Here is a 115,343-nt window from a genome sequence, read left to right as displayed (position 1 = left end):
TTCCGTCGAGCCGTAGCTCATGGCAATCTGGTCGGTATCGGCAGTCGACAGGTGGTGGGCACGTGCTCAAGCTTCTTGGGGTCCGGTCGCTCGGTGGACGGGACACCGCCGCGGTGTTGCGCGTCCTCGCCCGAGACCCGGTGGCGACGTGCATGGTCACCGGCCGTGTCGAGGAGTACGGCATCGCCGGCCGCTCGGTCGGCGGTGAGATGTGGAGCCGCGGCGGGGCGGAGACCTCGCTGTGCTTCTCCGGAGCCAACCTGATCCCGCTGCTCGGGTCTCCCGACGACCTGCAGGCCTTCGCCGAACGTGCTGCCCGTGGACCGCGCCTGTGCTCGTCGGTCGTCGGCCGTGCCGAACTCGCCATGCCCATGTGGGAGCTGCTCGAGAACGCGTGGGGACCCGCCCGGGAGGTGCGCGCCGAACAGCCGCTGCTCGTCCTGGACCGCGAACCGCTCGTGACGCCCGACCCGCTCGTCCGCCGGGTGCGGCCCGAGGAGATCGACGCCTACCTGCCCGCCGCGGTGGCCATGTTCATCGAAGAGGTCGGCATCGACCCGCGTGCGGGCGACGGGGGAGTGAGCTACCGCCGTCGCGTCGCCAGCCTCATCGCGACCGGCCGCGCCTGGGCTCGGTTCGAGAACGGCGAGGTCGTGTTCAAGGCCGAGGTGGGATCGCAGTCGTCGACGGTCGGTCAGATCCAGGGCGTCTGGGTGAGCCCAGCCATGCGCAACGCCGGAATCGGATCGGCCGGCACCGCGGCGGTCGCCGCTGCGATCACCGCGGGCGGCAGGTTGCCGAGCCTGTACGTCAACAGCTTCAACATGCGGGCCCGCGCCGCGTACGCGCGCATCGGCTTCCGGCAGGTCGCCACGTTCTCCACCGTCCTGCTCGACTGAACGACTCCGCACGACGGAGACGCCCACCACGTCCGTTGCGCCTCCCCGATGTCCGGGCATCGGCCTCCTACGATGACGGGCGATGAAAGCCAGCTCAGTTCCCCGGGCGACCTCGCCCGTCCCCCGTCGTGTCCTCGTCCGGATCGTGGCGGCCTCGCTCGCCGCGGTCGCGGTCCTCGGCGGCGTCGTGGCCTGCACACCGAAACCCGCCGGACCCGAGTCGGCGGCCCAGGCATTCCTCTCGGCGTTCTCCGAGCAGGACTTCGCGACCGCCGCCGACCACACCGACCGGCCCGAGGACGCCGAGGCAGCTCTCGCCGAGACGTGGGACGGACTGCAGGCCGAATCGCTGATCGCCGAGACGACGGGCGTGCAGATCCACGGCGACGCCGCGACCGTCGACTACGCCTACGAGTGGCACCTGCCGAAGGACCGGATCTGGCAGTACACCGGGACGATGCAGATGGGACGCAGCGGCGACGACTGGATCGTGCGGTGGACCCGCTCGAACCTGCACCCGCAGCTCGGCGACCGCCAGACGATGCACCTGCGCACCAAGGCCGCGCCCCGGGCGCGCGTCAACGAACACTCGGGCGGGGACGTGCTGGTGCCCGGGACCGTGTACTCCATCTCGTTCGACGCGTCCGCGAACAGGGATGTCCTCGGCGCGGCCCGCGCTCTGTCCGCCGCGCTGACGCGGTTCGACACGTCCCTCACCGCCCAGTCCATCGCCGAATCCGCGACCGCGGCGAGCGGCCCGCTCGCCGTCATCCGGCTCGTCGCGGACGACTACGCGACCGTCTCCGACACGCTCGACGCCATCCCCGGCGTCGGCGTCGTCGAACAGGCCGATCTCGTCGCCACCGACCGCAACTTCGCCCCCGACCTGCTCGGCCAGATCAAGAAGACGGTGATCGACGAGGTCGACGGGGTCGCCGGCTGGAGTGTCGTCGTGACGAACCAGTACGGCGTCGACGTCGGTGTCCTCACGGAGACGGCTCCGCAGCCGGCGCCGTCGTTCTCCATCAGCCTGGACCGGCCGATCCAGCTGGCCGCACAGGCCGCCGTCGACGCCCGCGTCGAGCAGGCGATGACGGTCGTGATCGAGGCCTCCACCGGCGCGGTCCTCGCCGTCGCCCAGAACAAGGCCGCCGACCGGGACGGACCGGTCGCGATCGCGGGACACTACCCACCCGGATCCACGTTCAAGATCATCACCTCGGGTGCGGCGATCTCCAACGGTCTCGCCGGTCCCGAGACGATGGTGCCGTGCCCGGGCCGGATCACCATCGGGGAACGCAGCGTCCCCAACTACAACGAGTTCGAACTCGGCACGGTGTCGATGGCGACGGCGTTCGCCCGCTCCTGCAACACGTCCTTCGCGAAGCTGGCCTCCGAGATGCCCGCCGATGCGCTCACGAACGCCGCCGCCGCATTCGGCATCGGACCCGAGTACGACGTCGTCGGGCTGCCGGTGTTCTCGGGCTCGGTCCCGCCCGCGGAGAACGTCGTGCAGCGGGCCGAGGACGGATTCGGGCAGGGCAAGGTCGTCGTCAGCCCGTTCGCGATGGCGCTCGCCGCCGCGACCGTCGCGGCCGGCCGGACACCGGTCCCGTATCTGATCAAGGGACGCGAAACGACGGTCGAGGGCGACCGCCCGGCGATCACCCCGGAGATGGTCGACGGGCTGCGCGGCATGATGCGGCTGGTGATCACCAGCGGCACCGCCGACCGCATCCGGGACCAGGGCGAGGTCTACGGCAAGACCGGTGAGGCCGAGGTCGAGGGCGGATCGCACGCGTGGTTCGTCGGCTACCGCGGGGACCTCGCGTTCGCCACGCTCGTCGTCCGGGGAGGCAGCTCCGACAACGCCGTCGCCGTCACCCGGGACATGTTCGCGGCGCTGCCGGAGGGCTACTGACCCGCCCGGGCCTCGCGGTTCACTTCTCGACCAGGTGTTCCGGGTCGATCGTGGGGCCGCGGCCACCCCTGCGCTTGGCCAGGAACCAGGTGATCAGCCACAGCACGGCCCCGAGGCCGAGCAGGACCGCCGCGATCCGGTACTGCGCCACGGGGCGGTCCACCAGCGGTGACACGAGGAAGATGCAGCTCGCGGCGCCGAGCACGGGGAGGACCGTCGGCGTCCGGAAGTGCGGGTGGTCGATCGGTCGGCGACGCAGCACCAGCACGCTGACGTTGACGATCGCGAAGACGATCAGCAACAACAGCGCGGCCGTGCCGCCCAGTTCCGGCACCTCGCCGACGAAGGCGACCAACCCGAACGCCAGCAGCGTCGTGAAGACGATCGCGACATAGGGCGTGCGGCGCGTCGGGTGCACCCTGCCGAGCGCCGCGGGCAGCACGCCTTCGCGGGCGATCCCGTAGACCAGCCGGCTGGCCATGAGCATGTTGATCAGAGCCGTGTTCGCCACCGCGAACATCGTGATGAACGCGAAGATCCCCACCGGGAACGCCGGCGCACCCGCCTCGACCACCTTCAGCAGGGGAGTGTCACCGGTGCCGAGTTCGACGGCCGGGACCAGCGCGATCGCGGTGACGGACACCAGCACGTAGATCAGGCCGGTGATCCCGAGTCCCAGGAGCAGCACCCGGGGGAAGATCCGGGTCGGGTTCTTGCACTCCTCGGCCATGTTCACCGAGTCCTCGAAACCGACCATCGCGAAGAACGCGAGTGCGGTGCCGGCGACGACCGCGCCGAAGACCGAGCGGTCGCCGGTGTCGACGTCGAGCACCCGCGAGAAGTCGCCCTCGCCGATCCCGAGCGCCCACATCCCGATCAGGATGATGATGAGCAGCCCGGACAGCTCCACACACGTGAGGACGATGTTCGTCTTGACGCTCTCACCGACGCCGCGCAGGTTGATCAGCGCCACCACCAGCATGAACGTCAGGCCCAACGCCGTGATGCCGATTCCCTCGCCGATATCGAGATCGAACGCCTCGACGAAGTTCGCGGAGAACGCCCGCGCCGCCGTCGACGCCGAGGTGATGCCCGACGCCATGACCGTGAAGGTGACCATGTACGTCAGGAAGTGGATCCCGAAGGCCTTGTGGGTGTACAGCGCGGCGCCCGCGGCCTGCGGGTATTTGGTGACCAGTTCCAGGTAGCTGAACGCCGTGATCACCGCGACGACGAACGCGAGCACGAACGGCAGCCACACGGCGCCGCCAACCTCGTTCGCGACCCTGCCGGTCAGCGCGTAGATGCCGGTGCCGAGGATGTCGCCGACGATGAAGAGCAGCAGCAGTCCCGGCCCCATGACCCGTTTCAGCTGCGGAGACGAAGCCGTGTCCGACATAGGGAATCCTCTCCGGCCCGGAAACGGGACTGCTCAGGGCAGCAGCGACAGCCGCCGGGCGACGACGACCGCCTCGTGCCGGGTGTGCACGTCGAGCTTGCCCATCGCGCTGCGCAGATAGCTCTTCACGGTCTCCGGAGTCACCGAGAGGCGTTGCGCGATCTCGACGTTGGTGCAGCCCAGCGCCACGTGTGAGAGCACGTCGGTCTCGCGTGGGGACAGCACGATCGCGGTCGCCGGTGCCGGTGCCGGAGTGGTGGTGCCCCCGCACGCACCGGCGAGTCGGTCCGACAGCGCCCGCAACTGCTGCCGCAGACCGGAGTCGCCGACCGTCTGGGCGAGACTGCGCAGTTCGGCGTGCACTTCCCGGACTTCCGCCGTCGCCAGCGGATCGCGGTCCACGGGGCTCATCCGCGCCATCAGCGCGAGCCGCCGGTCGACCTCGTCGCGCACCGTGATCTCGTCGGAGAGACGCCGCGCCGCTTGCACGAACGCGCCCACAGCGCGATCACCCAGCGGCGCACACTCGCGGATGGCCCCGTACAGCACCGCCCGCGCGGCCCCGCCGACGAGCACCGGCACCGCGAGGATCGAGCGCAGACCCTCGCCGAGCACCGGACGATCGAAGTGGTGGGTGATCGACGACGACCGCCCGTAGTCCGCGACCGTGAGCGGCTTGGCCCGGTCCACGACCAGTCCACCGAGCCCGGCCTTCGGCGGCACGATCACTCCCTCGAGCCCGTTGGTGCGGGTGCCGAGGAACTCGCTCAGCTGTAGATGGCCGCTGCGGACCTCCCCGGCGAACACGACGGAGACCTGCGCGTCGGCGGCAGTGCGTCGCAACTCGGCGCGCAGCGCGTCGCCGTCGCGGGGACGGAGGAGAGACGAGGGACCGGAAGCCGGCACGATCACCCACCCCTTTCCGGGGGTATCGAGAAGATTCTGTGACTCGGATCATAGAGGTGGCGGTACGTTCGGGTGACGCGCATCCCCGCGGCGTGCCGCCCAGACACCCCCTGTGAATGCAGACAACCCTGTGAACGCTCGACGAGGAGGACGGATCGATGGCTGCCGATTTCGCTGCCCGTGTCCGCGAACTGCTGGACCGTTACGACACCGCGGACGGATGCGCTGCGAACCTTTTGTGCGACGACCATCCCGCCGACGCGGTCGCGTTCACCGTCGTCGAGTCCGATCTCTCCTCGACCGATCTGACGTACGGGTACCTGCGTGAGCAGTCGACCCGCTTCGCGGCCGCGCTGAACGACCTCGGTGTCGAGCCCGGCGACCATGTCGCGACGCTGATGGGCAAGTCCGCCGACCTGGTCGTCGCGCTGCTCGGCATCTGGCGGCGCGGCGCCGTGCACGTGCCGCTGTTCACCGCGTTCGCGCCCCCCGCCATCGCGTTCCGGCTGCAGGCCAGCGGCGCGAAGGTCGTCGTCGCCGACGCCGACCAGCTCGGCAAGCTGGCGCCCAGCGAGGACATCCCGGCCGACGCGCCGTGGCAGATCGTCGTCGCGGGGGACTCCGGTGACGCCGGGATCGGGCTGCACTTCGCGGACCTGCTCGCCGCCCACACCGGCGACGATCCGCGCGGTGCCGCGGTCGCCGTCGGTGGCTCCGGTGGCCTCGTGCAGCTGTTCACCTCCGGCACCACGGGGACCCCGAAGGGCGTGCCGGTTCCGGTGCGGGCGCTCGCCTCGTTCCACGCGTACATGGACTTCGGCCTCGACGTGCGCCCCGACGACGTGTTCTGGAACGCCGCGGACCCGGGCTGGGCGTACGGGCTGTACTACGCGCTGCTCGGTCCCATGGCCGCCGGCCGGCGCAGCATCCTGCTGCACGCCGGGTTCTCGCCGGCGCTGACCTGGCAGGTGATGGAGACGTTCGGCGTCACCAACTTCGCCGCCGCACCCACGGTGTACCGCAGCCTGCGTGCCGACTCCGGCCAGGGACCGCAGATCCCGCTGCGCCGCGCATCGTCGGCCGGTGAGCCGCTGACCCCGGACGTGCTGACCTGGTCCGAGCACAAGTTCGGTGTCGTCGTCCACGACCAGTACGGGCAGACCGAGCACGGCATGTTCGTCGTCAACGCGTGGGCCGACGGCCTGCGCGAGGACGTGCCGCCGCTCTCGATGGGCAAGCCGCTGCCGGGCTGGTCGGTGGCGGTGCTGAAGGAGGACAGCGACGAACTCGCGGACACGAACGAGGTCGGCCGCGTCGCGATCGACACCCAGGCCAGCCCGCTGCTGTGGTTCACCGGCTACGTCGACGCTCCGGAGAAGACCGCCGAACGCTTCAGCGAGGACGGCCGCTGGTACCTGACCGGCGACGCGGGCCGCGTCGACGAGAACGGCTTCTACTTCTTCTCCTCCCGCGACGACGACGTGATCATCATGGCGGGCTACCGGATCGGGCCGTTCGACGTGGAGAGCGTGCTCGTGATGCACGAGCAGGTGGTCGAGGCCGCGGTCGTCGGTCTGCCCGACGAGCTCCGCGGCGAGGTGCTCGAGGCGTTCGTGGTGCTGCGGGAGGGCGTCGAGGGCACCGACGAACTCGAGGCCGAGTTGCAGCAGCTGGTGAAGAAGAAGTTCGCCGCGCACGCCTACCCGCGGGCGGTGCACTTCGTGCCGCACCTGCCGAAGACCCCCAGCGGCAAGGTCCAGCGCTTCCTCCTCCGTCAGCGCTGACCCGCGTCCCGCGGGTGATGCCTCGGAGGCATCACCCGCGGGCCGGTGGGCATATCCTGATCGTCATGTCTGTGCGCACAGCTCTCGTTCCCGGCACGCCCACCCCCATCCGTTCGGTTCCCAAGCTCATCGAACGACCCGAGTACGCGTGGAAGCCGACCGCCAAGGAAGGCAACGAGCCGTGGGTGCAGACCCCGGAGACCATCGAGAAGATGCGCGAGGCGTGCCGGATCGCCGCGCAGGCGCTCGCCGTGGCCGGCGAGGCCGTCGCCCCCGGTGTGACCACCGACGAACTCGACCGCATCGCCCACGAGTACATGTGCGACCACGGCGCCTACCCGTCGACCCTCGGCTACCGCGGCTTCACCAAGTCCTGCTGCACGTCGCTCAACGAGGTGATCTGCCACGGCATCCCCGACTCGACGGTGATCGAGGACGGCGACATCGTCAACATCGACGTCACCGCCTACATCCACGGGGTGCACGGTGACACCAACGCGACGTTCCTGGCCGGTGACGTCTCGGAGGAACACCGCCTGCTCGTCGAACGCACCCGTGAGGCGACCCGGCGGGCCATCAAGGCCGTCGCGCCCGGCCGCGCCCTGAACGTCATCGGCCGGGTCATCGAGGCGTACGCCAATCGGTTCGGATACGGCGTCGTCCGCGACTTCACCGGCCACGGCATCGGCGAGACCTTCCACAACGGCCTGGTCATCCTGCACTACGACCAGCCGTCCGTGGAGACGGTCATCGAGCCCGGCATGGTCTTCACCATCGAACCGATGATCAACCTGGGCACGCCCGACTACGAGATCTGGGACGACGGCTGGACGGTCGTCACCAAGGACCGCAAGTGGACCGCGCAGTTCGAGCACACCATCGTCGTCACCGACAGCGGATGCGAGATCCTGACACTGCCGTGACCGTGTGATCGCGTACCGTTCTGCGGCATGGAATCGACTGACGTGAGCACCGCGAGCGGCACCGTCCGGGTACGCATCGACGGACCCGAGAGCAGGCACACCGTGCTGCTGCTGCCGGGAGCGGGGGAGAGCGCCGACGTGTTCGACGCGGTGTGCGAACGCCTGCACAATTCCGACCTGCGGACGGTCGTCCCGGAAAGCATCGACAACCTCGATGCGGCCGGGATATTCGCGCTGCTCGACGAACTGAAACTGCCGTGGGTGCACCTGGCCGGCAGCGGTGCCGGCGCGGAACTCGCCTGGTCCGTCGCAGCCGGCAGATTCGGCCGGTTCGCGAGTCTGGTCGTCGCCGACCGCGGTCACCCGGCCGTTCCCGACGCCGACGGCACCGTGCGCGACGCGTCGGCCCCTGCAGCCGAGGTGCCCACCACCGTCGTGGTCGGCAGCGGCACCCGGCGCGCAGAGGCCGACGCATCCATGCGCTACGTCACCGGGGAGTTCCGGGTCGTCGAACTCGACGGCATCGAGAACGTCCCGGCGCAGGCCCCGGCCGAGTTCGCCTCGGCGATCGCCCTGCGTACCGGCAGCTGGTAGCGGACACGGTGGCGCCGTCCCGGCCGGACGGCGCCGCCGACGCTGTCAGAGCCCGAGCAGCGCGTTCTCCACGACCTCCGGCAACGCCGGATGGATCCAGTACTGGCCCGTCGCCATCTCCCGGGCGGTCAGACCGAAACTCATCGCCTGGATCAGCGGCTGGATCACCGTCGACGCCTGCGCGCCCATGACGTGCGCGCCGAGCAGCAGACCGGTCGACCTGTCGGCGATCAGCTTGCAGATGCCCTCGGTGTCCTCCATCGCCCAGCCGTACGCGACGTCCCCGTAGTTCTGGATCTTCACGGAGATGTCGTATCCCTGTGCGCGGGCCTGTTCCTCGGTGAGCCCGACCTCGGCGATCTGGGGGTCGGTGAACACCGCCGCCGGCACGAACCGGTGATCGGTGCGCCGCAGCGCCGACGTGTCGTCGTCCCACGCATCCTGCAGCAGGTTGTGCTGCACCACCCGCATCTCGTGATTGGCGACGTGCTTGAGCTGATAGGGCGACGAAACGTCGCCGAGCGCGAACACTCCGCGCGCGGTGGTGCGCTGGAACTCGTCGACGACGATGCGGCCCTGCTCGTCCAGTTCCAGGCCACTGGCGGCCGCGTCGAGCAGGTCGCCGTTGGGCTGCCGTCCCACCGCGACCAGCAGCGCGTCACCCGCGACGACCGTGCCGTCGGCGAGCACGACCTCCACACCGTCACCGACGGGGCGGAACTCCTTGGCCGGATTCGACAGGTGCACGTCCCACTTCTCCTGCGCGATCCGCGTGAACCGCTCGGCGATGTCCGTGTCGAGGTGACGCAGAAGCCGGCTGCTGCGCGCGAGGATCGAGACCCGCACCCCGAGGGCGGAGAACACGTGCGCGAACTCCATCGCGATGAACCCGGATCCGAGGATCACCATCGACTCGGGCAGCTTCGGCAGCCGCATCACGTCGTCGTTGGTGTGGTACTTGACGCCGCTGTCGAGGACCTCCTGCGGAACGATCGGGCGTGATCCGGCCGCGACGACGACCTGATCGGCGGTGATCGTCTCGCCCGTGCCGGTGTCGAGGGTGCGCTCGCCGACGAACCGCGCGTGCCCGCCGTACACCGTGACGTTCGCGCAGTCCTCGCGCCGGTACCGTTCACCGCCGGCCGCGATCGGGTCGATCCGGCCGAACACCCGGTCGACGATGTCGTTCCAGCGGACCCCGTCGACGCTCGCGTCCACGCCGTATTTCGCGGCGGTGCGGACGGTGTGCGCGACCTCGGCCGCGTACACGTACATCTTCGTCGGGATGCAGCCGACGTTGAGGCAGGTGCCGCCGAAGGTGCCCTCCTCGAGGATCGCCACCTGCTTGCCCTCGTAGCGTTCGTCGAGGATCGAATTGCCCGATCCCGTGCCGATGATGGCGAGGTCGTAATGGGTCACGCGGGGTCTCCTGCGGTTCGTGTCCGCACGTTGCCGGCGGCGGTGCGGATATCGGCGGTGTCGTCGTTGCTGTCGTGGTTGTCCAACCCCTCCAGCCACCGGTCCAATTCCCGGAACGCCGCGGCGAGCGGACCGGGGGTGGACAGGAACACGTCGTGGCGGGCTCCGTCTATGGGCACGATCGTGGTGCGGTCGCCCAGGCAACCCGCCCAGCGCGCGATCTGCCGCACGTCGAGGACCGCGTCGACGGTGTCGATCGCGGGGTCGTACTTCGGTGCGGACCGGCTCGCCGTGGACCGGAGGATCAGCGACGGCACCCCGATGTCGAGGCCGCGATGCAGCTGCGCGTGCCCGCGCCGGACCGCCCGTAGCCAGCCGAACGTGAGCGGGAATCCCGTCAGCGGCTTCCAGTCGAGGTTGTAGTTCCAGCCGCCGGTGCGCAGGCTCATCCCGTACGTGTCGAGCTTCTTCAGTGGGATGACGTCCTTGGGCCGGATCCGCCCGAGGAGGTCGATCGCGAGGGTGCCGACGTTGCGCAGATAGGACGGTCCCTGCAGGTCGAACCAGGGACTGTTGAGGACGACCCCGCGGATTCCGGCGCCCGCGGTACCGCCTGGACGCTTGTTCAGTCGGTCCAGCCACAACGGCAACACCAGCCCGCCCGTCGAATGCGCGACCAGCAGCACCTCCTCGCCGGTCTCGGTCCGCACGATCCGCAACGCCTCCTCGAGCTCGGCGTCGTAGTACGCGAGGTCGGTGACGAAGTGCGGAGTGTGGCCCGGGGCGCGTGAACGGCCGCATTTGCGCAGGTCCAGCGCGAAGAACCGGTACCCCTGCGCCGCGAAGTGCTCCGCGAGGTGCTGCTGGAAGAAGTAGTCGGTGAACCCGTGCACGTAGAGCACCGCGCGGTGCGGAGCGTCGCCGGCGGGCTGATAGCGGACCAGGGTCGCGCTGATTTCACCTTCCCCGTCGGGATCGCTGCCGAGGGGGAGAACGAGCTGCTGATAGCCGTCACCGAGGATGTCGGGCTGCCAAGTAGTCACTATCACACTGTATTGGTGTTCATGCCGGATCGTGGTCGGGGCACAATTGGGGGGAAGGAAACGCCGAGCGACGTGCGGGTAACCTATTCGTCGCAGTCGGCGCGGCTGTGGTGGTTCCCAGATCCGGTTCGTGATCGAACGGAAGTGGAGCGGGACCACGGACGTGCACGGGACACCCTCGCGACGCGATCCCTGCGGATTCTGCGGCGCGTGCGAACAGACAAGGAAGTCGATCCTCCAGTGTCAGACAACGTGTTAGAGGCGAAGACCGATGTAGTGCTCATCGGCGCGGGCATCATGAGCGCTACCCTCGGTGCGCTGCTCCGCCAGTTGCAGCCCGACTGGTCGATCACCGCTTTCGAGCGGCTCGACGCCGCTGCCGCGGAGAGCAGCGACCCCTGGAACAACGCCGGTACCGGCCATTCCGCGCTGTGTGAGCTGAACTACACCCCGGCCAAGGCCGACGGCACCGTCGACATCACCAAGGCGATCAACGTCAACGAGCAGTTCCAGGTCTCGCGCCAGTTCTGGGCCTACGCCGTCGACAACGGGATCCTGTCCGACCCCAAGGACTTCATCAACCCGATTCCGCACGTCAGCTTCGTGCACGGCGCCGACGACGTGAAGTACCTGCGCGCCCGCTACGACGCCCTGGCCGGCCACCCCCTGTTCGCGGGCATGGAGTACTCCGAGAGCCCCGAGCTGTTCTCCGAGCGTCTCCCGCTCATGGCCGCGGGCCGTGACTTCTCCGACCCGGTGGCCCTCAACTGGACCTCGACCGGCACGGACGTCGACTTCGGCGCCCTCACCAAGCAGCTCATCAACAACGTCGCCGCCTCCGGGGGCACGGTGTTCTTCGGTCACGAGGTGACCAACCTGTCGAAGCAGTCCGACGGCAGCTGGATCGTCAAGGTCCGCAACCGCCGGACCGGCGAGAGCCGCAAGGTCAACGCCAAGTTCGTCTTCGTCGGCGCCGGCGGCGGTGCCCTGCACCTGCTGCAGAAGTCGGGGATCAGCGAAGCCAAGGGCTTCGGCGGCTTCCCCGTCTCCGGTGCGTTCCTCCGCTGCACCAACCCCGACGTCATCGCGCAGCACAGCGCGAAGGTGTACGGCAAGGCCGCCGTGGGTGCGCCCCCGATGTCGGTTCCGCACCTCGACACCCGCGTCATCGGCGGCAAGCAGGGCCTGCTGTTCGGCCCCTACGCCGGCTGGTCGCCGAAGTTCCTCAAGCAGGGCGGCGTCCTGGACCTGCCGAAGTCGGTCAAGCCCAACAACATCATGTCGATGCTGGGCGTCGGCGCCACCGAACTCGGCCTGGTCAAGTACCTGGTCGGCGAGCTCACCCAGTCGCCCCGCGACCGGATCGTCACCCTCTCCGAGTTCGCGCCCAACGCCAAGCTCGAGGACTGGGAGCTGATCGTCGCCGGTCAGCGCGTCCAGGTCATCCGGCGCAAGGGCATCGGCGGTGTCCTCGAGTTCGGCACCGCCGTGGTCAGCGCCGGTGACGGCACCATCGCCGGTCTGCTCGGTGCCTCCCCGGGCGCCTCGACCGCCGTGCCCGCGATGCTCGACGTTCTCGAACGCTGCTTCCCGAAGCAGTGGACCGGATGGCAGGGCAAGCTTCACGAGATGGTGCCGTCCCTCGGCACGAAGCTGTCCGACGATCAGGCGCTGTTCGACAAGGTGTGGCAGTGGAGCACCAAGTCGCTGCAGCTCGACGTCACCTCCGTGGCGGAGACCACCGCCCCGATCGAGCCCGCGTCGGTCTGATCCGACCGTCACGACCCGACCCCGTCACAGGCCGGTCCGCACGCCGCGGACCGGCCTGTGTCACGAGGCCAACCAGAAGTGGGGAACCCCGGTGCCTACCAATCCTGCAGACGAGTCGTCCACCAACGGGGCAGACGAGTCCAGCTACCTCGTCGGTCTGAATCTGTCCGGTCGCCGGGTCGTCGTGGTCGGCGGCGGGTCCGTCGCCCAGCGGCGGCTCGGACTGCTCGTCGCATCGGGTGCCGCGGTGCACGTCGTCACCCGTGCGGCCACGCCCGCCGTCGAGAGTATGGCCACCAAGGGCCACATCACCCTGGAACTGCGCGACTACCGCGACGGTGATCTCGAGGGCGCCTGGTACGCCATGGCCTGCACGAACGAGCCGGAGACGAACGCGGCGGTCGTCGCCGAAGCCGAACGCAACCGCATCTTCTGCGTGCGCGCCGACAACGCCCGCCGCGGCAGCGCCGTCACCCCGGCCACCGCGACCTACGACGGTCTGTCCATCGGCGTCCTCGCCGGCGGCGACCACCGCCGGTCCGCGGCGGTGCGCACCTCGATCCGGGAGTCCCTCGCCGGGGGCGCCGCTGTCGCCGACACCGCGCCGGCCCCGGTCGGGGTCGCGCTCGTCGGCGGCGGCCCGGGCGACCCGGATCTGATCACCGTGCGCGGTCGCCGCCTGCTCGGTCGCGCCGACGTGGTCGTCGCCGACCACCTGGCCCCGCAGGAACTGCTCGACGAACTCGGCCCGCACGTCGAGGTCATCGACGCGTCGAAGCTGCCCTACGGCCGGGCGATGGCGCAGCAGGCCATCAACGAAACCCTGATCGACCGGGCCAAGGCCGGCAAGTTCGTCGTGCGCCTCAAGGGCGGCGACCCGTACGTCTTCGGCCGCGGCTTCGAGGAACTGCAGGCCTGTGCCGCCGCGGGCGTCCCGGTCACGGTCGTTCCCGGGATCACCAGCGCGATCGCGGTGCCGTCGGCGGCCGGCGTTCCCGTCACCCATCGCGGGGTCACGCACGAATTCGTGGTGGTCAGCGGACACGTCGCCCCCGACCACCCGGACTCGCTGACCGATTGGTCGGCACTTGCGAAGCTGCGCGGCACGCTGGTGCTGCTCATGGCGGTCGAACGCATCCAGCAGTTCGCCGACGCCCTGCTCGCCGGGGGCCGTCCCGCGGACACCCCGGTCGTCGTCGTGCAGGAAGGCACGCGCCGCACCCAGCGCGTTCTGCGCGCCGACCTGCAGACCGTCGCGGCGCATGTGCGCGACGAGCAGATCCGGCCGCCCGCGATCATCGTGATCGGACCGGTCGCCGGTCTCACCGCGGATTCCGAGTGAATCGGATGCTGGGTAACGTCGACGCCGTGCCGGACCCCTCGAACGCCGCCCGTTCCGCGACCGCCCGGGCGCTCGGCGCGGCCATGCTCGTCCTGAGCGGACTGCAGTTGATGGTCGTGCTCGACGGCACGGTCGCGAACCTGGCGCTCGCGCCGCTGCAGGCCGACCTGGGACTGTCCGACGCCGGCCGCAACTGGGTGCTCACCTCGTACGCGCTGGCGTTCGGCGGTCTGATGCTCCTCGGTGGCCGGCTGGGCGACAGTTTCGGCCGCAAGCGCATGTTCGTCGCCGGGGTCGGCCTGTTCACCCTCGCGTCGCTGCTGTGCGGCCTCGCGACCGGCGAGGCCATGCTCATCGCAGCCCGCGCGTTGCAGGGCGTCGGCGCCGCGATCGCGTCACCGACCGCGCTGGCTCTGGTCGCGACGACGTTCGCGCCGGGCCCCGCCCGCAACCGCGCGATCGCGGTGTTCGCGGCGATGACCGGCGTCGGCTCGATCGCCGGGCTGATCCTCGGCGGCGCGCTCACGCAGGTCTCGTGGCGCTGGATCTTCCTCATCAACGTTCCCATCGGTGTGCTCATCGCCGTCGCCGCGAGCATGGTGTTGCGGGAGACCGCGACCGAGCGGCTCGCGCTCGACGTGCCCGGCGCGGTCCTGGCGACCCTCGGCTGCACCGGTGTGGTGTTCGGCCTGAGCGAGGGACCCGAGATGGGCTGGGGCAGCCCGGTCGTGATCGGGGCGCTCATCGGAGGTGTCGTGGTCCTCGGGCTGTTCCTGCTCGTGGAGCGGCGCGCCGAGAACCCGCTGCTGCCGTTCGTGCTGTTCCGCAACCGCGACCGGGTCGCCACGTTCGTGGCGATCTTCTTCGCGGGCTCGGTGATGTTCTCGCTGGCCGCGTTCGTGGCGCTGTTCGTGCAGGACATCCTCGGCTACACCCCACTGCAGGCGGGTCTGGCGTTCGTGCCGTTCGCGTTCGGTCTCGGCGGTGCCGCTGCGGTCGCGTCGAAACTCGTCGTGCGGGTGCAGCCGCGCTGGCTGGTGGTCGCGGGGGCGCTGATCATGAGTGCGAGCCTGCTGTTCGGCTCGACGATGGACGAGACGGTGCAGTACCTGCCCACCCTGTTCGTGCTGGTGCTCGTCGTCGGGTTCGGCGTCGGACTGGCGTCCGTGCCGCTGCCGCTGTGCGCGATCGCCGGGGTCGGTACCCACGAGATCGGCCCGCTGTCGGCGATCGCCCAGGTCGCGCAGACCCTCGGCGGTCCGATCGGCCTGGCCGTGATCGGAGCGATGGCCACGTCGCGGACCATGTCGCTGGGCGGCACGTCCGGTGCGGTCGCCGACATGACCGAGGCGCAGCTCGTCGCGCAGGGCGAGGGCTACATGTTCGCCCTGGTCGGCTGCGCCGTGTGCGCGGTGATCACCGGTATCGCCGCGCTGTTCATCCGGTTCAGCCCGCAGCAGGTCGCGCAGGCACAGGAAGCCGAGAAGGCCGCCCAGAACGCCTGAGGCGGGCCGCCGTCACGCCACGCGGGCCCGCTGCGGCTCCACCGCGGTGGAGGCCGGGATCGGCGCCTGCGGGCCCGTGGCGCGGCGGCGCCGGATCGCCTTCTCGGCCTCGATCACGACCGGAACGATCACCGACAATCCGATGCACGCGAGCCACTGGCCACCGGTCAGCGAGGTCGTCATCAGCAGCCGCTGCAGGAAGTCGAGTTCCACGGCGAGCACGGTGATGACCGTCGGGATCGCCAGGATCTTCACGGCTCCCAGAATGGGCGCTGCCAGGCCCGTGTCCGGATCACGCCGCATCACCAGCCCACCGAGGATCGACCCGAACGACATGACCACGAACGCCATCGTCATGGGCACGTTCGCGACGGTCGAACTCATCTCACCGGGCGCCAGCAACAGCGCGGCCAGCGTGACCGCGAACTCGACGGCACCGTAGAAGACCCACTGCCACACGGCCAGCGGATTGGTGATCGGAACGCCCGGGTCGCGCGGTGGCTTGTTCATCAGGTTCGGCGGTGCGGGGTCGTGCATGATCACGATGACCGGGAACAGGGTGATGAAGAAGTTCTGGAACAGCACCATCAGCGGCGTGAGCGCGACACCGTCGTTGATATCGAACACGCTCGCGACCAGGAACAACAGGATCAGCGAAAACAGTTTCGCCATCTGGCAGCGGATGAACGCGACGATCTTGTCGTAGATGCTGCGCCCGAGGCTGATCGCGGTCACCAGCGTCCCGAAGTTGTCGTCGGTGAGGATCATGTTCCCGGCCTGCTTCGTGACCTCGCTGCCCGACCCCATCGCGACACCCACGTCGGCCTGCTTGAGGGCTGCCGCGTCGTTGACGGCGTCGCCGGTCATCGCGACGATCGCGCCGCCCCGCTGCATGAGTTCGGCCAGGCGCAGCTTGTCCTGCGGGGTGACCCGGCCGAAGACGTGCAGGTTCGGCAGCGCCGCGGCCAGTTCGTCGTCGGACAGTGCCTGCAGTTCCGGGCCGCTGATCGCGCCCGGACCGAGACCGAGTTCGGCACCGATCGCGGACGCGGTGATCGCATGGTCGCCGGTGATCATGCGCACCTCGATGCCCGCGGCGTGCGCGGTGCGCACGGCCTCCACGGCCTCGGGCCGCAGCGGATCGATGATGCCCACCATGCCGACGAACGTCAGGTCCTCGACGAACGACATCGGATCGGCGATCACCTCGCTCTCCCGGCCCGGCAGCAGGCGCGCCGCGAACGCCAGCACCCGCAGCCCCTTCTCCGACATGCTGCGGTTGGCCGCGAGGATCTCGTCACGCATCACGTCCATCGGTTCCGGCCCGGTCTCGGTGAACGCCGTCGAGCAGCGTGCCAGCACCACGTCGGGCCCGCCCTTGACCAGTTCGACGAACGTGTCGACGCCGTCCAGCGGCAGCCGGTGGAAGGTCGCCATGAACTTGTACGCCGAATCGAACGGCACCTCCGCGACGCGCGGGTAGGCGCGCCGGGTCTCCTCGGCGTCGACGCCGAGCTTCGCGGCCAGCACCACCAGCGCCGCCTCGGTGGGATCACCGACAACGACTCCGCTGTCGGACACGGTGGCGTCGCTGTCGAGGCACAGCCCGTACGCCAGCCGCGTGAAGTCGGGAACCTCCGCGCCGGCGGCGTGCCGCACCGCACCGGTCTTGGCGTAGCCCTCGCCCTCGACGGTGAACCAGCGGCCGTGGAAGTACAGGGACCGGACCGTCATCTGGTTCATGGTGAGGGTGCCGGTCTTGTCGGAGTTGATCGCGCTGGTCGCGCCGAGCGTCTCGACGTCGTTGAGGTTCTTGACGACGGCCTTTGCGTCGGCCAGTTGCTTGGCGCCGTACGACAGCATCGACTGCACGAACGTCGGCAGGCCCGTCGGGATGGCCGAGATGGCCATCGAGATGCCCAGCAGCAGAACCGTGGTGACGCTCTGGCCGCGCAGCAGCCCGATCACCACGATGACCGCGACCGCACCCCAGGCGACGATGCCCAGCACCTTGGTCAGCGAACCCAGTTCGCGCTGCAGCGGGGACTTCTTCGGAGCCACCGCCGACAGCATCGACGCGATGCGACCCATCTGGGTCTGCATGCCGGTCTCGGTCACCACCATCGTCGCGGTGCCGCGGGTGACCGAGGTGTTCTGGAACAGCATGTTGCTGCGGTCGCCGAGCGTCACGTCGGGGGAATCGAGGGTCGTCACGTCCTTCGCGACGGGGGCGCTCTCCCCGGTCAGCGCCGCTTCCTGGGTCTCGAGGGTGGCGGAGACGAGGATCCGTCCGTCCGCCGGCACCAGATCGCCGGCCTCCAGGTTGACGATGTCGCCCGGTACGAGCTCGGTGGAGGGGATCGCGGCCAGGGTGCCGTTGCGGGTCACCCGGGCCTGCGGCACCTGCATCTTCGCCAGCGCATCCACGCTGGCCCGGGCCTTCAACTCCTGGCGGGTCCCCAGCACGACGTTGAGCACCACCAGGCCGGCGACCGTGAGCGCCACGGGAATCTGGCCGATGACCACGCTGACGACGACGACCGCCACGAGCATCACGTTCATCGGATCGGTGAGCTGGAGCAGCGCGACTGCCCAGATCGACGGTGGGGGTTCGGAGGCGATGACGTTGGCGCCGTAGCGGGCTCGGCGTTCCTCCACGGCGGCGCTGGTCAGCCCGGCCGACTCGTCGGTCGACAGCGTCGCCACCACATCCGCGGGGTTCAGCGCGTGCCACGCCCGCAGGTCGTCGGGGGAGTCGGCAACCGGGGTGTCACCGGATACGGATCTTTGACCGAGCATGCTCGCGGACCTCCTCGTTCCGGTGCGGCGCATCGTCAGTAGGGTGTGGGAATCCAGTCGACGACCACGCCGGGATCGCGATAACCGCCCGGTTTCTGTCGTTCGGGCAGCGTGACGGCGGGAAGCTCCAGCGGCTCGTAGGGCACCCGGCTGAGCAGGTGGCTGATGATGTTGAGCCGGCCGCGTTTCTTGTCGTCGTTGATCGCGACGTGCCAGGGTGACCATCCGGTGTGCGTGAGCCGGAACATCTCGTCGCGGGCCCGCGAGTAGTCGTACCAGCGGCTGTACGACTCGAGGTCCATCGGCGAGAGCTTCCAGATCTTGCGCGGATCGTCGATACGGCTCTGCAGCCGCAACGTCTGTTGCTCCTGGCTCACCTCGAGCCAGTACTTGATCAGGATGATCCCGGACTGCTGGATCGCGCGTTCGACCGCCGGGACGAGTTGCAGGAACTGGTCGGTCTGCTCCTGGGTGCAGAACCCCAGGACGGGCTCGACGCCGGCGCGGTTGTACCAGCTGCGGTCGAAGATGACGACCTCACCCGCCGCGGGCAGGTGCGGCATGTATCGCTGGAAGTACATCTGCGACTTCTCCCGCTCGGTCGGAGCCGGCAGGGCCACGACGCGGAAGACGCGGGGGCTCACGCGTTCCGTGATCGCCTTGATGACACCGCCTTTCCCCGCGGTGTCCCGGCCCTCGAACAGGATGCACACCTTCGCGCCGGTGGATCTGACCCATTCCTGCATCGCGACGAGTTCGGCGTGCAGCGACTTCAGGTGCCGCCGGTACTCCTTGTTCTTCATCGGCGGTAGGTCGGGATCGCCACCGGTCGGCGGCGGGCGCAGTTCACCCGTGTGGGTGCGGGAATCGGTCCCCGCGTCGTGCCCTGCCTTGCTTCCCTTGGACTTCTTCCCCATGGGCGCTCCCGGGTCGGCCGTCGAGATCAGAACTATACGGCAGGACCAGCGGATTCGACGGGGAAACTCAGGTGAGCACGATCAGCTCGGTGGGCGACGCGACCTCGACCCGCAGGCCCGCTTTCGCGGCCACCCGCGCCACGGACCTGACGTCGGACGGTTCCGCTCGGGTGAGCACCAGCGCCCGTGCCAGCAGACCCTTGTGGTGCTTGTTGAAGTGGCTCACGACCTTGCGGGTGCCGTCGGGCTGCTCGGTGAGCACGGTCGCGGTCACCGCTCCCGGCACCGGACCGAGCTGCTGGTAGACCCCCGATCGCAGGTCGACGACCAGATCTCCGGCGGCCTCGGCCACCAGCGCGTCGGTCAGTTCGGGTTTCCACAGCGCCTGCAGGGTGCCGAAGCCCGGCAGCTTGGAGCCGCCCGACAGCCGGTAGGCGGGAATGGGATCGCCCGCGCGCACCGCACCGAACAGCGCCGATCCCATCGCGAGCCGCCGGTACGCCTTCTCGCGCTGCACCCGGGTGAACGACGGCACGTCGAGTGCGTCGAACAGCACCCCGGTGTACCGCTCGAGCGCCGGCCGGGTCGCCGAGACCCACAGCTTGGCGTTGCGTTCGATCTCGTCGGCCTGGGTGGCGCCGAGACCGAGGGCCCGCATCGACGCTTCGCTGTCGGCGGCCAGATCCACCAGCGCCTGGACGAGCATCTCGCGCGTGTCGGTGAGCTGAGGCATCGACAGCTCGCCCAGATCGAGGGGCGCGCCGTTGCCGCCGTCGGACTTGGTTTCGGAAGGAGGCAGAAGCACCAGCACAACCGGTAACCGTACCGAGGCCGGTTCCGGGCCTGCGGGTAGGCTGCCACTCCGTGATCACCCGCATGTCGCATCTGTTTCTCCGCACGCTCCGCGACGACCCGGCCGATGCCGAGGTCGCCAGCCACAAACTGCTCGTTCGCGCAGGCTACGTGCGGCGCATCGCGCCGGGCGTCTACTCGTGGCTGCCGCTGGGCCTGAAGGTGCTGCGGCAGGTCGAGCGCGTCGTGCGCGAGGAGATGAACGCCATCGGCGCGCAGGAGATCTCGCTGCCGGCGCTGCTGCCGCGCGATCCCTACGAGACCACCAACCGGTGGACCGAGTACGGCGACGGCCTGTTCCGGCTGCAGGACCGCAAGGGCGGCGACTACCTGCTCGGACCCACCCACGAGGAGATGTTCGCGCTCACCGTCAAGGGCGAATACAACTCCTACAAGGACTTCCCGGTCACCCTGTACCAGATCCAGACGAAGTACCGCGACGAGGAACGACCCCGCGCCGGCATCCTGCGCGGCCGCGAATTCGTCATGAAGGACTCCTACAGCTTCGACCTCACCGACGAGGGGCTGACCCGGTCCTACCAGGCCCACCGCGACGCCTACGAGCGGATCTTCGCGCGGCTCGGTGTGAAGTACGTGATCGTCTCCGCGACGTCCGGGGCGATGGGCGGCAGCGCGTCGGAGGAGTTCCTCGCCGAGTCCGACGCCGGTGAGGACACCTACGTGCGCTGCCTCGAATCCGGCTACGCCGCGAACGTCGAGGCGGTGAAGACGCTCGCGCCGGAGCCGATCCCGTTCGACGGCCTGCCCGACGCCGTGGTGCACGACACCCCGGACACCCCGACGATCGAATCCCTCGTCGCCTCCGCCTCGCAAATCCTCGGGCGTGAGGTCACCGCGGCCGAGACCCTCAAGAACATCCTCGTGAAGGTCCGGCAGCCGGGCGGCGATTGGGAACTGCTCGGCATCGGCATCCCCGGCGACCGGGAGGTCGACGACAAGCGCCTGGAAGCCTCGCTCGAACCCGCCGAGGTCGAGTTGCTCGGCGAGTCCGACTTCACCGCCAACCCCTTCCTCGTCAAGGGCTACATCGGCCCGAAGGCGTTGCTGGACAACGGTGTTCGCTACCTCGTCGACCCGCGCGTGGTGGACGGCACGAGCTGGATCACCGGCGCCGACGAAGAAGGGAAGCACGTCTTCGGGCTCGTCGCCGGCCGCGACTTCACCCCCGACGGCACCATCGAGGCCGCAGAGGTCCGCGACGGGGACCCGTCGCCGGACGGCGCCGGCCCGCTCGTCTCGGCGCGCGGTATCGAGATCGGCCACGTCTTCCAGCTCGGCCGCAAGTACACCGACGCGTTCGCGGTCGACGTCCTCGGCGAGAACGGCAAGCCGGTGCGCCCCACCATGGGCTCGTACGGCGTCGGCGTCTCCCGCCTGGTCGCGGTGATCGCCGAACAGCAGCACGACGACAAGGGCCTGCGCTGGCCCGCCGAGGTCGCGCCGTTCGGGGTGCACCTGGTCATCGCGAACAAGGACGACGCGGCCCGCGAAGGCGCCGAGGGCCTGGCCGCCGATCTCGACAAGGCGGGCGTCGAGGTTCTGCTCGACGACCGCAAGGCGTCGCCGGGTGTGAAGTTCAAGGACTCCGAACTGCTGGGTGTGCCGCTCGTCGTCGTCGTCGGACGCGGATGGGCCGAGGGCAACGTCGAGCTGCGTGACCGCTTCACCGGCGAATCCCGCGAAGTTCCGGTCGAGTCGGCGCTGCAGGAGATCCTCGCGGCCGTGCGCGGCTGATCCCTCTCCTTCGGCTCTCGCCTTCAGCCGAGCGAACGTACCGTTCGCTCGGCGGGCAGGGCAGACTCGGGTCATGATCGACGATTCGACGTGGCAGACGACCGACGCATATCTCACCGACACCCTCATCGGCCCGGACGACGCGCTCGACAGCGCTCTCGCCACGAACGCCGACCGGGGACTGCCGCCGATCGACGTGTCGGCGCCTCAGGGCAAGTTCCTGCACCTGCTCGCCCGGGCGATCGGTGCACGGAAGATCCTCGAGATCGGCACGCTCGGTGGGTACAGCACCATCTGGTTCGCGCGCGCCGTCGGGGAGGCAGGCCGCGTTGTCACCCTCGAATACGAACCGCACCACGCCGAGGTGGCGCGGGGGAATCTGGACCGCGCCGGGGTCGGTGACATCGTCGACATCCGGGTCGGTGCCGCGCTGGATTCGCTGCCGGACCTCGGGTCCGAGGCCCCGTTCGACCTGGTGTTCATCGACGCCGACAAGGAGAACAACCCGCGCTACGTGCGTGCGGCTCTGGAACTGTCGCGCCCGGGCACCGTCATCGTCGTCGACAACGTGGTGCGCGGCGGATCGATCACGAACGCCGAACTCGACGACGAGCGCGTGCGGGCGAGCCGTGAGGTGCTCGAACTCATCGCCGCGGAACCGCGGCTCGACGGGACCGCCCTGCAGACGGTCGGCAGCAAGGGGTGGGACGGTTTCGCGCTGGCGCTCGTGACCGGTTGACGCCGCCCTCCGGGCCCTTCGATCCGAGCGAATGTACCGTTCGTCTTCTCAGATCGACCGGATGTACCGCTCGCTCGGAAAGGGTGGGGCTCGTCAGAACAGCGGGCCGCCCCCGAACACACTGCGGTGCGACGGGGGCCGGCGGCCGTCGAGGTCGGTCAGGTCGTAGTCGCGGGCGAGTTCGGCGGTGACGAAGGTGTGCCCGCTGCGCTCGGCGAGTTCGGGGTCGTCGGTCAGGGCCGCGACGACGGAGCCGACGAACTCGGGCGACTCGGCGTCCGCGACCGGGAACCCCGCGATGTCGGTGAGGCCGCTCGCGACGATCTTTTCGGTGCGCACGATGCCCGGCCACAGCGACACCGCGTGCACATCGTGTTCGCGCAGTTCGTCGGCCATGTCGAAGGCCATCTTGTCGAGGCCGGCCTTGGAGATCCCGTACAGCACCGAATGCAGGCGGCTGCGGGTGCCGAACGACGAGATGTTGACGATCAGGCCGGTGCGTCGCGGCACCATCATGCGGGCCGCGGCGACCGATGCGACGTAGTGCGCGCGCAATCCGAGCCCGATCAGGCTGTCCCAGTCGTCGAGCGGTCGTTCCCAGAACGGGGTGTCGAACCCGCCGAATCCGCGTGGACCGGCCCACACGTTGTTGACCAGCAGGTCGAGCCGGCCCTCCTGGTCGTCGGCGATCTGCGCGAACACCTTCTCGATCGCCGCGTCGTCGCAGTGGTCGCACGTCAGCGCGTGCCCGCGACCGCCGCGGGCGGTGATCTCCGCTGCAGTCCCGGCCAGGGGAGCGTCGCCGGTGGCGGGTCCCCGTCCGGTCACGTAGACGGTCCACCCGGCACTTCCCAGGGCCAGGGCGATGCCCTTACCGACCCCGCGGGACGCGCCGGTGACCAGCGCGACGCGGGTCACGCCCCGGCCTCGCGGCGTCGATCGGTGGTCGGATGAACGGTCTGTTCCGGTCGTGTCGTCGGCACGCTCACGACGGTAGAACACGTTTCTGTTCTTCGGCGGCGAATTCCGAACGACGGGACGATCAGGGCTGACCGGGCAGGGCGACGGTCGGGGGAGCGACACCCAGGTTCGCCCGCCACCGCGCGCCGCGCAGGGCCGTTTCGGTCAGCGCGTCGATCGCGAATCCGCGCGTGGACTCGGAGGTCGCCCGTTCGACGACGGACCGCCACGCGACCGCGACGTCCGTCTCGATCTGCACGGCGAGCTGCGCGGCACTGATCGGGTCGGTCACCGGGAACGGGACGGTGTAGCCGGGCGCGGCGACCGGGGGAGTGACGCTCGCGGCGGTGAGCGCGTCGATCGTGGCGTCGCGGCGCGCCCGATGTGCGGCGGTGTCCTCCGCCACCTCACCGCCGCGGGCCGGATTGGAGAACGCCGCGACGAGGCCGTACCCGAACACGGCGGCGTGTTCGGCGTTCACGGCGTCGACGAGGGCCTGCTGCTCGGCTCCGAGCTGGGGGGAACTCACGGCAGCAGCACCGCCGTCTCGGTCGCGCAGGCGGCACTGACGGACGCGAGCAGGCCCGCGCGGTAACCGCGCAGGGTGCGGGCCAGATCCGCGGCGTCGCGCTGGGAACGGATCAGCCGTTCGCGCAGCAGTTCCACGCTCGGAGTCTCGGCGGGCAGCGTCACGGTCGTCGAGGTGGCCGGGGACGTCGACGTGGCCCCCGCCAGCCGTGCGACCTCCGCGTCGAGTGCGTCGGCGTGCGTCGTGCGTTCGGCGCCGATCGTCGCGAGCGCATCGGCCCGCTCAGGTGCCACGGCGACGAGGGCGCCGGCGAGAGCGGCGTCGGTGCGTGCGCGCTGGGCCTGGGCGATCAGCGGATCGGGCTCGCCGTCCTCGTCGGAGGGGGCTCCGCATCCCGTGACGGTGAACACGCCCGCGGTGCCGAGCGCGGCACCGGACCATCGCAGCAGTGTTCGTCGGGACACGGGTGGCAGGTGTGGTGACGTCGGCACCGGACCATGGTGCCAGTCCCGGCGAACCGATCCGGACGCCGGCCTGGTCACGGCACCCCGAAATGCGCGATACCCTTGATACCTGCCGGATCGATCCCCGCACCGGCCGCCTACCGCTGCGACCACAACTGAACGAGGAGCTTGCCGCCATGCCTGTGCCGCCACCGGAGAGGATTGTCGAGCTCGTCTCGGATCTGATCGAGCGTGAGGGTTACGACCTCGAGGACGTCGTCGTCACGGCGGCGGGCAAGCACAGCACGGTCCGGCTCATGGTCGACAGCGACGCAGGTCTCGGCCTCGACGAGGCGGCGCGCCTGAGTCATCTCGTGTCGGAGGCGTTCGACGCGGTGTCGGATTTCGGTGAGTCGCCGTACATGCTCGAGGTGACCAGTCCCGGTATCGGCCGGCCGCTGACGCAGGACCGGCACTGGCGGCGCGCGCAGGGCCGGAAGGCCCGGCTGGATCTGGGGACCGAGACGCTCGTCGGCCGTATCGGCGAACTCGTCGGCGACGAGATCCGCATCGTGGTCCCGGACCGCAACGGCCCGGTCGTGCGCGCAATCCCGCTGGCGGAGGTGCGGTCGGCGACGGTCGAGGTGGAGTTCAACCCTCCCAACGCCCGCGAGCTCGAGCTCGCCGGTGGCCTGCCCGACGGCCGGGTGCGTGCGGGGGAACTCGACGAGAACGCGGTCGGGGTGGACGAAGACGGTAGTGACGAAGACGAAGTGAACGAGACGAAGGTGGACAAGTGAATATCGACATCACGGCGCTGAAGGCGCTCGAATCCGAGAAGAACATCCCGTTCGAGGCGCTGATCGAGACGATTTCGACCGCTCTGCTCACCGCCTACCGGCACGTGGACGGTCACCAGCCGCACGCCCGGATCGATCTGGACCGCAAGACCGGCATCGTGCGCGTGATGGCCGAAGAGTTCGACGCCGACGGCAACCTCGTCTCCGAATGGGACGACACTCCGGCGGACTTCGGCCGGATCGCCGCCACGACCGCGCGGCAGGTCATCATGCAGCGCATCCGTGACGCCGAGCACGAGCAGCGTTTCGGCGAGTTCGTCACCCACGAGGGCGAGATCGTCGGCGGTGTCGTCCAGCGCGACACCCGCGCGAACGCGCGCGGCATGGTGGTCGTGCGGATCGGCGGCGACAACGGCGCCGAGGGCCTGATCCCGCCGGCCGAGCAGGTGCCGGGCGAAACGTACGAGCACGGCGATCGCATCAAGTGCTACGTCGTGGGCGTGGCACGCGGCCAGCGTGGACCGCAGATCACCCTGTCGCGGACCCATCCGAACCTCGTCCGTCGCCTGTTCGCGCTCGAGGTCCCGGAGATCGCGGACGGATCCGTCGAGATCGTCGCGGTCGCCCGCGAGGCGGGGCACCGCTCGAAGATCGCGGTGCACTCGCGGGTACCCGGGCTGAACGCGAAGGGTGCGTGCATCGGCCCGATGGGTCAGCGCGTGCGCAACGTGATGCGCGAACTCGGCGAGGAGAAGATCGACATCATCGACTACGACGAGGATCCGGCGCGGTTCGTCGGCAACGCGCTGTCGCCGTCGAAGGTGGTTTCGGTCACGGTCGTCGACCCGGACGCGCGGGCCGCGCGTGTCGTCGTCCCCGACTTCCAGTTGTCCCTCGCGATCGGCAAGGAAGGGCAGAACGCCCGCCTGGCCGCGCGTCTGACCGGATGGCGGATCGACATCCGCAGCGACGCCGCAGCGGGTGATGATGGTCACTCGGGCGCCGCTTCGACAGGCAGGTAGAGGTGGAATGCGGGCTTCCGGACGAATCGGCGGTAGAGTGGTCGATGGTTCAGCATGAGCTGTCTTCGTCACGCGGCGAGCGCACCGGTCCGGTGCGTACCTGTCTCGGGTGTCGGCAGCGATCGCTGACTGCCGATCTGCTGAGGGTCGTGGCACGAGAAGTGGAGCCGAAACGCTTCGTTCTGGTCCCTGATCCCGGGCGCAGACTTCCCGGGCGGGGCGCGTGGTTGCATCCCGTTTCGGAGTGTCTGAGTCAGGCGGAGCGGCGTCGAGCATTCGGCAGAGCGCTGAGGGTGCCCGGAAATCCGGACACGGCGGCGCTCGATCAGCTGGTCGGGTCCGGCGACGGAATATCACTCGGCGTGGCACCGTTGTGAGATCGACAGCAGGGACACCAACGCAGTGACATCGAACTCTGAGAAGAACAGGCACGAACACTCATGAGCACACCGTGAAGCACCAGCGATGAACGTCCATCGGAGATAACCCGAGGTCGTGCGGGCAACCAGCCGCTCGACCTCATCAGTGAGGAGAGCAGTGGCAGGCAAGCCCCGCGTGCACGAGTTGGCGAAAGAACTCGATGTCACAAGCAAGGTCGTACTCGAAAGGCTCAAGGAGCTCGGCGAGTTCGTGAAGTCCGCGTCGTCGACGGTCGAAGCCCCCGTCGCACGTCGTCTGCGTGAATCGTTCGGCAAGACCACGGGCGAAGGCTCGTCGGCCGCCCCGACCCCCGGTCCCAAGCCGGGCGCACCGCGTCCCGGCCCGCGTCCGGCCGCCCCGGCAGCTGCAGCGCCGGCCCCGGCACCCACCCCGGCGCCGAAGCCCGCGGCAGCAGCTCCCGCGCAGACCCCCACCCCGGCACCGCGTCCCTCGACGGGACCGAAGCCGGGTGCCCCGCGTCCTGCGGCCCCGAAGCCGGCAGCACCGGCCCCGGCCGCCCAGGCTCCGGCCGCGCAGCCCGCGCCGGCCCCGGCCCCCGGTCCCAAGCCCGGCGGACCGCGTCCCGGCCCGAAGCCGCCGCGTGTCGGGAACAATCCCTACTCGTCGGCTCCCGCGGAGCGTCCGGCACCGCGTCCCGGCGCCCCTCGCCCGGGTCAGGGCGGTCCCCGTCCGACGCCCGGCCAGGGTCGTCCCGCGGCCGGTCCGGGTGGGCCCCGTCCCACTCCCGGCCAGGCCGCTCCGCGCCCGGCCGCCGGTCCCGGCGGACCTCGTCCGGCTCCCGGCCAGGGCGGACCGCGTCCGTCTCCGGGCTCGATGCCCCCGCGCCCGAACCCGGGTGCGATGCCGCAGCGTGCGGCACGTCCGGCCGCGACCGGTCGTCCGGGTCGTCCCGGCGCACCGGGTGGTCGCCCGGGCGGCGGTGGCGGCGGCTACCGCGGCGGTGGAGCCGGTGGCGGCGCCGGTGCCGGTGCCGGTGCAGGTGCCGGAGCAGCCGGTGGCTTCCGGGGTCGTCCCGGTGGCGGCGGTGGTGGTGCCGGTCGCGGTGGACGCGGCGGCACGGCCGGTGCGTTCGGCCGTCCCGGTGGTGCTCCGCGTCGCGGCCGCAAGTCGAAGCGGCAGAAGCGGCAGGAATACGACTCGATGCAGGCACCGGCAGTCGGCGGTGTCCGGCTGCCCCGCGGCAACGGCGAGACCATCCGGCTCGCCCGCGGCGCGTCGCTGTCCGACTTCGCGGAGAAGATCGACGCGAACCCGTCGGCACTGGTCCAGGCGCTGTTCAACCTCGGCGAGATGGTCACCGCCACTCAGTCGGTGAACGACGAGACCCTCGAGCTGCTCGGCTCGGAGATGAACTACGTCGTCCAGGTCGTCAGCCCCGAGGACGAGGACCGCGAGCTGCTCGAATCGTTCGACATCCAGTACGGCGAGGACGAGGGCGGCGAAGAGGACCTGCAGCAGCGTCCGCCGGTGGTGACCGTCATGGGTCACGTCGACCACGGTAAGACCCGACTGCTCGACACGATCCGCAAGGCCAACGTCCGTGAGGCCGAGGCCGGTGGCATCACCCAGCACATCGGCGCCTACCAGGTGCTCACGCACCTCAACGGCGAAGACCGGCTCATCACCTTCATCGACACCCCGGGTCACGAGGCGTTCACCGCCATGCGTGCCCGCGGTGCGAAGTCGACGGACATCGCGATCCTCGTGGTCGCCGCCGACGACGGTGTCATGCCGCAGACGGTCGAGGCGATCAACCACGCCCAAGCGGCCGACGTGCCGATCGTGGTCGCGGTCAACAAGATCGACAAGGAGGGTGCGAACCCCCAGAAGATCCGCCAGCAGCTCACCGAGTACGGCCTGGTCACCGAGGAGTACGGCGGCGACACCATGTTCGTCGACATCTCCGCGAAGCAGGGCCTGAACATCGACCAGCTGCTCGAGGCCGTGTTGCTCACCGCCGATGCGGCCCTCGACCTGCGGGCCAACCCGGATATGGAGGCCCAGGGCGTCGCGATCGAGGCTCACCTCGACCGCGGTCGCGGTCCGGTCGCCACCGTGCTGGTCCAGCGCGGCACCCTGCGGGTCGGCGACTCCATCGTCGCCGGCGACGCGTACGGCCGCGTGCGCCGCATGGTCGACGAGCACGGCGAGGACGTCCTGGAGGCTCTGCCTTCGCGTCCGGTCCAGGTCATCGGCTTCACGTCGGTGCCCGGCGCCGGCGACAACCTCGTCGTCGTCGAAGAGGACCGCATCGCCCGGCAGATCGCCGACCGCCGCAATGCGCGCAAGCGCAACGCGCTGGCCGCGAAGAGCCGCAAGCGGATCTCCCTCGAGGATCTGGATGCCGCGCTCAAGGAGCACAACGAGCTCAACCTCATCCTCAAGGGCGACAACTCGGGTACCGTCGAGGCCCTCGAAGAAGCGCTCATGGGGATCGAGATCGACGACGAGGTGCGCCTGCGGGTCATCGACCGCGGTGTCGGTGGTGTCACCGAGACCAACGTCAACCTGGCTGCTGCCTCCAACGCGGTGATCATCGGCTTCAACGTCCGTGCCGAAGGCAAGGCGACGGAGCTGGCGAACCGCGAGGGCGTCGACATCCGCTACTACTCGATCATCTACCAGGCGATCGACGAGGTGGAGAAGGCCCTCAAGGGCATGCTCAAGCCGATCTACGAAGAGGTCGAGCTCGGCCGCGCCGAGATCCGCGCCATCTTCAAGTCCTCGAAGGTCGGCAACATCGCGGGTTGCCTCGTGCAGTCCGGCATCGTCAAGCGCAACGCGAAGGCACGGTTGCTCCGCGACAACAACGTCGTCGCCGAGACCGTCACCATCTCGTCGCTGCGCCGCGAGAAGGACGACGTCACCGAGGTCCGCGAGGGCTACGAGTGCGGTATGACGATCACCTACTCCGACATCAAGGTCGGCGACGTGATCGAGGCCTACGAGCTGCGCGAGAAGCCGCGCGACTGACGGCACCGCCGTCGGGTGACAACTGACGGCACCGCCGTCGGTATTCACTGACGGCACCGCCGTCGGTGACAGCTGACGGCACCGCCGTCGGGGCGGCGGGCGAGCAATCGTCCGCCGCCCCGACGTGTCAGCGCCCCGCTTCCCGGGGTATCCGCGCCGGGAGTCCAGACAGGAGGTCCGGTGTTCGTAGGCGCACTCGAACTGGATGTGCTGCTCGGTGACGTGCACTCCCTCAAAGGAAAGCGGTCCATGATCCGGCCGGTCCTCGCGGAACTGCGCCGGTTCGGGGTCTCGGCCACCGAAGCCGGGCATCAGGACCTGCACCGCCGCGCCCTGCTGGGGGTGGCATCGGCAGGTCCCGACGTCGGGCACGTCACCGACATCCTCGACCGGTGCGAACGCCTAGTCGCGGCCCGCCCCGAGTTGCAGTTGCTCGCAGCCCGCCGAAGAATTTTCGGTCCGGAAGACTGACCGGACCCCACATACGACACAGCCGCCCGCGGCTGAACACGACAGCCGCACCGCGGCGGACACAACAGCCGCACCGCGGCGAGGAGAGGAAGCGACTGACATGGCCGATCCAGCACGGGCCCGTCGTCTCGCCAAGCGCATCGCCACCATCGTGGCCACCGCGATCGATCACGAGATCAAGGATCCGCGGCTCGCGTTCGTCACGATCACCGATGCGAAGGTGACTGCCGACCTGCACGACGCCACCGTGTACTACACCGTGCGCGGAGCGGACCTCGACTCCGAGCCCGATCTCGCCGCGGCTGCCGCCGGCCTCGAGAAGGCCAAGGGAGTGCTCCGGACCAAGGTCGGCGCCGGGACCGGCGTGCGTTTCACACCCACCCTCACGTTCGTGACCGACACGGTGCCGGACACCGCCCGCCACATGGAGGAGCTGCTGGCCCGCGCCCGCGCCGCCGACGAGGCGGTCGCCAAGGCCCGCGAAGGTGCATCGCCCGCCGGCGAGGCCGATCCGTACAAGGAACCGCGTGAGCGAGACGCCGCCGGCGACGAATAGAACCGTCATGTCCGACATCACCTCGCCCGACAGCATCCCGTCCTCGACCGCCGTGGATCTCGGCGGTGCCGTCGAGCTGCTGGACGCGGCGACGTCCGTGACGGTGCTGTGCCACGTCCAGCCCGATGCGGACACCCTCGGTAGCGGCCTCGCGCTGGGGCTTGCGTTCGAACGCCGCGGCGTGCCCGTGCAGGTCGCGTTCGGATCGCCCGACGACGTGCCCGGCTCGATGCGGGAGCTGCCGGGTCTGCACCTGGTGACGCCCGCCGCGGAAGTGCGGGAGACCGTCGACCTGCTCGTCACCGTGGACTGCGGCACGGCAGGGCGTCTCGGGCGGCTCGCGCCGCGGCTGCACGGCTCCACGCGCACGCTCGTCATCGACCACCACCGGTCGAACACCAGGTTCGGCACCCACGACCTCATCGAACCGGACGCCGAAGCGACCGCTGCGGTCCTCGCCGACCTCTTCGACGCGTGGGGCGTCGAGATCGACGCGGATCTCGCGCACTGCCTGTTCGCAGGGCTCGTCACCGACACCGGATCGTTCCGGTGGGGCCGGGCGAGCTCGCACCTGCTGGCCGAACGGCTCCTCTCGACCGGCATCGACGGCGCCCGCATCACCCGGCAGCTGCTCGACACCCATCCGTTCGGATGGCTGCCGATGCTGTCGGCGGTGCTCGCGACCGCGACGCTCGTCCCGGAGGCCGCCGGCGGTCGGGGTCTCGTCCACGCGACCGTGATGCGCGCGGATTCCGCGCACCTGCGTTCCGAGGAGATCGAAAGCGTCATCGACATCGTGCGGACCACCGCCGAGGCCGAGGTCGCCGCCGTCTTCAAGGAGGTCGGTTCCGGGGTGTGGACGGTGTCGCTGCGCTCGAAGGACGGGATCGACGTCTCGCTCGTCGCTGCGCGGCTCGGGGGTGGGGGACACCGCGCCGCCGCCGGCTACACCGCTCACGGCAATCGCACCGAGATCGTGGCGGAACTGCGTGACGCCCTCGGCTGATCGCGTCGTGTCCGAGGTTTCGGCGAAACGGATCCTCGGGCTCGCTCTGCCCGCGCTGGGGGTACTCGCCGCCGAACCGCTGTACCTGCTGTTCGACATCGCCGTCGTCGGCCGCCTCGGGGCACTGGCCCTGGCCGGGCTGGCCGTGGGCGGGCTGATCCTCGCGCAGGTCAGCACCCAGTTGACGTTCCTGTCGTACGGAACCACGTCCCGGGCTGCCCGGTTCCACGGTGCCGACCGGCACACCGACGCCGTCGGCGAGGGCGTGCAGGCGACCTGGCTGGCGCTCGGTGTCGGCGCCGTCGTGCTGGTCGTCGGGCAGGTGCTCGCCGGTCCGGTCGCCGGCCTGATCGCCGGGGACGGTGACATCGCCGGATCGGCCGTGACGTGGCTGCGCATCGCCCTGTTCGGGGCCCCGCTGATCCTCGTCACCCTTGCCGGGAACGGGTGGATGCGCGGCGTCCAGGACACCGCGCGGCCGCTGCGCTATGTCGTCGTCGGGCTGGCCTTGTCGGCGGTGCTGTGCCCGCTGCTCGTCCACGGCCTGCTCGGTGCGCCCCGATGGGAACTGGCCGGCTCGGCCGTCGCCAACGTGGCCGGACAGGCGGTGTCCGCGGCACTGTTCCTGCGGGCGCTGCTACGCGCGGGAGTGCCGCTGAAACCTCGGCGAACGATCATCGGCGCGCAACTGCGGCTCGGACGCGACCTCGTCGCCCGCAGCCTCGCCTTCCAGGCGTGCTTCCTGTCGGCCGCCGCGGTCGCCGCGCGTTTCGGAGCCGCCGCGGTCGCCGCGCACCAGGTGGTGTTGCAACTGTGGAATTTCGTGGCGCTGACGCTCGATTCGCTCGCGATCGCCGCGCAGGCGCTGGTCGGGGCGGCGCTCGGATCCGCGGACCGGGGCGGCGCCCATCGCCTGGCGTGGCGGATCACGGCCTGGTCGACGGTCTTCGCGGCGGTGCTCGCGCTGCTGTTCCTGCTCGGCAGCGAGGTGATCCCCGGTCTGTTCACCGGCGACGACGCGGTACTCGATCAGATCGGTGTCGCGTGGTGGTTCTTCGTGGCGATCATGCCCGCGGCGGGTGTGGTGTTCGCGCTCGACGGAGTGCTGCTCGGCGCCGGCGACGCCGCGTTCCTGCGGACCGCGACGCTGGCGTCCGCGCTTCTCGGGTTCCTGCCGCTCATCTGGTGCTCACTCGTGTGGGACTGGGGTCTGGCGGGAATCTGGACCGGCCTTACGGTGTTCATCGTGTTTCGGATGGTGGCCGTCGTCTGGCGGACGCTGTCGGGACGATGGATGGTGACGGGAGCGGACCGGCAGGCGCGGTCCCTCGAGCAGACGGAAGCGGAGGGGTAGAGCCGGTGGCGAAGCTGTGGGCGGTCAGCGACATCCATGTCGGGCACAAGGGCAACCGGCCCGTCACCGAGGACATCGTCCCGGAATCGCCGGACGACTGGCTGATCCTCGCCGGGGACGTCGCCGAGAAGAGCGACGACATCCGGTGGGCGCTGAAACTGCTGCGCAGCCGCTTCGCGAAGGTCGTCTGGGTGCCCGGCAACCACGAACTGTGGACCACGGCGAAGGACCCCGTGCAGATGCGCGGCGTCGCCCGCTACGACTATCTGGTCACCATGTGCCGGGAACTCGACGTGATCACCCCCGAAGACCCGTTCCCGGTGTGGGAGGGCGACGGGGGACCGGTGGTGCTGGTTCCGATGTTCCTGCTCTACGACTACTCGTTCCTGCCCGAGGGAACCACGACGAAGGCCGAGGGGCTCGCGCTGGCCCGGGACCGCAACGTCGTCGCGACCGACGAATTCCTGCTCGCCCCCGACCCGTACCTGACGCGTGACGCCTGGTGCCAGGCGCGCCTGGAGCGGACGCGGGAACGGCTCGACGCCCTGGATCCGGCGCTGCCGACGGTGCTGATCAATCATTTCCCGCTGGTGCGCGAGCCGACCCGGATGCTGTTCTACCCGGAGTTCGCTCTGTGGTGCGGCACCACCGACACCGCGGACTGGCACCTGCGCTACCGGGCGCTGTGTTCGGTGTACGGCCACCTGCACATCCCGCGCACCACCTACTACGACGGCGTGCGGTTCGAGGAGGTCTCGGTCGGCTACCCGCGCGAATGGCAGCGACGCGGCCTCCCCGATCAGGTGCTGCGGCAGATCCTGCCGGTCCCGGACTATCCGCCGGGCACTCTGAACAAGTGGGGCGGACACTTCACGGTGACACCCGAGATGGAAGCGGAAGTGGAGAAGATGCGCGCACAGCGAGCGCGGGAACTACAGCGAGCGAAGGGACTGCGGTGACGGAGACGACCCGGAACATCCCCGACGCGTCCGAGACCCTGATCGGACGGATCCTGCCGGACGGCGTCGTCGCCGCCGAACTGTTCGACGACCCGCCGGGCCTGGCGCCACATCCGCAGGAGGAGGCGCTCATCGCGAAGGCCGTCGAGAAGCGTCGCCGGGAGTTCATCGGGGCACGGCACTGCGCGCGGCAGGCGATGCGACGGCTCGGGGTCGATCCGTCGCCGGTCCTCAAGGGCGAGCGAGGCGTACCGGTGTGGCCGCGCGGGGTCGTCGGCAGCCTCACGCACTGCGAGGGCTACCGGGGTGCCGTGCTCGGGTACTCGCTGCAGGTGCGGTCGGTGGGCATCGACGCCGAACCGCACGACGTGCTCCCGGACGGGGTGCTGCCCGCGGTGAGCCTCGAACCGGAACGCGACTGGCTCGCCGCCGCCCCCGACGACGACGTGCACTGGGATCGTGTGCTGTTCTGCGCGAAGGAAGCCACCTACAAGGCGTGGTTCCCGCTGACCGGGCGGTGGCTCGGCTTCGAGGACGCCCACATCACGTTCACCCGCGACGACAGCGCGGCGGGCGCGGTCGCGTCGGGCGCATTCCGGTCGCAGCTGCTCGTGCCCGGCGACACCCGGGACGGGGCGCCGGTGTCGAAGTTCGACGGCCGCTGGCTGGTCGCCGACGGACTGGTGCTCACCGCCATCGCGGTGCGCTGAACGGGAGGTGGCAGAATCGGGCCACGTGTCTGCCACCGAGAATCCCGCCCTGGCCAATGCCGGTCTGCTCGTCGTCGACAAGGACCCGGGCATGACGAGTCACGACGTCGTGGCCCGCTGCCGGCGTCTGCTCGGCACCCGCAAGGTGGGGCACGCGGGCACCCTCGACCCGATGGCGACGGGCGTGCTCGTCCTCGGGGTGGAACGGGCCACGAAGATGCTCGGCCTGCTGTCGTTGACCACCAAGTCGTACACGGCGACGATCCGCCTCGGGCAGAGCACCGTCACCGACGACGCGGAAGGCGAGACGGTCGCGACCACCGATGCGTCCGGCGTCACCGACGAGGAGATCGCCGCCGCGGTCGCCGCGTTGACCGGCGACATCGAGCAGGTGCCGGCGAGTGTCAGTGCGATCAAGGTCGACGGCAAACGCGCCTACGCGCGGATGCGGGAGGGCGAGACCGTCGAGCTGGCCGCGCGGCCGGTGACGGTGTCGCGATTCGACGTGTGCGCGCGGCGCGACCTCCCCGAGCAGGGATTCGTCGACCTCGACGTCGAGGTGGACTGCTCGTCCGGCACCTACATCCGCGCGCTCGCCCGCGATCTCGGTGCGGCGCTCGGGGTCGGCGCGCACCTGACGGCGCTGCGCCGCACGAAGGTCGGCCCGTTCGGGCTCGAGCACGCGCGCACCCTCGAACAGCTCGCCGACGATCCCGCGCTGAGCCTCGACATCGACGCCGCGGCCCGCACCGCGTTCGCGTGCCGCACGATCAGCGACGCCGAGGCCGCGCTGCTCGCGAACGGCCGCTGGCTCGAACCGATCGGCATGCCGGGCGTGTACGCGGCGATCGACGCACAGGGCCGCGCGGCGGCACTGCTGCAGGAGAAGGGCAAGCGCGCGTCCGCGGTGTTCGTTGTGCGGCCGTCCAACCTGTGAACCAGACGAGCCTGTGAGCTGGACGAGCCTGTGAGCTAGACGAGCCTGTGAGCTAGACGAGCCAGATGGCGTCGGCGGCGGGGTTGCCGAGGTCGACGGTGCGGTCCGGGTCGCCGCCGATGCTCACCGCGACCGTGCCGGCGAAGTCGCGACGCTCGATCACCCGGATCTCGGTGTCGAGCGCGATCCCGACGTCGTCGAAGTAGCGCAGCATCGCCGGATCGTTGTCCGAGATGCGCGCGACGCGTCCGAACTCCCCGGCGGCGAACGAGCTCAACGGGCGCGCCGGTGGGGTGGGGATCGTGCCGTCCGGGGTGGGGATCGGGTCCCCGTGCGGATCCCGTTCGGGGAAACCGAGTTTCGCGTCGAGTGCGGCGATCATCCGCTCGGAAACCGCGTGTTCGAGCACCTCGGCCTCGTCGTGCACCTCGTCCCACCCGTAGCCGAGTTCGCGGACCAGGAACGTCTCGATGAGCCGGTGCCGGCGGACCATCGCGACGGCGGCCGCGCGGCCCGACTCGGTCAGCGAGATCGCACCGTACCGCTCGTGGTCGAGCAGGCCCTGGTCGCACAGCCGGCGCACGGCCTCGGAGACGGTCGATGCGGACACGCCGAGTTTCTCGGCGAGCAGCTTCGTGGAGACCTTCTCGCCGGACCATTCCTGCACGGTCCAGATGACCTTCAGGTAGTCCTGCGCGACGGAGGTCAGCGCTCCCGTCGTCGTATTCGTCTCGCTCCTGCCAGGCACCTGCCCAGCTTAGGCAACTCTCACCTCGGAATCACCTTTGTCCGGGATCTCCCGCCTGCGCCGGACTGCCGCCGTCACCACGCCCTGGCGGGGCGCGAACAGGTACGCGGCCGTGAACACCACCGCCTGCGCGAGCACCACGACACCGCCGGTCGAGGCGTCGGAGTAGTAGCTCGTGTACACCCCGACGATCGACGACGCGACCGCGAGAGCCGGCGCGAGGATCAGCATCCGGGAGATCCGGTCGGTGAGCAGGTACGCGGTCGCACCCGGAATGATGAGCACGGCGACGACCAGGATCACTCCCACGGTCTGGATGGCCGCGACGATCGTGACCGCCAGCAACGCCAGGAGCAGCGCCGACAGCCGCGCGGGGGAGATACCCAGCGCGTGGGCCTGGACGCGGTCGAAGGCGAACAGCGTCAGGTCCCGGCGTTTGACGACGAGCACCGCGAACACGACTGCGGCGAGCATCGACACCTGCCACACATCGGCGGTGGCCAGCCCGAGCAGGTTGCCGAACAGGACGTGATGGAGATCCACCTGGCTGGGGTTCTTCGAGATCAGCACCACCCCGAGCGCGAAGAGCGTGGTGAACACGACGCCGATCGCAGCGTCCTCCTTGACCCTGGTGGTGCCGCGCACCAGCCCGATCAACGCCACCGCGATCCCCGCGAACAGCAACGCGCCGATCGCGAACGGCGCGCCCACGAGGTAGGCGAGGACCACGCCGGGCAGCACCGCGTGCGAGACCGCGTCACCCATCAACGACCACCCGATGAGCACGAGCCAGCAGCTGAGCAGGGCGCACACGACGGTCGCGGCGATCGCGACGATCAGAGCGCGTTGCATGAACCCGTACTGCAGGGGTTCGACGAGCAGATCGAGCATCACCAGGCCTCCCTCTTCGACAGCGTCGCCGCCGCATCGCCGGCCAAGGGGTCGACGGCCAGGGGATCGACACCGAACGCGCGCGCCAGGTTCTCGGGCCGCAGCACCTCGGCGGGGGTGTCGTGGACGAGCAGCCGCCGTTGCAGCAGCGCGGCTTCGTCGCACAGCCGGTCGAGTCCGGCGAGGTCGTGCGTGGCGACGAGGACGGTGTGGCCGGCGTCGGCGAGCGAGCGGATCACCGCGGTCAGCGCGAACTCGGTGCTCTTGTCGACACCGGCGAACGGTTCGTCGAGCAGCAGCAGCGGGGCGCCCTGCGCGATGGCGCGGGCCACGAACACCCGTTTGCGCTGCCCACCGGACAGCTGCCCGATCTGCCGGTTCGCGAACTCGGTCATCTGCACGCGGTCGAGGGCGTCCGCGACCGCGTCGTGGTCGGCGGGCCGGGGCCTGCGCATGGTGCCCTGGTGTCCGTAGCGGCCGGTCATCACGACCTCCCGCACGACGATGGGGAAGTCCCAGTCGACGGCTTCGGACTGCGGGACGTACGCGACCGAGGCGGTGCGGCGCGCGGCGGCGGGCTCGGCCCCGGCGATCCTGACGCGGCCCGCGCTGGGGCGCACGATGCCCATGACGGTCTTGAAGAGGGTGGACTTGCCGGATCCGTTGGTGCCGACCAGTCCGCACACCCGGCCGCGGGCGAGGGTGAGGGAGACGTCGTCGAGCGCGGTGACGGTCCCGTAGCGGACGGTGATGCCGTCGAGCGCGAGGGCGGCGGGAACGGTGTTCGTCGTGCTGCTCGTGTCGGTGGTGGTCACGAGGCCAGTCCCTTCGTGATGGTGCGGACGTCGTGGCGCAGCAGGTCGAGATAGGTCGGGACCGGCCCGTCGGGTTCGGAGAGCGAGTCGACGTAGAGGATGCCGCCGAATTCGGAGCCGGTGTCGGCGGCGACCTGACGCTGTGCCTTGTCCGAGACGGTGGATTCGCAGAAGACCGCGGGCACGCGGTTGGCGCGCACGAAGTCGACGGTCCGGGCGATCTGCTGCGGGGTGCCCTGCTGGTCGGCGTTGACCGCCCACAGGTAGGCCTCGCGGAGGCCGGCGTCGCGCGTGAGATAGCTGAACGCGCCCTCGCACGTGACCAGGGCCCGCTGCTGCTCGGGCAGGACGGCGAGGCCGGCGATCAGTTCGTCGTGCAGGAGCTGGAGCTCGTCCTTGTAGGCGGCGGCGTTCGCGGTGAAGTCGGCGGCGTGCTCCGGCGCGATCCGCGAGAGTGCCGCGGCGATGTTGTCGACGTAGATCCGGGCGTTGAGCGGTGACATCCACGCGTGGGGGTTGATACGGCCGGCGTAGGCGTCCTCACTGATCGGCAGCGGCGCCACCCCGTCGCTGAGGACGGCGTGCTCTGCGTGGGTGTCGGCGAGGAACTGCTCGAACCACCGCTCGAGACCGAGGCCGTTGTCGAGGACGAGGTCCGCGTCGGCGGCGTGCCGGAGGTCGCCGGGGGTCGGTTCGTATCCGTGGATCTCGGCCCCGACCTTGGTGATGGATTCGACGCGGACGTGCTCGCCCGCGACGTTGCGTGCCATGTCCGCCAGCACGGTGAAGGTCGTCAGCACCAGCGGGCGTTCGTTGTCCGCGGGGGCGGTCGCGGTGCACGAGGTCACGACGGCGACCGTCGCGGCAGCCACAAATATTTTGATCGCTCCAACGAAAATGTTCGGCACACCGAAATTATGTGTGCAGACGGCCCTGATGTCCATCCGCGCTCCGTGACCCACACTGCATCGCGAGTCGGAAGTGACCCGTTCGAGCCGGGGCCGTAGGCTGCCCGTTGTGCAGAGATGGCGAGGCCTCGAGGAAATACCTGCGGACTGGGGTCGTTGTGTACTGACGATCGGCGTGTTCGACGGAGTGCACCGCGGACATCAGCAGCTGATCACGCGGGCGGTGAAATCCGCCAAGGAACGCGGAATCCCCAGTGTGCTCATGACATTCGATCCACATCCGATGGAAGTGGTGCGACCGGGCAATCATCCGGCCCAGCTGACGACGCTGGCGCGTCGCGCCGAACTCGCCGAGGAGCTCGGCGTCGACGTCTTCTGCGTCATGCCGTTCACACCGGAGTTCATGAAGCTGAGCCCGGAGCGGTACGCCCACGAGATCCTCGTCGAGCGGTTGCACGTCGCCGAGGTCGTGGTCGGCGAGAACTTCACCTTCGGAAAGAAGGCCGCGGGCACCGTCGAGCTGCTGCGGACGATCGGGGAGCGGTTCGGGTTCGCGGTCGACGCTCAGACCCTGCTCGCCGAACACGCGGTCACGTTCTCCTCGACCTACATCCGCTCCTGCGTCGATGCCGGTGACGTGGTGGCCGCCGCGGACGCGCTCGGTCGCCCGCACCGCGTCGAAGGGGTCGTCGTGCACGGCGACGGACGCGGACGCGACCTGGGGTTCCCGACCGCGAACGTGGCCCCGCCTATGCACTCGGCGATCCCGGCGGACGGCGTGTACGCCGCGTGGTTCACGGTCCTCGGGCCCGGCCCGACTCTCGGCACCGTGGCGCCGGGGGAGCGCTACGGCGCGGCGGTGTCGGTCGGCACCAACCCGACGTTCTCCGGCCGTGCCCGCACGGTCGAGGCGTTCGTGCTCGATCAGGAGGCCGACCTCTACGGCCAGCACGTCGCGGTCGACTTCGTCGAGCGCCTGCGCGGCATGGAGAAGTTCGACTCGATCGAGGCACTCGTGTCGGCCATGCACGGCGACGCCGACCGCGCCCGCGACGTCCTCGCCCGCGCCGCCGACTCCGCCTGATACCGGGTCGTGTCTCGTTGTGGCGGTGGGAGCCGCCACAACGGCACACCGGGCGGGGGCCCCGTCGGCTCTGGTAGCCTGGATTCTTGGTGTGTGCTGCGGTTCGCGGTGGCCGCACCGGCGGGTCTCGTGCCCGCTTTCGTATCACGCGGACGTCAGTGATCAGGAGTATCCCAGTGGCATTGACCACCGAGCAGAAGAAGCAGATCCTCGGCGAGTACGGCCTCCACGAGACCGACACCGGTTCGCCGGAGGCGCAGGTGGCACTGCTCACCAAGCGCATCGTCGATCTGACCGAGCACCTGAAGAAGCACAAGCACGACCACCACTCCCGCCGCGGCCTGCTGCTGCTGGTCGGTCGTCGTCGCCGCCTCCTCAAGTACGTCGAGAAGGTCGACGTCGAGCGTTACCGCTCGCTCATCCAGCGTCTGGGCCTGCGTCGCTGACGCAGACCCCGAGCAAGACGATCTGCGTACGCTGATCTCTGCCGGTAGCCGACGGGAATGCCTCTAGACTGGCCTCGTCGGCTACCGGTGTTTGCGCCGGAAGACCGGCAAACGCCGCCTGGGTAGGCGGCGAACCGTATGCGCCGACGGTGTCGGTCCTCGGTAGTGACCCTCCGACCCCCGGTCATCCGGGACCGGAGGGTTTCGATCGACGACCGCCTCCGCGAGTCGGTGCGCAGCCGTGGCCAAGGGGGCCGTGGCGCCCACGCGGGTACGGCGAAGACGAAGAGGGAAGAGAAGACACAGAGATGACCAGCACCACTGCAGTCGAGGTCGACGAGGGCGTGTTCGAGACCGCCGCGACCATCGACAACGGGGCCTTCGGCACCCGCACCATTCGTTTCGAGACCGGCCGCCTCGCGCAGCAGGCCGCCGGTTCCGTCGTCGCCTACCTGGACGACGAGACCATGCTGCTGTCGGCCACCAGCGCCTCCAAGCAGCCCAAGGAGCACTTCGACTTCTTCCCGCTGACGGTGGACGTCGAGGAGCGCATGTACGCCGCGGGCCGCATCCCCGGCTCGTTCTTCCGTCGTGAGGGCCGCCCCTCCACCGACGCCATCCTGACCTGCCGCCTCATCGACCGTCCGCTGCGCCCGTCGTTCGTCGACGGCCTCCGCAACGAGATCCAGGTCGTCGTGACGGTGCTGAGCCTGAACCCGAACGACCTGTACGACGTCGTCGCGATCAACGCCGCGTCCGCGTCCACCCAGATCGCGGGCCTGCCGTTCTCCGGCCCGGTCGGTGGCGTGCGCATCGCGCTGATCACCTCGGACGAGAACAAGACCGGCCAGTGGGTCGCGTTCCCGACCGTCGAGCAGCTCGAGAACGCCGTGTTCGACATGGTCGTCGCGGGCCGCATCGTCGCCGGTGGCGACAACCCGGACACCGCCGACGTCGCGATCATGATGGTCGAGGCCGAGGCCACCGAGAACGTCATCGCACTGATCGACGGTGGCGCGCAGGCTCCGACCGAGGCGATCGTGGCGCAGGGCCTCGAGGCCGCCAAGCCGTTCATCGCCCGCCTGTGCATCGCGCAGCAGCAGCTCGCCGCCGCCGCCGCGAAGCCCACCGGGGAGTTCCCGCTGTTCCCGGCGTACGAGTCCGACGTGTACGCCGCCGTCGAAGCCGCCGCGTCGGAGAAGCTCGCCGAGGCGCTGACCATCGCCGGCAAGCAGGAGCGCGACGACCGCACCGACGAGATCAAGGTCGAGATCCTCGAGCAGGTCGCCCCGAGCTTCGAGGGTCGCGAGAAGGAGATCGGCGCGGCGTTCCGCTCGCTGACCAAGAAGCTGGTCCGCCAGCGCATCCTGCGCGACCAGTTCCGCATCGACGGCCGCGGCATCACCGACATCCGCGCGCTCTCGGCCGAGGTCGCGGTCGTCCCCCGCGCCCACGGTTCGGCACTGTTCGAGCGCGGCGAGACCCAGATCATGGGTGTCACCACCCTGGACATGATCAAGATGGCGCAGCAGGTCGACTCGCTCGGTCCCGAGACCAGCAAGCGTTACATGCACCACTACAACTTCCCGCCCTACTCGACCGGTGAGACCGGCCGCGTCGGTTCGCCGAAGCGTCGCGAGATCGGCCACGGCGCTCTCGCCGAGCGCGCCCTCGTGCCGGTGCTGCCGAGCCAGGAGGAGTTCCCGTACGCGATCCGTCAGGTGTCCGAGGCTCTCGGCTCCAACGGTTCGACGTCGATGGGCTCGGTGTGTGCCTCCACGCTGTCGCTGCTCAATGCCGGTGTGCCGCTGAAGGCCCCGGTCGCGGGCATCGCGATGGGCCTGGTCTCCGACGAGGTCGACGGTGAGACCCGCTACGTGGCGCTGACCGACATCCTCGGTGCCGAGGACGCGTTCGGCGACATGGACTTCAAGGTCGCCGGCACCAAGGACTTCGTGACCGCCCTGCAGCTCGACACCAAGCTCGACGGCATTCCGTCGCAGGTGCTGGCGGGTGCGCTCTCGCAGGCCCACGACGCTCGCGCCACGATCCTCGAGGTCATGGCCGAGGCCATCGACACGCCGGACGAGATGAGCCCGTTCGCGCCGCGCATCACCACCATCAAGGTTCCGGTGGACAAGATCGGCGAGGTCATCGGCCCCAAGGGCAAGATGATCAACTCGATCACCGAGGAGACCGGCGCCAACATCTCCATCGAGGACGACGGCACCGTCTACGTCGGTGCGGCGGACGGCCCGTCCGCGCAGGCCGCGATCGACAAGATCAACGCCATCGCCAACCCGCAGCTCCCGAAGGTGGGCGAGCGTTTCCTCGGCACCGTGGTCAAGACCACGGCGTTCGGCGCGTTCGTCTCGCTGCTCCCGGGCCGCGACGGTCTGGTGCACATCAGCAAGCTGGGCAACGGCAAGCGCATCGCCAAGGTCGAGGACGTCGTGAACGTCGGCTCGAAGATCCGCGTCGAGATCGCCGACATCGACAACCGCGGCAAGATCAGCCTGGTTCCGGTCGAGGACGACGCGGCTGCCGCGCCGGCCGAGGGCGCCGAGAACGCGGAGGGCTGATCGTCCCTCGCACGGTGTGATACCACACGGTTCGAAAGACCCGCCCCGGAAGGACTCAAGTCCTTCCGGGGCGGGTTTCTTTGTACCCGGGGATTGTTCGGACTGCTGTCCCGAATCCCTAGGGTATTTGTACTATGTTGTGCTGCAACGTAATTCGCAATCATAAGCCGGTATTCGTCCGTGCGGAAGGGGTTGCGGGAAACCGGTTCGGAATTCACAATCCGAGGGCCCTGTAACTTTTCCCCCAAAATTGCGCCAAGATCACCCCAGGGTGGTTTCGTAGGTGACGTGAACACGGCAACGACGCCGGGTGCCGGCACGGGACGGGGTTTCAACCTCGCCCTCGCCACCTGGGTATCAGCGATCAACTTCTGGGCCTGGAACATGATCGGCCCGCTGTCCACCACCTATGCGGGCGACCTGTCGCTCAGCAGCACGCAGGCGTCGCTGCTGGTCGCGACCCCGATCCTGGTCGGCGCGCTCGGCCGGATCGTCGTCGGATCGCTCACCGATCGCTTCGGCGGCCGGATCATGTTCATCGCGATCTCGCTGGCGTCGATCCTGCCGGTGCTCGCGGTCGGCATCGCGGGCGCCGCCGGTTCGTATCCGCTGCTGCTGGTCTTCGGGTTCTTCCTCGGCATCGCGGGCACGATCTTCGCCGTCGGTATCCCGTTCGCGAACGCCTGGTACGAACCGGCCCGCCGCGGCTTCGCGACCGGGGTGTTCGGTGCCGGCATGGTCGGCACCGCGCTCTCGGCGTTCTTCACGCCGCGCTTCGTGAACTGGTTCGGCCTCCTGGCCACCCACGTCATCATCGCGGTCGCGCTCGCGGTCACCGCGGTCGTGTGCATCCTGACGATGCGCAACTCGCCCGATTTCGCTCCCAACACCGATCCGGTGGTGCCGAAGCTGACCGCAGCCCTCAAGCTCGGGGTCACCTGGGAGATGTCGTTCCTGTACGCGATCGTCTTCGGCGGCTTCGTCGCCTTCAGCAACTACCTGCCGACCTACATCAAGACGATCTACGACTTCTCCGCCGTCGACGCGGGCGCGCGCACCGCCGCGTTCGCGCTGGCCGCGGTGATCGCCCGGCCGTTCGGCGGCGCGCTCTCGGACCGCATCCCGCCGAAGTACGTGGTGCTCGCGTCCCTCGCCGGCACCGCCGTGACGGCGTTCGTCGCGATCTTCCAGCCGCCGCCGGACGTCTGGTCGGCCACGACGTTCATCCTGCTCGCGCTGTTCCTCGGCGTCGGTACCGGTGGTGTGTTCGCCTGGGTCGCCCGCCGTTCGCCCGCCAGCTCGGTCGGATCGGTCACCGGCATCGTCGCCGCGGCCGGCGGCCTCGGCGGCTACTTCCCGCCGCTGGTGATGGGTGCGACCTACGACAGCGTCGACAACGACTACACGATCGGTCTGCTGCTCCTGGTGGCCACCGCGCTGATCGCCCTGGCCTACACCGCGCTGCGGCTCCACGCCCACGAACCTGCGCGCGATCCCGCCGCCTGACGACCACCTCCGGAAGGAACCACTGTGAACGCTCCCCACATCGGCGGTCCCGTCGAAGAACTGCTGCAGCGCAGCGGACGATTCTTCACCCCGGGTGAGATCTCGGACGACGGCCGCACCGTGACCCGCCAGGGCGGCCGCGAAGGCGACGTCTTCTACCGCGATCGCTGGAGCCACGACAAGGTGGTGCGCTCGACGCACGGCGTCAACTGCACCGGTTCGTGCTCGTGGAAGATCTACGTCAAGGACGGCATCATCACCTGGGAGACCCAGCAGACCGACTACCCGTCGGTCGGCCCGGACCGCCCCGAGTACGAGCCGCGCGGCTGCCCCCGCGGTGCCGCGTTCTCCTGGTACACCTATTCGCCGACGCGGGTGCGCTATCCCTACGCCCGCGGTGTGCTCGTGGAGATGTACCGCGAAGCCAAGGCCCGTCTCGGCGACCCGGTCCTCGCGTGGGCGGACATCCAGTCCGATCCCGAACGGCGCCGCCGCTACCAGCGGGCACGCGGCAAGGGCGGGCTGGTGCGGGTGAGCTGGGCCGAGGCCACCGAGATGATCGCCGCCGCCCACGTCCACACCATCAAGGAGTACGGCCCGGACCGGGTCGCCGGTTTCTCGCCGATTCCCGCGATGTCGATGGTGTCGTTCGCCGCCGGCTCCCGGTTCGTCGAACTGCTCGGCGGTGTGATGACCTCGTTCTACGACTGGTACGCCGACCTGCCGGTCGCCTCGCCGCAGGTGTTCGGCGACCAGACCGACGTGCCCGAGTCGGGGGACTGGTGGGACGCGGCCTATCTCATGATGTGGGGATCGAACGTGCCGGTCACCCGCACCCCGGACGCGCACTGGATGGCGGAGGTCCGGTACCGCGGCACCAAGGTCGTCACGGTCAGCCCCGACTACGCCGACAACACCAAGTTCGCCGACGAATGGATGCCGTGCGCGGCGGGCACCGACGGCGCCCTCGCCATGGCCATGGGCCACGTGATCCTCAACGAGTGCTTCGTGCGGGAGCGGGTGCCGTTCTTCGTCGACTACGTGCGGCGCTACACCGACCTGCCGTTCCTGGTGAAGCTCGAGGAACGCGACGGCCGGCTGGTGCCCGGCAAGAACCTCACCGCCGCCGATCTCGGGCACGACGTGGAGAACGCCGCGTTCAAGCCGGTGCTGCTCGACGGCGCCAGCGACGACGTCGCGGTGCCGCACGGGTCGCTCGGGTTCCGGTACGGCGACGACGGGGTCGGCAAGTGGAACCTCGACCTCGGCGATCTCGTGCCGGCGCTGACCGTCGCGCCGCACGACGGCGCGGCGGGGGAGAGCGCCTTGATCCATCTGCCGCGCTTCGACACCCTCGACGGGCACGGCGAGACGCTGCAGCGCGGCGTTCCGGTCCGGCGTGTCGGAGAGCACCGCGTGTGCACGGTGTTCGACCTGATGCTTGCGCAGTACGGTGTGGCGCGCCCCGGTCTGCCCGGCACCTGGCCCACCGGATACGACGATCCGGCCGAGCCCTACACCCCGGCCTGGCAGGAATCGATCACGGGAGTCTCCGCGGCGCAGGCGATCCGCGTCGCGAAGGAGTTCGCGCGCAGCGCCGAGGAATCCGGCGGCCGGTCCATGATCATCATGGGCGCCGGGATCTGCCAGTGGTTCCACGGCGACGCCACCTACCGGGCGGTGCTCGCGCTGCTGCTGCTCACCGGCTCGATGGGCCGCAACGGCGGTGGCTGGGCGCACTACGTCGGGCAGGAGAAGTGCCGCCCGGTCACCGGCTGGGCCGCGATGGCCATGGGCACCGACTGGTCGCGTCCGCCCCGGCAGATGGCCGGAACCTCGTACTGGTACGCGCACACGGACCAGTGGCGCTACGACGGATACCGCGCCGATGCGCTGGCCAGTCCGCTCGGGCGCGGCCGGTTCGCGGGCAAGCACACGATGGACGTGCTGGCCGCCGCGAACGCGATGGGCTGGAGTCCGTTCTTCCCGCAGTTCGACCGGTCGAGCCTCGACGTCGCCGACGACGCCCGCGCCGCCGGCCAGGAGATCCCGGCCTACGTCGCGAGCCAACTCGCGTCGGGTGACCTGAAACTGGCCGTCACCGATCCGGACAACCCGCGGAACTGGCCACGCGTGCTGAGCATCTGGCGCGCGAATCTGCTCGGGTCGTCGAGCAAGGGCAACGAGTACTTCCTGCGGCACCTGCTCGGGACCACCTCCAACGTACAGGCCGAGCCGACCCCGGAGGAGCTGCGGCCGAACGGGGTCGTGTGGCCCGACGACATCCCCGAGGGCAAGCTCGATCTGCTCATGTCGATCGACTTCCGGATGACCTCGACGACGCTGCTGTCCGACGTGGTGCTGCCCGCCGCCACCTGGTACGAGAAGGGGGACCTGTCGAGCACCGACATGCACCCCTACATCCACGCGTTCAGCCCCGCGATCGACCCGCCGTGGGAAACGCGGTCGGACTACGAGGCGTTCGGTGCGATCGCGCGCGCGTTCAGTACGCTCGCGGCACGGCACCTGGGCACCCGCACCGACGTCGTGCTCGGCACACTGCAGCACGACACCCCGGGCGCGATGGCCTATCCCGGTGGTACCGAACACGATTGGCGGACCACCGGTGAGACGCCGGTTCCCGGGAAGACGATGGGCCCGATCGCCGTCGTCGAACGCGACTACGCCGCGATCGCCGACAAGTGGTCGGCGCTCGGCCCGCTCGTCGACACCCTCGGCCTGACCACCAAGGGCATCACCACCCACCCGACCGAGGAGGTCGCCGAACTCGCCGCGAAGTTCGGGGTGATGGATTCCGGTGTCGCGGAGGGGCGTCCGGCGATCACCACCGCCGAGCGCATGGCCGATGTGATCCTCGCGCTGTCCGGCACGTCCAACGGCCGACTCGCCGTCGAGGGATTCCGGGAACTCGAGAAGCGCACCGGACGCCGTCTCGTGCACCTCGCCGAGGGCAGCGAGGAACGGCGCATCACCTACGCCGACACCCAGGCCCGCCCGGTGCCGGTGATCACCAGCCCGGAATGGTCCGGCAGCGAGACCGGTGGCCGCCGCTACGCCCCGTTCACGGTGAACATCGAGGAACTCAAGCCGTTCCACACCCTCACCGGCCGGATGCACTTCTACGTCGACCACGACTGGATCGAGGAGGTCGGCGAGCAGCTGCCCACCTACCGGCCGCCGCTGGACATGACCCGGCTGTTCGGGGAGCCCGCGGTCGGCGAGAGCGGCCGCGACGGCATCGGGCTGAGCGTGCGCTACCTGACACCGCATTCGAAGTGGTCGATCCACTCCGAGTACCAGGACAACCTGTTCATGCTGTCGCTCTCGCGCGGCGGCCCGACGATGTGGATGAGCCCGGTGGACGCGGCGAAGATCTCGGTGAAGGACAACGACTGGGTCGAGGCGGTCAACCGCAACGGTGTGGTGGTGTGCCGGGCGATCGTCTCGCACCGCATGCCGGAGGGCGTCGTGTACGTCTATCACGCGCAGGAACGCACCATCGACACGCCGCTCACCGAGACCACCGGCAACCGCGGCGGCATCCACAATTCGCTGACCCGGTTGCTGATCAAGCCTACGCATCTGGCCGGCGGCTACGCCCAGAACGCCTTCGCGTTCAACTATCTCGGGCCCACCGGCAACCAGCGCGACGAGGTGACCGTGGTGCGGCGCCGGTCGCAGGAGGTGACCTACTGACATGGACGTGATGCACGTGAACGGGTCTCGGGGAGCGAGGAAATCATGAAGGTCATGGCACAGATGGCGATGGTGATGAACCTCGACAAGTGCATCGGATGCCACACCTGTTCGGTCACCTGCAAGCAGGCCTGGACGAACCGGTCCGGTACCGAGTACGTGTGGTTCAACAACGTCGAAACCCGCCCCGGACAAGGCTATCCGCGTACCTACGAGGATCAGGAACGCTGGCGTGGTGGATGGGTCCGAGACCGCAAGGGCCGGCTGCGGCTGCGGGACGGTGGTCGCCTGCACAAGCTGTCCCGCATCTTCTCGAACCCGAAGATGCCGTCCATCGACGACTACTACGAGCCGTGGACCTACGACTACGAGAACCTGACCTCGGCGCCGGCGGGTGAGCACATGCCCGTCGCGCCGCCGCGCAGCCTCATCAGCGGCAAGCCGATGAAGGTGTCGTGGTCGGCGAACTGGGACGACGACCTCGGTGGCTCGCCGGAGATCGTGCCCGACGACCCGATCCTGAAGAAGGTCGGCGAGCAGGTGAAACTCGAACTCGAGCAGACGTTCATGTTCTACCTGCCGCGCATCTGCGAGCACTGCCTCAACCCGTCGTGCGTGTCCTCGTGCCCGTCCGGCGCGATGTACAAGCGCGTCGAGGACGGCATCGTGCTCGTCGATCAGGACCGGTGCCGCGGCTGGCGGATGTGCGTGTCCGGATGCCCGTACAAGAAGGTGTATTTCAACCACAAGACCGGCAAGGCCGAGAAATGCACGTTCTGCTACCCGCGGATCGAGGTGGGCCTGCCGACCGTGTGCTCGGAGACCTGCGTCGGCCGCCTGCGGTACCTCGGGCTGGTGCTCTACGACGTCGACCGGGTCCTCGAGGCCGCCTCGGTCGAGGACGAGACCGAGCTGTACGAAGCGCAGCGCAGCCTCATCCTGGACCCGCACGATCCGGAGGTGATCGCCGGTGCCCGCGCCGAGGGCATCTCCGACGAATGGATCGAGGCGGCACAGCGGTCGCCGGTGTACACGCTGATCCACACGTACAAGGTCGCGCTGCCGCTGCATCCGGAATACCGCACCATGCCGATGGTCTGGTACATCCCGCCGCTGTCGCCGGTGGTCGACGCCGTCAGCCGCGACGGGCACGACGGTGAGGACCTGGGCAACCTGTTCGGTGCGCTCGAAGCGCTGCGCATCCCGCTGCAGTACCTCGCGGAACTGTTCACCGCCGGTGACGTCGCACCCGTCGAGGCGGTCCTGCGCCGGCTCGCCGCGATGCGCTCGTACATGCGCGACATCAACCTCGGCCGCGAGACGCAGCCGCACATCCCCGAGTCGGTCGGCATGACCGAGGAAGAGATCTACGGGATGTACCGGTTGCTGGCGATCGCGAAATACGAAGAGCGGTATGTCATTCCGTCCGCCTACGCGGCCGAGGGGCACCGGCTCGAGGAATCGGTCACCGACTGCGCGCTGTCGTTCGAGGGGGGACCGGGCATGTACGAGTCCGGGCCGTTCGGCGAGGTCAGCGGCACTCCCGTGCCGGTGGCCGTCGAGACCTTCCACGCGCTGAAGCAACGGCAGACGAGCGAGGGCATGGCCGCCAACGCCAGTCGCCCGTCGCGGGTCAACCTGCTCAACTGGGACGGAAAGGGCGTGCCCGAGGGCATGTTCCCCGGTGCGCACCGCGCCGGCGGGCCGGAGGGAGACCGGTGATGAGACTGTTGTCGCGAGCCCGGTCCGCCCCGGCGGGGCCGACCCTGCAGGACCGGCTGGTGTGGCAGGCCGCGTCGCTGCTGCTCGCCTACCCGGACGAGGCACTGCCGCAGCGCCTCGACACGATCGAGCAGTTGCGCGCCCACGTGACCGGCCGTGCCGCCGATCTGCTCGGCCGCACTGCCGCCTGGCTGCGCGAGTCCGACCCGGTGGACGCCGCGACCACCTACGTCGACGTGTTCGACCTGCGGCGCCGGTCCACGATGTACCTGACGTACTGGACCGGCGGCGACACCCGCAACCGCGGCACCGAGATCCACGCGTTCGCGCAGGTCTACCGGGCCGCGGGCGTCGAACCGCCGGTGGGGGAGACACCCGACCATCTGCCGGTCGTCCTCGAGTTCGCCGCATCCGTCGATCCCGAGGCCGGACGGCGGCTGCTCGTCGAACACCGGGTGCCGATCGACGTGCTGCGCGAGGCATTGACCGAGGCGGGATCGCCCTACGCGCACACCGTCGAAGCGGTGTGCGCGACGCTGCCCCCGGCGACCGACCAGGAACTGCAGCGCGCGGCGCGGCTGGCCCAGGCCGGTCCGCCCGCCGAGGCCATCGGTCTGCAGCCGTTCACCCTGACGGTTCCGCCCCGACGAAACGAAGGAGAGCACTGAGATGTCCGCGGGAGAGATCTTCTGGGATGTCGTGCCGTACGTGACGCTGGCGATCGTGATCGTCGGCACCTGGTGGCGCTACCGCTACGACAAGTTCGGCTGGACCACCCGTTCGTCGCAGCTGTACGAATCCCGACTGCTGCGCATCGCGAGCCCGATGTTCCACTTCGGCATCCTCGTGGTGATCGTCGGTCACATCATCGGGCTGGTGATCCCGCAGTCGTGGACCGATGCGGTCGGGTTGAGTCAGCACGCCTACCACGTTCAGGCGGTCACGCTCGGCTCGATCGCCGGCGTCGCGACGCTCGTGGGCATCATCCTGCTGATCTACCGGCGCCGTACCCGCGGACCGGTGTTCCTCGCGACCACCGCAAACGACAAGCTCATGTACATCGTGTTGGTCGCCGCGATCGTCGCCGGGCTGGCCGCGACGCTGCTCGGTTCCGGCGTGGTCGGCGAGGAGCACAACTACCGCGAGACGGTCTCGCTGTGGTTCCGCTCCATCTGGGTCCTGCAGCCGCGCGGTGATCTCATGGCGGAGGCTCCGCTGTACTTCCACATCCACGTCCTCATCGGGCTCGCGCTGTTCGCGCTGTGGCCGTTCACCCGGCTCGTGCATGCGTTCAGCGCGCCGATCGCCTACCTGTTCCGCCCGTACGTCGTGTACCGCAGCCGGGACGTGGCACGGAAAGGCCAGCTCGTCGGGTCGCAGCCGCGGCGCCGCGGCTGGTGAGATCTCCCCGCCGCAGCCGGTGAGTTCCTCGGTCCTGAGGCGTCGCGTGTAGGGTGTGCTTTTCCCACTTCGTACCCCACGTGCCGATCGCCTCAGGACCGCAGAACACTTCCATGGCTTCCAACCGCCGTACCTCCACCGCCATCTCCGCCGACCACGCCGCAGCCGTCGCGGACTCCGGCGTGCGGCGCACCGTCCTGCCGGGCGGTGTCCGAGTTGTCACCGAGCACGTGCCGGGGGTGCGGTCCGCCGCCGTCGGCATCTGGGTGGGAGTCGGTTCCCGCGACGAACATCCGTCGGTCGCCGGCGCCGCCCACTTCCTCGAGCATCTGCTCTTCAAGGCGACCCCCACCCGCACCGCGCTCGACATCGCCGAACTCGTGGACGGTGTCGGCGGTGAACTCAACGCGTTCACGTCCAAAGAGCACACGTGCTTCTACGCGCACGTCCTCGACGACGATCTGCCGCTCGCCGTCGACGTGGTCGCCGACGTGGTGCTGCGCGGCCGGTGCCGCAGCGCCGACGTCGACGTCGAACGGCAGGTGGTGCTCGAGGAGATCGCCATGCGCGACGACGACCCCGAAGACCTCCTCGGCGACAGCTTCCTCACCGCGCTCTACGGCGACCACCCGATCGGCCGGCCCGTCATCGGCTCCGTCGAGTCGATCGAGTCGATGACCCGCAACCAGCTCCACTCGTTCCACGTCCGCCGCTACACGCCGCACCGGATGGTCGTCGCGGTCGCCGGCAACGTCGACCACGAGCACACCGTCGAGCTGGTGCGCCGCGCCTTCGCCGCCCACATCGACCGCGGGGCCCAGCCGGCGCCGCGCCGGGAGGGAACAGCGCGGCTGCGCACGCCACCGGCGCTGAGCATCACCGACCACGACGGGGAACAGGCGCACCTGTCGCTCGGGGTGCGCGCCTTCGGACGGCACGACGGTCGCCGCTGGGCACTGTCGGTGCTCAACGCCGCGATCGGCGGTGGCCTGAGCTCGCGGCTGTTCCAGGAGGTACGCGAGAAGCGCGGACTGGCCTACTCCGTGTACTCCGGGGTCGACACGTTCGCCGACACCGGCGCGTTCTCGATCTACGCCGGGTGCCAGCCCGAGAACCTCGCCGAGGTCGCGACCGTGATCCGGGAAGTGCTGCGCGACGTCGCCGACCACGGCATCACCGACGCCGAATGCGCGCGGGCGAAGGGATCGATTCGCGGTGGCCTCGTGCTCGGGCTCGAGGACACCGGTGCCCGGATGCACCGGATCGGCCGCAGCGAACTCAGCTACGGCACCCACTGGAGCGTGAGCGAGACCCTCGAGCGCATCGCCGGGGTCACGTCCGACGAGGTGCGCGCGGTCGCCGGGGAACTGCTGAACCGGCCGTTCGCGGCGGCCGTCGTGGGGCCCTACCGCCGCGCCCGGGATCTGCCCGCGTCGGTGCGCGGCATCGTGGGGTGAACCCGCGACCGGTTGCTCGGGTGGGCACCCGGATTGCGTACGCTCTTGTGCGACGGACGTGACGGAAGGGCGTGACGAGACAAGTGAACGCAACAGCTATCCGGGTGGGTGTGCTCGGAGCCAAGGGCAAGGTCGGGCAGGCGATCTGCAAGGGCGTCGAGGACGCGGCCGATCTCGAGCTGGTCGCGACCGTCGACAAGGGCGACAGCATCGAGTCGTTCGTCACGTCGGGCACCCAGGTCGTTGTCGACTTCACCAACCCCGACGTCGTCATGGGCAACCTGGAATTCCTGGTGCGCAACGGCATCCACGCGGTCGTCGGCACCACCGGCTTCGACGAGGAACGCCTCGAGAAGGTGCGCGGCTGGGTTGCCGAGTCGCCCGGAACCGGTGTGCTCATCGCCCCGAACTTCGCGATCGGCGCGGTCCTGTCGATGCGGTTCGCACAGGCCGCCGCGCGATTCTTCGATTCTGTCGAGGTCATCGAACTGCATCACCCGAACAAGGTCGACGCCCCGTCCGGAACGGCCTACCGCACGGCCGCGCTGATCGCCGAAGCCCGCGCCGCCGCGGGTGTGGGTCGCAGCCCGGACGCCACCACCACCGAACTCGAGGGTGCGCGCGGCGCCGACGTCGACGGTGTGCGGGTGCATTCGGTGCGGCTCGCGGGTCTGGTCGCGCACCAGGAGGTCCTGCTCGGCACCCAGGGGGAGACCCTCACCATCCGCCACGATTCGATCGACCGGACCTCGTTCGTGCCGGGCGTACTGCTCGGCGTCCGCGAGATCGGGTCGCGACCGGGACTGACGGTCGGGATCGATCCTCTGCTCGACCTCTGACGGGGACGGGCCGCCACCGGCGGCCCGGTCCTACGTCCATCCGCGGGGAATCGTGGCGCGCGCATACCAGGCGCGGGCGTCGAGGGTGAAGGCGCCCGACGAGGGCAGTTGCTCCCGGCACGCTTCGCGAACAGCCGCTTGCTGCTGCGCGGTCAAGGTCTGCAGGTACTGGCCGGCCGGTCCGACCGCGAACGTGAACGGCTCCCAGAAGTCGTCGAAATCGGCGTAGTCGGCGCGAGCGATCAGCCTGCCGGCGATCACCTCGTCGAGACCGGCGCGGCGGAACCGGTTGGCGATGTCACCCTCGGCCGTCCCGGCCATCGCGCTCTCGCCGACGGCGTCGGGGACGACGCTGCGCACCGCCGACCAGAACACCCGCAGCATCGTCATGCCGTCGGAGGCGATGTCCCACATGCACGCTGCGACGGTGCCGCCGGGACGGGTGACGCGAGCCATCTCGCGCACGCCGCGATCCGGGTCGGACATGAATCCGATCACCAGCGCGGCCGCGGTGACATCGAACGTGTCGTCCGGCCACGGCAGGTCCTCGGCCACGCCCACGCGCACGTCGACTCCGGCGTTCCGCTCCCGGCAGGCCGCCGCGAACTGCGGTGCCGGATCGATCGCGGCGACGTGGTCCGGTCCCACCCGGGACACCATCTCCGCGGTCAAACCGCCGGGGCCGCAACCGACATCGCACACACGAAGCCCGGAGGTCACCCCTGCGGCGTCCGCGAGCGCGGCCGCGAGTGTCGGGGCGTATCGGCCCATGTACCGGTCGTACAGCTCGGCCGGGGCGGCGAATTGCATGAGACCAGTGGACGCTGTCGTCGATGGACCGTCAAGGGCCGGTGGACGTGGGCACGCTCACCCCGGCGGCGTTCGGCCGCGGGTCCCCGAACGCGGCCTGAGACAATCGGCACGTGAAGAACGAACTGACCAAGGTCCTCGTGCCGATCGCGTTCATCGTGGTCGCGCTCGTCTTCTACTTCGTGCTGCTCGGCAAGGTCGGTATCGAACTGGTCGGTTCGGGCGAAGTCGCGGCGATCGGCCTCGGCATCGGCGTGCTCCTGCTGCCGTTCGTCGGCGCGTGGATCGTCTACGCCACGATCCGCGCGGGCCTGCAGCATCAGCACCTCGCGCGCCGCATCCACGAGGAGGGCCTCGAGCTCGACGTCAGCGACCTGCCGCGGATGCCGTCCGGACGCGTCGACCGCGACGCCGCCGACCAGCTGTTCCAGCAGGTCAAGCAGGAATGGGAGGCGGACCCGGACAACTGGCGCAACTCGTACCGGCTGGCCCGCGCGTACGACCACGCCGGTGACCGGCCCCGCGCCCGCGAGACCATGCGCCGCGCGGTGGCGCTCGAGAAGCTCGAACGCGACCGGAACGCGTCGTAGTCTGCACCCTGTGACCGACCCCGCTGCTCCCCAGGATCCGGCCGAGCGCGTCCTGCTCGTCGTCCACCACACGCCGTCGCCGCCCACCCGGGAACTGCTCGAGGCGGTGCTGGCCGGCGCGAACGACCCCGAGATCACCGGGGTGCGGGTGCGTTCGGTCCCGGCTCTCGGGGCGACCGTGCCCGACGTGCTCGCCGCCGACGGCTACGTGTTCGGCACCTCGGCGAACTTCGGCTACATGTCCGGTGCGCTCAAGCACTTCTTCGACACCGTGTACTACCCGTGCCTCGACGCGGTCGCCGGGCGGCCCTATGGGCTGTGGGTGCACGGCAACAACGACACCGCCGGTGCCGTCACGTCGGTGCAGAAGATCGTCACCGGACTGGAACTGACCCAGGCGGCAGCTGTCGTGGAGGTCACCGGCCCGATCGACGCGGCGGTGCGGGAGAAGTGCTACGAACTCGGCGCGACCGTCGCCGTGACCGTCGCGGGATAGTGCGGCTGCGCCGCCCGTGTGCCTTTGTGGCGGCAGGAGCCGCCACAAAGGCACACCGCTACGGGATCGGCTGGAACGGCGGCGGATTCGCGGGATCGAAGTTCGTCGGCAGGGTCACACAGGTCGCGCCCGGCTCCGGGTAGGTGTTCGGATTCAGCCGCAGCGCCTCGATGAACTGATCGATGCGCGGATCGTCGGCGTCCTCGACGAACAGCCGGTGTCCCCACGACTGCAGTGAGATCGGCTGTGCCAGATCGGGATACGGCGACATGAGCATGTAGCTCACGCCGTCGACGCGGGCGGCCAGCAGGTCCACCTGCTCGTCGGAGAGCCGCTCGGGATCGTAGGTGATCCACACCGCGCCGTGCTCGAGCGAGTGCACCGCGTTCTCGCTGCGGATCGGCACCGGGTAGACGATGCCTGTGCACGTCGCCCACGCCGCGTCGTGCGGCCCACCGAACGGCGGGCTGTACTCGTACGGGACCCGCTCCGAGGCTCCCACGTGATCGCCCGCGGGATAGTCGACGATCTCGATTCCCGGGATGTCGACCGACGGATCCGCTACGGTGTCGGCCCCGGAGCCGTTCCCGTCGGACTCGGACCCGCAGCCGGCGAGGGCGATCGCGACGACAGCGCCGACCGCGACCGCGAACGACCTGCGCACCACCGTCAGACCGTCTTCGCGACGAACGCGGCCAGGCCCTTGCTCGCCGTCTCGACGGCCATCTTCTGGGCCTTCTTCACGAGGAACCCGGGCAGCGGAATCTTCGGGTCGATCGTCAGCGAGAACTCGACGCTGGTGCCGTCGGCGGTGGGCGACAGGGCGTACGCGCCGTCCTGCTGCTTCTGCTGGCTGCTCTCGACGAGCGTCCACGACATCGACTCGTTGCCGTTCCACGCATAGTCGACGACCTGCTCGTCGGTGATGCCGATGATCGACACCGTCATGCGGACGCGATGCGGGCGTCCGTCCGGGTGGGTGCTCTCGATCGTCACGGACTTGTGCGCCGAGGACCACTCCGGAAGCCGGTCCACCGCTGCGATGGCGGCCATCACCTGCTCCGGGGTCGCCTTGATCTCCGAGGTGAGGGAACTGCTGACGGCCATCGGGTTTCACTCCTTGTCCCAGGTGCGGTGCGTCGGAAATGTACCGCACCCGAGAGAAGTTCACTCTTCGTCGCGGTCGGCCTCGGGGGAATGTCCGGATTCCTCGGGGCCGGAGTCGGCCGGTTCCGGATCCTTCCGGGCGCCGGCGGCGCCGGATCGGGGCGCGCCGGGGCGACGGGGTGGACTGTACGAGCCCCAGTTGTGGTCGAATCCTGTTCTCTGATAGCGCATCTGGTCGCGCAGTGCGCCCTGCACGGCTTGCGCGACCCAGGAGTTGAGCGAGAGGCCGTTCTGCGCCGCGGCCTCCTCGGCGCGGGCCTTGATCTGCTCGACGAGTCGCAGCGTCACCCGGCTGATGTCGCCGGTGACCTCCTCGAACGTCGGTGGCGGGGTCTCGGATTCCGGTGCCCGACCGTCGTGGACCTCGACGACGGTCTCGCGTCCGTCGAGCCGGACCGTCACGCGCCGGTCCCCGAGCTGGTCGGAAACCTCGGTGGCGAGATCGGAGAGTGCGTCGAGCACGGCGAGCCGCACGGGGGCGGCGATCGCGGTGGCGAGTGCCGCGGCGGTGCGGCGGGTCTGTTCGTCACCGAGTTCCGCCGCGGCGAGCACGGCGTCGGTCACGGCGGCGGTGTAGGTCTCGATGTTCATGACGTCATAGTGACGCCATAAATGACGCCGGTCAAGCATCGTGTTGACATCATCGCGACCTCACCGAGTGCGATCGACGCGGCGCGGCTACCGTCGCACCAGAGGTAGTGAACGAAGGCAGGAGATCGCGATGGCGCCCGAAGCTGTCACACCGAAGGTTCGGCTCGTCGCCCGAACCGAATTCGTCGCGCCCGACGACGTGCCCTGGGAGACCGACGCCGACGGCGGCGAGGCACTCGTCGAATTCGCCGGTCGCGCGTGCTATCAGAGCTGGTCCAAGCCCAATCCCCGCACCGCGACGAACGCCGGCTACATCCGGCACCTCATCGACGTCGGCCACCTGTCCGTTCTCGAACACAGCTCCGCGAGCTTCTACATCACCGGCATCTCGCGGTCGTGCACCCACGAACTGATCCGGCACCGGCACTTCTCCTACTCGCAGCTCTCCCAGCGGTTCGTGCCGGGCGGCGACACGCCGGTCGTGGTGCCGCCGGCGATCGAGGGCGACGAGGAGCTCGAGCGGTTGTTCCTCGCCGCCGCCGAGACCAGCAGGGCGGCCTACACCGAACTGCTCGGCGCTCTCGACGAGAAGCTGTCGCACGTTCCCGCGGGCCCGCTGCGCGCGAAGCGGGTGCGCGAGGCCGCCCGCTCCGTGCTGCCCAATGCCACCGAGACGCGCGTGGTCGTCACCGGCAACTACCGGGCGTGGCGGCACTTCATCGCGATGCGTGCCACCGAACACGCCGACGTCGAAATCCGTCGTCTCGCGGTCGAGTGCCTGCGTCGCCTGCAGGAGGTCGCACCGAACGTCTTCGGTGACTTCGCCGTCACCACACTGCCCGACGGGACCGAGGTCGCGGCCAGCCAGTTCACGACGGAGGGCTGAACAGCGCGACGGGGTGGGCGGGCGTGTGTCGCAGCGCCTTCTGCACGCGGTAGCCTTCTGACCATGACCAACGGTGATTCCGCTTCTGCTGTCGAGCTTCCGTTCGGCACCATCGCCACGGCGATGGTGACCCCGTTCACTGCCGACGGCAAGCTCGACGTCGATGCGGGAGTGCGTCTGGCGACCTACCTGGTCGACGGCGGCTGCGACGCACTGGTTCTCGCCGGTACCACCGGCGAGTCGCCCACCACGACCGAGAACGAGAAGCTCGAACTGATGCGCGCGGTCCTCGCCGCGGTCGGCGACCGGGCGAAGATCATCGCCGGTGCCGGCAGCAACGACACCGCGCACAGCGTCGAGCTCGCGCGCGACGCGGCTCGTGCGGGCGCACACGGCCTGCTCGTGGTCACCCCGTACTACTCGCGGCCCCCGCAGGCGGGCCTCTACGCGCACTTCACGGCCGTCGCCGATGCGACCGACCTGCCCGTGATGCTCTACGACATTCCGCCCCGCTCGGTGGTGCCGATCGAAACCGAGACGCTGCGCCGCCTCGCCGAGCATCCGCGGATCGTCGCGGTCAAGGACGCCAAGGGCGACCTGAACGCCGGTGCCGAGCTCATCGGAACCACCGACCTGAAGTTCTACTCGGGCGACGATCCGCTGAACCTGCCGTGGCTCGCGGTCGGCGCGGTCGGCTTCGTCAGCGTCATCGGCCACCTCGTTCCCGGCCGCCTGCGCGAGCTGCACACCGCGTTCATGAACGGCGACATCGCCCGCGCTCGCGCGATCAACCTCGAACTCGTGCCGATCCTGCGGGCCGTCGCCCGCCTCGGCGGTGTCAGCGCGTCCAAGGCCGGGCTGCGTCTGATGGGCATCGACGTCGGTGAGCCCCGCCTGCCGCAGGTCGCGCCGACCTCCGCGCAGATCGATGCGCTCGCCGCCGACCTCCACGCCGCCGGGGTGCTCTCGTGAGCGGCCCGTCCCGCGGCCGCGGGCGAGCCACCCGGAGCGCAGGCCCGCCCGCCACCCGCCCGCGCCGCACCCCGCAGACCTCTGCGGCGACCCAGCGACCCGACCTGCGTCAGCCGGTCGATCCGACTATGCGTCTGGGCGCACCGCCCAAGGCGCCCGCGAAGGGCCTGAGGGTCGTCGCGCTCGGCGGTATCGGCGAGATCGGCCGCAACATGACGGTCTTCGAGCACCAGGGCAAGATCCTGATCGTCGACTGCGGCGTGCTGTTCCCCGAGGATCAGCAGCCCGGCGTCGACCTGATCCTGCCCGACTTCCGGTACATCGAGAACCGGATGGACGACGTCGAAGCGATCGTGCTGACGCACGGTCACGAAGATCACATCGGCGCGGTGCCGTTCCTGCTGCGTCTGCGCCCCGACATTCCGGTGGTCGGCTCCAAGTTCACGTTGGCGCTGGTCGCGGCGAAATGCCGCGAGCACCGGCAGCGGCCCGTGCTCGTCGAGGTCACCGAGGGGGAGAGCACCACGCACGGCCCCTTCGAGTGCGAGTACTTCGCGGTCAACCACTCGATCCCCGACGCGATCGCCGTCGCGATCCGCACCGACGCCGGTCTCGTCCTGCACACCGGCGACATCAAGCTCGACCAGTTGCCCCTGGACAACCGGCTCACCGACCTGGCCGGGTTCTCGCGACTCGGCGACGAAGGCGTCGACCTGTTCCTCGTCGACTCCACCAATGCCGAGGTGCCGGGTTTCGTCACCCCCGAACGCGAGATCGGCGGCGTGCTCGACGGCGTCATCGGCAAGGCCACCAACCGCGTCATCGTCGCCTCGTTCGCCAGCCACGTCCATCGCATCCAGCAGGTCGTCGACGTCGCCGCCCGGTACAACCGGCGGATCGCGTTCGTCGGCCGCTCGATGGTCCGCAACATGCAGATCGCCCAGGACCTCGGGTACCTGCAGGTGCCCGACGGCCTCGTCGTCGACCTGGACACCGCGGCGAGCCTGCCGGGCAACCGCCTCGTCCTGGTCTCGACGGGATCCCAGGGCGAACCGCTCTCGGCCCTCTCACGCATGGCCCGCGGCGAGCACCGGCAGATCAACATCCGCGCCGACGACCTCGTCGTGCTGGCGTCGTCGCTGATCCCCGGCAACGAGAACTCGGTGTTCGCGGTCGTCAACGGACTCGCCAAGCGCGGCGCGACCGTCGTCACCCAGCAGAACGCGAAGGTCCACGTCTCCGGCCACGCGTCGGCCGGTGAGCTGCTGTACCTGTACAACGCGGTGCGCCCGACCAACGCGATGCCCGTCCACGGCGAATGGCGGCACCTGCGCGCCAACGCGAAGCTCGCCGAAGCCACCGGTGTGCCGCCCGAGCGGATCGTCCTCGCGGAGGACGGTGTCGTCGTCGACATGGTCGACGGTCTCGCCGAGATCGTCGGGCAGATCCCCGTCGGCCACGTGTACGTCGACGGTCTGTCCGTCGGCGACGTCGGCGAATCGACCCTGTCGGACCGGCTCATCCTCGGCGAGGGCGGCTTCATCTCGATCTCGGTCGCCGTCGACTCGGCCACCGGCCGTGCGGTCAGTTCCCCCGAGGTGTCGGGACGCGGATTCTCCGACGACCCCACGGCCCTGTCCGAGGCCGCCCGGCTCGTCGACAAGACGCTCGACGAACTCGCCGCGGAAGGCATCAACGAGACCCACCGCATCGCACAGGCCATCCGGCGTGTGGTCGGGCGCTGGGTGTCCGAGACCTACCGCCGCCGGCCGATGATCGTGCCGACCGTCATCGCGGTGACAGCACCGGAGTGATCTTCGGGCGGCCCGTGTCCACCGACCGCGGGTCGCCCGCCGGGAGCGATGACGGTGTCGGGCGCGCCGTGTACCGTCGGCGCCGTGAGCCTGGCCAAACGCGAACGAGCAGCCCTGGTCCGCACGATGTCGGAGGTCGGTCCCGACGCGCCCACCCTCTGCGGGGACTGGACGACACGGGATCTCGCCGCGCACCTGCTCGTGCGCGAGCGCCGGATCGACTCGATGCCCGGCATCCTTCTGCCGCAGCTCGCGGACCACACCGAGAAGGTGCGCAAGTCGGCCACCGACCGGCCGTGGGCGTACCTGCTCGCGGACATCGAGTCCGGGCCGCCGATGTGGTCCCCGTTGTTCCTGGTCGACGCGGTCGCGAACGCGGGGGAGATGTTCGTCCACCACGAGGACGTCCGGCGCGCCGTCGACGGCTGGGAGCCGCGGGTGCTGCCCGCCGACGATCAAGAGCACCTGTGGCGGCTGGCCCGGCAGATCGGCCGGCGCAGCTACCGCGGCAGCGATGTCAGCGTCGTCTTCGAACGCCCCGACGGCACGCGCGCCACCGTGCGGAAACGAGGCCCGCGCACCGTCGTGCTGCGCGGCGAACCGGCGGAACTGCTGCTGCACGCGTTCGGTCGCGACCAGGTGCGGCTGGAGACGGACGGCGAGCCCCGCGACCTCGACGAGATCACGGCCTCGGCTCGCGGCGTGTGACGGTGAATACCCAGGTCACGGCGTGTCCTGTGACATGAACCGCGACGTGGTGCCGGTGTTGCGGATGGTTCGGATGGGGACCGAGCGGCTAACCTGACGGGTATGGCAGGAAAGTCGAGCAGTCGCGGATCGTCCACGACCTCCCGGTCGAAGGCGACAGCGCGCGGCTCGGCCGGGACCTCGAGCCGCTCCGGCAGCGCCGGTGCGAGCCGGTCCGGCGGTTCCTCGAAGAGCGGATCGTCGCGCAGCGGCGCGGCCAAGAGTGGAACCGCGAAGGCGGGCACCGCGAAGACCGGCGCCACCAAGCGCCGGTCCTCGGCGTCGTCCACCCGGACCCCGGCGCGGCGTTCGGCCGCATCCACGCGTCCGGCCCGCGTCGCCGCGCCCTCTCGAACCTCGGCGTCCGGACGTCGGGGCCCCGGCGTGCTCGACTCCCTCGGGCGCGGGATCAGCGCCGGCTGGTTCATGATCGCTCGCGGCGTCGGCGCCACCATCCGCACGATGGGCAAGGCCGGCGACATCGAACACGGTCACCGCCGCGACGGCATCGCGCTCGGACTGATCGCACTCGGCCTGGTCGTGGCGGGCAGCGTGTGGTTCGGGGTCGGCGGCCCGGTCGGCGGCTGGGTCGAATCCGGGGTGCGCGCGGTCACCGGTGGTGCCAGCGCAGTGCTGCCGCTCGTCGCGATCGGTATCGCCGTGGTGCTCATGCGCACCGAGCCGCGACCCGAGATCCGCCCCCGCCTGATCCTCGGCGGGCTGCTGGTCGGGCTCCCCGCACTCGGGCTGTGGCACATCGCATCCGGATCGCCGACCACTCCCGAAGGCCGATCGCAGGGCGCCGGGTTCGTCGGCGGCGCGGTCGGCGGGCCGCTCACCTCGGGCCTGACCGTCTGGCTCTCGGTGCCGCTGATGGTGCTGGCCGCCGGGTTCGGGATCCTGCTCATCACCGGCACCACCGTGCGTGAACTGCCTGGTCTCTTCCGCGACTACTTCGGGTTGTCCTATCGCGCCGACGACGAATACGGCGACTACGACGAGTACGACCCCCACGACGACTTCGGCCGTGACGAACCGCCGTACGACGACCACGACCCGACGCTGTTCGACGCCGACGGCTATCCCACCGAACGCCGCCCGCGACGGCGCCGCACCCCGGCCGAGAACTACCCGACCGACGAATTCGACGGCAACGCCCGCACCGAGGTGCTGCCGCTGTGGGACGCGCCCGCGACGAAGCCGTTCGAGGCGCCGCCCGCTCCCGAACCCGAACCGGAACCGGAACCGACGCCGGAACCGCCCAAACAGCGGACCAGGCCCAAGCCGACCCCGAAACCCACCCCGCCGCCGACGCCGGCCGTCGACGAGGCCGACGAACTCGACGCGATGGTGCCGGAGCGGGTCGTCGAAGGCGACTACACGCTGCCGTCGATCGGGCTGCTCATCCAGGGCGACCCGCCGAAGACGCGCTCGTCCGCGAACGACCAGATGATCGACTCGATCACCGAGGTCCTCGAACAGTTCAAGATCGACGCGGCGGTCACCGGGTTCACCCGCGGTCCGACCGTCACCCGCTACGAGGTCGAACTGGGTCCCGGCGTCAAGGTCGAGAAGATCACCGCGCTGGCGCGCAACATCGCGTACGCCGTCGCGACCGACAACGTGCGGTTGCTCGCCCCGATCCCGGGCAAGTCCGCGGTGGGCATCGAGGTGCCCAACTCGGACCGCGAACTGGTCCGGCTGGCCGACGTGCTCGCCGCCCCGAGCACCCGCAAGGATCGGCATCCGCTGGTGATCGGCCTCGGCAAGGACATCGAGGGCGACTTCGTGCACGCCAATCTGGCGAAGATGCCGCACCTGCTGGTGGCCGGTTCCACCGGTTCCGGTAAGTCCAGCTTCGTCAACTCGATGCTGGTGTCGCTGTTGATCCGGGCGACCCCGGAGGACGTGCGGATGATCCTCATCGACCCCAAGATGGTCGAGTTGACGCCGTACGAGGGCATCCCGCACCTCATCACGCCCATCATCACGCAGCCGAAGAAGGCGGCGGCCGCGCTGGCATGGCTCGTCGAGGAGATGGAGCAGCGCTACCAGGACATGCAGGCCAACCGGGTGCGGCACATCGACGACTTCAACGCCAAGGTGCGCTCCGGGGAGATCACCGCGCCGCTCGGCAGTGAACGCGTGTACCGCCCGTATCCGTACATCCTGGCGATCGTCGACGAGCTCGCCGACCTGATGATGACCGCGCCGCGTGAGGTCGAGGAGTCGATCGTGCGGATCACGCAGAAGGCCCGCGCCGCCGGTATCCACCTCGTGCTGGCCACGCAGCGACCGTCCGTGGACGTCGTCACGGGCCTGATCAAGACGAACGTGCCGTCCCGGCTGGCGTTCGCGACCTCGTCGCTCACGGACTCGCGCGTCATCCTCGACCAGCCCGGCGCCGAGAAGCTCATCGGTATGGGCGACGGTCTGTTCCTGCCGATGGGTGCGGGCAAACCGCAACGCCTGCAGGGTGCGTTCATCACCGACGAAGAGATCGCCGCGGTCGTCGACTTCACCAAGAACCAGGCCGAACCCGAGTACACCGAGGGCGTCACCACGCAGAAGGCGGGGGAGAAGAAGGACGTCGACCCCGACATCGGCGACGACCTCGACGTGTTCCTCCAGGCCGTGGAACTGGTGGTGTCCAGCCAGTTCGGCTCGACGTCGATGCTGCAGCGCAAGCTGCGCGTCGGTTTCGCGAAGGCCGGCCGGCTCATGGACCTGATGGAGACCCGCGGTGTGGTCGGCCCGAGCGAAGGGTCGAAGGCCCGCGAGGTGCTGGTCAAGCCGGACGAACTCGAGGGCCTGCTGTACTCCATCCGTGGGGGCGGTGGAGACGGGGAGAACGGCTCCGACCAGGACTGATACGGCCCCGGACTGCGAGTGTGGTTGAATGGACCACGTTGTGGAGGGGAGTATCCCCGTGATCCGCGACAGTTCCGTCAACACGTACGGCAGCGTTGCCGCTCCGGGACTGTCGGTCTGCACCTGTGCAGGCGGGAGAGACCTCCGGTGCCCTTTCAGGTCTACCGGAGGAATTCAGCCCCATGCATGTGACACCCCTGGTGTGGCTCGTCACGATCGCGGTCATCGCCGCGCTCTTCGTGTTCGACTTCGTCTCCCACGTCCGTACCCCGCACGCCCCGTCGCTGCGTGAATCCGGATTCTGGTCCGCCGTCTTCATCGGCATCGCGATCCTGTTCGGCGTCGTGGTCTTCGCGCTGTGGGGACCGCAGTACGGCGGCGAGTACTTCGCCGGCTACGTCACCGAGAAGGCGCTGTCGGTCGACAACCTGTTCGTGTTCGTGGTGATCATGGCGACCTTCGCGATCCCCCGCGAATATCAGCAGAAGGTGCTCACCATCGGCATCGTCCTGGCCCTGGCGATGCGCGGCGCGTTCATCGCGGTCGGTGCCGCGGCGATCAACGCCTACAGCTGGGTGTTCTACCTGTTCGGCGTCTTCCTGCTGTACACCGCGGTCAAGCTGATCATCGACCACAACAAGGACGAGGACACCAAGCCCGACGAGGGCCGCATCGTGAAGCTGGTGCGCAAGGTCGTTCCCACCACCGAGCACTACGACGGCGACCGTCTGGTCACCCGGATCGACGGCAAGCGCATGGTCACGCCGCTCATGCTCGCGCTGCTCGCCATCGGCTTCGCCGACGTGCTGTTCGCCCTCGACTCCATCCCGGCGATCTACGGCCTCACCCAGGAGCCGTACCTGGTGTTCACGGCGAACGCGTTCGCCCTGATGGGCCTGCGTCAGCTGTTCTTCCTCATCGGCGGCCTGCTGGACCGCCTCGTGTACCTGTCGTACGGCCTGTCGATCATCTTGGCGTTCATCGGCCTCAAGCTTGTGCTGCACGCGCTGCACGAGAACACGCTGCCGTTCGTCAACGGCGGGGAGCACGTCGCGGTCCCGGAGATCTCCACGAGCCTGTCGTTGGCGGTGATCATCGGGGTGCTCGTCGTGACGACCGTCCTGAGCCTGCTCAAGAACCGCAGCGACGCCCGGAAGGCCGAGGCCGTGGAGAGCTCCGAAACCGAGAACGTGCGGTGACCGTCAGGCGTTGAACACGCCCATCACCGGCTGCCAACCGGTGATGCGGACGGCGTCGACGAGGTTGCGCTGCGCGAACGGGTCCTGTGCCATCAGTTCGTGCGCGGCAGCCTCGTCGGCGACGTCGATGAGGATCAGGGCGCCCGAACCGTCCACCCACGGGCCCGTCGCCACGACCGTGCCCGCGTCGACGAGGTCGCTCAGCCAGCTGCGGTGCGTCGGGCGGTGCTCGTCGCGTGCGGCGACGGTGGCGTCGGAGTAGGTGTATTCGACGGCGAACAGGGGCATGGGTTCCTCGCTTCGGGTTCGGGGTGTGCTCCGGAGCCGCTCAGAGCGTGAGCAGCATCCGCGTGTTGCCGAGTGTGTTGGGTTTGACGTAGCTCAGATCCAGGAACTCGGCGACGCCGGTATCGTACGACCGGCACATTTCGGCGTAGACCTCGGCGGTGACGGGGGTGCCCTCGATCTCGGCGAATCCGTGCCGGCCGAAGAACTCCACCTCGAACGTGAGCACGAAGAGCCGGTCGAGCTCGAGTTCCCGCGCGACCTCGATGAGTTTGGCCACCACGAGATGTCCGGCGCCGCGCCCCTTGACCCGCGGATCCACCGCGACCGTGCGCACCTCGCCGAGATCCGCCCACAGCACGTGCAGCGCGCCGCAGCCGATGACCTCGCCACCCGATTCGGCCACCCAGAACTCCTGCACCGACTCGTACAGGGTCACGAGGTTCTTCTCGAGCAGGATGCGACCTGCATAGATGTCGATGAGACGCTTGATCTCCGGAACGTCCGACGTTCGAGCACGGCGCACGATGATCCGGTCGGCGTGTTCGTGATCGGGCGTCGGAGAAGTCATGCGGTGAACAGTAGCGGGTGCTCGGAACGATATTGTGGGTCACGTGCCGGTCGGATCGTCGAGTTCATCCCAGATTCCGGGGGAACTACGTCCACCGGCCCGACCTGTGCCGACTTCCGGTACTTCACGACGTTGCACCCGGAGGTCCGCATGAGCACGCCCCGTCCCCATGTCGCCGGGGCCGGTAGCGGCGCCGCGCCGGGACCGCACGCCGGCACCGCCCACGAGCCGGTGCCGCTGTGGAACATCGCGAACATCCTCACCATGCTGCGGATCGCGCTGGTGCCGGTGTTCCTCGTGCTGCTGTTCGTCGGCGACGGTCACGAGACCCGTTGGCGCATCGCGGCCACGGCGGTGTTCGCGATCGCCGCGATCACCGATCGCGTCGACGGTCAGCTCGCCCGTCGTCGAGGTCTGGTCACGGATTTCGGCAAGCTCGCCGACCCGATCGCGGACAAGGCGCTGATCGGTGCCGCACTCGTCGGCCTGTCGGTCCTCGGCGACCTGTCCTGGTGGGTGACCGGAATCATCGCCGCCCGCGAACTCGGTATCACGGCACTGCGATTCGCGGTGCTCCGGCACGCGGTGATCCCCGCCAGCCGCGGCGGCAAGGCCAAGACTCTCGTGCAGACCCTCGCGATCGGGGTGTACCTGCTGCCCTTGCCGGACGCCGTGATGCCGTTCGCGGTCGCGCTGATGGCGCTGGCAGTGCTGTTGACCGTCGGTACCGGCATCGACTATGTGGTCCAGGCGGCACGGTTGCGCGCGGGCGTCCGCACGGAGGCCCAGCATCACCGCGACGACCAGCATCACCGCGACGACCAGCATCACCGCGACGACCTGGGCGGAGCCGAAGCGTAGATGGCCGCCGCGCCGGATCCTCTCGTCGCCGCCACCCGGGCCGCAGACCTCGTTGCCGCCCTCGTCGAGCGAGGGCAGACCGTCGCGACCGCCGAATCGCTCACTGCGGGCCTGCTCTCGGCCACGATCGCCGGTGTGCCCGGAGCCAGCGCGGTGTTGCGCGGTGGTCTCGTCGTGTACGCGACCGATCTGAAGGCATCGCTCGCCGGCGTCGACACCGAGCGCCTCGGGCGGGACGGTCCGGTCGCCGAGTCGACCGCTGCAGCACTCGCCGAGGGCGCTGCGGAACGCTGCGGTGCGACGTGGGGTGTCGGACTGACCGGGGTCGCCGGCCCCGACGATCAGGACGGGCACCCGCCGGGCACCCTTTTTCTGGGGATCTGTGGCCCCGACGGCACCACCGTGACATGCCCTGCGGTGCACGGCGACCGATGGTCCATCCGGCTCGGTGCGGTGGACGCCGCCGTGTCGGGGCTACTCGGGCGCCTGACATCGGACTCGGCGTTGTAGTGTCTGCTCACCGCGGTTTCGGTGCACGGTGTCGCGACCGCGGGAACCCGGCGGCGCGGTTACGCGTTGTCCGGGATAAGGCACGACGGACGAGGAGGACGCGATGGCTCTGTTGTTGCGTGAGGCAATCGGTGACAGCCTTCGGCGCACCCGTGTGTCGCAGAGTCGCACTCTGCGCGAGGTGTCGAGCAGTGCGCGGGTCAGCCTCGGCTACCTCTCGGAGATCGAACGCGGACGCAAGGAAGCGTCGAGCGAACTCCTCGCGGCAATCTGCGACGCGCTCGAGGTGCCGCTGTCCGACGTGCTGTTCGACGTCAGCGAGTCGCTGGCGGATGCGGCACCGCATCGCGATCGGAAGGATGCCGCTGCGGCGGCACCCCTCGATTCCGGTGTGGCCGTCCACGGTCCTGCCGGGGATCCGGCCGCGCGAATTGCGCAGGACACCCGCGTGGTGATTCCGCCACCTGCGACGCGGGCGCTGGCTGCCGCCTAACATGGATCACGACCGCGCCGGCTTGCCGGATGCGGACGAAAGCGACAGACTTTTTCGGGTCACCACCGGGGGGTGGCCCGGGACACGACAGGTGGGACCGCCCGATGAACGGTGAAGGTGCGGCGGTCCGAATCGGTGCGCGAGGGCCGCGCACCGGGTCGCGTTCGGCGCGGCGTACCAGATGGAGGCAGGATCACACCCATGGCTAATCCGTTCGTCAAGGGTTGGAAGTACCTCATGGCGCTTTTCAACTCCAAGATCGATGAGAAGGCCGATCCGAAGGTCCAGATTCAGCAGGCGATCGAGGATGCCCAGCGTCAGCACCAGGCCCTGTCCCAGCAGGCTGCGTCCGTCATCGGCAACCAGCGGCAGCTCGAGATGAAGCTCAACCGTCAGCTGGACGAGGTCGAGAAGCTCAACGCCAGTGCCCGTCAGGCCGTGCTCATGGCCGACCAGGCCACCGCCGCCGGCGACACCGAGAAGGCCATCCAGTACACGAACGCCGCCGAGGCGTTTGCGGCCCAGCTCGTGACCGCCGAGCAGTCCGTCGAGGACCTCAAGGTGCTGCACGACCAGTCGCTGCAGGCCGCGGCGCAGGCGAAGAAGGCCGTCGAGCAGAACGCGATGGCCCTGCAGCAGAAGGTCGCCGAGCGCACCAAGCTGCTCAGCCAGCTCGAGCAGGCGAAGATGCAGGAACGGGTCAGCGAGTCGCTGCGCTCGATGGACTCGACCCTGTCGGCTCCCGGCACCACCCCGAGCCTCGACGCCGTGCGCGAGAAGATCGAGCGGCGTTACGCCGACGCCTTGGGCTCGGCCGAGCTCGCCCAGAATTCGGTGCAGGGCCGCATGCTCGAGGTCCAGCAGGCGACGATCCAGATGGCCGGGCACAGCCGGCTCGAGCAGATCCGCGCATCGATGAAGGGCGAGGCGCTCCCCGGTGGTGCCGCCGGTACCTCCACGCCGGCCGTGAACACCGCGAAGGAACCGCCGGCCGCCGGTGCAGCGGGAACGCAGTAGTCGACAGTCGGATGTGATCCAGACATGAGCACTCCGGGCAACGGCCGGGTCGGGAACGTTCCCGCCCCGGCCGTTGCCGCGCTCAGGGAAGCCGCCGACGGTGTCGTCGAAGCGGCGCGCCGCTGGCGTGATCCGTCCGCCCGGCTGCGGCGGAAGAAGCGGCGGGCCCGCCGCAGAGCCCGAATCTTCGGGGCCGCCACCGGCATGTGGGGCGTCGGCACCGCCACGCTGGTCGCCGCGTCCGCCCCGGACTGGACGATCGTCGCGACCGGCGGCACCACCGCGGCGCTGGCGGTTCCCGCGGTTCTGGCGGTACGGAAGGTGCGACGCCTCGATGCGGTGCCCATCCCGCCGGCTCCTCCGCGTCGGCGCGCGTTGCCACCGGACGGTTCCGTCGCACGCGCACCCATGGCGCGACTGGCCAGCAACGAGCGGAGCCTGGCGCATCTGCTCGGGGTCCTCGCCCGGTCCCAGGCGGTCGTCGCCGAGGATCTCGACGAGATCGGCGAGGCCGCTCGGGCCGCGTCGTCCGCGCTCGAGGCCGTCGCGGTCGACGTCGTCGCGCTCGAATCCGCAGCATGTGGGAGCGCCGCGGCCGCGGCGCAGCTCGGACCGGCGCTCGCCGCGGCCGGTCACCGTCTCGAGACCGGTGTCGATCAGTTCGAGGAACTCGTGGCGGCCGCCGCGCGGCTCGCCGGGGCGCCCGAGGGCAGCCGGCCCATGGCCGTGCTCGAGCAGCAGCGCGCCGAATTGATCTCCGCGTCCGATCGCCTCGAGGGCTGGGCCCAGTCGTGGCAGGACGTCGACCGGATCCAGCAGCGGTTCCGGCACTAGGAACTACGCCTAGTCGTCCACGCCCCGCGCGGAGAGTGCTTCGCCCATCGCATCCGCGGACCGCAGGGCGCCCACGACGACCGGAACCACCAGGGCGCGCAACGAGAAGCCCAGGCCGCGGGCCTTGCGCGCGTCGCTCACCTGTGTCACCAGCTCACCGAGCAGGGGGATGCAGCGGATGGTCATGACCAGCACGAGGCCGATCCGCTCCGGATTCACACCGACCCGGCGCAACGGCCCCAGGCCCGCAACGATCGCGTCCAGCATGTCCGTCACGCGGGTCGTGAGCGTCACCAGCGCCGCGAGCGCGACCGCGAGCAGCAGCGAACCGCACACCACCACCGCGCGTTCCCAGCCCGCGACCACGACCTGGAACACACCGATGAACGCGAGCATCCACAGCAACGGACGCAACTGGACGACGGCGAGCCGGACCGGAATCCGCGCCATGGCGTAGAGCCCGGCCACGGCGGCGGCGACGGGCAGCACCTGCCACGGCCGGTCGATCCACAACGTCAGCGCGACGATGGCCGCCGCGGTGACGACGAGCTTCGGTCCGGCCGGGAGGCGGTGCAGCGGCGTGGTCGCCGGGTGGTAGGGGCCCAGCGTCGTCATGATGCGACCAGGGTCCGGTAGAAGTCGACGGCCGGGCCGGGCGCGTCGTCGGCGACGATCCGGCCGCCGTCGACGACGAGCACCCGATCGAAGTCGGTGAGCAGATCCAGCTGGTGGGTCACGACGATCAACTGCTGTTCGAGGTTCGCGAACGTCTGCGAGATCAGCCTCGTATTGCGGAGATCGAGCAGGGTGGTCGGCTCGTCCGCGACGAGGACCTGCGGGTCGGTGACCATGATCGCGGCCAGCGCCAGCATCTGCTTCTGGCCTCCCGACAGCAGGTGGCTGGGGTGGTCGTGGTGCCCGCCGAGGCCGAAGTCGCCGAGCACCCGCCGGACCCGTTCGGCGCGTTCGGCTTTGCCGAGTCCGCTGCGCCGCAACGAGAAGTCCACATCCTCGGCGACGGTCGGCATGACGATCTGGTGGTCGGGATCGGTGAACACGAATCCGACGCGTCGCCGCACCTCGCGGCCCTTGCGTGCGGTGTCCAGGCCGTCGACGGTGACCGTGCCGGAGGTGGGAACGACGAGACCGTTGATCATGCGGGCCAGCGTCGATTTGCCGCTGCCGTTGGCCCCGACGATCCCGATCCGCCTTTCGGTGAGGATCACGTCGATGCCGTCGAGCACGACCCGCTCGCCGTAGGCGTGTCGGACCGAATCGAAGCGGATCTCGCTCATCGACGGACGGTCAGTGGGCGAGATCGCCGGCGGGCTTCGCCGCCACGCGCGACGCGATCAGGCCGGGGTAGGCGCGGTGCACCTGCGCCGCAACGGCGGCTGCGACGACGGCCTTGAGCAGGTCGCCGGGCAGGAACGTCACGTTGGCGCTCAGCGCGGCCCAGAAGGTCAGGTCGGTGCGCAGCAGCATCCCGGCGATGCCGAAGGCGTACAGCACCACGATCCCGCCCAGCACGTTGATCGCGACACCGGGCACCACCCGGTAGCGCGGCAGCATCCGCGCGGACAGCCAGCCGATGACCGCGACGGCGGGAATCCAGCCGATCAGGAAGCCGGCGGTGGGGGAGGCCAGGGACGTGAGGGTCGTGCGACCGCCGGCGAGCACGGGAAGCGCAAGACCCAGCACGATGACCGTCGCGACGGACAGCACACCCTTGCGGGCACCGAGCAGTGCGCCGGCGAGCATCACTCCGAGGGTCTGCAGCGTGATCGGCACGCCCGACGATCCGATGGTGATCTGCCCGGGAAGCCCGAGCGCGATGATCAGAGCAGCGAACACGGCGATCTGCGCCAGGTCGCGGGCGGGAATGCGACGGGTCGACGACACGATTTCTCAGCCTTCTTCACATGGGTGGGAACGCGTCGAGCCTATGTGCCTTGTGCGTGCTGTGCGTCACCACCCCGCTCCGGGAGTGACCCCGACGTGGCGGCCGGCGGCTCGGGGATTCCCCCCATCTTTCCCTGATTTGTGTTCTGACCTGGTGTTTTTCCGGTCTGGGACTGTCAGGATCGTGGTGTACGGCAGTGAGAAATGCCAATCGAGTCAGGAGAAGGCGATGTTCTGGAAGATCGTGGGTGTGGTGGCGCTGGTGTGGATCGGCCTGGCGTTGTTCGGCGCCCTGTTCGAGCACTTGTTCGGGATTCTCATGGTGAGCGCGATCATCTTCGGCGGATATCTGATCTACAAGGCGATCGCGGGTGACAAGCACGACGACATCATGAAGGTCTGATCCACGGCGCTCCGCGCCTGTCGTCCGCAGCGGTCCGAGCCTGTCACCTGCGCAGCAACCGGGTGAGCAGGCGCCGCCCTTGCCCGAGCGAGACGTCGGGAAGGTAGGCGCGTCCGACCGCGACGCCGATCGCGGGCAGCGCGGCGGGATCCGGGAAGACCATGTACAGGGGCCGGTACTCGGGCTGGAACTTGGACTTGAACGCGAGCAGCGACCGGAACCCGTAGACCGGTTCGAGGGTGCGCCCGAGCATCTCGAGCAGCGCGTCGAGTGCCGTGCGGTCCACCGCGTCGGTCCGTCCGGCCGCGGCCAGGGGCGCACCGGACAGGCTCAGGTACTCGAGTCCCTCCTGCTGGGCAGACAACGCGGCCGACGCGATGAGGAACTCCATCGATGGGCGGAAACCGTCGGAGCGACGCCGCATGAAGTCGAGGGTCAGCGCGACGACGGTGCCGTCGCGGTAGACCGGCATCCACGAGGTGATGGCGTGGACGTGCCGGTCGCCGTCGATCGCGAGCAGCAGCCGGACCTCGGGGTCGCGGAGTTCCTCGAGACCGCCGAGCGTGAACCCCATCTCCGGCAGGCCCTTGTCGGCGACCCATTCCTCGGAGATCGCCACGATCTGCTCGACGACGGCCAGCGGCGCGTCGTGCAGGGTCGTCCATTCGGCGGTGACGCCGTCCTTGCGGGCCCGGTTGAGGGCGGTGCGCACGTCCTGGAACTTCTTGCCGGAGAAGGCCAGCCCTTCGAGCCGGATCACGGTTTCCTCGGCGACCTGCAGGCACGTCCAGCCGTGCTCGCGGGCGATGGCCGCGGTGGGCTCGCCGACCGAGTACAGGCACGGGGTCCAGCCGTTCTCGGCGCAGTACGAGGCGAATTCGTCGACGGCGGCGACGAGGGTGTCGCGGTCGCCGATCGGGTCGCCGGTGGTGAGCGCGACACCGGAGTGCACCCGGTAGGCGACGGCGTGCCTGCCGTCGGAGGAGAACCAGTAGTGGTTGCCGCCCCAGGTGGTCATCCACGACAGGGACGATCCGCCGGGCGAGTGCAGCAGTTCGCGGACGCGTCGCTGCGCGTCGGCGTCGTAGCCGAGCGCCGGCACCTGGAAGCTGCGCAGCATCAGCCCGCAGAACACCGCCCACACCAGGACGCCGACCCACTCGAACAGCAGGGTCGCGGCGGACGTGAGCGGCAGCACGGGCGGTTCGAACAGCTGGAGGTAGACCGGCGGGATCAGCCGCCGCGGCATGTCCCGCAGCAGGGTCCATGCTCCCGGATCGCGATCGAAGCCGTCGGCGAGCAGCGATCCGGCGCCGACGTAGACGAGTGCGGCGACCACGACGGCGCCGAGTGTGCCCAACCACACGGGGGCATAGGTGCCGCGTGGGGCACGGACCTGGAACAGTCGTCGGCTCCCCAGCAGCAGCACGAGGATCGCGACCAGCGCCAGCAGCGGGGCCAGTTCCATGTACACCGAGCTGTGCCGATGCTGCCCGTACAGCAACGACCGGGTCGCGTCCTGCTCGGTGGTCTCGGCGACGAGGCTCGCGGCCGCGACCGCGATCAGCGCGACGTGCGCCCACACCGACAGCAGCCACCCGGCGCGTCGTCCCCGGCGCAACCCATCCGCGGACACGAGCAGCACGATCGACGGCATCAGGTTCATCACGAGCGGTCCGAGCCCGGACAGCCGCAGCGCCTGCTGTCCCTTGCGGCATTCGTCGTGCAGCGCCGGGTCGGCACACACGTCCACCAGTTCGCGCGCCGAATAGGGGACCTGGTCGAACAGCATCCGCAGCGCCGAGAGCGGTCCGATCGCGTGCGGAGAGAACGCGGCCAGCACGGGACCGAGCACGCTCGCGGCCACGACCAGCGCGACCAGCGTGCGTTGCTCGCGGACGGTGCCACCGAGCGCCGGGCCCCGCGCGGAGCGTCCGCACAGCCACGGCCCCAGAACCACGCCCGCCACCGCCGCGCACAGCCGCGTCACGTCCTGCAGGTGCCCGGCGAACAGGGCGGCCGTCACCAGGAACACCAGCACGAGCGTCCGGATCCGTCGGCGCCACAGGGTGTTCATCACCGAGGTCGACGCGAGCAGCGTACCCAGGACCCAGGGGACTGGATCCTCGATCACATGACCGTGAAGTTCGAGGCCCCACGTGTTCGGGACGGTCGACACGACCCACGCGATCAGCAGCGCCAGCGCCGAACCGATGCCCTGCGTCACGACCGCGGCGGCGGCGAACGGCACGCTGCCGATGCGATTCTCCGTCGGTACCGCCACCGCCAGGATCACGACGGTCACCAGCAGGTACTCGACGATGCCGGACGCGAACAGGCCCGAGGTCCACAGCACCCACACATGTCCGCTCTCGAAGCTCGCCACCCCCGACGACACCCATCGCGCGAGATCGGGGGACGGTCCGTGCCGGAGGGCGCCGGTCAGGATCCCGAGCAGCCACAACGCGGCCAGCAGCACGAGCGATACCGGTGCGCGGCGCAGTGCTCTCGCTGCGCGCCCGGCGGGCCCGTCGAGCACCCGCCGCGCGGTCACGAGGTGAGACCCAGTCGCCGGCTCAGCCACGGCATCTCCTTCTCCAGTGCGGCGGACCACAGTGAAAACGTGTGTCCCCCTGGCAGTTCCGTCAAGTGCACGTCCATACCGGCCGCGCGTGCCGCGGCGGTGAGCTGCTCGACACCCGCACGGTACTCGCGGTCGTCGAGACCCACCACGAACGCACCCGCGCTGTCGGGATAGCGGTTGTGTGCAAGCAGATCCGCCGGGTTGTTGCGGGCGAAGGCCGCGTCGTCGCCGCCGAACGCCTCCTGCACGGTGCGGGCGCGATCACCGAGGGTGGGCTCGGCCTGTCCGGAGATGTCGAGGAAGGTCGGATACACGTCCGGCCGGAGGGTCGCGAGTTGCAGCGCACACGTACCGCCGTAGGACAACCCGCCGATCGCCCACGCCCGCGGCTCCTGGTCGATCTGCAGGTTCTGCTTCACCCAGGCGGGCACGTCCACGGTCAGGTACGACGCGGCGTTGCCCAGTCGCGAATCCATGCACAGCGGATTGGCGAACTGCCCGCCGGTGCCGTCCGCGACCACGACCACGGGTGCGAGCCCGTCGTGTTGCGCGGCGAACGCGTCCATCGTCTGTGTCAGCCTGCCGCCGACCAGCCAGTCGTCCGGACTGCCGGGCTGTCCCGCCAGCAGGACCAGAACCGGAAGTTCGGGGCGAGGATCGGTGAAATAGGCCGGGGGCAGGTAGATCCGCGCTTCACGTGCGGGGAACCCGGACGTTGCGGCGGGGATCGGTGCAGACACCACGGCACCGGTGGACGGCATGTCGGGCGGCGGTGACCACTGCGCCGAGAGTGGCGTGCCCGTGACGGTCGTCGCGGTGCGGGCCTGCGCTTCGGTGAGCGGAACGGTGCGGAACACGGACAGGCCCAGTGCGGATCGCACGGTCGGATAGGCGTCGAAGACGAGGTTGATCTGGCCTGCCGCCGCGGTGGCGACCAGTGCCGCCGCGACGACGAGGCCCACTGCAACCGGGATGTGACGGCGCTCCCGGCGCCGGAACAGCCATCGGCCGATCAGCAGCGCGACGGCCAGGACGGCGGTCGCGGACCATGCGTACACGGCGTGCGGCAAGGGGTCCGGGAACGGTCGCCACACCTTCTCGATCAGCAGCGCCGCGAGTCCGACCAGAACCAGCGTCGCCGCGATCGCGCCGGGGATGCCGACGACGGTCCAGCGTCGACTCCTGCGCGCCACGAGTACCGCGATCCCGACCACGGTCAGACACCAGAACGTCACGGCCGCTGCGGTGGTGATCAGCTGTACGTCGAGCATCGCATCGGCGATACCGGACCAGGACATGATCATCAGTATGCGCGAGTGCCCCCGCACCGAACCGTCATCGCAGATAGTGGTCGTATGGAATCGGTACCGGAGGACTGGGAACGCGGACTGGTGATCGCGGCGCATCCCGACGACATCGAATACGGCGCGGCCGCGGCGGTCGCGCGATGGACCCGGCAGGGAAAGGACATTCGCTACGTGCTGGCCACCAGCGGCGAAGCGGGCATCGCCGGCCTGCCTCCGGAGGAGTGCGGGCCGCTGCGCGAAGCGGAGGAACGGGAATCGGCGCGGATCGTCGGTGTCGAGCAGGTCGAGTTCCTCGGTCACCGCGACGGCACACTCGTCGCCGGACCGGATCTGCGCCGCGACCTCGCCGCCGCGATCCGGCGGCACCGCCCGCACATGGTGGTCACCGGCAATTTCGGGCTCACCTGGTTCCCGGGGATTCTCAACAGCGCCGACCATCGTGCGCTGGGGCTCAGCGTGCTCGACGCGGTCTCCGACGCCGCCAACGAGTGGATCTTCCCGGAGTTGGCCGAACAGGGACTCGAACCGTGGACCGGGGTGCGATGGGTCGCCGTCAACACCACGATGCCGACGCACGCGGTGGACGTCACCGACACGGTCGAGGTCGCGGTGGCCTCGCTTGCCGCGCACCGGCGTTACCTCGAGGCATTGAGCGATGTGCCCGTCGAGGAACAGGCGCAGGCTCAGGTGACGATGGCGTCGGGGCCGCTGCCCGGGTTCGACGCCACCCACGCCGCCGGATTCGAGCTGTACACGTTCGGCTAGGGAACGAATACGCAGCCGGCGTCGGGCACGGCCTCGATGTCGACGGGCAGGGGTCCGACGCGCTCGCCGTCGGCGTAGGCGGTGATGCCGGGGCAGTCGAGCCGCACCGACCGCGCCCGGTACACCGTCACCTCGTCGAGGTCGACGTGGGTGCCGCGGTAGACCGTCGGGAACAGGCGCAGCAGCCGCGACCGGCTCGCGGAGGTCACCACGACTACGTCGAACAGTCCGTCGTCGAGCCGCGCGTTCGGTGCGATCCGCATCCCGCCGCCGTAACTCGACGCGTTGCCCACCGACACCATCGTGGCTTCGGTGTCGAAGGTGTTGCCGTCCAAGGTGATTCGATAGGGAAGCAGGCGCAGGTTCGCGAGTTCGGCCACGGTCGCCGCGTTGTAGCGCAGGTGCCCGCGTGGCCACCGCATCCGATTCGCGCGATCGGTGACCAGAGAATCGAATCCGCTGGCGAGCACCGTGCCGAACCATAGCGGCCGGAGCCCGACGGGTGTCGCACGCCCGAGGTCGATCGTCCGGGTACGGCCGCCGACGATCACGTCGGCGGCCGCGACGGGATCGGTGGGGATGCCGAGCGCCCGCGCGTGGTCGTTGCCGGTGCCCGCCGGTACGATGCCGAGCGGAATTCCGGTGCCGGCCACCGCCTGCCACGCCAGGAACACCAGGCCATCGCCGCCGATCACCACCAGCGCGTCGGTGCCGTCCGCGACGGCCCGCGCGGCCAGTTCCGAGGATTCGGCGGGGGAGTCGCCGGCGATCTCGGTGACGACGAACCCGCGCTCGCGCAGGCGGTGCAGGGCTGCGGCGCGGACGTGTGCGGACCGCCGGTCGCGGGCGGCCGGATTCGTGAGTGCGGTGACGGTGCCGGTCACCCGATCAGCTTCCCAGGATTGAGGATTCCGCGAGGGTCGATCGCGTTCTTCACCGCGGCGAGCACGTCGAGTCCCAGATCGCCGACTTCCGCTTCCAGCCACGGCAGGTGGTCGCGACCGACCGCGTGGTGATGGGTGATTGTGCCGCCCGCCGCGACGATCGCGTCGCCCGCGGCGCGCTTGGCCCGCGACCACTGCGCGATCGGGTCGTCGGACTGGGCGCACACCACCGTGAAATACAGCGAAGCGCCGGTCGGATAGGTGTGGGAGATGTGGCACATCACCAGCGGCGGTGTGCCCTGCGCGGTCAGGTCCGCGGTGAGCGCCTCGGTGACGGAGGCGCGCAGGGACAGCAGGTTGGACCAGGTCGTCGCGGTCTCGAGGGTTTCGGCGAGCGCCCCGACCCGCAGCAGGGCGTCGCGCAGATGCGGTGCGTCGAACCGGCCGTGCTGCCAGGCGCGGGCCGGACCGTCGCCCAGATCGGTGCCGCCGGACGCCGCGAGCAGCGCCGCGACCTCGGCGGCACGGGCCCGCACGTGCGCTTCGCTGCCCTCGACGGTGGTCACGGCGAGGCAGCCGCCGGGAGCGTCACCGCCGATGTTCTCGTGCAGTGCGAGATTCATGCCGGTTTCGGCCTCGTCCGACAGCCGGAGCACCGTCGGCAGGGCGCCGGTCCCGGCGAGTGTGCGCAATGCCGCCGCGCCGGTCGCGAAATCGGGAAACGACCACGCCCGGAACGCGGTGGTCGCGGGCACGGGGTGAATGCGCACCCCCACCTCGGTGACGATGCCGAGCGTGCCCTCCGAGCCGAGGAACAATCGGCGCAGGTCGGGACCGGCCGCGGACGCCGGCGCCCGTCCGGCGCGCAGTGTGCCGCGCGGGGTGGCGACGACGAGATGGTCGACCATGTCCTCGAACCGCCCGTAGCCGGCCGACGCCTGGCCCGCCGAGCGGGTGACCGCGAAGCCGCCGAGAGTCGCGTGCCGGTAACTCTGAGGGAAGTGACCGAGCGAGAAGCCGTGCGCGGCCAGCAGCTGTTCGGTCTGCGGTCCGGTCGCGCCGGCCTGCAGGGTCGCCAGACCGGACACCGGATCGAGGCTCGTCAGCGCGGTCAGGCGGCGCAGATCGACCGTGACCACCGCTTCGAACCGCCCCCGCACCGGATCCACGCCGCCGACGACGCTGGTGCCGCCGCCGAACGGGACCACCGCGATCGCCTCCGTCGAGCAGTAGGAGAGCACGGCGACGACCTCCTCGTGGCTGCCCGGGAACAGCACCGCATCCGGCGCGTCCTGCTCGGCGCGGCTGCGTCGGCGCAGAAGGTCGAGGGTGCTCTTGCCGCCCGCGTGCCGCAGCCGCGTCCGGTCGTCGTCGGCGAAGTGGTCGCGGCCGACGATCCGGGCGAGTTCGTCGCGGTGTTCGGGGCGTAGCCGGCCCGGACTCAGTCGCACGTCGGCTTCGGGGAGGACGCGGTCGCGTCCGGTGTCGACGCCGAGTGCCTGTTCGAGCAGGTCGAGGACCCGCGCGGAGAGTTCGATGCGGCGGTCCTCGGTTCCCCACGCGTCCCACGCCATCGTCGGCGCTTCGTCGGGATGTTGCGGGGTGAAAGGCGCGTTCATGGGTTACAGTTTTACATACGATGTCGATCCGTAACGATGATTCGAGAACCGCAGGTCCGCGCGAGCCCGCCAGGATCGAGGACCAGATCCTCGACGCCGCCTACTCCTGCATGCTCGACTTCGGTTTGCGGCGGACGACGCTCGCCGAGGTTGCCCGCCGCGCGGGGGTCAGCCGCCCGACCGTCTACCGCCGCTGGCCCGACACCCGCGCGATCGTCGCGGACCTGCTCACCCGCGAGATCCGGCGCGTCGTCCCCGACGCGGCCGGCGGTGGCCCGGCGCGGACCCGGCTCGTTCGGGCGGTCGTGACCACCGCCGACGCGATCGGCGCCCATCCGCTGTTCCGGAAGATCGTGAACACCGACCCGGACGTGCTCACCACCTACATCGTCGACCGGCTCGGCACCAGCCAGCGCATGCTGCTCGACACCCTGACCGCCGGCATCGTCGAGGGGCAACGCGACGGATCGATCCGCGAGGGCGAACCGCGGCGGATCGCCGTGATGGTGCTGCTCACCGCGCAGTCGGTGGTCCAGTCGGCGCGCGCGGTCGCCGACACGACACCCCGCGAACAGTTGCTGGCCGAACTCGGCCACGCGGTCGACGCCTATCTGACCCCCACCCAGGGAGGACCACCGTGACCGGACTCGGACCCGGCGCGCTCTCCGCGGTGCGCCGCCGCCGCGACCTGGACCGGCTCGCCGACAACCCCACCGTCGACGTGCTGGTGATCGGCGGCGGGGTGACCGGCGCCGGGGTCGCACTCGACGCCGCCGCCCGCGGGCTGAGCGTCGTCCTCGTCGAACGTCACGACCTCGCGTTCGGAACCAGCCGGTGGAGCTCGAAACTCGTCCACGGCGGACTGCGCTATCTCGCGACCGGCAACGTCGGGATCGCACACGAGAGCGCGGTCGAACGCGGCATCCTCATGACCGTCACCGCCCCGCACCTGATCCGGTCGATGCCGCAACTGGTCCCGCTGCTGCCGTCCCTCGGCCGCGCCGAGTCCGCGCTGGTCCGGGCCGGTTTCCTCGCCGGGGACGCGCTGCGCGCGGCGGCCCGCACTCCCGGGACGCTGCTGCCGCGGTCGCGCCGGGTCGGAGCGGCCCGTGCCGCCGCCCTCGTCCCCGCGGTGCGTCGCGACGGACTCCGCGGCGGGCTGCTCGCCCACGACGGGCAACTCGTCGACGACGCCCGGCTCGTCGTCGCGCTCGCCCGCACCGCCGCGACCTTCGGTGCGCGCATCCTCACCCGCGTCTCCGCGTACGCCGCCACCGCCGAGACGGCGGTCCTGCACGACGAGATCACCGGCGGAGACCTGACGGTGCGGGCCCGCGCGGTGATCAACGCGGCGGGGGTGTGGGCCGGCCACGTCGATCCCTCGATCGCGCTGCGCCCCAGCCGCGGCACCCACCTGGTCCTCGACGCGGCCGCCCTCGGGCACCCTTCCGCGGCGCTCACCGTTCCCGTTCCGGGCGCGACCAACCGGTTCGTGTTCGCCCTGCCCGCCCAGCTCGGGCGGATCTACCTCGGCCTCACCGACGAGGACGCCCCCGGCGACATCCCCGACGTCCCGCACGCGACCGACGGCGAGATCGACTTCCTGCTCGACACCGTCAACTCGGCGCTCACCACCGCGCTGACCCGCGACGACGTGCTCGCCACCTATTCCGGGCTGCGTCCGCTCCTGCGCACGCCCGACGGGGACGGTGCCACGGCGGACCTGTCCCGCAAGCACGCGGTCGTCCGCGGCGGAGGCCGTCCGATCGGCATCGTCGGCGGCAAGCTGACCACCTACCGGAAGATGGCGCAGGACGCGGTGGACGCCGCCGTCGCCGCCACCGGATTGCCGGCCGGGCCCTGCAACACCCACCGGATAGCGCTGGTCGGGGCGGCGGACCGGACGGCGCTGTCCCGGCTGTCGGCGCCGGTGTCCCTGGTGAGTCGCTACGGGACCGAGGCGGCGTTCCTCGCCGCCGATCCCGCGGGACTCGCGCCCGTCGCTCCCGGCCTGGACGTGTGCCGCGCCGAACTCGAGTTCGCAGTCACCCACGAGGGGGCACTCGACGCCGACGACATCCTCGACCGGCGTACCCGCATCGGCCTCGTCCCCGCGGACCGGGCCGCGGCGCACGACGCGGCACTGTCCGTGCTCGCCGAGCACGGCCTCGCCTGACCGGTCCCGGCCGAGCGGCCCGCGCGATGTGACAGGCTGGTGCGATGCGAGTTGCGGTGGTGGCCGGACCTGATGCCGGACATGCGATCCCGGCGATCGAACTGTGCCGGCGCCTGGCGGAGGCGGGGGACGATCCGATCCTGTTCACCGGCGAGCGCTGGCTGGGTACCGACCTGCCCGGCGTCACGTTCGCGCTGCTCAAAGGCCTGGATCCGCGGCCGGGCGACGACGACGCCGACGCCGGCGCCAAGCTCCACGCCCGCGCCGCGCACATCGCGACCGAGATCCTGCCCGACCTGAGCGCGCTGCTGCCGGACCTGGTCGTCTCCGACGTCATCACCGCCGGAGGCGGCATGGCCGCCGAACGGCTCGGCATCCCCTGGATCGAGCTGTCCCCGCATCCGCTGTACCTGCCCTCACGCGGCCTGCCGCCTATCGGCAGCGGTCTCGCGCCCGGTCGTGGGATCCGCGGCCGGGTCCGGGACGCCCTGCTGCGTCGCATGACCGCCCGCTCCGTGCGGCAGGGCGAACGCGAACGCGGCGCCGCGCGGATGGGCATCGGCCTGCCCGAAAAGGACCCGGGACCCGCCGCGCGCCTGATCGCGACCCTGCCGGCGCTCGAGGTGCCGCGACCCGATTGGCCCGCGAACGCGCACCTCGTGGGTCCGCTGCTGTGGGAACCGACCGAGACCGTGCTGACTCCACCCCCCGGCACCGGCCCGCTGGTGATGGTGGCTCCGTCCACGGCGACCACCGGTGTCGTGGGCATGCTCGACGCCGTGTGCACCGCTCTGGACGGAACCGGGATGCGTGTCGCGGCGACCATGCTCGACGGAGCCGACGGGGAACTGCCGGACTGGGCGGTCGCGGGGCGGGGCCGCCAGGACCTGCTGCTCGGGCAGGCCGACGTGGTGGTGTGCGGCGGCGGTCACGGGATGCTCGCGAAGGCGCTGAGTGCCGGAGTACCCGCGGTGATCGTGCCCGGGGGTGGCGACCAGTGGGAACTGGCCAACCGGGCCGCCCGGCAGGGCAGCGCGCTGGTGGTGCGGCCGCTCGATCCCGTGGCTGTACTCACCGCGGTCGAGACGATCCTGAGCGAGAAGCGTTTCGCTGCGGCGGCCCGCAGTGCCGCAGCGACCGCGAGCCGGGTCGAGGATCCGGTGCAGGTCTGCCGGACCGTGGCAACTGCCTGAGCAACCCACCTGCCTGAACAACCCACCGCTTCGACGCGACCGGCCGGCGCCCACTACCGTGGGCGGGATGCGATTGACGGAATTCCACGAGCTCGTCCGGATCGAATTCGGGCAGCTCCACGGCGACGCGTTGCTCCGCGACCACGTGATTCTCTCGCTCGGCGGTCTCACCCCCGCCGAGGCGATCGAAGCAGGTCAGGAGCCTCGAGAGGTGTGGCGTGCCATGTGTGAGGAGTTCGACGTGCCGCCCTCGCGCCGGTGACGCGACGAGCCGGAACGCACCGTTCGAACAATTGTTCGCCTATGCTGGTGTCGTGCACGGTGGCGTAGTTGTCCACAGGCGTCGGATCCATCCACAGATCCGGCGGCTCACCGGTCGCCACGACGAACTTGTCGGTACCGGGCTCTAACGTCGTCGACAACAAGACGAGATTCGATGAAGGGGACCACGATGGCAGCACAGGCACACGACCGCGAGAAGGCGCTCGAGCTCGCCCTCGCGCAGATCGACAAGAGCTTCGGCAAGGGCTCCGTGATGCGACTGGGGGAGGAGGCCCACCAGCCGATCGCGGTGATTCCGACGGGATCGATCGCGCTCGACGTCGCACTCGGTATCGGCGGTCTGCCGCGCGGCCGCGTGGTCGAGATCTACGGTCCGGAATCCTCGGGTAAGACGACGGTCGCGCTGCATGCGGTGGCCAACGCGCAGGCCAACGGCGGCATTGCGGCGTTCATCGACGCCGAGCACGCGCTCGACCCGGAGTACGCCCGCAAGCTCGGTGTCGACACCGACGCACTGCTGGTGTCCCAGCCGGACACCGGTGAGCAGGCGCTCGAGATCGCGGACATGCTGATCCGCTCCGGCGCGCTCGACATCATCGTGGTCGACTCGGTCGCGGCGCTCGTGCCGCGCGCCGAGATCGAGGGCGAGATGGGCGACAGCCACGTCGGTCTGCAGGCCCGCCTCATGAGCCAGGCGTTGCGCAAGATGACCGGTGCCCTCAACAACTCCGGCACCACCGCGATCTTCATCAACCAGCTGCGCGAGAAGATCGGCGTCATGTTCGGCTCGCCCGAAACCACCACGGGCGGTAAGGCTCTGAAGTTCTACGCCTCCGTCCGACTGGACGTGCGGCGGATCGAGACGCTCAAGGACGGCGGCGACGCCGTCGGTAACCGCACCCGCGTCAAGGTCGTCAAGAACAAGGTTTCGCCGCCGTTCAAGCAGGCCGAGTTCGACATCCTCTACGGTCAGGGCATCTCGAAGGAGGGCTCGCTCATCGACATGGGTGTCGAGCAGGGCATCGTCCGCAAGTCCGGATCCTGGTACACCTACGAGGGCGACCAGCTCGGCCAGGGCAAGGAGAACGCGCGCAAGTTCCTGCTCGAGAACACCGACATCCGCGACGAGATCGAGAAGAAGATCAAGGAGAAGCTCGGTATCGGCGCCGTGGTCACCGACGAGGCCGAGGAAGCCGCCGACTTCTGACGCACGCCTGCGGCGGGTGGCGGGCACGGTCGACGACCGGGCCCGCCACCCTGGCATCATGGCCGCCATGACCGTGCGGCCGATTCGATTGTGTTTCTTCGGTGATTCGTTCGTCGCGGGAGTTGGTGATCCCGCGCATCGCGGCTGGACAGGTCTGCTCGCCGAGTGCGCTCGGCCGGCGCTCGGCGACGTCGATGTCACCCGGCCGGCGCTCGGCGACGTCGATGTCACCCGGCCGGCGCTCGGCGACGTCGATGTCACCCGGTCGGCGCTCGGCGACGTCGATGTCACCGTCTACAACCTCGGGGTCCGCCGCGACACGACCGCCGATGTCCGGGCCCGCTGGCTCGACGAGGCCCGCCGTCGCTTCCCGGACGGGTGCGACAATCGCCTCGTCCTCTCGTTCGGTGTCAACGACACGACGTTGCTGGACGACTCGGCGCAGCAAGAGGATTCGACGCGGGTGCCGCCCGCGGATTCGGTGACCAACCTCACCGCGATCCTCGACGACGCCCGCGCGTGTGGCTGGCCGGTGTTCGTCGTCGGTCCGCCACCGGTTGCCGACGAGCAGCAGAATGCACGCACCCGGCGCCTCGACGGGCTGTTCGCCGAGGTGTGTGCCGAGCGGAACGTGACGTACTGCCCGGTCTTCGAGCACCTTCACGGCGACACCGCGTGGATACGGGAAGCGGCTGCGGGGGACGGGGCGCACCCGTCCGCGCAGGGATACCGCGACCTCGCCGACGTCGTACAGGGGGCGTGGATCACGTGGATCCGCTCGGCGGCCGCTGTCGGTGGGGCCCGCTAACGTGCCGGACATGGACGATCCCACGACTCCGGACCCGCACTCGGCCCCCTCGTCCGGGCAGGGCCGTCGACGTCCGCGCCCGGAACCCGGAGGAGGCACGGAGGCGCAGGCCAAGGACGTGTGCCTGCGCCTGCTGACGGACCGGGCACGCAGCCGTGCCGAACTGGCCACGAAGCTCGCGGAGAAGGGGTTCACGGCGGAGATCACCGAGCGCACCCTGGACCGGCTCGCCGCGGTGGGCCTGGTCGACGACGCGGACTTCGCGCAGCAGTGGGTCCGGTCCCGGCACCTGTACGCCGGCAAGGGCAAACGCGCGATCGCACTCGAACTGCGCCGCAAAGGAATCGGGCAGCAGGATGCCGCGGAGGCGCTGGACCAGATCGACAGCGACGACGAACGCGAGCGCGCCGTCGAGCTCGTACGCAAGAAGCTGCGCACCCAGCCGCCGCTGCCGACCGAGGGTGATCGACGCGAGATCGCCGCCGAGCGGGACAAGCTCGTGCGCCGGCTGGTCGGCATGCTGGCGCGACGAGGCTATTCCCAGGGCATGGCGTTCGACGTGGTGCGCAGTGAACTCGCCGAGTTCGGCTCCGGCACCGACGGTCTCGCGGACGTCTGACGCGGTCCGGTCACCGCCGCGCGGGTCGCGTCACGGTTTCTGCTCGCCGGTGATGTCCATGCCGGGAACCGCCATCACCGGGATGGTTTGCGGCTCTTCGGGTGTCACGGCGCCCTTCTTGCGGCGACCGGCCCGCAGCTGCTTCTCGACCCGGGTGGCCAGTACCGTCAGCGAACTGTTCAGCACGATCATGATCGCGGCGACCACCAGCAGCGACGGCAGATAGTTGCCGAAGGCCGCGCCGAGCTGCTGACCGGACCGCACCACTTCGACGTAACCGATCAGATAGCCGAGCGCCGAATCCTTCAGTGCCACCACCATCTGCGAGATGATCGCCGGCAGCATCACCGTGACGGCCTGCGGCAGCAGGATCAGGCGCATGACCTGGTTCTTGCGCATACCCAGGGCGCTCGCCGCCTCGGTCTGCCCGCGTGGCAGGGACCGGATGCCGGCGCGCACCAGCTCCGCGATCACCGAGCCGTTGTACAGGGTCAGGCCCGTGACCACCGCGGCGAGCGCGAGATAGGACGATTTGAACACCCGGTATTCGGCGAAGATCTGGTACAGGAAGATCATCAGGATCAGCACCGGCACCGCCCGGAACAGTTCGACGATCGTGCCGCTCACGAGGCGCACCGAGCGATGGTCGGACAACCGGCCGATGCCGAGCACGAACCCGAGGATCAGCGCGAACACGATGGAGAGCGCGGCGGCGATCAGGGTGCCGCGGATACCGGGCAGCAGATAGGTCGTCCACGACGTCGACTCGAGGAACGGATCCCATTTGGCCGCGGTCAGCTGCCCCTTGCTGTCCAGGGCGCGGTACACCACGTACCCGGCAGCGACGAGCAGGACGACGACGAGCGCGGAGATCGCGTGGTAGGTCGCGCGGGCCCGCGGGCCGGGCGCGTCGTAGAGGACGGTTGCGCGGGCGCTCATCGGGCCACCTCGTAACGCTTTCCGAGCCAGCCGAACAGCAGGCCCATGGGAAGGGTGAGAATCACGAAGCCGAGCGCGAAGATCCCACCGACGAGGAAGATCGCGGCTTCGGTCTCGATCATCGACTTCATCAGGAGCGAGGCCTCGGCCACACCGATCACGGAGGCGATCGTCGAGTTCTTCGTCAGGGCGATCAGCACACTGCCGAGCGGAGCGATGACGGCGCGGAACGCCTGGGGCAGGACGATCAGCCGCAGATTCTGCGCGAACGTCAGGCCCAGCGAGCGGCCCGCCTCCGACTGCCCGACGTGGACGGTGTTGATGCCGGACCGCAGTGATTCACAGACGAATGCCGCCGTGTAGACGCTGAGGCCGAGAACTGCGAGCCGGAAGTTGTTGTCCACCAAGAAGGTCGGTGAATCGGTCGGTGCGAGCGCGACACCCAGGGTCTGCGAGAGGCCGAACAGGCAGAACAGGATGATCAGCGTCAGCGGCGTGTTGCGGAAGATCGTCACGTACGCGGCTCCGACCGCCCGCGCGACCGGGATGGGGGAGACCCGCATCGCGGCGATAATCGTGCCGAGAATCAGGGCGGCGATCGCGGACAGAACGGTGAGCTGGATCGTGGTCCAGAACGCCTCGAGCAGTTGACTGCCGTACTTGTTCAACAGATCCACTGGTGGACTCCAGGATTCGATGGACGAGACTGTGCGACGAGCTCGCACCCGAGCTGCGACGCGGGCCGGACGATCCGCCCCGAACGGGCTGTGGATCGTCCGGCCGCGACCGGATCAGTAACGATCGATGGTCGGCTGCTCCGGAACCGGAAGGCCGGAGGCGCCGACCGTGGACTGGAACGCAGCCTCCCACGCTCCGGAATCGAGCATCGACTGGATCGCGTCGTTGATGCGGGCCCGCGACTCCTCGTCGCCCTTGGCGAGACCGATCCCGTAGTTCTCGGTGGTGAACGGTTCACCGACCACCTTGAACTCACCCGGGGACTGCGCCGCGTAGCCGGCGAGGATGATCGCATCGGTGGTCAGCGCATCGACCGCGCCGTTGCGCAGCGCCTCGACGCAGGCCGAGTACGTGTCGAATTCCTGCAGCTGCACGTCCTGCGCGTACTTGTCCTTCACGTTCTGCGCCGGGGTCGAGCCCGCAACCGAGCACAGCTTCTTGCCGCCGTTGAGCGATTCGGGTCCGGTGATGTCCGTGTTGTCCGCCCGCACGAGCAGCGACTGTCCTGTGACCATGTACGGCCCGGCGAAGTCGACCTTCTCCTTGCGAGCATCGGTGATCGAGTACGTCGCGACGATGTAGTCGACCTCACCGTTCTGGATGAGCGTCTCGCGCTGCGCGGACGGTGCCTCCTTGAACGTGATGTTCTCCTCCGAGACACCGAGCTGACCGGCGACGTACTTGGCGACCTCCACGTCGAAACCGCTGAAGGTGCCGTCCGGGTTGCGCAGTCCGAGCCCCGGCTGGTCGAACTTGATGCCGATCGTGAGATTCCCGGCCTGGGCGGACTCGAGGGCGCTGCGCTGCTCCTCGCCACCACACGCGGTGGCGGCGAGCGCAACGGCGAGCGCGCCGAGGCCCAGGCGGACGGTGCGGGACAGTTTCATTCGGACTACCTCCAGTGATCGGGGCTGACGGGTCAGTGGCTGAGGATCTTGCCGAGGAAGTCCTTCGCGCGATCGGACTTCGGGGCGGTGAAGAAGGTGTTCGGGTCGGTGTCCTCGACGATCTGCCCGTCCGCCATGAACAGCACGCGGTCGCCGGCCTTGCGGGCGAAACCCATCTCGTGGGTGACGACGAGCATCGTCATGCCCTCCTTCGCGAGGGAGGTCATCACGTCGAGCACCTCCTGGACCATCTCGGGGTCCAGCGCGGAGGTGGGCTCGTCGAACAGCATCACCTTGGGGTTCATCGCCAGGGCGCGGGCGATGGCGACGCGCTGCTGCTGGCCGCCGGACAGCTGGGCCGGATACTTCTCGGCCTGATTGGCGATACCGACCCGCTCGAGCAGCGCGAGCGCATCCTTCTTCGCCTCGTCCTTCTTCTTCTTGCGGACCTTCAGCGGCGCGAGCATGACGTTGTCGAGGATCGTCTTGTGGGCGAACAGGTTGAACGACTGGAACACCATGCCCACGTCGGCACGCAGGGCGGCGAGTGCCTTGCCCTCCGCGGGCAGGACCTTGCCGTCGACCTCGATCCGCCCGGAATCGATCGGTTCGAGCCGGTTGATGGTGCGGCACAGGGTGGACTTGCCGGAACCCGACGGCCCCAGCACGATCACCACCTGGCCGCGCGGGATCTCCAGATCGATGTTCTGCAGCACGTGCAGGGACCCGAAATATTTGTTCACGTTCGCCATCGAGATCATCGACGGCGTGGAGGTCTTCTCCATATCGACAGCCTCTGGTGCCATGTCCAGGACCCTATGCGGTGGCAGGCACGCAGGACCGGATTTTGAGGCACGACGCGCGGCAGGAAACGGAACTTTTGCGACACGGGTGCGGGCTGCGGCCCGACCAGGGCAGATACGGCGCGGTTCTGGGCCTGAGCTACCCTGAGACGTGTCATTGATCGACGATGAAACCATCTCCGACTCCCCGGCCGGCGCCCGAACGTACGAAGTTCGCACGTACGGCTGCCAGATGAACGTGCACGATTCGGAGCGACTGTCCGGTCTGCTGGAGGAGGCGGGCTTCGCGAAGGTCGCCCCGGGCGGCTCGCCCGACCTGGTCGTCTTCAACACCTGTGCGGTGCGGGAGAACGCCGACAACAAGCTGTACGGCAACCTGAGCCATCTGCGTCCGGTCAAGGACGAGAACCCGAACATGCAGATCGCGGTCGGCGGCTGCCTCGCCCAGAAGGACCGCGACATCGTCGTGAAGAAGGCGCCCTGGGTCGATGTGGTGTTCGGCACCCACAACATCGGCAACCTGCCGGCGCTGCTCGACCGCGCGCGGCACAACCGCAAGGCCGAGGTGGAGATCCTCGAGTCGCTCGATGCGTTCCCGTCGACCCTGCCGGCCAAGCGCGAGTCCGCCTACGCCGGATGGGTGTCGATCTCCGTCGGCTGCAACAACACGTGCACCTTCTGCATCGTGCCGTCGCTGCGCGGCAAGGAGGTCGACCGGCGGCCCGGCGACATCCTCGCCGAGGTCCGGGCACTCGTCGACGAGGGCGTGCTCGAGGTGACGCTGCTCGGCCAGAACGTGAACTCGTACGGCCGCTCCTTCGCCGATCCGGACCAGCCCCGCGACCGCGGTGCCTTCGCCGCGCTGCTGCGCGCGTGCGGGCAGATCGAGGGCCTCGAGCGCGTCCGGTTCACGTCGCCGCACCCCGCGGAGTTCACCGACGACGTGATCGACGCCATGGCGCAGACCCCCAACGTGTGCCCCCAGCTGCACATGCCGCTGCAGTCCGGCAGCGACCGCATCCTGCGCGCGATGCGGCGCTCGTACCGCAAGGAGAAGTTCCTCGGGATCATCGAACGGGTGCGCGCCGCGATGCCGCACGCGGCGATCACCACCGACATCATCGTCGGGTTCCCCGGCGAAACCGAAGAGGACTTCCAGGAAACCCTCGACGTCGTGGAAAAGGCCCGTTTCACCAGTGCCTTCACCTTCCAGTACTCGAAGCGTCCGGGTACCCCGGCCGCGGAGATGGACGGCCAGCTTCCCAAGGCGGTCGTGCAGGAACGCTACGAGCGGCTGATCGCGCTGCAGGAACGGATCACCCTCGAGGAGAACCGCAAGCTCGTCGGCACCGAGGTCGAGTTGCTGGTGGCTGCCGGGGAAGGCCGCAAGGACGCCGAGACCGCCCGCATGAGCGGCCGCGCCCGCGACGGCCGGTTGGTGCACTTCCGCCCCGAGGGGAACATCGACGGTGCGGTGCGTCCCGGCGACATCGTCACGATCGTCGTCAGCGATGCGGCCCCGCACCACCTGGTCGCCGACACCCCGATCCTGACGCACCGCCGCACCCGGGCGGGCGACCACTTCGAACAAGGACGTATGCCCAAGACCCCGCCGATCGGCGTGGGACTGGGACTGCCGAAGATCGGGGTTCCCGAACCCCTTCCGACACAGATGGGATGTGACGCATGAGCGCCGCACACGACGACGGCGCGGACGACCCGATGGACGAGGTCCTCGGGGACCTCGAACAGGCCGAACGCAAGATCGCGAGCGAGATCGATCCCGGCGCGCGGGCGGTCGTCGTCGCCGTCGGCGTTCTGCTCCTGCTCGGCTCCTTCAGCCTGCCGCACGCCGGAGCCGCCAACGGCTGGGAGATCCTGTCGTTCGGGCAGGACGCCGTCGCCGAGGACATCGCGCTGCCGTCACGCATCTTCGTGTGGCTGGCATTGGTCTTCGGCGGGGTGTGCTCGATCCTGGCGTTGCTCACCCGCAAGTGGGTGCTCGCGTGGCTGGCCCTGGCCGGATCCGCCGTCTCCATCGTCTTCGGCATGCTGTCGATCTGGACCCGGCAGACGCTGCCCGTCGAGTCGACGGCCTCCGGGCCGGGCATCGGCCTCGTCCTCGGATGGTTCGCGGTCATGCTGCTGACCTTCCACTGGACGCGGGTCGTGTGGGCGCGCACCTCGCTGCAGCTCGCGGCGGAAGCGGAGCTTCGCCGGGCCGCCGCCGAGGAGGAGCGCAGGGCCGAGGAGGAACGCAAGGGACTGTTCGGCACCGACGACAACCCGTAACCACCCCGCCCTCCGGCCTCCGGCCTGGAGCCTCCGGCATCAGGACAGAAAACCCCGCGTCACCGTCTCCGGTGATGCGGGGTTTCTCTGTCTGTGACTGCGGTCAGCGTTCGCCGATGGCACCCTCGGCCGCGTCGGCCCATTCGCGCCACTGCTGCGCCTGCGCGAGTGCCTTCTCCGCGTCCTTCGCGCGTCCGGCCGCGGTCGCCTTCGCAGCCTGCTCCTCGAACTGACGCACCCGCTCCCGGAACTGCGCGGCGCGAGCCAGGGCTTCGGGGTCGGTGCGGCGCCATTCGGACTCGGCGGCCTCGTGCACCCGCTTCTCGATCGCCCGCAGGCGGGACTCGAGATCGTGCATCCGCTCGCGCGGAACCTTGCCGATCTGCTCCCACTTGTCCTGCAGTTCCCGCAGCTGCGCGCGGGCGACGTCGATGTCGCCGGACGGATCGATCGAGGCGGCGGCGAGCAGAGCTTCCTTCGCCCGCGCGTTCTCCTCGAACTCCGCGTCCCGCTCGGCGCTCGCGGCGTTGCGGGCGGCGAAGAACACGTCCTGCGCACCCTTGAAACGCTTCCACAGCTGGTCGTCCGCCTCGCGGGGCGCCCGCCCGGCCGCCTTCCACTCGGTGAGCAGATCCCGGAACGCCGCGGCGGTCGCACCCCAGTCGGTGGAATCCTGCAGCGCTTCGGCGCGCGCGACGAGTTCCTCCTTGCGGGCCTTCGCGGCGGCACGTTCACGGTCGAGTTCGGCGAAGTGCGCACCGCGGCGGCGGTTGAACGCCTCGCGGGCCTTCGAGTAGCGCCGCCACAGCGCGTCGTCGACCTTGCGGTCCACGCCCCGGATGGTCTTCCACTCCTCGAGGATCTCCCGCAACCGGTCGCCGGCGGCCTTCCACTGGGTGGACTCGGCGCCGATCTTCTCCGCTTCCGCAGCGAGCGCCTCCTTGCGGGCCGTGTTCTCCGCCCGCTGGTGCTCCTTCTCGTGCTTGGCGGCCGTCGCGGCCTTCTCCGAGTCCGCGACGATCGTCGCAAGACGCGCGGCGAGCCCGTCGAGGTCGCCGATCACCGCGGCGGTCGGCAGCGACTCCGCCAGCGCTTCCGCGGCGGCTCGCGTCTTCTTCGCGTCACCGGAACCCGACGCGAGCCGGGACTCGAGGATCGCGACCTCGGTCGCGAGATCGTCGAAGCGGCGCCCGAAGTGCGCGAGACCCTCGGCCGCGTCACCGGCCTGCCACGAACCGATGCACCGCTCGCCTGCGGAGGTCACCACCCATGCGGTGCCGTCCTCGTCCACCCGGCCGAACAGACTCGGGTCGCTCGCGGGCACCGCCGGGGCTGCCGCATGCACGTGCGAGGGCACCGGATGCGGTTTCGGGGTGTGCTCCGCGCCGGGACGCGGCGCACCGGGCGTGGGCGCCGGCTTCGGGGCCGCGGGTGCCGGCACGGCACCGGATTCTCGAGTTGCGCTCGTGTCCTGTGCGTTGGGGTCGGTCATCGGGTCCTCATCTCTGCCGCGCGGCACGGCTGCCTGGTCGCATGGCTCATCCGTAGGTCCGCCGCGGGGTCACCCGCGACGACGTCCGCCCACTATTGAAACAGGTCGCGCCCTCGCGGGGCGCCCGGTCCGGTCGACTACCGTGGCTCGTGTGCTGACCGCTGCGGTATTCGTGCCGTCCCCGCCCCTCCTCGTGCCCGAGCTGAACGGCCTTGCCGCGAACGAGACCGACGAGCTGCGCAGCGCCGCGCTCGCCGCTGTCTCCGAGATCGGCGACTGCACCGACTGGGTCGTCGTCGGGACCGGCCGGGCCGTCGAACGGATCGCGGCGACGGCGTCCGGCACGTTCCGCGGCTACGGCGCCGACGTCCGTGTGGGCCTCGGCCCCGACGCGACCGGTGAGGCCGATCCGGAGCTGGCGTTGCCCGCGCTGATCGCCGGATGGCTGCGCGGCCGGGCGGCCCCCGGTGTGCGCGCGGAGGTCCACGTCGTGCCCGTCGACGCGGGCCGGGACGAGTGCACCGGGCTCGGGCAGCGGCTGCGGGCCGAGCTGGACGAGGGTGACAAACGCCGTGGGCTGCTGGTGATCGCCGACGGGGCCGCGACCCTGACCGCCAAGGCACCGGGCGCGTTCGACGCGCGTGCCGAGGCCGTCGAAACCGACCTCGCTGCCGCACTCGCCGCCGGGGATCCGTCGGCGCTGGCCGCGCTCGACCCGGACCTGTGCGCCGGGATCGTCCTCGACGGACGCGCCGCCTGGCAGGTTCTCGCCGGTGCGTTCACCACGGCACCGAGTGCGGTGAAGATCGTCTACCGCGGCGCGCCGTACGGGGTCGGCTATCACGTCGGGACGTGGCGACCGTGAGCGCGACCGTTCCCGTCGCCGTCGTCGGCCCGACCGCCACCGGCAAATCCGACCTGGGCCTGGACCTGGCATGCGCGCTCGGCGGCGAGATCGTCAACATCGATGCCATGCAGCAGTACCGGGGCATGGACATCGGTACCGCGAAGCTGACCGTCGCCGAACGCCGGAGCATTCCGCACCACCAGCTCGACGTGCTCGACGTGGTCGACACCGCCACCGTCGCCCGCTACCAGGAGGCCGCCACCGCGGACATCGAGGCGATCCGTGCGCGCGGAGCGGTCCCCATCATCGTGGGCGGCTCGATGATGTACGTGCAGGCCCTGCTCGACGACTGGGCGTTCCCGGCGACGGACCCGCAGGTCCGCGCGAAGTGGGAGGCGGTGCTCGCCGAGGGCGGTCTCGCCGCCGTGCACGCCGCGCTGCAGCAGGCCGACCCGGTCGCGGCCGCGACGATCCTGCCGACCGACGGGCGCCGCATGGTGCGGGCGCTCGAGGTGGTCGAGCTGACCGGCCGGCCGTTCGCGGCATCGCAACCGCAGCGGGGGGAGCCCCGCTGGGGCACGGTGATCCTCGGGGTGGACCGCGAGACCACCGAACTCGACGAGCGCATCGCGCGGCGCACCGACCTGATGTTCGAGCGCGGACTCGTCGACGAGGTACGCGGACTGCTCGACCACGGGCTGCGCGACGGGGTTACCGCGAAACGGGCCATCGGCTACGCCCAGGTGCTCGAGTACCTCGACGGCGACTGCGACCTCGAGCATGCCCGCGAGCGCACCTTCATCGGCACCCGCCGGTACGTCCGCCGGCAGCGATCCTGGTTCCGCCGCGATCCACGGGTCCACTGGCTCGACGGCGCCGACCCGGACCTGACGGCCGCGGCCCTGCGCGTCGTGGGCGCGACGAGCGGCTCGATAAGCTGACCGGCATGGAGTTCAGCAAAGGGCACGGCACCGAGAACGATTTCGTGATTCTTCCCGACCCGGACGCCCGGCTGGACCTCGCGCCGGAGCGGGTCGCCGCCCTGTGCGACCGTCGCCGCGGTCTCGGCGCCGACGGCATTCTGCGGGTCGCTCGGGCCGGGGCGCTCGTCGAGCGCGGCGTGCTCGCGGAACTGCCCGACGGTACCGGCGCCGACGACTGGTTCATGGACTACCGCAACGGCGACGGCTCGATCGCCGAGATGTGCGGCAACGGCGTCCGGGTCTTCGCGCACTACCTGTGCGCCCAGGGTCTGGAGAGCCGCACCCACTTCGTGGTCGGCAGCCGGGCCGGGGGCAAGCCCGTGCAGGTGCATGCGGCCGGTTCGGTCGACGGCGAGGTCACCGTCGACATGGGTGTCGTCCGCGAGCTGGGGGAGTCCGCCGCGACCGTCGAGGGCCGCGTGTACAAGGGTCTGGGCATCGACGTCGGCAATCCGCACCTGGCATGCGTCGACCCGCAGTTGGCGGGCACCGGCCTGGCCGCGCTCGACCTGTCCGCGCCCGGTTACGATCCGGGCTTCTTCCCGCACGGCGTCAACATCGAGTTCCTCACCCCCATCACCTCGGGCGCGGTCGAGATGCGCGTCCACGAGCGTGGCGTGGGGGAGACCCGGTCGTGCGGCACCGGGACCGTCGCGGCGGCAATGGCCGCACTGCGCTTCGACGGCGCCGACTCCGGCCGCGTCCAGGTGCGGATCCCCGGCGGCACCGTGGAGGTGCGGATCGAGGACTCGCGCGCGTCCCTGCGCGGCCCGTCCGTGCTGGTCGCGACCGGAACCATCGCCGATTCCTGGTGGGCGGCCCTGTCCTGAGATCCGGCGGGTCCGCCCCGGATCCAGGCGTGTCCGCGATGCCGGGAAAAACTCGAATGCACGGACTCCGGTGGCGTGGGACCATGGATCTCGTATGACGAACACACAGCGTATGACGAAGACACCGCGCAACGGGGAGTCCGTGACCGAGGACCGCACCGAATACGACGGATGGACCACCGACGACCCGTCGGTCGGCGAGATGCAGCTCGAGGATCGCAGTGCACTGCGCCGCGTCGCCGGTCTGTCCACCGAACTCGAAGACATCACCGAAGTCGAGTACCGCCAGCTCCGCCTGGAGCGAGTGGTGCTCGTCGGGGTGTGGACCGGCGGAACCGCCGCCCAGGCCGAGGCGAGTCTCGCCGAGCTCGCCGCACTCGCGGAAACCGCGGGTTCCGAGATTCTCGAGGGCCTCATCCAGCGTCGCGACAAGCCCGACGCCGCGACCTACATCGGCTCCGGCAAGGCCGACGAGCTGCGGCAGGTCGTCCTCGCGACCGGCGCCGACACCGTCATCTGCGACGGTGAACTCACCCCGGCCCAGCTCACCGCCCTGGAGAAGGTCGTCAAGGTCAAGGTCATCGACCGGACCGCCCTGATCCTCGACATCTTCGCCCAGCATGCCACCTCCCGGGAAGGCAAGGCGCAGGTCTCGCTCGCCCAGATGGAATACATGCTGCCGCGACTGCGCGGCTGGGGTGAATCGATGTCCCGGCAGGCCGGTGGCCGTGCCGGCAGCAACGGCGGCGTCGGTCTGCGCGGCCCCGGTGAGACGAAGATCGAAACCGATCGCCGTCGCATCCGCGAACGCATGGCGAAGCTGCGCCGCGAGATCAAGGCGATGAAGGCGGCCCGCGACACCAAGCGGACCCGCCGGCTGCGCAACCGCATTCCGTCGGTGGCGATCGTCGGATACACCAACGCCGGCAAGTCGAGCCTGCTCAATGCGCTGACCGGCTCCGGGGTTCTGGTGCAGAACGCCTTGTTCGCGACCCTCGATCCGACCACCCGGCGCGCAGCGCTGCCGGACGGGCGCGAGTTCGTGCTGACCGACACCGTCGGATTCGTGCGGCACCTGCCGACCCAGCTCGTCGAGGCGTTCCGTTCCACCCTCGAGGAAGTCGCGGACGCGGATCTGCTGATGCACGTCGTCGACGGATCCGACCCGATGCCTACCGAGCAGATCAAGGCGGTCCGCGAGGTCGTCACCGAGGTGCTGCGCGAATCCGATGCGCCCGCGCCGCCGGAACTGATCGTCGTCAACAAGATCGACGCCGCCGATCCGGTGATGCTGATGCAGCTGCGCGGGCTGCTTCCGGACGCGATCTTCGTGTCGGCACGCACCGGCGAAGGTCTCGACGAGCTGCGCGACCGGGTCGCCGGACTGCTCGAAGATCCGGACGTCGAGGTCCAGGTGATGCTGCCGTACACGCGCGGAGACCTGCTGGCCCGCATCCACACGGACGGGCAGATCCTCGAATCCGCGCACGGCGAGGACGGCACGCGCGTCCACGCCCGCGTACCGAAGGCGCTGGCCTCGGCCTTGGTCGAGTACGCCGCCTAGTGCGGACGGGGGTGGGGGCCGCGCCGGGCACTGTGCCGAACGTGTTCGCTGCGCTCGTAGGGACGGTTCTGCTCGCGGCGCTCACGGGGACGATCGTGCTCGCGGCGCTCGCCGCACCGGCACCGGCGAGCGCCCAGGCGCAGGACGTGCCGATCGCGGACGTGCAGGAGGGGGTGTTGTGCACCCCGTCGGACGCCGGACTCGCGGAACTGTCCGGACTCGCGATGCTCGACGGCCGCCTGTTCGCAGTACCCGATGCGGGGGCGGACGAGTCGGTCGTCGAACTCGGTGACGACTGCTCGGTCGTGCGCCGCATCCCTGCACCGGTCGACCCCTACGACGTGGAAGACCTTGCGGCCGGACCGGATCGGCGGCTCTGGCTGTCCGACACCGGCGACAACACCGCACGCCGGGAGACCGTCGCGCTGATCTCCCTCGACCCCGCCACCGGTGCCGGTGACCTGTACCGGATGACCTACCCGAGCGGCGCCCGCGACGGTGAGACCCTGCTCATCGGTCGCGACGGCGTGCCCTTGTTCGTGTCGAAGGCCTTGTTCGGTGCGAGCACCGTCTACCGGCCGGCGGACGGGAAGACCCTCACGGATCTCGCGTCGCCCGGACCGAATCCGCTCGAGCAGGTCGGAGTGCTCCGGCTCGGACCCACCGACACCCCGGGGGGACCGCTCGCCGGGGGATCGTCGACCCTGATCACCGGTGGGGCGGTCAGCGCCGACGGCACGGTCGCGGCCGTGCGCACCTACACCGACGTGTATCTCTTCCATGCCCCGGACGGCGACCTGGCGGCGGCACTCGCCGCGGGCCCGCAACTGCGCATCCCGGTCGCCGGTGAGCCGCAGGGGGAAGCGGTCGCGTTCACCCCGGACGGTGATCTGCTCACGGCGTCCGAGTCGAACGGCGGTCCGCTGCCGCAGATCCGGGTGTGGCGCGGGGTGACCGGCCTGTTCGCACCCCCGGAAACCACGGTGTCCGACACGAGCGGTGTCGCGGTCGCGGAAGGTGCGGCGGCAGCCGGCGTGGCGGTGGTCCTGGCTGCCGCGGCGGGCTGGTGGTGGCGCCGGCGACGCCGACCGGCTCGTGGCCGGCCGGCGTCGCGCCGCTGACATCCGGTCAGGCGTCGAGGTCGGTGACCACGAGTTCCGCGATCTTCGCCAGTACGGCGTCGTCGTCGCAGCTGACGGTGACGGCCGTTCCCTGGGTGGCGCCGAGTGTCATGATCATCAGCGCGGAGCCCGCGTCGACGGGTTCGCCGCCGTCCACCGCGAGGGTGACGGGAACACCGGCCGCGACGACGGCCTCCGCGATGATCCCGGCGGGACGGGCATGCAGGCCGATGGACGAGCCGACGGTGACGGTGGTGCTGGACATGGGATCTCCTTCGATCGGTCGAATCGGGGGTTCGATGGGTCAGGCGGCGACCGGCTGCGGTGCCGGGGCCGTGGTGGTCAGGTGGGCGGGGCGTTTGACTTCCTTGGCGAGCGTGACGCACAGGGCGCCGACGGCCGTGCCGGCGGCAAGGGCGATGAAGAACCACAGGACCCGGTCCATCGCGAAGATCACGAACACGCCGCCGTGCGGGGCGGTGAGCGTGACGTCGGTCGCCATCACGATCGCGCCGGTCACGGCGCCGCCGACCATCATCGACGGGATCACGCGGAACGGATCGGCCGCGGCGAACGGGATCGCCCCCTCGGAGATGAACGACGCACCGAGCAGCCACGCGGCCTTGCCGTTCTCGCGTTCCGCGGGGCTGTAGAGCTTCGGCCGCAGCGTCGAGGACAGCGCCATCGCCAGCGGCGGCACCATCCCGGCGGCCATCACCGCGGCCATGATCTGCAGCGATGCGTGGTTGTCGACGGACAGGCCAGCGACCGCGAACGCGTACGCGGCCTTGTTGACCGGGCCGCCGAGGTCGAAGCACATCATCAGGCCGAGGATCACACCGAGGATCACGGCGGAGCCGCCGGACAGGCCGTTGAGCCAGTCGGTGAGCCCGGTCGTGATCGCGGCCAGCGGCCGGCCCAGCACCAGGAACATCAGCGCCCCGACGATGAGCGTGGCGAGCAGCGGGATGATCACGACGGGCTTGAGCCCGCGCGCCCACACCGGCAGCGGGATCCGTCCCACCCACAGGGCCGCGAAACCGGCGATGATGCCGCCGACGAGACCGCCGATGAACCCGGCGCCGACGAAGACCGCGACCGCGCCGGCGGTGAATCCGGGTGCCAGGCCGGGGCGGTCGGCGATCGCGAAGGCGATGTACCCGGCGAGGGCGGGCACCAGGAACGAGAACGCCAGCGACCCGAGCTGGAACAGCACCGCGCCGAGATAGGTGGCGACTCCGCCGGCCGGCAGGTCCCACAGGGTGTTGTTCACTACGATATCGGCGGCCGAATCGGAGATGTCGTACCCGCCGAGCAGGAATCCCAGCGCGATGAGCAGACCACCCGCCGCGACGAACGGGATCATGTAGCTCACGCCGGTGAGCAGGATCTGCCGGATGCGGGTGCCCCAGCCGAGTTCGCCGCCCCGGGTCTCCTCCGCATCCGCGGGAGCGGAACCGGCCTCGACGGTCGCGGTGGACGGGTCGGCTGCGGCACGGACCGCTTCGGCGATCATCGCGTCGGGCTCGTTGATCGCACGCTTGACGCCGGACGCGACCACGGGCTTACCGGCGAAGCGCTCGCGGCCCTTGACGCCGACGTCGGTCGCGAAGATGACCGCGTCCGCGGCGGCGATCGCCGCGGCCGGCAGGGGAGTGCTGCCGGCCGAGCCCTGGGTCTCGACGCGGACGGTGACGCCCGCGCGCTGCCCGGCTGCGGTGAGGGCGTCGGCGGCCATGTAGGTGTGGGCGATGCCGGTGGGGCACGCGGTGATCGCGACGATCGTGCGTTCGGTGGGGGCCGCGTCGGAGGACACCGCCTCCGCTTCGGGTTCCGGCCGGGGTTCCGACACAGGTTCCGGCGCCGGCTGGGGTGGTGGCGGCAACACGCCCTCGACGAGGGCGATGACGTCCGCCTCGGTGGCGGCGCCGCGCAGCGACGCGACGAACTCGGGGCGGACCAGCGCGCGGGCCAGCGACGACAGCAGTTTCATGTGTTCGGCGCCGGCCCCTTCGGGTGCGGCGATCAGGAACACGAGGTCGGCGGGGCCGTCGGGGGCACCGAAGTCGACCTTCGGGGCCAGCCGCGCGAATCCGAGCGACGCCGCGGTGACCGCCTCGGACCGGCAGTGCGGGATAGCCAGGCCTCCGGGAAGACCGGTCGCCGACTTGTCCTCCCGGGCCAGGGCGGCGGCCGCGAGTGCGTCGGCGTCGGAGGCGCGGCCCGCTCCGGTGAGCCGCTGGGCCAGTGCGGTGATCACCGCGGCCTTGTCGGTGCCGAGGTCGGCGTCGAGCGTGATGAGATCCGCGGCGATGATCGCGGGTGCGGTATCTGGCATGACAGGTCCTTACGAGTGGTGGGGGAGTACCGCGGAGCGGGGATCGAGGTCGGTGACGGTCACCGCGGCCGGATCGACCGAGTCCGGGCCGGGCAGTGCGGTGCCCGGCAGGGCGACGGCGGCGCATCCGTACGCCACGGCGTGCCGGAGCCGGTCGGCCGGGCCGAGACCGTTGCGTTCGGCGACGAGGTAGCCGGCGAGCGACGAATCGCCGGCGCCGACCGTGCTGCGGGCGGTGACAGCCGGTGCCACGGCCCGCCACGCACCCTCGGCGGTGACCAGCACCGCACCGGCGGCGCCCAGCGTGGCCAGCACCGCCCCGACCCCGCGGGCGACGAGGCTGCGCCCGGCCGCGACCACCGGAGCGGTGTCGCCGGCGGCCGCGGCGGCTTCGAGCGCCGCGGAATCGGCACCGGTGAGCTGGGCGAGTTCGTCGGAGTTCGGTTTCACGAGGTCCGGTGCGGCCTCCGGGAACCGTGCCGAGAGTGCCAGCAGCGGCGCCTCGGACGTGTCCACCGCGATCCGGGTTCCGGTGGCGCGCAGTGCACACACCAGGTCGGCGTACCAGTCGTCCGGAACGCTCGGGGGCAGCGATCCGGAGAGCACCGTCCAGTCCGCCCCGGCGGCCCGGGCGACCACGGCGGCCCGGAGTTCCGCGCGTGTCCGGGGGCCGTATGCACTGCCGGGTTCGTTGAGTTTCGTAGTGGTGCCGTCGGGTTCGGCGACGGTGGTGTTGGTTCGTGCGAGCGATGCGGTTTCTATTGCCAGGCAGTCGATTCCGTGTGTTTCGAGGGCGGCGAGGAGTGGGTCTCCCGGGTTGCCCGGCAGGATCGCGAGAACCGGGTGGCCGACGGCGTGCAGAACCCGTGCGACGTTGATGCCCTTGCCTCCGGGGTCGACGAGCACCTCGGCGGTGCGGTGCACGGCGCCTCGGACGAGCGGGCCGGACAGCGCGATCGTGCGGTCCAGGCTCGGATTGGCGGTCAGTGTGACGATCACGCCGTCACCACCTCGATTCCCTGTTCCATGAGCTGGATTCGGTCGGTCTCGTCGATCTCGCTGTCGGTGACGAGGACGTCGACGGCAGCGAGGGGAGCGAAACTCAGCAGGTGCCGCCGGCCGATCTTGGAGGAGTCGGCGACCACGACGACGCGGTCCGCGGCCTCGACCATCCGGCGCTTCACCGCGGCCTCGTCCGCGTCGGGCGTCGACAGGCCGTGATCGGCGGACAGTGCGTTGGTGCCGATGAAGGCGACGTCGACGTGCAGCATGCCGAGGTAGCGCAACGCGTCCTCGCCGACGGTGGCCTGCGTGACGCCGCGGACGCGACCGCCGAGCAGATGCAGCCGGACGGAGCCGAGCCCGGCGAGCCGTGCCGCGATGGGCACCGAGTTCGTCACGACGGTGAGGTCGACATCGGTGGGCAGGGCCGCGACCAGGCGACCGGTCGTGGTTCCCGCGTCGATGACGACGCTCCCGCCGGATTCCGGCAGGAACCGGGTGGCGGCCGCGGCGATGCGGTCCTTGAATCCGGCGCGGGTCTGGTCGCGTTCGGCCAGGCCGGGTTCGGTGACGGTGAGGGATGCGGCCGGGATGGCGCCGCCGTGGACACGCCGCACGTGGCCGAGCCGTTCGAGCATGGCCAGATCGCGGCGGACGGTTTCGGTCGTGACGCCGTACCGACCGGCGAGTTCGGCGACGGACATGCGTCCGCGCCGCTCGATCAGCTCGCCGATCGCCTGTTGCCGTTCCTCTGCGTACACCGGGTCTCCTCGTCGCCTGCGGAAAATGTTGCTTTATGTTGTTTTACGCCCGTATGTGTTGACATGTCAATGCTCCGGAGTAATCTCGATCACATCGATCTCCGCCAGTGGCGAGGAGGAAGCATGAAGAACGTGATGCCGGTGGCAGACGGTTCGCCGGTGCGCGAAGTCCACGGAACCCCCGTCGTGCCCGGTGTGGCCTACGGCCCGGCGATCCGCCCCGCGCCGCGCCCCGAACTACCCACCGCGCACGCGGGCGTTCCCGACACCGCCCGCGCAGCCGAAGCGGAACGGTTCACGGCCGCCGCGAGCGTCGTCGCCGACAGACTGCGGGCCCGCGCCGCCCACGCCTCCGGCGCCGCCGCCGAGGTGCTGCTGGCCAACGCCGGCCTCGCCGAGGACCGCGCCTGGATCGGCGCCGCCACCGGCCGGATCCGCAACGGATCGGACGCCGTCGCCGCCGCGATCGACACCACCGAGCAGTTCGCCACGATGTTCAGCCAACTGGGCGGGCTGATGGCCGAACGGGTCACCGACCTGCGCGACATCCGCGACCGCGTCGTCGCGGAACTTAGCGGACATCCGGAACCGGGAATCCAGCTGCCCGACGAGCCGTCGGTGCTGCTCGCCGAGGACCTCGCCCCGGCCGATACCGCCGGCCTGGACCCCACCCGCATCATCGGGCTGGCCACCACCCTGGGCGGACCCACGAGCCACACCGCGATCATCGCGCGCCAGCTGGGCATTCCGTGCGTGGTCGCCGCGGCGGGACTCGACGCGATCCCGGCGGGCGCGGCCGTCCTGCTCGACGGTTCCACCGGCGAGATCCGCATGGATGCGGACCCGGAGGCCGCACGCGCGGCGGTCGAGGTGGACCGGCAGGAACGCGCCCGCGTGGCCTCCTGGACCGGCCCCGGTGCCACCGCCGACGGCCACCCGGTCGCGATCCTCGCGAACGTGCAGGACGGTGCCGGCGCGCGTGCAGCCCGGCAGACCCCCGCCGAGGGAGTCGGGCTGTTCCGCACCGAGCTGTGCTTCCTGGACCGGGACGTCGAACCGTCGGTGGCCGAGCAGGCCGACATCTACGCGGAGGTGCTCACCGCCTATGCCGGGCGCAAGGTCGTCGTGCGCACCCTCGACGCCGGGTCCGACAAGCCGCTGCGGTTCGTGACCCATCCCGACGAACACAACCCGGCGCTCGGTGTGCGGGGCATCCGGATCGAGGCGACCGCACCCGGCATCGTCGAGCGGCAACTCGACGCGGTGGCCGAGGCGGCCGCGCGCACCGGCCAGTCGCCGTGGGTCATGGCCCCGATGATCGCGACCGTCGCCGAGGCCGCCCGGTTCGCCGCGCTGGTACGGGCCCGGGAGATGGTGCCGGGCGTCATGATCGAGGTGCCCGCCGCGGCACTGCTCGCCGACCGGCTGCTCGAGCACGTCGACTTCCTGTCCGTCGGCACCAACGATCTCGGCCAGTACACGATGGCCGCCGACCGCATGTCCCCGCAGCTCGCGGCGCTGACCGACCCGTGGCAGCCGGCCGTGCTCGCGCTCGTCGCCCGGACCGCGGAGGCCGGCCGGACGGCCGGAAAACCGGTCGGAGTGTGCGGGGAGGCCGCCGCCGATCCGCTGCTCGGCTGCGTACTGGCCGGGCTCGGCGTCACCTCGCTGTCGTGCGCGGCGGCCGCGGTCGGCGCGGTCGGCGCCCGGCTCGCGACGGTCACGCTCGACCGGTGCCGGGAGGCCGCCGAAGCGGCCGTCGCCGCCGCGGATCCGGCGTCCGCCCGTGCGGCGGTCACCCACATCCTGGGCTGACCACTGCGCGGCGCATTCCTGGCCTTACGATTCCGTTTCGTGAGCGAACCGGTGAAGACCACGAAGAGGGCACGTGCGGGCGTCGGCTGGACACTGCACGGTGACGGCCGCCGCATCACCCACGGCGGGGTCGTGGCTCCGGACGAACGGTTGTCCTGGCCGCGGACCGTCGGCATCGGCATGCAGCACGTCATCGCCATGTTCGGAGCCACCTTGCTGGTGCCGACGATCACCGGTTTCCCGGTCACCACGACGCTGCTGTTCTCCGGGATCGGCACCGCGCTGTTCCTGCTGATCACGCGGGGCCGGGTGCCCAGCTACCTCGGTTCGTCCTTCGCCTTCATCGCCCCGCTCACCGCGTCGGCGGCCGATGGACCCGCCGCGCAACTGGGCGGCATCGTCGCCGTCGGCGTGCTGCTCGCCGTCGTCGGGCTCGTGGTCAAGGCGCTCGGCGCCCGCGTCATCGACGCCGTGATGCCGCCGGTGGTGACCGGCGCGATCGTCGCGCTCATCGGCCTGAACCTGGCCCCCACCGCCGTCGGCTCGTTCGAGGCGCAGCCGCTGATCGCCGCGATCACCCTGGTCTCGATCCTGCTGGTCACCGTGCTCGGTCCCGGCCTGCTCGGCCGGCTCGGCATCCTCGTCGGTGTCGTGATCGGCTGGGTGTTCGCCGCGGTCACCGGCGGTCTGGCCGACGACCGGCTCACGGCGCTGCGCGACGCCGCCTGGTTCGGGGTTCCGGAACTGCGCGGCCCCACGTTCCAGCTGTCGGTCGTGCTGGTCGCGCTGCCCGTGGTGATCGTCCTGATCGCCGAGAACGTCGGCCACGTCAAGGCCGTGTCCGCGATGACCGGACGCAATCTCGACGACGTCGCCGGCGATGCCCTGTTCGCCGACGGCCTGGCTACGACCCTCGCCGGCTTCGGGGGCGGCTCGGGCACGACGACCTACGCCGAGAACATCGGGGTCATGGCCGCCACCCGCGTCTACTCGACCGCCGCGTACTGGGTTGCCGCGGCCACCGCCGTCGTCCTGGCGTTCTCCCCGAAATTCGGCGCACTCGTCTTCACCGTCCCGGACGGCGTGCTCGGCGGCGCGACCCTGGTCCTGTACGGCCTGATCGGCATCCTCGGCGTCCGCATCTGGATGGACGCGAAGGTCGACTTCACCGACCCGGTGAACCTCACCGTCGTGGCTGCCGCGCTCGTCGCGGGCATCGGCGACCTGACGCTGTCGATCGGATCGGTCGAACTCGGCGGCATCGCATGGGGATCGATCGGCATCCTCGTCGCCTACCCGATCCTCCGGAAGTTGGCGAACCTCCGAGGGTGACCCTGCCGCCGTTCCACACCGGCGACAACTGTCACAAAACGTGCTCGCTCCTGTCAGCGTCACAACAGGTGGTACTTGCCTACCGTAAGGGCGAAGTACGCCGTGACCTACAGGAGCGCACATGGAACGCACCCTCTTCGAACCCGAACACGAACTCTTCCGCGAGTCGTACCGGAAGTTCCTCGAGCAGGAGGTGGCACCCTTCCACGAGCAGTGGGAGAAGGACAAGATCGTCGACCGTGAGGTCTGGAAGAAGGCCGGGGCGCAGGGCTTTCTGGGCATGGCCGTTCCCGAGGAGTACGGCGGAGGCGGTGTCGACGACTTCCGGTACAACGTCGTGCTCACCGAGGAGACCACCCGCGGCGGCTACAGCGGTGTCGGTTTCATGCTGCACAACGACGTCGTGGCTCCCTACCTGCTGAACCTCGCGAACGAGGAGCAGAAGCAGCGGTGGCTGCCCGGCTTCTGTTCCGGCGAGATCATCACCGCCATCGCGATGACCGAACCCGGCACCGGTAGCGACCTGCAGGGCATCAAGACCCGTGCGGTGCGCGACGGCGACGACTGGATCCTCAACGGCTCCAAGACGTTCATCACCAACGGCATCAACGCCGACCTGGTGATCGTCGTTGCCTGCACCGACCCCGAGAAGGGCGCCCAGGGCTTCTCGCTCCTCGTCGTCGAGCGCGGCATGCCCGGTTTCGAGCGCGGCCGCAATCTCGACAAGATCGGTCTCGACGCGCAGGACACCGCGGAGCTGAGCTTCGACAACGTGCGCGTGCCCGGCGCGAATCTGCTCGGTGAAGAGGGCCTCGGCTTCATCTACCTGATGCAGAACCTCCCGCAGGAGCGCCTGTCGATCGCGGTGGTCGCCGCGGCCGCCATGGAGCAGGTCCTCGAGGACACCCTGCAGTACTGCCGCGACCGCAAGGCGTTCGGCAAGTCCATCGGCAAGTTCCAGAACACCCGGTTCGAGCTGGCCGAACTCGCCACCGAGACGCAGATCGCGCGCGTGTTCGTCGACAAGTGCATCGAGTCGCTCAACGCCGGCACGCTCACCGTGCCGGAGGCGGCGATGGCGAAGTACTGGACCACCGACAAGCAGGTCGAGCTCATCGACCGGTGCCTCCAGTTGCACGGCGGCTACGGCTACATGCGTGAGTACCCGGTCGCGAAGGCGTACCTGGATGCTCGCGTGCAGAAGATCTACGGCGGCACCAACGAGATCATGAAGGAGGTCATCGGCCGTTCGCTGAACGTCTGAGCGACCTTCCGGAAAACCACATCGGGGCGGTACCGCAATCGCGGTACCGCCCCGATGTCGTTGTGGGAGATCTCAGATCTTCCGGATCACGGTGACGACCTTGCCGAGGATGACGGCGTCGTTGCCGGGGATCGGTTCGAACATCGGATTGTGCGGCATGAGCCACACGTCCTTCTTCACTCGCTTGAAGGTCTTCACGGTGGCTTCCCCGTCGAGCATCGCAGCGACGATGTCGCCGTTCTCGGCGACGTTCTGCTGGCGCACGACCACCCAGTCGCCGTCGCAGATCGCGGCGTCGATCATCGATTCGCCGACGACCTTGAGCAGGAACAGCGATCCCTGGCCGACGAGTTCGCGGGGGAGCGGGAAGACGTCCTCGACGGCCTCCTCGGCGAGGATCGGGCCACCGGCCGCGATCCTGCCCACGACCGGCACCATCGCCGCGGACGGTACCGCCGACGTTGCGGGAGCGGTGGTCTCGGTGCTGTCGTCGGGGGTGACCGCGCTGTCCTCGAGGCCGCGGACATCGACGGCGCGCGGCCGGTTGGCGTCGCGCCGCAGGAAGCCCTTGCGTTCGAGGGTGCGCAGCTGATGGGCCACGGACGACGTGGAGTTGAGCCCGACAGCGTCGCCGATCTCCCGGATGCTCGGCGGGTACCCTCGCTCGGCCACCGAATCGCGGATCACTTCGAGAACGCGCCGCTGGCGCTCGGTGAGCCCGGCCGTCGAATCGGCGACGACCGTCCGGGCGGGGCCGCTCGCGGAGTTGGCGTCCGTCATGGTCGTGACCTCCGTGCGTCGAGTGTCGGATGTGCTGGTTGTGATGTATCGAATCTATCCGCATTCGCGCGCGTTATCAAACACCTGTTCGAGATTTCCGGCTCGAAAAGCTGACAAGTCGATCATGGCGTGGTAGAAATTCGAACAGATGTTCTTCGAACCTTTGATCGAACGAAGGGTCGACATAGATCGAACACTTGAGCGATCGAGCGAGAAATGCGCAGTTCGCGCAGCCGATCGAGTACCGCGACCGGTCGAGCACGGAGGATCCGATGGGTGCAGCAGCAGTTCGCCGAACCGAGTGGAACGAGTTCACGACCGGCCCGATGCGGGTCGACCCCGCCCACGAGCGGGACGCCCGGATCTATCGCTTCCCGGTCCGGCCGCCGTTTCCCCGCCCGAATGCGGGACACATCGAATACCGCCGTCCGGCAGCGGCTCCCGTCGCGTGCACCGACCGCACCCGCCCGGCGGCGCTGTCGTTCCCCCGGGCCGTGCGGCAGACGGTGGTGACGGTGCTCCTCACTGCGACCGCGCTCGTCGCGATCCTCGCGGTGGGGTACCTGCGGACGAGCGAGGTCGCGGCGCATGTTCCGCGCACCGACGTCGCGGTCGTCAGAATCGGCGAATCGCTCGCCGACGTCGCCGCCCGGATCGCCCCGGACGCCGCCACGGTCCAGGTAGTGGAGCAGATCTCCGAGCTCAACATGCTGTCCGGCACCACGGTGCGTCCCGGTCAGCAGCTCATCGTTCCGGTCGTCGGCCGCGGGTGAGCTGCCGTGCTCGACCGGGGACCGGACCGGGACGAATCCGGCCGGCAGGTATTGTCGATTCCTGTAAGCCACACCACCCCGTGTGGTCGCGTCGGGGCAGCTCCACCTCAGGGCGGGGATGACCTCGGGAAGACGGTTCGACGCCGACGTCGCGGCCCGCACGGCAGCGACGAAGGAACCGACATGTATTGCCCGTACTGCCGGCACCCGGATTCCCGGGTCGTCGATTCGCGCGAGGCCGATGAGGGCGCCGCGATCCGCCGGCGCCGGGCATGTCCCGAATGCGGCCGCCGATTCACCACCGTCGAAACCGCGGTGCTGTCCGTCGTCAAGCGCAGCGGCGTGACCGAGCCGTTCAGCCGCGAGAAGGTCGTGCGCGGCGTCGCCCGCGCGTGCCAGGGTCGCGCGGTCGACAACGACGCGCTCAACCTGCTGGCGCAGCAGGTCGAGGACGCGGTGCGGGCCAAGGGTTCTCCCGAGGTGCCCAGCCACGAAGTCGGTCTGGCCATCCTCGGCCCGCTCCGGGACCTCGACGAGGTCGCCTATCTGCGATTTGCGTCCGTGTACCGGGGCTTCAGCTCGGCGGAGGACTTCGAACGCGAGATCAAGGAACTGCGCGAGCATCAGGCGCGGCGCAGCACCGACCCCGGCGAGGACTGACCCCGCGGGTGTCGGCGCGGCGCCCGGCCGGCCGCCGGCGCCCGACCGTTCAGCGAATCGCGCTGATGGCCTTCATGATTCGCTTCTCCGACACCGGGATCCGAGTTCCCAGGCCCTGCGCGAACAGGCTCACCCGCAGCTCCTCGATCAACCAGTAGACCTCGTTCACGTCCGCGGCGGCCCGGCGTTCCTCGGGCAGCCGGGCGAGCAGCCGATCGTATTCGGCGTACACCCGGTCGAGTACGTCCATGCCCTGGGCGTCGCGGTGGGCGCTCGCCGGCAGTGCCTCGAGGCGCTGCGCTGCGGCAGCGAGATATCTCGGCAGGTCCGCGAGACGGCGACTGCCGAGGTCGGTCACGAAGCCCGCGAACAGCAGCGAGGCCAGTTGCTCCCGCACATCGTCGGCGGCCTCGCCGCGCACCCGGTCCAGCAGCACCCCGACCTCGTGGGCCCGGGACAGCGCCGGCACCACCAGCTTCAGCAGCGCCGACACCCGGCCGGGCAGCTGCGCCCGGACCGTCTTGACCATCGCCTCGAATTCCTCGGGGGTCCGGATCGGCGCGCCGTGCGCCGCGACCAGTTCGTCCACGGCGCAGGCCCGGCAGTCCTCGAGCAGCGCGTCGAACGAACCGTCCGGATTGCGGCCGAGCGCGAGACGTTCCGCGTTGGTCAGCCCCGACGTGGCGGCGCGCGCCTGCGTCGGAACCGCCGCCAGCAGCAGCGCCCGCAGGCCGGTGCGGGTCGCGGCGCGTTGTGCCTGCGGGGTGCTCAGGACTCGGACCGCGACACCGGACCCCTCGCTCACCAGGGCCGGATAGCCGGTCACCTGCTGGTTCCCGACCGTGCGCGTCACGGTCTCCGGCAGCGTGCCGAGCGTCTCTGCCGTCCACACCAGCGCCGGCGCGCGTTCGGTGCTCGACGCAGCGCGCGCCACCTCCGCGTCGACGCGCACCGCCAGCTTCTTGCGCAGGTCCGCCAGGCTCTTGCTGTGCCCCAGGACCTTCCCGCGCTCGTCGACCGCCGCGAACGTCAGCCGCAGATGTTCGGGCAGGGCCGCGACGTCGAAATCGCTCGGTTCGATGCGGCAGTTCCCGAGCCGCGACAACTCGCGGGCCATCGCGTTGACGAGCGGCTCGCTGCGCGCGGTGACCGACGCGAGCGCGGCCGCCGCGAAATCCGGTGCCGGAACAACTTGGCGCCGAAGCTGTTTCGGCAAGGTCTTGATCAATGCCGTCACGAGTTCGTGACGCATGCCCGGCACGAGCCAGTCGAACCCGACCGGGCGGATCCCGGCCAGCAACGCCACGGGGATGCGGGCGGTCACACCGTCCTGTTCGGTGCCCGGCTCGAACTGGTAGGTGAGCGGGAACTGCACATCGCCCTGCCGCCACGCGTCGGGATAGTCCCCCTCGAGCACCGCGGCGGCGTCCTGATTGACGACCGTTTCCGGGGTGAACGTCAGCAGTTCGGGATCCTGCTGGCGCGCCTTCTTCCACCACGTGTCGAAATGCCTGGCCGACACGGCATTCGGTCCGACCCGTTCGTCGTAGAAGGCGAACAGCGTCTCGTCGTCGACGAGGATGTCCCGTCGCCGCGCACGATGCTCGAGTTCCTCGACGTCCTCGAGCAACGCCCGGTTGGCGTGGAAGAACTTGTGCCGCGTGCGCCATTCGCCCTGCACCAGCGCGTGCCGGATGAACAGGTCGCGCGAGACCTCCCGATCGATCGCGCCGTACTGCACCGGGCGTTGCGCCACGAGAGGAATGCCGTAGAGCGTGACGCGCTCGTAGGCCATCGCCGCCTCGCGTTTGATCGACCAGTGCGGCTCCGAGTACGTGCGTTTGACCAGATGCGGGGCCAATTTCTCGACCCATTCCGGCTCGATGCGCGCCGCCATGCGCGCCCACAGCCGCGACGTTTCGACGAGTTCGGCGGCCATCACCCAACGCGGTGGCTTCTTGAACAGCGACGACCCGGGGAAGATCGCGAAACGCGAACCGCGCGCCCCGAGATAGTCCCGCTTGTCACCCTCGCGCAGCCCGACGTGGGAGAGCAGACCGGCGAGCAGCGACTGGTGGATCGAGTCCTCGGAGACGTCCTGGTGACGGGTCTCCCAGCCGAGGTTCAGGGTGATCTGACGCAGCTGCCCCTGCAGGTCCTGCCATTCGCGGATCCGCAGCCAGTGCAGGAACTCGTTGCGGCACATCTTCCGGAACTGGTTGGACGACAGTGCTTTCCGTTGTTCCTTCAGGTAGTCCCACAGGCGCAGGAAGGCCAGGAAATCGGAGCCCTCGACCGCGAAGCGGGCGTGCTTCTCGTCGGCTGCCTGCTGGAACTCGGCGGGACGTTCACGCACGTCCTGGATCGACAACGCCGCCACGATGATCAGCACCTCGCGCAGGCAGCCGTTGCGGTGGCCCTCGACGATCATCCGCGCCATCCGCGGGTCGACGGGCAGCCGCGCGAGTTCGCGGCCGGTGGCGGTGAGCTTGGGCAGCTCGTCGCGCTTGGCCGGCTCGAGGGCACCGAGTTCCTCGAGCAACGCGATGCCGTCGCGGATCGCGCGCGGGTCCGGTGGCTCGACGAACGGGAACGACGCGATGTCGCCGAGACCGAGCGCGGTCATCTGCAGCACCACCGACGCCAGGTTGGTGCGCAGGATCTCCGGTTCGGTGAACTCCGGGCGGGCTTCGAAGTCCTCCTCGGAGTACAGCCGGATGCAGATACCGTCGGCGACGCGGCCACAGCGACCGGACCGCTGCCGCGCCGACGCCTGCGAGATCTCCTCGATCGGCAGCCGCTGCACCTTGGTCCGCACCGAATAGCGCGAAATGCGCGCGGTACCGGGGTCGACGACGTAGCGGATACCGGGGACGGTCAGCGACGTCTCGGCGACGTTGGTGGACAACACCACCCGGCGGCCGGTGTGCGGGGTGAAGACCTTGTGCTGCTCGGCCGCCGACAACCGCGCATACAGCGGCAGGATCTCGGTGTTGCGCAGCTTGCGGTCGCGCAGGGCGTCGGCGGTATCGCGGATCTCGCGTTCACCGGAGAGGAACACCAGGATGTCGCCGTCACCGGCGGCCTGCAGTTCCTCGACCGCCTCGCACACCGCATCGACGGGATCCCGGTCGATCAGCTGATCGCCGACCTCGACCGTGAGCGGCCGGTACCGGATCTCGACCGGGAACGTCCGCCCCGACACCTCGACGATCGGTGCCGGGGTCCCGTCGGGGGCGGCGAAGTGTCGTGCGAACCGTTCCGGATCGATCGTCGCCGAGGTGATGATCACCTTCAGATCGGGCCGTCGGGGCAGCAGCTGCTGCAGGTAGCCGAGGATGAAGTCGATGTTGAGGCTGCGCTCGTGGGCCTCGTCGATGATCAGGGTGTCGTAGCGGCGCAGCAGCGGGTCGCGCTGGATCTCGGCGAGCAGAATGCCGTCGGTCATGAGCTTGACCAGTGTCGAGTCCGACACCTGGTCGGTGAAGCGCACCGTGTAGCCGACGGTCTCGCCCAGTTCGGTGTCGAGTTCCTCGGCGAGACGTTCGGCGACCGCCCGCGCGGCGATGCGCCGCGGCTGGGTGTGCCCGATCAGCCCGCGCACACCGCGACCGAGTTCGAGGCAGATCTTCGGGATCTGCGTGGTCTTGCCCGAACCGGTCTCGCCGGCCACGACGACCACCTGCCGGTCGCGGATCGCGGCCGCGATGTCGTCCTTGCGCTGCGACACCGGCAGCGTCTCGGGATAGGTGATCGCGGGGACGGCGGCGGCCCGCTCGGCGAGGCGGATGCGGGCCCGTTCGATCTCGGCGGCGATCGCGGTGAGCGCGTCGGCGCCGCGAGCGCGATCGAGCTTGCGGCGGAGTCGTTGTTCGTCGCGGAGCGACACCTCGGCGAGGGCCGACTTCAGGTCGCGGCGGTTCGGGGCGGGAGAGATGGACATGCTGAAGAGACAGCCTAGCGAAACACGATCGTCGGGCCCCGTCACAGGCACGCTTCGGGAACGGCGAGCGGTCAGTCGGCCGGGGCGGGTGGGCGCTCGGTCTCCCGGACCCGCGCGATCACCCGCGCGAAGACGTCCCGGAACGGGGCGTGCACCGTGAAGTGGGTGAAGCCGTAACGGTCGCGCGCGTTCAGGATCTGCGCGGCCATCTCCTCGACCGTGCCGATCAGCAGGAACGGGGTGTCGAGCAGGTCGCCCACCGGCAATCCGAGCCTGTCCGCGACGGAAGCCGCCGCCGCTTCCCGGTCGTCGGTTTCGAGCACCAGCTGGAGCAGGGTGTGCCACTCGATGTGGTCGGCGCGCGGCCCGGCGCAGGCCCGCACGAACCGGACGCGGTCGTCGGCTTCGGTGGCCGACCCGATCCGGAAGGTGCCCGGGGGACGGCCTCGCACCTGGTACGCGCCGGCGACACCGACGATGTCCGCGTGCGCCGCCGCGATCGCGAGGATCCGGTCCCCGGTGCCACCGACGATCAGCGGCGGACCCTCACCGCCGAATCCGTGCCGCTGGACCGGTCGCAGGATCGGCATGCCGAAGGCGTCGCGCATCGCGGCCTGGGGCTCGTAGCCGGGATGCGCGAACAGCCGCCGTAGTTCGGCAATGGTCGCTTCGAGGTGGTCGGCGCGGGCACCGAAGGGTTCCCACGCGATGCCGGCGGATTCGAACTCCCACCTCATGTGCCCGGCGCCGAGGCCGACCTCGAGCCGGCCACCGGTGAGCGCGTCGGTCGTGGCAATCTCGCGGGCGAGCAGCGCCGGATTCCAGAACGCGGCGTTGAGCACCAGGGTCCCCACCCGCAGCCGCTCGGTGGCGTGCGCGGCGGCCACCAACGTCGGGAACGGTGCGGGCACGCCGAGGTGATCCGCAGCGAAGAGCGCGTCGTATCCGGCCTCTTCGACGGCCCGGCAGGACCGCGCGAAGGCTCACAACAGTCGACGAGAAATCCGATACTCGGTCATACTCTCCGATTCTTCCTGTTGCCTGCTGCGTGTCTCGGAAAGAGCGGGATCGGCACGCATCGCAAGGGTCGGTCACCGCGCCGGCACACACCCCGACCCGGTCGGGACGCGGACCGAACCGAATCTGTCGGTGCCCGACGCTACGGTCGACGCCGCGGTCGAGCACGACGAGATGGTCCCGGCGGGAACCGATCGACGACGACACGGGGCGGGGGGTGAACGGATGAGCAACACCGCACCGATCGACCGGCGCCCGTTCGCGTTCACCACCCGCCCGTACGCGGCGGTCGACGACAGCACCGGCGAGCCGATCGGACTCGACGACCTCGATATTCGCGTCCGGTGGCTGCTCGACCTGATCGCCGGCGCCGAAACCGAACTGCTCACCCGCCTGTGGCACCCGGACACGTTCGACACCCTGGCCGCCGGCCGTGACCGCGACGGCCGGGCACTGCCCAGGCACGGGCACGTCGCGGCGGCGCGTCTGGGCTGGACCCCGATCTATCCCGGCGGGGTGTACGTGCCGTCGCGGGTGACGCGGGTGGTCACCGCCCAGGCCACCGCGACCCTGCGGACCCTGGCGTATCGGGATGCGGCGATCGCGGCGCTGTCGGCCCGGTTCGATCCCGCCACCGGACGCATCGCCGCACCGGATTCTGCTGCGGAGTACGTGCCGGCGGGGTTCGCGCGGGGCGTGCGCCGTCAACTGCTCGCCCGGACCCGCCGGGTCGACGAGACGGCCTCGGCGGTGACACCACTGCGGATCACCGACCTGCAAACCCCACCGCAGGTAAGTCCGATGGCCCGGCTCTCGGCCGCCGACACCCAACTCGCCCGGCTCACCGTCACCGGC

General features: G+C 69.9%; 103 protein-coding genes and 2 pseudogenes. 66 read left to right on the top strand and 39 right to left on the bottom strand.

Annotated features, from left to right (window positions below; translation table 11 throughout):
- Positions 1 to 62: 62 nt before the first annotated feature.
- Together ACWDTS_RS16540 and ACWDTS_RS16535 are read left to right on the top strand one after the other, a co-directional pair.
- A complete protein-coding gene (locus tag ACWDTS_RS16540) occupies positions 63 to 899 on the top strand; it encodes a GNAT family N-acetyltransferase (RefSeq protein WP_197255470.1) in 837 nt (278 codons plus the stop codon).
- 82 nt (positions 900 to 981) lie between these two features.
- Positions 982 to 2,820: a penicillin-binding transpeptidase domain-containing protein gene (locus tag ACWDTS_RS16535; RefSeq protein ID WP_450118617.1), complete on the top strand. Its 1,839-nt coding sequence runs from the start codon at positions 982 to 984 to the stop codon at positions 2,818 to 2,820.
- 19 nt (positions 2,821 to 2,839) lie between these two features.
- Here ACWDTS_RS16535 and ACWDTS_RS16530 read toward each other — a convergent pair whose 3' ends face one another.
- The gene (locus tag ACWDTS_RS16530; protein WP_450118616.1) at positions 2,840 to 4,219 is read right to left on the bottom strand and encodes an APC family permease; all 1,380 of its coding nucleotides are present in this window, start codon (positions 4,217 to 4,219) and stop codon (positions 2,840 to 2,842) included.
- Positions 4,220 to 4,252: 33 nt separating this feature from the next.
- Complete coding sequence (locus tag ACWDTS_RS16525; protein ID WP_450111298.1) at positions 4,253 to 5,125, bottom strand: LuxR C-terminal-related transcriptional regulator; 873 nt, start codon at positions 5,123 to 5,125, stop codon at positions 4,253 to 4,255.
- 158 nt (positions 5,126 to 5,283) lie between these two features.
- Between ACWDTS_RS16525 and ACWDTS_RS16520 the strand changes: the two genes are divergently transcribed.
- The 3 genes from ACWDTS_RS16520 to ACWDTS_RS16510 all read left to right on the top strand — a co-directional run bounded on the left by ACWDTS_RS16520 (position 5,284) and on the right by ACWDTS_RS16510 (position 8,426).
- The gene (locus ACWDTS_RS16520; RefSeq protein WP_450111297.1) at positions 5,284 to 6,909 is read left to right on the top strand and encodes an AMP-binding protein; all 1,626 of its coding nucleotides are present in this window, start codon (positions 5,284 to 5,286) and stop codon (positions 6,907 to 6,909) included.
- 65 nt (positions 6,910 to 6,974) lie between these two features.
- Positions 6,975 to 7,832 (top strand): type I methionyl aminopeptidase, encoded by an 858-nt coding sequence (gene map, locus ACWDTS_RS16515; RefSeq protein ID WP_450111296.1) that lies wholly within the window; start codon positions 6,975 to 6,977, stop codon positions 7,830 to 7,832.
- 27 nt (positions 7,833 to 7,859) lie between these two features.
- Positions 7,860 to 8,426: an alpha/beta fold hydrolase gene (locus ACWDTS_RS16510; RefSeq protein ID WP_450111295.1), complete on the top strand. Its 567-nt coding sequence runs from the start codon at positions 7,860 to 7,862 to the stop codon at positions 8,424 to 8,426.
- A gap of 45 nt (positions 8,427 to 8,471) precedes the next feature.
- Here the strand turns inward: ACWDTS_RS16510 and mtr are convergent, their stop codons facing one another.
- On the bottom strand, positions 8,472 to 9,845 hold the full coding sequence (gene mtr, locus ACWDTS_RS16505) for a mycothione reductase (protein WP_450118615.1): 1,374 nt from the start codon (positions 9,843 to 9,845) through the stop codon (positions 8,472 to 8,474).
- Positions 9,842 to 10,888 (bottom strand): alpha/beta hydrolase, encoded by a 1,047-nt coding sequence (locus ACWDTS_RS16500; protein WP_450118614.1) that lies wholly within the window; start codon positions 10,886 to 10,888, stop codon positions 9,842 to 9,844. Before ACWDTS_RS16500 ends, mtr begins: the two co-directional genes overlap by 4 nt.
- Positions 10,889 to 11,128: 240 nt before the next feature.
- Between ACWDTS_RS16500 and mqo the strand changes: the two genes are divergently transcribed.
- From mqo to ACWDTS_RS16485, 3 genes are all read left to right on the top strand, one after another.
- Entirely contained in the window at positions 11,129 to 12,658 is a 1,530-nt protein-coding gene (gene mqo / locus ACWDTS_RS16495) for a malate dehydrogenase (quinone) (protein WP_308200776.1), read from the top strand.
- Between the two features lie 91 nt (positions 12,659 to 12,749).
- Complete coding sequence (gene cobA, locus ACWDTS_RS16490) at positions 12,750 to 14,000, top strand: uroporphyrinogen-III C-methyltransferase (RefSeq protein ID WP_450118613.1); 1,251 nt, start codon at positions 12,750 to 12,752, stop codon at positions 13,998 to 14,000.
- Between the two features lie 83 nt (positions 14,001 to 14,083).
- Positions 14,084 to 15,505 carry a DHA2 family efflux MFS transporter permease subunit gene (locus ACWDTS_RS16485; protein WP_450118632.1) on the top strand — a complete coding sequence of 474 codons (1,422 nt, stop codon included), beginning with the start codon at positions 14,084 to 14,086 and terminating at the stop codon, positions 15,503 to 15,505.
- Between the two features lie 12 nt (positions 15,506 to 15,517).
- On the opposite strand, the gene ACWDTS_RS16480 is transcribed toward ACWDTS_RS16485, so the two are convergent.
- From ACWDTS_RS16480 to yaaA, 3 genes are all read right to left on the bottom strand, one after another.
- A complete protein-coding gene (locus tag ACWDTS_RS16480) occupies positions 15,518 to 18,304 on the bottom strand; it encodes a cation-translocating P-type ATPase (RefSeq protein ID WP_450118612.1) in 2,787 nt (928 codons plus the stop codon).
- Positions 18,305 to 18,339: 35 nt separating this feature from the next.
- Positions 18,340 to 19,221: a polyphosphate kinase 2 gene (gene ppk2, locus ACWDTS_RS16475; protein ID WP_450111290.1), complete on the bottom strand. Its 882-nt coding sequence runs from the start codon at positions 19,219 to 19,221 to the stop codon at positions 18,340 to 18,342.
- Between the two features lie 67 nt (positions 19,222 to 19,288).
- On the bottom strand, positions 19,289 to 20,032 hold the full coding sequence (gene yaaA, locus ACWDTS_RS16470) for a peroxide stress protein YaaA (RefSeq protein ID WP_450111289.1): 744 nt from the start codon (positions 20,030 to 20,032) through the stop codon (positions 19,289 to 19,291).
- Between the two features lie 53 nt (positions 20,033 to 20,085).
- On the opposite strand from yaaA, the gene ACWDTS_RS16465 reads away from it, so the two are divergent.
- Together ACWDTS_RS16465 and ACWDTS_RS16460 are read left to right on the top strand one after the other, a co-directional pair.
- The gene (locus tag ACWDTS_RS16465; protein WP_450111288.1) at positions 20,086 to 21,828 is read left to right on the top strand and encodes a proline--tRNA ligase; all 1,743 of its coding nucleotides are present in this window, start codon (positions 20,086 to 20,088) and stop codon (positions 21,826 to 21,828) included.
- Between the two features lie 73 nt (positions 21,829 to 21,901).
- Positions 21,902 to 22,567 (top strand): O-methyltransferase, encoded by a 666-nt coding sequence (locus tag ACWDTS_RS16460; RefSeq protein WP_450111287.1) that lies wholly within the window; start codon positions 21,902 to 21,904, stop codon positions 22,565 to 22,567.
- A 93-nt stretch (positions 22,568 to 22,660) separates the two neighbouring features.
- On the opposite strand, the gene ACWDTS_RS16455 is transcribed toward ACWDTS_RS16460, so the two are convergent.
- The 3 genes from ACWDTS_RS16455 to ACWDTS_RS16445 all read right to left on the bottom strand — a co-directional run bounded on the left by ACWDTS_RS16455 (position 22,661) and on the right by ACWDTS_RS16445 (position 24,520).
- Positions 22,661 to 23,485 carry an SDR family NAD(P)-dependent oxidoreductase gene (locus tag ACWDTS_RS16455; protein ID WP_450110261.1) on the bottom strand — a complete coding sequence of 275 codons (825 nt, stop codon included), beginning with the start codon at positions 23,483 to 23,485 and terminating at the stop codon, positions 22,661 to 22,663.
- Between the two features lie 124 nt (positions 23,486 to 23,609).
- Positions 23,610 to 24,056, bottom strand: coding sequence for a ferritin-like domain-containing protein (locus ACWDTS_RS16450; RefSeq protein WP_197255440.1), 447 nt, complete (start codon positions 24,054 to 24,056; stop codon positions 23,610 to 23,612).
- Entirely contained in the window at positions 24,053 to 24,520 is a 468-nt protein-coding gene (locus tag ACWDTS_RS16445) for a hypothetical protein (protein WP_450110260.1), read from the bottom strand. The genes ACWDTS_RS16450 and ACWDTS_RS16445 overlap by 4 nt, the downstream gene beginning before the upstream one ends.
- Before the next feature lie 176 nt (positions 24,521 to 24,696).
- On the opposite strand from ACWDTS_RS16445, the gene rimP reads away from it, so the two are divergent.
- The 11 genes from rimP to truB all read left to right on the top strand — a co-directional run bounded on the left by rimP (position 24,697) and on the right by truB (position 35,728).
- Positions 24,697 to 25,299 (top strand): ribosome maturation factor RimP, encoded by a 603-nt coding sequence (gene rimP / locus ACWDTS_RS16440; RefSeq protein ID WP_450110259.1) that lies wholly within the window; start codon positions 24,697 to 24,699, stop codon positions 25,297 to 25,299.
- Positions 25,296 to 26,321 carry a transcription termination factor NusA gene (gene nusA / locus ACWDTS_RS16435; protein WP_197255434.1) on the top strand — a complete coding sequence of 342 codons (1,026 nt, stop codon included), beginning with the start codon at positions 25,296 to 25,298 and terminating at the stop codon, positions 26,319 to 26,321. Before rimP ends, nusA begins: the two co-directional genes overlap by 4 nt.
- A gap of 44 nt (positions 26,322 to 26,365) precedes the next feature.
- Positions 26,366 to 26,698, top strand: a complete 333-nt coding sequence (locus ACWDTS_RS16430) for a YlxR family protein (protein WP_420753229.1) — start codon at positions 26,366 to 26,368, stop codon at positions 26,696 to 26,698.
- A gap of 160 nt (positions 26,699 to 26,858) precedes the next feature.
- Complete coding sequence (infB, locus tag ACWDTS_RS16425; protein ID WP_450110258.1) at positions 26,859 to 29,735, top strand: translation initiation factor IF-2; 2,877 nt, start codon at positions 26,859 to 26,861, stop codon at positions 29,733 to 29,735.
- 180 nt (positions 29,736 to 29,915) lie between these two features.
- Positions 29,916 to 30,206 (top strand): DUF503 domain-containing protein, encoded by a 291-nt coding sequence (locus tag ACWDTS_RS16420; RefSeq protein ID WP_248676658.1) that lies wholly within the window; start codon positions 29,916 to 29,918, stop codon positions 30,204 to 30,206.
- 100 nt (positions 30,207 to 30,306) lie between these two features.
- On the top strand, positions 30,307 to 30,762 hold the full coding sequence (gene rbfA / locus ACWDTS_RS16415; RefSeq protein ID WP_197254958.1) for a 30S ribosome-binding factor RbfA: 456 nt from the start codon (positions 30,307 to 30,309) through the stop codon (positions 30,760 to 30,762).
- 7 nt (positions 30,763 to 30,769) lie between these two features.
- On the top strand, positions 30,770 to 31,768 hold the full coding sequence (locus ACWDTS_RS16410) for a DHH family phosphoesterase (protein WP_450118631.1): 999 nt from the start codon (positions 30,770 to 30,772) through the stop codon (positions 31,766 to 31,768).
- Entirely contained in the window at positions 31,752 to 33,122 is a 1,371-nt protein-coding gene (locus ACWDTS_RS16405) for an MATE family efflux transporter (RefSeq protein ID WP_450118611.1), read from the top strand. Before ACWDTS_RS16410 ends, ACWDTS_RS16405 begins: the two co-directional genes overlap by 17 nt.
- Positions 33,123 to 33,127: 5 nt before the next feature.
- On the top strand, positions 33,128 to 34,081 hold the full coding sequence (locus ACWDTS_RS16400; RefSeq protein ID WP_248676656.1) for a metallophosphoesterase family protein: 954 nt from the start codon (positions 33,128 to 33,130) through the stop codon (positions 34,079 to 34,081).
- Between the two features lie 38 nt (positions 34,082 to 34,119).
- The gene (gene npt / locus ACWDTS_RS16395; protein WP_450118630.1) at positions 34,120 to 34,791 is read left to right on the top strand and encodes a 4'-phosphopantetheinyl transferase Npt; all 672 of its coding nucleotides are present in this window, start codon (positions 34,120 to 34,122) and stop codon (positions 34,789 to 34,791) included.
- A gap of 25 nt (positions 34,792 to 34,816) precedes the next feature.
- Entirely contained in the window at positions 34,817 to 35,728 is a 912-nt protein-coding gene (truB, locus tag ACWDTS_RS16390; protein ID WP_248676655.1) for a tRNA pseudouridine(55) synthase TruB, read from the top strand.
- Positions 35,729 to 35,780: 52 nt separating this feature from the next.
- Here the strand turns inward: truB and ACWDTS_RS16385 are convergent, their stop codons facing one another.
- Genes ACWDTS_RS16385 through ACWDTS_RS16370 form a run of 4 tightly spaced genes read right to left on the bottom strand, consistent with a single transcriptional unit; the run spans position 35,781 to position 39,126 of the window.
- Positions 35,781 to 36,476, bottom strand: a complete 696-nt coding sequence (locus ACWDTS_RS16385) for a metal-dependent transcriptional regulator (RefSeq protein ID WP_450110254.1) — start codon at positions 36,474 to 36,476, stop codon at positions 35,781 to 35,783.
- Positions 36,477 to 36,485: 9 nt separating this feature from the next.
- Positions 36,486 to 37,367, bottom strand: coding sequence for a metal ABC transporter permease (locus ACWDTS_RS16380; RefSeq protein WP_450118629.1), 882 nt, complete (start codon positions 37,365 to 37,367; stop codon positions 36,486 to 36,488).
- On the bottom strand, positions 37,367 to 38,182 hold the full coding sequence (locus ACWDTS_RS16375; RefSeq protein WP_450110253.1) for a metal ABC transporter ATP-binding protein: 816 nt from the start codon (positions 38,180 to 38,182) through the stop codon (positions 37,367 to 37,369). The genes ACWDTS_RS16380 and ACWDTS_RS16375 overlap by 1 nt, the downstream gene beginning before the upstream one ends.
- Positions 38,179 to 39,126 carry a metal ABC transporter substrate-binding protein gene (locus ACWDTS_RS16370; protein WP_450110252.1) on the bottom strand — a complete coding sequence of 316 codons (948 nt, stop codon included), beginning with the start codon at positions 39,124 to 39,126 and terminating at the stop codon, positions 38,179 to 38,181. Before ACWDTS_RS16370 ends, ACWDTS_RS16375 begins: the two co-directional genes overlap by 4 nt.
- A 73-nt stretch (positions 39,127 to 39,199) precedes the next feature.
- Here ACWDTS_RS16370 and ACWDTS_RS16365 point away from each other — a divergent pair, with 73 nt between their 5' ends.
- From ACWDTS_RS16365 to dapB, 10 genes are all read left to right on the top strand, one after another.
- Positions 39,200 to 40,174, top strand: a complete 975-nt coding sequence (locus ACWDTS_RS16365; RefSeq protein ID WP_197254965.1) for a bifunctional riboflavin kinase/FAD synthetase — start codon at positions 39,200 to 39,202, stop codon at positions 40,172 to 40,174.
- Positions 40,175 to 40,350: 176 nt separating this feature from the next.
- Entirely contained in the window at positions 40,351 to 40,620 is a 270-nt protein-coding gene (gene rpsO / locus ACWDTS_RS16360; RefSeq protein WP_068162391.1) for a 30S ribosomal protein S15, read from the top strand.
- Positions 40,621 to 40,928: 308 nt separating this feature from the next.
- Positions 40,929 to 43,202, top strand: a complete 2,274-nt coding sequence (locus tag ACWDTS_RS16355) for a polyribonucleotide nucleotidyltransferase (protein WP_450118610.1) — start codon at positions 40,929 to 40,931, stop codon at positions 43,200 to 43,202.
- A 288-nt stretch (positions 43,203 to 43,490) separates the two neighbouring features.
- Positions 43,491 to 44,708, top strand: a complete 1,218-nt coding sequence (locus ACWDTS_RS16350; RefSeq protein ID WP_450118609.1) for a nitrate/nitrite transporter — start codon at positions 43,491 to 43,493, stop codon at positions 44,706 to 44,708.
- A gap of 24 nt (positions 44,709 to 44,732) precedes the next feature.
- Positions 44,733 to 48,425, top strand: coding sequence for a nitrate reductase subunit alpha (locus ACWDTS_RS16345; RefSeq protein WP_450118608.1), 3,693 nt, complete (start codon positions 44,733 to 44,735; stop codon positions 48,423 to 48,425).
- A 45-nt stretch (positions 48,426 to 48,470) separates the two neighbouring features.
- Complete coding sequence (gene narH, locus ACWDTS_RS16340; RefSeq protein WP_197250604.1) at positions 48,471 to 50,147, top strand: nitrate reductase subunit beta; 1,677 nt, start codon at positions 48,471 to 48,473, stop codon at positions 50,145 to 50,147.
- A complete protein-coding gene (gene narJ / locus ACWDTS_RS16335; RefSeq protein ID WP_197250605.1) occupies positions 50,147 to 50,815 on the top strand; it encodes a nitrate reductase molybdenum cofactor assembly chaperone in 669 nt (222 codons plus the stop codon). Before narH ends, narJ begins: the two co-directional genes overlap by 1 nt.
- A 1-nt stretch (position 50,816) precedes the next feature.
- A complete protein-coding gene (gene narI, locus ACWDTS_RS16330; protein ID WP_197250606.1) occupies positions 50,817 to 51,548 on the top strand; it encodes a respiratory nitrate reductase subunit gamma in 732 nt (243 codons plus the stop codon).
- Between the two features lie 113 nt (positions 51,549 to 51,661).
- Positions 51,662 to 53,005: a M16 family metallopeptidase gene (locus ACWDTS_RS16325; protein WP_197250607.1), complete on the top strand. Its 1,344-nt coding sequence runs from the start codon at positions 51,662 to 51,664 to the stop codon at positions 53,003 to 53,005.
- Positions 53,006 to 53,088: 83 nt separating this feature from the next.
- A complete protein-coding gene (gene dapB / locus ACWDTS_RS16320; protein ID WP_197250615.1) occupies positions 53,089 to 53,844 on the top strand; it encodes a 4-hydroxy-tetrahydrodipicolinate reductase in 756 nt (251 codons plus the stop codon).
- A 30-nt stretch (positions 53,845 to 53,874) separates the two neighbouring features.
- Here the strand turns inward: dapB and ACWDTS_RS16315 are convergent, their stop codons facing one another.
- Positions 53,875 to 54,654, bottom strand: coding sequence for a class I SAM-dependent methyltransferase (locus ACWDTS_RS16315; protein WP_450118607.1), 780 nt, complete (start codon positions 54,652 to 54,654; stop codon positions 53,875 to 53,877).
- Positions 54,655 to 54,767: 113 nt separating this feature from the next.
- Between ACWDTS_RS16315 and ACWDTS_RS16310 the strand changes: the two genes are divergently transcribed.
- The gene (locus ACWDTS_RS16310) at positions 54,768 to 55,244 is read left to right on the top strand and encodes a tetratricopeptide repeat protein (protein ID WP_197250609.1); all 477 of its coding nucleotides are present in this window, start codon (positions 54,768 to 54,770) and stop codon (positions 55,242 to 55,244) included.
- 10 nt (positions 55,245 to 55,254) lie between these two features.
- Positions 55,255 to 55,740 (top strand): flavodoxin family protein, encoded by a 486-nt coding sequence (locus ACWDTS_RS16305; RefSeq protein ID WP_197250610.1) that lies wholly within the window; start codon positions 55,255 to 55,257, stop codon positions 55,738 to 55,740.
- 58 nt (positions 55,741 to 55,798) lie between these two features.
- Here ACWDTS_RS16305 and ACWDTS_RS16300 read toward each other — a convergent pair whose 3' ends face one another.
- From ACWDTS_RS16300 to ACWDTS_RS16290, 3 genes are read right to left on the bottom strand one after another with little or no spacing between them, the layout of a single operon-like run.
- Complete coding sequence (locus ACWDTS_RS16300; RefSeq protein ID WP_450118628.1) at positions 55,799 to 56,362, bottom strand: DUF3105 domain-containing protein; 564 nt, start codon at positions 56,360 to 56,362, stop codon at positions 55,799 to 55,801.
- A gap of 47 nt (positions 56,363 to 56,409) precedes the next feature.
- Positions 56,410 to 56,847: an SRPBCC family protein gene (locus tag ACWDTS_RS16295; protein ID WP_197250611.1), complete on the bottom strand. Its 438-nt coding sequence runs from the start codon at positions 56,845 to 56,847 to the stop codon at positions 56,410 to 56,412.
- A 60-nt stretch (positions 56,848 to 56,907) separates the two neighbouring features.
- Positions 56,908 to 57,498, bottom strand: coding sequence for a toxin-antitoxin system HicB family antitoxin (locus ACWDTS_RS16290; protein ID WP_197250612.1), 591 nt, complete (start codon positions 57,496 to 57,498; stop codon positions 56,908 to 56,910).
- A gap of 130 nt (positions 57,499 to 57,628) precedes the next feature.
- Here ACWDTS_RS16290 and thyX point away from each other — a divergent pair, with 130 nt between their 5' ends.
- From thyX to ACWDTS_RS16260, 6 genes are all read left to right on the top strand, one after another.
- Complete coding sequence (thyX, locus tag ACWDTS_RS16285; RefSeq protein ID WP_248676316.1) at positions 57,629 to 58,384, top strand: FAD-dependent thymidylate synthase; 756 nt, start codon at positions 57,629 to 57,631, stop codon at positions 58,382 to 58,384.
- Between the two features lie 63 nt (positions 58,385 to 58,447).
- Positions 58,448 to 59,356 (top strand): 4-hydroxy-tetrahydrodipicolinate synthase, encoded by a 909-nt coding sequence (dapA, locus tag ACWDTS_RS16280; protein ID WP_248676315.1) that lies wholly within the window; start codon positions 58,448 to 58,450, stop codon positions 59,354 to 59,356.
- On the top strand, positions 59,353 to 61,170 hold the full coding sequence (locus ACWDTS_RS16275) for a ribonuclease J (RefSeq protein WP_450110246.1): 1,818 nt from the start codon (positions 59,353 to 59,355) through the stop codon (positions 61,168 to 61,170). Before dapA ends, ACWDTS_RS16275 begins: the two co-directional genes overlap by 4 nt.
- 84 nt (positions 61,171 to 61,254) lie before the next feature.
- Positions 61,255 to 61,878, top strand: a complete 624-nt coding sequence (locus tag ACWDTS_RS16270) for a TIGR03085 family metal-binding protein (RefSeq protein WP_197255301.1) — start codon at positions 61,255 to 61,257, stop codon at positions 61,876 to 61,878.
- 102 nt (positions 61,879 to 61,980) lie between these two features.
- Positions 61,981 to 64,788 (top strand): DNA translocase FtsK, encoded by a 2,808-nt coding sequence (locus ACWDTS_RS16265; RefSeq protein ID WP_197255298.1) that lies wholly within the window; start codon positions 61,981 to 61,983, stop codon positions 64,786 to 64,788.
- 182 nt (positions 64,789 to 64,970) lie between these two features.
- The gene (locus ACWDTS_RS16260) at positions 64,971 to 65,987 is read left to right on the top strand and encodes a TerC family protein (protein WP_197255296.1); all 1,017 of its coding nucleotides are present in this window, start codon (positions 64,971 to 64,973) and stop codon (positions 65,985 to 65,987) included.
- Between the two features lie 3 nt (positions 65,988 to 65,990).
- Here the strand turns inward: ACWDTS_RS16260 and ACWDTS_RS16255 are convergent, their stop codons facing one another.
- A complete protein-coding gene (locus tag ACWDTS_RS16255) occupies positions 65,991 to 66,275 on the bottom strand; it encodes a YciI family protein (RefSeq protein WP_197255294.1) in 285 nt (94 codons plus the stop codon).
- 40 nt (positions 66,276 to 66,315) lie between these two features.
- A complete protein-coding gene (locus ACWDTS_RS16250; protein WP_197255292.1) occupies positions 66,316 to 66,843 on the bottom strand; it encodes an amino-acid N-acetyltransferase in 528 nt (175 codons plus the stop codon).
- A gap of 150 nt (positions 66,844 to 66,993) precedes the next feature.
- Between ACWDTS_RS16250 and pgsA the strand changes: the two genes are divergently transcribed.
- From pgsA to pspM, 5 genes are all read left to right on the top strand, one after another.
- On the top strand, positions 66,994 to 67,704 hold the full coding sequence (gene pgsA, locus ACWDTS_RS16245; RefSeq protein WP_450118606.1) for a CDP-diacylglycerol--glycerol-3-phosphate 3-phosphatidyltransferase: 711 nt from the start codon (positions 66,994 to 66,996) through the stop codon (positions 67,702 to 67,704).
- Positions 67,705 to 68,214 (top strand): CinA family protein, encoded by a 510-nt coding sequence (locus tag ACWDTS_RS16240; protein ID WP_450118605.1) that lies wholly within the window; start codon positions 67,705 to 67,707, stop codon positions 68,212 to 68,214. It abuts the gene before it with no gap.
- 103 nt (positions 68,215 to 68,317) lie between these two features.
- On the top strand, positions 68,318 to 68,707 hold the full coding sequence (locus tag ACWDTS_RS16235; protein WP_197255288.1) for a helix-turn-helix domain-containing protein: 390 nt from the start codon (positions 68,318 to 68,320) through the stop codon (positions 68,705 to 68,707).
- A gap of 201 nt (positions 68,708 to 68,908) precedes the next feature.
- The gene (locus tag ACWDTS_RS16230) at positions 68,909 to 69,724 is read left to right on the top strand and encodes a PspA/IM30 family protein (RefSeq protein ID WP_197255285.1); all 816 of its coding nucleotides are present in this window, start codon (positions 68,909 to 68,911) and stop codon (positions 69,722 to 69,724) included.
- A gap of 24 nt (positions 69,725 to 69,748) precedes the next feature.
- Entirely contained in the window at positions 69,749 to 70,558 is an 810-nt protein-coding gene (gene pspM, locus ACWDTS_RS16225) for a phage shock envelope stress response protein PspM (RefSeq protein ID WP_450118604.1), read from the top strand.
- 9 nt (positions 70,559 to 70,567) lie between these two features.
- Here pspM and ACWDTS_RS16220 read toward each other — a convergent pair whose 3' ends face one another.
- Genes ACWDTS_RS16220 through ACWDTS_RS16210 form a run of 3 tightly spaced genes read right to left on the bottom strand, consistent with a single transcriptional unit; the run spans position 70,568 to position 72,460 of the window.
- Positions 70,568 to 71,173, bottom strand: coding sequence for an energy-coupling factor transporter transmembrane component T family protein (locus ACWDTS_RS16220; protein WP_450118603.1), 606 nt, complete (start codon positions 71,171 to 71,173; stop codon positions 70,568 to 70,570).
- Positions 71,170 to 71,853: an energy-coupling factor ABC transporter ATP-binding protein gene (locus ACWDTS_RS16215; protein ID WP_248674735.1), complete on the bottom strand. Its 684-nt coding sequence runs from the start codon at positions 71,851 to 71,853 to the stop codon at positions 71,170 to 71,172. The genes ACWDTS_RS16220 and ACWDTS_RS16215 overlap by 4 nt, the downstream gene beginning before the upstream one ends.
- Before the next feature lie 10 nt (positions 71,854 to 71,863).
- On the bottom strand, positions 71,864 to 72,460 hold the full coding sequence (locus ACWDTS_RS16210; RefSeq protein ID WP_197252581.1) for a biotin transporter BioY: 597 nt from the start codon (positions 72,458 to 72,460) through the stop codon (positions 71,864 to 71,866).
- Positions 72,461 to 72,689: 229 nt separating this feature from the next.
- Between ACWDTS_RS16210 and ACWDTS_RS16205 the strand changes: the two genes are divergently transcribed.
- Positions 72,690 to 72,863 (top strand): hypothetical protein, encoded by a 174-nt coding sequence (locus ACWDTS_RS16205; RefSeq protein WP_450118602.1) that lies wholly within the window; start codon positions 72,690 to 72,692, stop codon positions 72,861 to 72,863.
- A gap of 43 nt (positions 72,864 to 72,906) precedes the next feature.
- On the opposite strand, the gene ACWDTS_RS16200 is transcribed toward ACWDTS_RS16205, so the two are convergent.
- Both ACWDTS_RS16200 and ACWDTS_RS16195 read right to left on the bottom strand, forming a co-directional pair.
- On the bottom strand, positions 72,907 to 75,402 hold the full coding sequence (locus ACWDTS_RS16200) for a phosphatidylglycerol lysyltransferase domain-containing protein (RefSeq protein ID WP_374068703.1): 2,496 nt from the start codon (positions 75,400 to 75,402) through the stop codon (positions 72,907 to 72,909).
- Between the two features lie 11 nt (positions 75,403 to 75,413).
- A complete protein-coding gene (locus tag ACWDTS_RS16195) occupies positions 75,414 to 76,745 on the bottom strand; it encodes an alpha/beta hydrolase (RefSeq protein ID WP_197252583.1) in 1,332 nt (443 codons plus the stop codon).
- Between the two features lie 57 nt (positions 76,746 to 76,802).
- On the opposite strand from ACWDTS_RS16195, the gene ACWDTS_RS16190 reads away from it, so the two are divergent.
- Positions 76,803 to 77,519 carry a PIG-L deacetylase family protein gene (locus ACWDTS_RS16190; protein WP_450118601.1) on the top strand — a complete coding sequence of 239 codons (717 nt, stop codon included), beginning with the start codon at positions 76,803 to 76,805 and terminating at the stop codon, positions 77,517 to 77,519.
- On the opposite strand, the gene ACWDTS_RS16185 is transcribed toward ACWDTS_RS16190, so the two are convergent.
- Both ACWDTS_RS16185 and ACWDTS_RS16180 read right to left on the bottom strand, forming a co-directional pair.
- Positions 77,516 to 78,403: a diacylglycerol kinase gene (locus tag ACWDTS_RS16185; RefSeq protein ID WP_450118600.1), complete on the bottom strand. Its 888-nt coding sequence runs from the start codon at positions 78,401 to 78,403 to the stop codon at positions 77,516 to 77,518. The two genes, ACWDTS_RS16190 and ACWDTS_RS16185, sit on opposite strands and share 4 nt — an antisense overlap.
- Positions 78,400 to 80,022 (bottom strand): FAD-binding oxidoreductase, encoded by a 1,623-nt coding sequence (locus ACWDTS_RS16180; RefSeq protein WP_450118599.1) that lies wholly within the window; start codon positions 80,020 to 80,022, stop codon positions 78,400 to 78,402. Before ACWDTS_RS16180 ends, ACWDTS_RS16185 begins: the two co-directional genes overlap by 4 nt.
- Positions 80,023 to 80,042: 20 nt before the next feature.
- On the opposite strand from ACWDTS_RS16180, the gene ACWDTS_RS16175 reads away from it, so the two are divergent.
- The 7 genes from ACWDTS_RS16175 to recX all read left to right on the top strand — a co-directional run bounded on the left by ACWDTS_RS16175 (position 80,043) and on the right by recX (position 86,307).
- Positions 80,043 to 80,663, top strand: coding sequence for a TetR/AcrR family transcriptional regulator (locus ACWDTS_RS16175; RefSeq protein WP_197252587.1), 621 nt, complete (start codon positions 80,043 to 80,045; stop codon positions 80,661 to 80,663).
- Positions 80,660 to 82,198 carry a glycerol-3-phosphate dehydrogenase/oxidase gene (locus ACWDTS_RS16170; protein WP_450118598.1) on the top strand — a complete coding sequence of 513 codons (1,539 nt, stop codon included), beginning with the start codon at positions 80,660 to 80,662 and terminating at the stop codon, positions 82,196 to 82,198. Before ACWDTS_RS16175 ends, ACWDTS_RS16170 begins: the two co-directional genes overlap by 4 nt.
- Before the next feature lie 44 nt (positions 82,199 to 82,242).
- The gene (locus ACWDTS_RS16165; protein WP_450118597.1) at positions 82,243 to 83,391 is read left to right on the top strand and encodes a glycosyltransferase; all 1,149 of its coding nucleotides are present in this window, start codon (positions 82,243 to 82,245) and stop codon (positions 83,389 to 83,391) included.
- Between the two features lie 67 nt (positions 83,392 to 83,458).
- Positions 83,459 to 83,653, top strand: a complete 195-nt coding sequence (locus tag ACWDTS_RS16160) for a DUF3046 domain-containing protein (RefSeq protein ID WP_197252590.1) — start codon at positions 83,459 to 83,461, stop codon at positions 83,651 to 83,653.
- 189 nt (positions 83,654 to 83,842) lie between these two features.
- Positions 83,843 to 84,880 (top strand): recombinase RecA, encoded by a 1,038-nt coding sequence (recA, locus tag ACWDTS_RS16155; RefSeq protein ID WP_197252591.1) that lies wholly within the window; start codon positions 83,843 to 83,845, stop codon positions 84,878 to 84,880.
- A gap of 58 nt (positions 84,881 to 84,938) precedes the next feature.
- A complete protein-coding gene (locus ACWDTS_RS16150; RefSeq protein ID WP_450118596.1) occupies positions 84,939 to 85,688 on the top strand; it encodes a DUF459 domain-containing protein in 750 nt (249 codons plus the stop codon).
- Between the two features lie 10 nt (positions 85,689 to 85,698).
- Positions 85,699 to 86,307: a recombination regulator RecX gene (recX, locus tag ACWDTS_RS16145; protein ID WP_450110232.1), complete on the top strand. Its 609-nt coding sequence runs from the start codon at positions 85,699 to 85,701 to the stop codon at positions 86,305 to 86,307.
- A 30-nt stretch (positions 86,308 to 86,337) separates the two neighbouring features.
- On the opposite strand, the gene ACWDTS_RS16140 is transcribed toward recX, so the two are convergent.
- The 4 genes from ACWDTS_RS16140 to gluA all read right to left on the bottom strand — a co-directional run bounded on the left by ACWDTS_RS16140 (position 86,338) and on the right by gluA (position 89,632).
- Positions 86,338 to 87,246 (bottom strand): amino acid ABC transporter permease, encoded by a 909-nt coding sequence (locus ACWDTS_RS16140; RefSeq protein ID WP_248674744.1) that lies wholly within the window; start codon positions 87,244 to 87,246, stop codon positions 86,338 to 86,340.
- Positions 87,243 to 87,923, bottom strand: a complete 681-nt coding sequence (locus tag ACWDTS_RS16135) for an amino acid ABC transporter permease (RefSeq protein ID WP_450118595.1) — start codon at positions 87,921 to 87,923, stop codon at positions 87,243 to 87,245. The genes ACWDTS_RS16140 and ACWDTS_RS16135 overlap by 4 nt, the downstream gene beginning before the upstream one ends.
- A 114-nt stretch (positions 87,924 to 88,037) precedes the next feature.
- On the bottom strand, positions 88,038 to 88,871 hold the full coding sequence (locus ACWDTS_RS16130) for a glutamate ABC transporter substrate-binding protein (RefSeq protein ID WP_197254695.1): 834 nt from the start codon (positions 88,869 to 88,871) through the stop codon (positions 88,038 to 88,040).
- Between the two features lie 32 nt (positions 88,872 to 88,903).
- Complete coding sequence (gene gluA / locus ACWDTS_RS16125) at positions 88,904 to 89,632, bottom strand: glutamate ABC transporter ATP-binding protein GluA (RefSeq protein ID WP_197254722.1); 729 nt, start codon at positions 89,630 to 89,632, stop codon at positions 88,904 to 88,906.
- A 193-nt stretch (positions 89,633 to 89,825) separates the two neighbouring features.
- Between gluA and miaB the strand changes: the two genes are divergently transcribed.
- The gene (miaB, locus tag ACWDTS_RS16120) at positions 89,826 to 91,364 is read left to right on the top strand and encodes a tRNA (N6-isopentenyl adenosine(37)-C2)-methylthiotransferase MiaB (protein ID WP_450118594.1); all 1,539 of its coding nucleotides are present in this window, start codon (positions 89,826 to 89,828) and stop codon (positions 91,362 to 91,364) included.
- Complete coding sequence (locus ACWDTS_RS16115) at positions 91,361 to 91,966, top strand: Rv2732c family membrane protein (protein WP_197254693.1); 606 nt, start codon at positions 91,361 to 91,363, stop codon at positions 91,964 to 91,966. The genes miaB and ACWDTS_RS16115 overlap by 4 nt, the downstream gene beginning before the upstream one ends.
- A gap of 103 nt (positions 91,967 to 92,069) precedes the next feature.
- On the opposite strand, the gene ACWDTS_RS16110 is transcribed toward ACWDTS_RS16115, so the two are convergent.
- The gene (locus ACWDTS_RS16110; protein WP_450118593.1) at positions 92,070 to 93,458 is read right to left on the bottom strand and encodes a DUF349 domain-containing protein; all 1,389 of its coding nucleotides are present in this window, start codon (positions 93,456 to 93,458) and stop codon (positions 92,070 to 92,072) included.
- Between the two features lie 151 nt (positions 93,459 to 93,609).
- On the opposite strand from ACWDTS_RS16110, the gene ACWDTS_RS16105 reads away from it, so the two are divergent.
- From ACWDTS_RS16105 to ACWDTS_RS16085, 5 genes are all read left to right on the top strand, one after another.
- Positions 93,610 to 94,323 carry a class III extradiol ring-cleavage dioxygenase family protein gene (locus tag ACWDTS_RS16105; protein WP_197254689.1) on the top strand — a complete coding sequence of 238 codons (714 nt, stop codon included), beginning with the start codon at positions 93,610 to 93,612 and terminating at the stop codon, positions 94,321 to 94,323.
- Positions 94,320 to 95,246 (top strand): tRNA (adenosine(37)-N6)-dimethylallyltransferase MiaA, encoded by a 927-nt coding sequence (miaA, locus tag ACWDTS_RS16100; RefSeq protein ID WP_450118592.1) that lies wholly within the window; start codon positions 94,320 to 94,322, stop codon positions 95,244 to 95,246. Before ACWDTS_RS16105 ends, miaA begins: the two co-directional genes overlap by 4 nt.
- A gap of 5 nt (positions 95,247 to 95,251) precedes the next feature.
- Positions 95,252 to 96,118, top strand: a complete 867-nt coding sequence (dapF, locus tag ACWDTS_RS16095) for a diaminopimelate epimerase (RefSeq protein WP_450118591.1) — start codon at positions 95,252 to 95,254, stop codon at positions 96,116 to 96,118.
- Between the two features lie 112 nt (positions 96,119 to 96,230).
- Positions 96,231 to 97,682 (top strand): GTPase HflX, encoded by a 1,452-nt coding sequence (hflX, locus tag ACWDTS_RS16090; RefSeq protein ID WP_450118590.1) that lies wholly within the window; start codon positions 96,231 to 96,233, stop codon positions 97,680 to 97,682.
- A gap of 41 nt (positions 97,683 to 97,723) precedes the next feature.
- Entirely contained in the window at positions 97,724 to 98,803 is a 1,080-nt protein-coding gene (locus tag ACWDTS_RS16085; RefSeq protein WP_450118589.1) for a hypothetical protein, read from the top strand.
- Between the two features lie 7 nt (positions 98,804 to 98,810).
- Here the strand turns inward: ACWDTS_RS16085 and ACWDTS_RS16080 are convergent, their stop codons facing one another.
- Genes ACWDTS_RS16080 through ACWDTS_RS16065 form a run of 4 tightly spaced genes read right to left on the bottom strand, consistent with a single transcriptional unit; the run spans position 98,811 to position 102,904 of the window.
- Entirely contained in the window at positions 98,811 to 99,068 is a 258-nt protein-coding gene (locus ACWDTS_RS16080; RefSeq protein WP_450118588.1) for an HPr family phosphocarrier protein, read from the bottom strand.
- A 39-nt stretch (positions 99,069 to 99,107) separates the two neighbouring features.
- On the bottom strand, positions 99,108 to 101,141 hold the full coding sequence (locus ACWDTS_RS16075) for a PTS fructose transporter subunit IIABC (RefSeq protein ID WP_450110225.1): 2,034 nt from the start codon (positions 101,139 to 101,141) through the stop codon (positions 99,108 to 99,110).
- Positions 101,142 to 101,150: 9 nt separating this feature from the next.
- Positions 101,151 to 102,140 carry a 1-phosphofructokinase family hexose kinase gene (locus ACWDTS_RS16070; protein WP_450118587.1) on the bottom strand — a complete coding sequence of 330 codons (990 nt, stop codon included), beginning with the start codon at positions 102,138 to 102,140 and terminating at the stop codon, positions 101,151 to 101,153.
- Positions 102,137 to 102,904: a DeoR/GlpR family DNA-binding transcription regulator gene (locus tag ACWDTS_RS16065; RefSeq protein ID WP_248674748.1), complete on the bottom strand. Its 768-nt coding sequence runs from the start codon at positions 102,902 to 102,904 to the stop codon at positions 102,137 to 102,139. The genes ACWDTS_RS16070 and ACWDTS_RS16065 overlap by 4 nt, the downstream gene beginning before the upstream one ends.
- A gap of 123 nt (positions 102,905 to 103,027) precedes the next feature.
- Here ACWDTS_RS16065 and ACWDTS_RS16060 point away from each other — a divergent pair, with 123 nt between their 5' ends.
- The 3 genes from ACWDTS_RS16060 (at position 103,028) to ACWDTS_RS16050 (ending at position 107,315) form a co-directional block, all read left to right on the top strand.
- Positions 103,028 to 104,719: a phosphoenolpyruvate--protein phosphotransferase gene (locus ACWDTS_RS16060; protein WP_450118586.1), complete on the top strand. Its 1,692-nt coding sequence runs from the start codon at positions 103,028 to 103,030 to the stop codon at positions 104,717 to 104,719.
- Positions 104,720 to 104,758: 39 nt separating this feature from the next.
- A complete protein-coding gene (locus ACWDTS_RS16055; protein WP_450118585.1) occupies positions 104,759 to 106,051 on the top strand; it encodes a uracil-xanthine permease family protein in 1,293 nt (430 codons plus the stop codon).
- Between the two features lie 121 nt (positions 106,052 to 106,172).
- Positions 106,173 to 107,315 (top strand): acyl-CoA dehydrogenase family protein, encoded by a 1,143-nt coding sequence (locus ACWDTS_RS16050; RefSeq protein WP_197254665.1) that lies wholly within the window; start codon positions 106,173 to 106,175, stop codon positions 107,313 to 107,315.
- A 72-nt stretch (positions 107,316 to 107,387) separates the two neighbouring features.
- On the opposite strand, the gene lexA is transcribed toward ACWDTS_RS16050, so the two are convergent.
- On the bottom strand, positions 107,388 to 108,095 hold the full coding sequence (gene lexA / locus ACWDTS_RS16045) for a transcriptional repressor LexA (RefSeq protein ID WP_197254663.1): 708 nt from the start codon (positions 108,093 to 108,095) through the stop codon (positions 107,388 to 107,390).
- Positions 108,096 to 108,367: 272 nt separating this feature from the next.
- Here lexA and ACWDTS_RS16040 point away from each other — a divergent pair, with 272 nt between their 5' ends.
- Positions 108,368 to 108,868 (top strand): LysM peptidoglycan-binding domain-containing protein, encoded by a 501-nt coding sequence (locus tag ACWDTS_RS16040; RefSeq protein WP_248674750.1) that lies wholly within the window; start codon positions 108,368 to 108,370, stop codon positions 108,866 to 108,868.
- Positions 108,869 to 109,051: 183 nt separating this feature from the next.
- A complete protein-coding gene (gene nrdR / locus ACWDTS_RS16035; protein WP_197254661.1) occupies positions 109,052 to 109,528 on the top strand; it encodes a transcriptional regulator NrdR in 477 nt (158 codons plus the stop codon).
- A 49-nt stretch (positions 109,529 to 109,577) separates the two neighbouring features.
- Here the strand turns inward: nrdR and hrpA are convergent, their stop codons facing one another.
- On the bottom strand, positions 109,578 to 113,471 hold the full coding sequence (gene hrpA, locus ACWDTS_RS16030; protein WP_450118584.1) for an ATP-dependent RNA helicase HrpA: 3,894 nt from the start codon (positions 113,469 to 113,471) through the stop codon (positions 109,578 to 109,580).
- A 71-nt stretch (positions 113,472 to 113,542) separates the two neighbouring features.
- Positions 113,543 to 114,451 (bottom strand): annotated as a pseudogene (locus ACWDTS_RS16025) (TIGR03621 family F420-dependent LLM class oxidoreductase); the annotation flags it as partial.
- 262 nt (positions 114,452 to 114,713) lie between these two features.
- Here ACWDTS_RS16025 and ACWDTS_RS16020 point away from each other — a divergent pair.
- Positions 114,714 to 115,343 (top strand): annotated as a pseudogene (locus tag ACWDTS_RS16020) (transposase); the annotation flags it as partial.

It is taken from the genome of Rhodococcus sp. NPDC003383 (genome assembly GCF_053589115.1).
Note: the sequence above shows the minus strand (reverse complement) of the source record. Positions and strands in the feature narration are given on the sequence as shown.

Coding starts and splice junctions, on each gene's coding strand:
- ACWDTS_RS16535 (WP_450118617.1), top strand. CDS start 982: ATGAAAGCCAGCTCAGTTCCCCGGGCGACCTCGCCCGTCCCCCGTCGT.
- ACWDTS_RS16530 (WP_450118616.1), bottom strand. CDS start 4,219: ATGTCGGACACGGCTTCGTCTCCGCAGCTGAAACGGGTCATGGGGCCG.
- ACWDTS_RS16520 (WP_450111297.1), top strand. CDS start 5,284: ATGGCTGCCGATTTCGCTGCCCGTGTCCGCGAACTGCTGGACCGTTAC.
- map (WP_450111296.1), top strand. CDS start 6,975: ATGTCTGTGCGCACAGCTCTCGTTCCCGGCACGCCCACCCCCATCCGT.
- ACWDTS_RS16510 (WP_450111295.1), top strand. CDS start 7,860: ATGGAATCGACTGACGTGAGCACCGCGAGCGGCACCGTCCGGGTACGC.
- ACWDTS_RS16485 (WP_450118632.1), top strand. CDS start 14,084: ATGCTCGTCCTGAGCGGACTGCAGTTGATGGTCGTGCTCGACGGCACG.
- ACWDTS_RS16480 (WP_450118612.1), bottom strand. CDS start 18,304: ATGCTCGGTCAAAGATCCGTATCCGGTGACACCCCGGTTGCCGACTCC.
- ppk2 (WP_450111290.1), bottom strand. CDS start 19,221: ATGGGGAAGAAGTCCAAGGGAAGCAAGGCAGGGCACGACGCGGGGACC.
- ACWDTS_RS16460 (WP_450111287.1), top strand. CDS start 21,902: ATGATCGACGATTCGACGTGGCAGACGACCGACGCATATCTCACCGAC.
- rimP (WP_450110259.1), top strand. CDS start 24,697: ATGCCTGTGCCGCCACCGGAGAGGATTGTCGAGCTCGTCTCGGATCTG.
- ACWDTS_RS16430 (WP_420753229.1), top strand. CDS start 26,366: ATGGTTCAGCATGAGCTGTCTTCGTCACGCGGCGAGCGCACCGGTCCG.
- rbfA (WP_197254958.1), top strand. CDS start 30,307: ATGGCCGATCCAGCACGGGCCCGTCGTCTCGCCAAGCGCATCGCCACC.
- ACWDTS_RS16410 (WP_450118631.1), top strand. CDS start 30,770: ATGTCCGACATCACCTCGCCCGACAGCATCCCGTCCTCGACCGCCGTG.
- ACWDTS_RS16380 (WP_450118629.1), bottom strand. CDS start 37,367: ATGCTCGATCTGCTCGTCGAACCCCTGCAGTACGGGTTCATGCAACGC.
- ACWDTS_RS16370 (WP_450110252.1), bottom strand. CDS start 39,126: ATGGACATCAGGGCCGTCTGCACACATAATTTCGGTGTGCCGAACATT.
- ACWDTS_RS16355 (WP_450118610.1), top strand. CDS start 40,929: ATGACCAGCACCACTGCAGTCGAGGTCGACGAGGGCGTGTTCGAGACC.
- narH (WP_197250604.1), top strand. CDS start 48,471: ATGAAGGTCATGGCACAGATGGCGATGGTGATGAACCTCGACAAGTGC.
- narJ (WP_197250605.1), top strand. CDS start 50,147: ATGAGACTGTTGTCGCGAGCCCGGTCCGCCCCGGCGGGGCCGACCCTG.
- narI (WP_197250606.1), top strand. CDS start 50,817: ATGTCCGCGGGAGAGATCTTCTGGGATGTCGTGCCGTACGTGACGCTG.
- ACWDTS_RS16325 (WP_197250607.1), top strand. CDS start 51,662: ATGGCTTCCAACCGCCGTACCTCCACCGCCATCTCCGCCGACCACGCC.
- ACWDTS_RS16315 (WP_450118607.1), bottom strand. CDS start 54,654: ATGCAATTCGCCGCCCCGGCCGAGCTGTACGACCGGTACATGGGCCGA.
- ACWDTS_RS16295 (WP_197250611.1), bottom strand. CDS start 56,847: ATGGCCGTCAGCAGTTCCCTCACCTCGGAGATCAAGGCGACCCCGGAG.
- ACWDTS_RS16290 (WP_197250612.1), bottom strand. CDS start 57,498: ATGAACATCGAGACCTACACCGCCGCCGTGACCGACGCCGTGCTCGCC.
- thyX (WP_248676316.1), top strand. CDS start 57,629: ATGGCGCCCGAAGCTGTCACACCGAAGGTTCGGCTCGTCGCCCGAACC.
- dapA (WP_248676315.1), top strand. CDS start 58,448: ATGACCAACGGTGATTCCGCTTCTGCTGTCGAGCTTCCGTTCGGCACC.
- ACWDTS_RS16265 (WP_197255298.1), top strand. CDS start 61,981: ATGGCAGGAAAGTCGAGCAGTCGCGGATCGTCCACGACCTCCCGGTCG.
- ACWDTS_RS16260 (WP_197255296.1), top strand. CDS start 64,971: ATGCATGTGACACCCCTGGTGTGGCTCGTCACGATCGCGGTCATCGCC.
- ACWDTS_RS16255 (WP_197255294.1), bottom strand. CDS start 66,275: ATGCCCCTGTTCGCCGTCGAATACACCTACTCCGACGCCACCGTCGCC.
- ACWDTS_RS16250 (WP_197255292.1), bottom strand. CDS start 66,843: ATGACTTCTCCGACGCCCGATCACGAACACGCCGACCGGATCATCGTG.
- pgsA (WP_450118606.1), top strand. CDS start 66,994: ATGAGCACGCCCCGTCCCCATGTCGCCGGGGCCGGTAGCGGCGCCGCG.
- ACWDTS_RS16240 (WP_450118605.1), top strand. CDS start 67,705: ATGGCCGCCGCGCCGGATCCTCTCGTCGCCGCCACCCGGGCCGCAGAC.
- ACWDTS_RS16235 (WP_197255288.1), top strand. CDS start 68,318: ATGGCTCTGTTGTTGCGTGAGGCAATCGGTGACAGCCTTCGGCGCACC.
- ACWDTS_RS16230 (WP_197255285.1), top strand. CDS start 68,909: ATGGCTAATCCGTTCGTCAAGGGTTGGAAGTACCTCATGGCGCTTTTC.
- pspM (WP_450118604.1), top strand. CDS start 69,749: ATGAGCACTCCGGGCAACGGCCGGGTCGGGAACGTTCCCGCCCCGGCC.
- ACWDTS_RS16220 (WP_450118603.1), bottom strand. CDS start 71,173: ATGACGACGCTGGGCCCCTACCACCCGGCGACCACGCCGCTGCACCGC.
- ACWDTS_RS16215 (WP_248674735.1), bottom strand. CDS start 71,853: ATGAGCGAGATCCGCTTCGATTCGGTCCGACACGCCTACGGCGAGCGG.
- ACWDTS_RS16205 (WP_450118602.1), top strand. CDS start 72,690: ATGTTCTGGAAGATCGTGGGTGTGGTGGCGCTGGTGTGGATCGGCCTG.
- ACWDTS_RS16195 (WP_197252583.1), bottom strand. CDS start 76,745: ATGTCCTGGTCCGGTATCGCCGATGCGATGCTCGACGTACAGCTGATC.
- ACWDTS_RS16190 (WP_450118601.1), top strand. CDS start 76,803: ATGGAATCGGTACCGGAGGACTGGGAACGCGGACTGGTGATCGCGGCG.
- ACWDTS_RS16180 (WP_450118599.1), bottom strand. CDS start 80,022: ATGAACGCGCCTTTCACCCCGCAACATCCCGACGAAGCGCCGACGATG.
- ACWDTS_RS16175 (WP_197252587.1), top strand. CDS start 80,043: ATGTCGATCCGTAACGATGATTCGAGAACCGCAGGTCCGCGCGAGCCC.
- ACWDTS_RS16165 (WP_450118597.1), top strand. CDS start 82,243: ATGCGAGTTGCGGTGGTGGCCGGACCTGATGCCGGACATGCGATCCCG.
- ACWDTS_RS16160 (WP_197252590.1), top strand. CDS start 83,459: ATGCGATTGACGGAATTCCACGAGCTCGTCCGGATCGAATTCGGGCAG.
- recA (WP_197252591.1), top strand. CDS start 83,843: ATGGCAGCACAGGCACACGACCGCGAGAAGGCGCTCGAGCTCGCCCTC.
- ACWDTS_RS16150 (WP_450118596.1), top strand. CDS start 84,939: ATGGCCGCCATGACCGTGCGGCCGATTCGATTGTGTTTCTTCGGTGAT.
- recX (WP_450110232.1), top strand. CDS start 85,699: ATGGACGATCCCACGACTCCGGACCCGCACTCGGCCCCCTCGTCCGGG.
- ACWDTS_RS16140 (WP_248674744.1), bottom strand. CDS start 87,246: ATGAGCGCCCGCGCAACCGTCCTCTACGACGCGCCCGGCCCGCGGGCC.
- ACWDTS_RS16130 (WP_197254695.1), bottom strand. CDS start 88,871: ATGAAACTGTCCCGCACCGTCCGCCTGGGCCTCGGCGCGCTCGCCGTT.
- gluA (WP_197254722.1), bottom strand. CDS start 89,632: ATGATCTCGATGGCGAACGTGAACAAATATTTCGGGTCCCTGCACGTG.
- ACWDTS_RS16115 (WP_197254693.1), top strand. CDS start 91,361: ATGAGCGCCGCACACGACGACGGCGCGGACGACCCGATGGACGAGGTC.
- ACWDTS_RS16110 (WP_450118593.1), bottom strand. CDS start 93,458: ATGACCGACCCCAACGCACAGGACACGAGCGCAACTCGAGAATCCGGT.
- dapF (WP_450118591.1), top strand. CDS start 95,252: ATGGAGTTCAGCAAAGGGCACGGCACCGAGAACGATTTCGTGATTCTT.
- hflX (WP_450118590.1), top strand. CDS start 96,231: ATGACGAAGACACCGCGCAACGGGGAGTCCGTGACCGAGGACCGCACC.
- ACWDTS_RS16080 (WP_450118588.1), bottom strand. CDS start 99,068: ATGTCCAGCACCACCGTCACCGTCGGCTCGTCCATCGGCCTGCATGCC.
- ACWDTS_RS16075 (WP_450110225.1), bottom strand. CDS start 101,141: ATGCCAGATACCGCACCCGCGATCATCGCCGCGGATCTCATCACGCTC.
- ACWDTS_RS16060 (WP_450118586.1), top strand. CDS start 103,028: ATGAAGAACGTGATGCCGGTGGCAGACGGTTCGCCGGTGCGCGAAGTC.
- ACWDTS_RS16050 (WP_197254665.1), top strand. CDS start 106,173: ATGGAACGCACCCTCTTCGAACCCGAACACGAACTCTTCCGCGAGTCG.
- lexA (WP_197254663.1), bottom strand. CDS start 108,095: ATGACGGACGCCAACTCCGCGAGCGGCCCCGCCCGGACGGTCGTCGCC.
- ACWDTS_RS16040 (WP_248674750.1), top strand. CDS start 108,368: ATGGGTGCAGCAGCAGTTCGCCGAACCGAGTGGAACGAGTTCACGACC.
- nrdR (WP_197254661.1), top strand. CDS start 109,052: ATGTATTGCCCGTACTGCCGGCACCCGGATTCCCGGGTCGTCGATTCG.
- hrpA (WP_450118584.1), bottom strand. CDS start 113,471: ATGTCCATCTCTCCCGCCCCGAACCGCCGCGACCTGAAGTCGGCCCTC.